Genomic DNA, 97,639 nt, shown 5'->3' with positions numbered 1-97,639 from the left:
GACGATCGCGTCGGTCGCACCGTCCTCCAGCGCGTCGTCGACGAGCCCGTCGTCGGCGACGACGGAGTCCACGACGCCGTCCAGGTCACCGGCGGTCAGTGCACCCAGCGTCACGTCGACGTCGTCGAGCGCGTGCCCCACGACCTCGTCCGTCACACCGGCCTCGGGCTCATCGGCACCCAGGACGTCGTCTGCGACGCCGTCGTCACCGAGCAGCCCGTCGACCGTGCCCTGCACCACAGGCTCGGTACCCAGCGCAGAGTCCAGCGCACCGGCCGCGTCCGAGACCCCGGCCAGCGCGTCCTCGACCGTGGCGTCGACATCCGTCAGCGCACCGAGGTCACCCAGCCCAGCGCCCGGCAGCTCACCGCCGCCAAGACCAGGCAGACCATCCACGACACCGGTCAGATCACCGACATCACCCAGGCCGTCGAGGTCACCCAGGCCGTCGACCGACCCCAGGTCACCGATACCGGGAAGACCGGCGGTCGCGTCACCCTCGAGCGCATCGTCGACGAGGCCGTCGTCGGCGACGACGGAGTCCACGACGCCCTCCAGGTCACCGGCGGTGACGCCGTCGAGCGTGCCGTCGACGTCGTCGACCGCGTGCTCCACGACCTTGTCGGTGACTCCGGCCTCGGCCTCGTCGTCACCGAGGACGTCGTCGGCGACGCCGTCCTCACCGGCCACCGCGTCGACGGCGCCGTCGGCGACCCCGCCCACGGTGTCCCGCACCGCCGTGCCGGTACCGAGGACCTCGTCCACCGCCTCGGTCGCCGAATCGGCGGTCTCGCCGACCTGCTCGAGCGCCGCATCGACGCCCTGGTCGTCGAGCGCGTCGTCCACGACACCCCCGTCGGCGGTGACGTCGTCCACGACACCCTCGACGTCACCGGCGGCGAGACGTCCCGTCGCCTGCTCTACGTCGTCGACCACGTGCTCGGTGACCTGGTCGGTCACGCCGGACTCCGGAGCGTCGGCGCCGAGGACGTCGTCCACGACACCTCCGTCACCGGTGACCCCGTCGACGGTGTCCCGGACGTCCGCACCGGTGCCGAGCGCCTCGTCGGCGGCTCCCGCCACGTCCGACACTGCGTCCGACGCACGGTCCACGGTCTCGTCGACCGCGCCCCCGGCGCCACGCTCCGCGGGTTGCGGCACGTCGCCGCTCCCGCGGTCGTCGCCCCCGCCGGACGTCGCGTCCTCGGGGGCGGACCCGTCCGGACCGTCGCCGGCGCCGTCCCCGGCTGTCGCGTCGTCCGACCCGGTGTCCGCCCCGGCGCCATCGTTCGCAGCGCCGTCGTTCGCAGCGCCGTCGTTCCCGGAGTCGCCGCCCGCCGGTTCGGCGGGCTGGTCCTCGATCGCGTCGTCGACGACGCCGTCGTCCCCGGCGACGTCCTCGACGACGCCCTGGACGTCACCGGACTGGACGTCGTCCGCCGTCCGGTGCACGTCCTCGGCGACGGCGTCCACGAGGTCGTCGGTCGTCGTGTCGGACTCCTCGTCCGGCCCGGCGACGTCGTCGGCCGCGCCGTCGTCGCCGGCGACGGCGTCGACCACGGCCTCGACGCCCTCCGTGTCGACCTCGGGGAGGTCCACGGGCGTGTCGAGCTCGGCATCGTTCGTCTCCTCGGAGACCTCGCTCAGGCGGAGGTCGACCGAGGTGTCCGTTCCGACGGTGGCGTCGACGACGTCATCGTCCGCAGCTTGGGCCGTCACGGCCCCGGCGACCACGAGGCCGCCCGCGACGAGCGCTACTTTCAGCGCTCGTCGGACATGGGTATGCATGATCCGCTCCTGACTGACGTGGTACGCGGGTGGCGGACGCCGCCCGCGGTCGCTGTCGCGCGTGAGGGCGCGACGCGACCACGTCAGGCAGGAGAGACGGGGATGTCGAAGGCGACCGCGGGAAGGCGGTCGAGCTGGTCGCCCGCGGGGACGATCCACGCCCGCGCGGTCAGGTTCTTGCGGCCCGCGAGGTCGGCGGCGGCGTCGCCGCCCGACGGCACGCGGGTGGTCGAGGAAGAGCCCGACGACGCCGGGCTCGCGGCGGGTGCCGAGGGCGTGCCGGGCACGCTCTCCCGCTCGGACGGCGCGCTCCGCAGCTCCTCGGCAGCCGCGGCCGCGTCGAGCACGGGGGCGGCCGGCGCCGGCGGGGCGAGGGCGGGCGCCGCGGGGACGACCGGCTCGGGCGCAGCGGCCGGGTCGGTGGCCGGGACGACGTCGGACGTCGACGCACCGGTCACCGACGGCTCGGGCACCGTGGCCGTGACCGCGTCCCCGTCGACCGGGGCGGGCAGGTCGAGCACGGGCTCCAGCACCGGCTCCAGCACGGGACCGACGGCCGGGGCCACCGCGTCCACGACCGGCTCGACGACGGGCTGCAGCGCACCGCCGACCGGCTCGACCACGGGCGCGAGGGCGTCGACCACCGGCGCCGCGGCGCCGAGGACCGGCCTGACGACGGGCTCGAGGGAGTCCGTCACCGGCGTCACCAGCCCGACCACCGGGTCGAGCACCGGGTCCAGGGTCGTCAGGACCGGCGCCACGACGGCGCCCACGCCGTCCGTGACCGGGGCGAGCGGGCGCGTCACCTCGTGGACCACCCGGCCCACCGGCACCAGCACGGGCGACAGCGCGTCCGTCACGGGGGCCAGCGTCTCCGCGGCCGCACCCGTCACGGGCTCGAGCGCCGCGCCGACCGGCGTCGTGACCTCCTCGACCACACCGGCAACCAGGTCGACCACCGGCGACAGCGGGGTGACGATCCCCTCGATCAGCGCGCCGACCGGATCGGTCACCGCACGGACCGGGGTCGTCACCGCCTCGACGGTGCGAGCCACCGGCTCGAGCATCGTCTCCCGCTCCGCGGGCTCGTCGGCAGGAGCATCGGCCGCCTCCGGCGCCACGTCCACAGGTGCGGGCGAGGTGCCCGGCAGCTCGGACGGGGCGTCCTCGCCGCGGGCGGGTCGCTCGGGCTGCCCCTCCGGTTCCGCGGCCGGCTCCTCGGCCGGCGCCTCGGTCATCTCCCCGGCCGCCTGCTCCGCCTCGCCGGTCAGCTCGCGGGCCACCCGCTCGGCCGCCTCCTCGGCGGGCGCGACGACCTCGTCGTGCACGGCCTTGTGCAGCCGCTCGACCTTCTCACGGACGGGGGCGACGGCCTCGTCGACCGCGTCGCGCACGACGTCGGGACGAGGCTCGGCGGACCGCTCGCCGTCGACAGCCTTGGCCTCGTCCGCGTCAGGCTCGACGACGTCCGGCTCTGCCACGTCCCGCTCGGCGTCCACCTCTGCACCGTCGGGGGTCTCGGCGTCCGGCGTTTCTTCCGCGCCCTTCTCGACCGCGCCCTTCTCGACCGCGCCCTTCTCGACCGCGAGCTTCGCGGGAGCGGGCTTCGCGCGAGCGGCGTCCTGGACCGGTGCCTGCGCCGCGGGCTCGCTCTCGGCGGGCTCGCTCTCGGCGGGCTCGCTCTCGGCGGGCTCGCTCTCGGCGGGCTCGCTCCGAGGCGGCTCGGGCGCCGCCTTCTCCTGGCCGACCCGCTCCTCGGCCGGTGCCTGCGCCGGCTCCTCCTGGCGAGGCTCGCCGTCGCCGCGCGCGCGGTCGTCGTCGTGGTCGATGAGCGACCGGACGACGGACGCCAACGGGCCCTCGTCCCCGCCGTCGTCGGCGGACGCTGCCCCGGCGAGGGTGACGCTCAGCGCGGCCGCCCCGGCGAGCCCGACGGCCGTCCCGGCCACGCGCGCGAGCCAGCGCCGGCGGCGTCCTGCCGCCGGAGCACGGTCCACGCTGCGTGTCACTCGGCCCCCTTCGATGCCACGCGGGGTCACGGGTTGCTCGGTCATGACCCAGATCACACTGTGACGCCCGAGCAACAGTCCCGCAACAGCAGCGGGCGAGATTTCACCCGCGGGTCAGGCCACCGACGTCCCGAACAGCAGGCCGAGCGCGTACGTGACGGCAGCGGCACCGAACCCGATGGCGAGCTGGCGCAGCGCGCGCGTCCACGGCGACGTCCCCGACAGGAGCCCGGTGATCGCGCCCGTGATCAGCAACGACACGCCCACGAGCGCGGCTGCGACGGCGATCGCCGGGAAGCCGGTGAGCCCCAGCAGGTAGGGCAGCACGGGGATGATCGCGCCGGACGCGAAGAAGCAGAAGCTCGAGATCGCGGCGCCCCAGGCGGTGCCGTGCGTCTCCAGGTCGTCGTCCTGCTCGACGACCGGGGCCGGCGCGGGCTCGCCGTCCCGCTCGTCGTCGAGCACCTCCGGGGCGAGCGTCCCGGTCGCGGCGAGGCCGGCCAGCACGCGGTCGGCCCGGCCCTGCGCCTCGTCGGACGACATGCCACGGGCGCGGTAGACGAGCGCCAGCTCGTTGGCGTCGACGTCGAGGTGCGGCAGCACGGTGGCGCTCTTCGGGTCGGGCGTGGACGCCTCGAGCAGCTCGCGCTGCGAGCGCACGGACACGAACTCGCCGGCGCCCATGGACAGCGCACCGGCGAGCAGCCCCGCGATGCCGGTGAGGAGCACGGTCTGCGACGAGACGCCGGAGGCGCCGATGCCGAGCACGAGCGCGAGGTTCGAGACCAGGCCGTCGTTGGCGCCGAAGACGGCGGCGCGGAACGTGCCGGACATCCGGTTGCGGCCGCGGGACGCGAGCGCGCGCACGACCTCCTCGTGGATCTGCTCGTCCGCCGCCATCGTGGCGGTCGCGTGCTCGTCGGCGTCGTACGACGACCGCGCCTCGGCCCGCTGCGCGAGCGCGAGCACGAAGACGCCGCCGAAGCGTCGGGCGAGCAGGCCGAGCATGCGGGTGCGCAGGTCACCGCGCAGCGGCCGGCCGACGTCGTCGCCCAGGAGGTCGAGCCAGTGCTGCTCGTGCCGCCTCTCGGCGTCCGCGAGCGCGAGGAGGATCGCGCGCTCCTCGCCCGTGCGTCGCCGGGCCAGGTCCCGGTAGGTGGCGGCCTCGGCGCGCTCGTCGGCCAGGTAGCGCCGCCACTTGCGGATGTCGGCCGGGCGCCGGGCGGGCTGGTCGCGCGAGGGCCGATCGTTCTCGGGCATGCGGTCTCCGGGCATGCCACTTCCAGGCATAGCGGTGCCGTCGGTCATGCCGCCATGATCACCGCCGCGGACCGCTCGTGGGTTCCGGGCGGAGCCGCGCCCTCTTCCGGGGCCGCGCGCCCGAGTTTTCGGGCGTCCGCAGCCTGCGGGTTCCTCGTTCGGCGGGCGACGGCGTGGACGCGGCCCCGAGTGTCACCGGCTCGGGGCACAATGGGGGCGGCAACCAGGGGCTCGGACACTGGGAGACTCCGGCGTGATCATTGTCAGCACTGACGGCTCGTGCCTCCGTAATCCCGGGGGCGCGATCGGCTGGGCGTGGATCGCCCACGAGGGCGGCCGCTTCGACTCGGGCGGCGCTGCGTCCGGCACCAACCAGGTCGCGGAGCTCACCGCGCTCCTCCGCGCGATCGAGGCGCATCCCGGGGCAGAGCCGCTCCTCATCGAGTCGGACTCGCAGTACGCGATCCGGTGCGCGTCCGAGTGGATCCACGGGTGGAAGCGGAAGGGCTGGCGCACCGCGTCCGGCGACACCGTGAAGAATCTCGAGCTGATCCGCTCCATCGACGCCGCCATCACCGGCCGCAGGGGCCCGGTCCGGTTCCGATGGGTGCGCGGCCACGTGGGCAACCCGTTCAACGAGCGGGCCGACCAGCTCGCCGGCCTCGCCGCGCAGGACTGGGCGGCCGGCCGCGGCGGCGTCGACGAGCTGCTGCTCTCGGAGGACGCCGGCACGAGCACCTCACCGCGCGAGGACGGCGCGGACCGCTCGGCGGGACGTCCTGCGCGGGACGCAGGGTTCGCCGAGGCCACGACCGTCGGCGCGCGCGGCGACACCGGCTGGGAGCTCGGAACCCTCTTTGACTAGCACGACCCCCCTGACCAGCGCGGCCTCGACCGGCACGGACGTGACGGCCCGCCCGGCCGCTGCCGACGTCACGGTCGAGCACGCCTCGGACAGGCCGCTCGACCTCGCGCTGACGCTGGGCCCGTTGCGGCACGGCGCGTACGACCCCACGTTCCGGCGCACCCCCGACGGCGCCGTGTGGCGCACCACGCTGGTGCGCACCGGACCGGTGACGCAGCGGTTCGTCGCGACGGGACCGCGCTCCGCCGTGGTGCAGCACTGGGGCCCGGGCTCACGGGAGGCGGCCGACGCCGTGCCCGAGCTGCTGGGCGAGGGGGACGACGCCTCCGACTTCGTCCCGCCGCCGCAGGCGCACGACGTCGCGCGGCGCACGCCGGGGCTGCGGATGTGCCGCAGCGGGCGGGTGCTGGAGGCGCTGGTGCCGGCCGTCCTCGAGCAGAAGGTGCAGGTCGTGACCGCGCACCGGGCGTGGCGCTGGCTCGTCGCCCGGCACGGCTCGCCCGCCCCGGGGCCCGCCCCTCACGGCCTGACGGTGGTGCCGTCCGCGCGCGGCTGGGCCGCCGTCCCGACGTGGGACTGGCACCGCGCGGGGGTCGACCCGCGACGCGCGGCGACGGCGGTGCGGTGCGCGCAGGTCGCGGCGCGGCTCGAGGACGCCGTCGGGATGCCGGCCGACGAGGCGCGTGCCCGGCTCGAGAAGGTGCCGGGCGTCGGGGTGTGGACGTCGGCCGAGGTGGCGCAGCGCGCTCTCGGCGACGCGGACGCCGTGTCGGTGGGCGACTTCCATCTCGCCGCGGCGGTCGGTTGGGCTCTCACCGGCGAGCGCACCGACGACGAGGGGATGCTGCGGCTCCTCGCGCCGTACGCGCCCCACCGGCACCGCGTCGTGCGGCTGCTGTTCCTCGACCGCAGGCCGCAGGCCCCGCGCCGGGGCCCGCGGCTGTCGATCGCGGACTACCGCGCGATGTAGCCGGTCAGTCCGGCAGGCTGCACACGCCGTCCACGCAGACCGCGCCGTCGTCGCCCAGCAGCTGCAGCGGACGTTCGTCCGCGCCGTGGTGGGGCGCCGCCGCCTCGGCCGCGCTGACGGTCATCAGCGTGGTGCGGCGCGGGTTGGCGATCGAGCGGTACGAGCTCTCGGTGGCGTCGTTCATGTTTCTCCTCCAACGGAACCACTGCCGCGGTACGACCGGGCGTGGTGGGCCCGAGACCGCGACGCCCCGCGACGGTGCGGGCTGGCCTCGATTCTCGGTGATACTGCGTCTCACAGCCAGGGCTGGCGGTGTGAGATGCGCCTCGCTCGCCCGGCTCAGGCCTCGGCGAGCACCTGGTCGAGCACCTGGACGAAGACGCCGGGGTCCTGCGCGCCGGACACGCCGTACCGGCCGCCGAGCACGAAGAACGGGACGCCGTTGATGCCGTACGCGCGGGCGCGGGCGATGTCGTCCGCGACCGCCTCGGCGTAGGTGCCGGCGTTCAGCGCGACGACGACGGCCTCGCGCTCCAGGCCGACCTCGGCGGCGAGGTCCGCGAGGTCCTCGACGTGGCCCACGTGCTCGCCCTCGGTGAAGTACGCGCGCAGCAGGCGCTCCTTCATCTCGTCCTGCTTCCCGAACGCCTTGGCCAGGTGCAGCAGCTCGTGCGCCTTGAGCGTCTTGGTGTGCCGGACCTGGTCCATCCGGTAGGTGAGGCCCTCGGCGGCGGCGAGCGCCGTCACCTGGTCCTGCATCTGCTGGGCGGTCTCCAGAGGGATGCCCTTGTGGTCGGCGAGGAACTCCGTGGCCGTGCCCTCGAAGTCGACGGGGGTGTCGGGCGAGAGCTCGAACGAGTGGTACTCGACCTCCACCTCGGGGGCGGCGCCGTCCCGCTCCGCCATCCGCTGCAGCGCGGACTCGAAGCGGCGCTTGCCGATGTAGCACCAGGGGCACGCGACGTCCGACCAGACGTCGACCTTGAGGGGGGCGTTCTCGATGGTGGTCACGTACGCACGAACGCCCCGCCGCGGGAGGCGATTCCCAAGGCGGGGCGTGTCGTGCGTCGCAGACGCCTCTGAACGACGGGGCGTCAGTTGAGCGGCGCGGTCTCCTCCGACTTCGTCGGCAGCTGCCCGCCCGCGATGCCCGCGATGAGCTGGTGGATGTCCACCCCGGTGAGCTGCTTGACGACGCCCTGGCCCTCGCCGAGCACGGACGCCACCGTCTTGGTCACCGCCGACGCGCCGTCGGTGGAGACGACGGTCATGCCCTGGATCGAGCCGATCGGCTCGGCCGCGGCACGGACGATCTCGGGCAGGCGCTCGATGAGCTCCTGCACGAGGGCGGCCTCGCCGTACTTCTTCAGCGCCTCGGCCTTGGCGTCCGTGGCGACGGCCTCGGCCCGACCCTCGGCCTCGACGGCGAAGGCCTTCGCCTCGCCCTCCGCCTTGATACCGGCGGCCAGGGCGATCTGCCGGTCGCGCTCCGCCTCGCCGGCGCGGCGGACCGCCGTCGCCGAGGCCTCGGCGTCCTGGATCGCCGCCGTCTTGTTCGCCTCGGCGATCGTGGTGCGCTTGAAGGCGTCCGCCTCGGTGGCGGCGTTCGCCGCGTCACGGCGGGCGGTGGCCTCCTGGACCTCGGCGTACGCCTTCGCCTCGGCAGGCTTGCGGATCTCGATGTCGAGACGCTCCTGCGTGACGCGGGCCTGCTCGGCCAGCGCCTCGCGCTCCTGCTGCGCCACGAGCCGGTCCTGCTCCGCCCGGGCGAGCTGCCCGGCGGCCTCGGCCTCGGCGTTCGCGCGGTCCGTGTCGGCCTTGATGACCGCCTTCTTGAGGTCGAGCGCCTTCTGCCGCTCGGCGATCTGCTCGGCCGCCTCGATGACGGCGAACTCGGAGACCCGGCGGGCCTCCGCCTCGGAGACCTCCGCGACCTGCAGGGCGCGGGCGCCCTCCGCACGTCCGAGGTTGGAGAGGTAGTCCGACCCCGGCGTCGAGATGTCGGAGATGTTGAGCAGGTCGACCTGCAGGCCCTGCTCCGCCAGGTCGGTCTTGGTCGACTCGACGACGCGGTCCGACAGCCCCTTGCGGTCGGAGATGATCTGCTCGATCGTCATGTCGCCGACGATGGAGCGCAGCGAGCCCTCGAGGGACTCCTTGATGATCTCGGTGAGCATCTCCTGCTGGGACAGGAAGCGCTGCGCCGCGCGGCGCACGCCCTCGTCGTCGCCCCGCACCTTGAAGTTGATCGACGCCTTGATAGCGATCTTGATGCGGTTCTTGTCGACGCCCTCGACGGTGATGCCGATCTGCCGCTGCTCGAGCGAGATCGCGAAGCCCTGCTGCAGGATCGGCCAGACGAACGTGCGGCCGCCGATGACGACGCGCTGGCTCTGGCCGGCCGTCTCCTTCTTGCCGGCACCACGGCCGACGATGACGAGGGCCTGGTTCGGCGGGACCCGGCGGATGCGCTGGGCGACGAAGATGCCCACCGCGAGGAACGCCACGACGAGCGCGAGCACCGCGATCGTGGTGATGAAGCTGCTGTCGGTCGAGTCGAACATGGTGCGCGCCGGAGCGCGTCTCCTTCCGGTCGTGGGGAGGGTTCAGCGGGCCTGCGGGCCGGGGACCCCGACACGCACGGTGGAGCCGGAGTGCTCGAGCACCACGACGCGGGACCCGGCCGCGATGGGCTCGTCGGACCGGGCCAGGCGACGCTCGAGCTCACTCGGGACGTCGAGGGAGACCTCGCCCGAGGTCGCCGTCACGTCCGTCGTCGCCGTGCCGTGCGCGCCCACGAGCGAGACGGTGACGCCGTCGTCGCTCGCCGCGAGCCGCCGCACCAGCGCCTGCGCCAGGACGACGGCCAGGAGGCCGACGACCGCGGAGGCCACGTACGCGATCCACGTCGCGAGATCGTTGGCGACGACGATCGTGCCCACCGCACCGAAGACGACCGCGCCGACCCCGAGCGACGTGCCCGACAGCGCCCCGTCGCCGAGGTCGACCAGGTCGCCGACGAGGAGCGACGCGAGCAGCAGGACCATCCCTGCGGCGCCGATGAGAACGAAGACGAGCACGGGCGGCCTCCCCGAGTGGCGAGTGATGAAGATGTGACGGTCCTGTGACGGCGACGACACCCTAGCGAACTCTGGACGGTTCCTGGACAGCCCGTCCACAGCGCCATCCCCAGGCCGTCCGGGTGCCGTCGTCGCAGGTCTGCGTGATGCTCGGAGCATGCCTCTCGTGCCGAGCAAGGACCCCCAGCTCGTGCTCCTGCGCCACGGCGAGACGGAGTGGAGCGTGAGCGGCCAGCACACCGGCCGCACCGACGTCGCGCTCACCCCCGCCGGTGAGGAGCAGGCCCGCACCGCGGGGCGAGCCGTCGCGGGGATCGAGTTCTCCGCCGTCTACACGTCGCCGCTCGAGCGCGCCCGCCGCACGTCCGCGCTCGCCGGCCACCCGGACGCCGTCGTCGACCCCGACCTCGCCGAGTGGGACTACGGGCCCGTGGACGGCCGCACCAGCGCCGACGTCGGCGACCTCCTCGGCCACCCGTTCCAGATCTTCGACGACGGCGTGCGCGTGCTGCCGCCCGACCCGGAGCACGGCGACGGGCGCCCCGGCGAGCTGCTGGAGGACGTCGCCGCTCGCGCCCGGCGCTTCGTGGAGCGCGCCGACGCGACCCTGCAGGACGGCGGGAACGTGCTCGCCGTGGCGCACGGCCACCTGCTGCGCGTGCTCGCCACCGCCTGGCTCGGCATCGACCCGCGGTTGGGGTCGCGGCTCGAGCTCGGCACCGCCGCGATCTGCCAGCTCGGGTACGGCCACGACCTGCGCACCATCGAGGGCTGGAACCTGCCGCCGCACGTGTGAGCAGCCCGCGGGCCGCGCCGTCGTGCCGCGTCCGCCGTCTGGCACGATGTGCGCCATGGCGCTGAACGACGACGACCTCATCGACGGCGAGCGCGTGGTCATGGACCTGCACGAGCACGCGAAGGCCGTGGTGTGGCCCTTCCTGCTGCTGCTCGTGCTGCTCGTCGCCGCCGCGTTCTCGTTCGTCGTCCCGATGGACGACGTCGTCCGCTGGATCGCGCTCGGCCTGCTCCTCGTCGTCGCCGTCGTGTGGGTGCTCGTGCCGTGGCTCAAGTGGCGCACCACCTCGTGGACCGTCACCACCAGGCGCATCGCCATGCGCTCCGGCATCGTCACCCGCGTCGGCCGCGACATCCCGCTCTACCGCATCAACGACGTCGCGCTCGAGAAGGACCTCCTGGACCGGCTGCTCGGCTGCGGCACCCTGCAGGTCTCCGACGCCACCGAGAAGGCGGGCATGGTGCTGCGCGACGTTCCGCGCGTCGAGCGCGTGCAGGTGCAGCTGCAGGAGCTGCTGCACGGCGCCGACGACGGCTCGGACGACGGCGAGTGGCCGCCGACCGAGCCGCCGCGCGGGCGTCGTCGCTGAGCCGCCCCTGCTCCGTCAGGCCCGGCCCTTCGGCAGTGGCAGCGGCTCCATCCACTGGTCGTCCGCCGTGAGGTCGATGCCGAACTCGGACGCGAACCGCATCGTCGTGTCCACGAGGACGCCGTCGACCGCCTCGTCGAGCCGGTAGACGCGGGCGCCCCGCAGGCGGTTGCGCTCCGCGCCGCTCAGGCCGTACGTGCCGAACCCGGTGTTGCCGGCGTAACCCAGCAGCACGCCGTAGTAGCTGCCCGAGTACGTGTTGACATGGTCGTGACCGCAGAAGATGCCCTTGACGTCGCCGCGGTGCTGCACCGCGGAGAAGAGCCCGGAGTTGAAGGGCCCGGGGCACTCCTCCTCGTTGCGCTCCCCCACGATCCCGTGGCGTGCGGCGCCGCGCTCGTGGTCCGCGGCGGTGCGGCCGTCGACGGAGCCGAACCACATGAAGCGGTACTCCCACAGCGGGATGTGGATGAACATCAGCGACGGGATCGCGCGGCGGTACCGCTTCTCCAGCTCGACGGACGTGCGGTAGTACCAGTCCACCTGGTCCATCCGCACCCAGTCCCACGTCGGGTAGCCCGTGAAGTCCTGCCCGTCGATCGTGCCCGGCGCGTACCGACCCGAGTCGAGCAGCCACACGTTGAACGCCGGCTTCCCGTTCGTGCCGTCGATCAGCAGGTGCGAGTTGCCCTGGCCGGTCACGCCCTTCGCCGTCGGGCCGTTCACGTTGTGGCGGTACGACCGGTAGAACGCGAGCATCTGCGCCTCGTCCACCCCGCTGCTGGGCGTCGAGTCCTCGTCGTGGTTGCCGAACGTGATCGCCCAGGGGATCTGCCGCTCCTCCATCGGCTGGGCGACGTTGTTCATCGCCTGCCGCATCTCGAGCGGGGTGTCGAAGCCGCCCGTGATGTTGTCGCCGTTGAGGATCACCAGGTCCGGCTCCTCGTCGTCCAGCACCGCGCGCATGAGCTCCAGCGTGCGGCGGTCGATCTTCTCGTCGTCCTGCGTGTCGTTGAACTGCACGATCGTGTACGTGCCGTCCTTGCGGAAGCGCAGCCGCGGGCCACGTCCAGCCCCCGGGGACGCGGCGGCCGACGGCGCCGCAGCGACGGCCGCCCCCGCCACGGCCGTGCCTGCCGCGCCCAGCCCGGTCAGGGTCATGAACGTGCGGCGGCCGAGCCCGTCCCGCTCGGCATCGGGCCGATCGGGGGCGAGCCGGTCAGCAGCGGGCTGGTCAGCGAGGCGGGGCACGTCGACGTGCTCGTTCCGGTTCTCGGTCATGCCCTGGAACGTAGGAGGCCCAGGAGGCGCCGGATCCACCGGACGATGAACCTCCCGTGCACACGTGCCGAACAGCACGGGCGACGACCAGCCGGGGTAGGGACCCGCACGGGGAACGACCGTTGGCGACGGGCGGCGCGCTCACGGTGGGCTCGCAGCGCGTCGGTCAGAAGGGCGGCGGACCGCCCCGGTCGCGGGGTGGACGTTCGGGGCGCGGCCGGGCCACGACCCGCGGGTCCTGCGACACGGGATCGCGGGCGAACCGGTGTCCCGTGGGCGCGACCCAGGTGGTGCGCCCGCCGTCCGGGTGCCGCACGACCTGCCACCCGCCGACCGTCTTGGCCCGGTGGTGGGTACGGCACAGTACGTGCAGGTTGTCGCCGTGGGTCTGCGCGGCGTCCGACGCGGGGTCGTAGGGGTCGACATGGTCGAGGTCGGACGACGCGGCGGACACCCGGCAGCCAGGGAACGTGCACGTGACGTCCCGAGCGACGACCGCGGCACGCAGCGCGACGCTCGGACGGTAGGAGCGGGACGACAGGTCGGTCAGCACGCCGCTCCCGGGGTCGGTGAACAGGCGCTGCCAGACGGCGTCCGGGTCGGACGCGAGCGCTCGCGCCATGTCCGCCGGGATCGGCCCGTGCCCGGCGAGGATCGCGGGCAGGTCGTCCGAGCCGAGCAGGGTCGACGCCGCCACCATCACCCGGATGCCCGGCCCCGGGCGTCGCCGGGACGCGAGCCCACCCCCGTCGCCACCCGGAGTCGTGCCGCCGACGGTGGGCCGCCCGGTCGCGGCTTCTCCGAGCGCACCTTGTCCGGGCGAGGCAGGGCCGGGCACGGTCTCTCCGGTCGCGAGCCGGCCGGTCACGAGGGCGGTGAGGGCATCGGCACGGCACTCGTCGAGCCGCCGGGTCTCGCCCGGCGCGCGGCGCAGGGCGAGCCCGACGCCGTCGATCGCGGCGAACGCACGCACGGCGTCGTCGGCGGGCAGGTAGGCGGTGAGGGAGGCCATCGCGTCGTCGACCGGCTCGAGCCGGACGAAGCGCTCGGCGCGCGCGGCGCGGTGCCGCTCCTCGGTGCCGTCGGGGTCCGCCTCGATCTGCGCACGGCGCATGCGCGCGCGGATCTGCGGCGCAGTGAGGTGCTCAGCCTCGGGCAGGATCTCGGCGACGACCTCACGGCGGAGGTCGTCGGGAAGCCGGCCCGCGTCGATCAGGGCTTCCGCCTTGCGCCGGTCGACGACGCCCGCCGCGAGCGCGTCCGCCACCTCGGGCAGCCGGGCGGTCCCGTGCGCCACCGTGACGAGCTGCGCCGCCGCGTGCCGGGTCAGTCCGAGCCGCGCCGCGACGGCGTCCGCCACGAACTCGTGCCGCGACGACCCGCGCGTGCGCTCCAGCATCTCCGCCAGCACCCGCGCCGACCCCGCCTGGGCCCACGCGGCGACCCGCTCCCACGCCGCGAGCGCCTCGAGGATCGTGAAGTCGTCGAGCTCCGCCTCGTCCAGCGACGCCAGCGTGCCGGCGAGGTCCGGTCCGGCGGCCGCGTCGTCCAGCACGGCGAGCAGCGGGCGACCATCGCTGGGCTCGAGCGCTCCGCTGGCCCCTTGCCTGCCCGCGCCGTCGATCGCGGGCGCTGGGTGCGCCGCCCGGTCGTGCAGCTCGCCCGGCGCGCCACCGCCGACCGCCCTGCCGTCGAGTACCGCACCAGCGGGCGACCAGCGCAAGGAGGCGACCCGGCCTCCCGCGACGTCGAGGGTCTCGCCGGGTACACGGTCGGCGACGCCGTTCGGGAGCAGCCCGGCGAGTGCACGTTCGAGGACCGTCGCGCGCACCGCCGTGACGTGCGGTGCGCGCGACGAGGGCGGTTCCGGCGCGACCGGGGCACTGGCCGCGCCGGAACCGAGCGCCCGAGAACGACGGTGCACGGCCGCGGGCGGCGCGGCTGTCGCTCCGTCGTCTTCGAACATGTGTTCGAGAGTAGCGGCCCGGCACCACTCTCACAAGGGCAGACGCGGATCAGCTCGAGGACCGGACCGCACGGTCCTTGATCGTGCGGATGACCCGGTCGGCGACGTGGGTCGGCGTGAGTTCCAGGCCGAGCGCGCCGACCTGGTCCTCGGTGACGTGCGTGCGGGCGGCGTCCCCCACCTCGTCGGTCACGCCCTCCGCGCCGTTCGTGCCCTCCGCGCCGTTCGTGCCCTCCGCCCGGGAACCGTCCGTGCTCTCCATGGGCTCAGCCTGCATGGGTCAGTCTCGCGTCGGGGAGCGAGCGCACGCCCGGCTCGGGGCCGTCGTGTCAGGTTCCCGCGCGCGGGGGACGCCGTTCCCCCGCACGGGGGAAGCCCCCGCGTCCCGGCAGCGCGAGCGTGGGAGCACACGCACCCACCGACCGGAGGCAGCACGATGACCAGCACGTCCGTCCCCCGAGACGTCCCCCGGCGCGACGCCGGGACCGGCGCCGTCCCACCCCCCGTCGACGCGCCGCCGGACCGCCGCCTCGCGGGCGCCGCGCTCGCGGCGTCGGCCGCCACCGCGGCCGTGCTCGGCTGGTTCCTCGCCCGGCCGGAGCTCGACCCCCTCCTGCCCGACGGGCGCATGCTGGGCGCGGAGCTCGTGCCCGCGGCGTCGCTCGAGCTGCTCCTTCTCGCAGCCGCCCTGCTCGGCGTCGTGACCGCGGCCGCCGCGCTCGCCCGCCCCACCGCCCGCGCCGCGGGGCGGCTCGTCGCGCCCGTCGGCGTCCTCGAGGTCGTCGCGTTCGGCCTGCTCGCCCAGGGGTCGGGCACACTCCCCGCCGCGGGCTACCTCGTGTCGTTCGCGGTCCCCGGGCTCGCCGTGTGGGCGGGCGCGCAGGTGTTCCGCACCCGCCCCGCGTGGCGGCTGCCGCTCGCCGCCGTCGCGGTGCTCGCCGTCGTCGGCGTCGTCGTCGGCCGCGGCGCGTTCGTCGACTGGTGGGTCGCCGTCACGTCGGGGCTCGCGCGCGAGCCGTGGGCGCTGCCGTCCGTGCTGCTGCCCCTCGCGACCGCGGCGGCCTGGGCCGGGCTCGTCGCCGTCCGCGCCTGGCGGCGCGGGTCGCTGCGCACCGCCACCGCCTGGGTCACCCGGCACCGGCGGCCGTTCACGATCGTCGCCGCGCTCGGCCCGCTGCCCTACGCGCTCGCCCGCGCCACCTGGCTCACCCCGTGGCCGGCCTTCGCCGGACCCGCGGAGGAGCTGACCCTCCCGGTCCGCATCCAGGGCCTGTCCCTCTCGAGCGGCGCCTGGCTCGGCATCGTCCTCACGCTCGGCCTGATCCTGCCGTGGGGCGAGCGCCTGCCGCGCTGGTTCGGCCGCCGCGCCGGACGCCCGGTGCCGCCTGCGGCCGCCATCGTGCCCGGCGCGATCGTCGCCGTCATGCTCTGCGGCGCCGCCGTCCCCATGATCGTCATGATGGGCTGGGCCGGGGCCCTCTACTTCCCCGCCTGGTTCTGGGGGCCCGCGCTCGCCCTCGCCGTCTGGGGGTACGCGGGTCACCGGTACGGGGTCGAGGACAGGTTCGAGGACGGGGCCGAGGACGCCCGCGGGGTCAGCGACCCAGGGACTTCTCGGCCCGCTCCCGCAGCTCGTCGCTGAGCCGCACCTCGCCGCCGTCGTGGGCCACCAGCAGGCCCTTCGCGACGTCGGCGAGGTCGGGCGCTCCGTCGAGCCGGTTGTACGCCCCGAACCAGTCCGCCAGCGTCACGCCGTGCGCCGGCCGGCGCACCACCTCGACCTCGTCCCCCGCGCCCAGGTCGCCGTTCTCGACGACGCGCAGGTACGCGCCCGTCCGGTTCGCCTGCGTGAACCGGCGCACCCAGCGCGGCGGCGAGTCGAGGCGGCGGGCGAACGTCTGGCACGGCACCCGGGGCTGCGTCACCTCGAGGAGGGCGGAGCCCACGCGCCACTGCTCGCCGACGACGGCGCGGCTCACCTCGAGCCCGCGGGTGCGCAGGTTCTCCCCGAACAGCCCCGGCGTGACCTCGTGGCCCAGCTCCTCGCCCCACCACTCGGCGTCCTCCTGGGAGTACGCGTACACCGCCTGGTCCAGGCCGCCGTGGTTGGCGCGGTCCGCCTGCACGTCCGCGAATAGCCCGTACGGGCGGGCCTTGACCCGCCCGTCCACGGGGCGCTTGTCGATGGCGGTGATGCCCACCGTCCCGGCGTCGGGCAGGAGGGCGAACACGCGGCAGACGGCGAGGAGCTCGGGCACGGACCTATCGTCTCAGGCCGGACGACCCACCTCACACCGCCGGTGGCGGGCCGTGGCGCCGCTGGTCACCTACCGTGGTCACCGTGAGCGAACGCACCGAGAACCTCCCCCATGTCGTGGTCGTCGGCGGAGGGTTCGGCGGCCTCGCCGTCGTGAAGGCGCTCGCGAAGGCGCCGGTGCGGGTCACGCTCGTCGAGCGGCGCGTGTACAACACGTTCCAGCCGCTGCTCTACCAGGTCGCCACCGGCGGGCTGAACCCGGGCGACGTCACCTACTGGCTGCGCGGGCTGCGGCTGAAGCAGAAGAACCTCCGGGTGCTGCACGAGCACCTGGTCGGCATCGACCACGACGCGCGCACCATCCGCCTGGCCAACGACGAGACGGTCTCCTTCGACCACCTCGTGCTCGCCAACGGCGTCACCGTGAACTTCTTCGACACCCCGGGCGCCAAGGAGAACGCGTTCGGCATGTACTCGCGGTCGCAGGCGCTGCGGATCCGCGACCAGCTCTTCATCCGGCTGGAGAACTCCGCGTTCACGCCCGAGACCGACGACGGCCTGCGCGTCGTCGTGGTGGGCGGCGGCGCCACCGGGGTCGAGGTCGCGGGCGCACTCGCGGAGCTGCGCACCGCCGGGCTCGCGCCCGCCTACCCCGAGATCCACGGCGACGCGTTCGAGATCACGGTCGTGCAGCGCGGCGCCGAGCTGCTCAAGGCGTTCCACCCGAGCCTGCGCGAGTACGCCGCGCAGGAGCTCGGACACCGCGGCGTGAAGCTGCACCTGGGTGCCGGGGTCGCGGAGGTTCTGCCCGACGCCGTCGTGCTCACCGACGGCACCCGCATCCGCGCCGACCTCACGGTGTGGTCCGCGGGCGTCGGCCCGCACCCCGAGGTGGACGACTGGGACCTGCCGCGCCGGAGGGGCGGCCGCATCGCCGTCGGCCCCGACCTGCAGGTCGAGGGGCGGCCCGGCGTCTTCGCGATCGGCGACATCGCCGAGACGCCCGACTGGCTGCCGCAGCTCGCCCAGCCCGCCATCCAGGGCGGCCAGCAGGTGGCGCGCAACATCCTCGCGCTGCTCGAGGGCCGCGCCACCGAGCCGCTGAGCTACCACGACAAGGGCACGATGGCGGTCATCGGCCGCCGCGCCGCGATCGCCGAGATCACCCTGCCCGTGACGTCGAAGATGCTGCGGCTCACCGGCGGGCTCGCGTGGCTGGTGTGGCTGTTCGTGCACATCATGTCGCTGGTCGGCCCCCGCAACCGCGTCACGACGCTCGCCGGCCTGGTCACCCGGTACGGCTTCCCGTTCCACCGCCGGCCCATCCCGATCGTCGGCGACGTGCCCACGATCCGGCCGTCGAAGCCGGACGCCGGCCCGGACGGCGCCGACGGCCTCGCTAGCGAGCGGCGCGCACCCGGCGAGTGACGGCGTAGACCGCGAGGATCACCACGACCAGCCCGCCGGTGGCGGCGAGCTGGGCGCGCGCCGCCGGGTCGGAGAGCATGAGCCCGGCCAGCGCGACGAGACCCGCCAGCGTGACCCACGTGAGGTACGGGTAGCCCCACATGCGCAGGCGCAGCGGCTCCCCGGCGCGCGCGGCGTCGGCCTCGAGGCGCGGCCGCAGGCGCAGCTGGGAGATCGTGATGAGCAGCCACACGACGAACAGCGCGGAGCCGACCGCGTTGAGCAGGATCGTGAGGATCTGGGCGGGCAGCAGCCAGTTGAGCCCCACCGCGACGACGCCGAAGAACACGGACACGAGCACCGCCACCCACGGCACCTCGCGGCGCGAGACCCGGGTGGTGGCGGGCGGCGCGTCGTCGCGCTGGCCGAGGGAGAAGAGCATCCGCGACGTGCCGTAGACGTTCGCGTTGAACGCGCTGAGCAGCGCCAGCACCACGACGACCTCCATGAGCCGTGCGGCGCCGTCGAACCCGGCGAGCTGCAGCACGGAGACGAACGGCGACTCCAGCGCCGCGGCGTCGTCCCAGGGGATCAGCGCGACGATGATCGCGACCGAGCCCACGTAGAAGAGCAGGATCCGCCACACGATGGTGCGGGTGGCGCGGGCGACGGCGGTGCGCGGGTCGCGGGCCTCGGCGGCGGCGATCGCGACGATCTCGATGCCGCCGAACGCGAAGACGACGGTGAGCAGGCCTGCCGCGATGCCCGCCCAGCCCGCCGGGGCGAAGCCGCCGTGCGCGGCCCAGTCGCCGAGCACGCTGCCCGTCACCGGGATCACGCCGACGACGATGAGGACGCCCACCACGAGGAACGCGAGGATGGCGGCCACCTTGATCGCCGCGAACCAGAACTCCGACTCGCCGAACTGCCGCACGCCCACGAGGTTGATGCCGCCGAGCACCACCACGACGACGGCCGCCACGACCCACTGCGGCACGTCCGGCCACCAGCCGCTGACGATGCCCGCGACGCCCGTCACCTCGACGCCCAGCACCATGATCAGCGTGAACCAGTACAGCCAGCCCAGCAGGAACCCGGCCCAGCGGCCCAGCGCCGCCTCCGCGTAGACCGAGAACGAGCCGGACGCGGGCAGCGCCGACGCCATCTCGGCGAGCATCCGCATCACGAGGACGACGAGCGCGCCCGCGATGGCGTAGCTGACCAGGACGGCGGGGCCCGCGGTCGCGACGCCGACGCCGGCACCGAGGAACAGGCCTGCCCCGATCGCGGAGCCGAGGCCCATCATCGTCAGGTGGCGGGTGCGCAGGCCGTGCGCGAGCCGGGCCTCGTGCGCCGTCGTGCCGGGTTCCGTGGGGGTGCTCACGGCCGACCACGCTAACCCGCCCCGCCGAGTTGTCAGGACCAGGACCATGAAACCCGGGCGTGGCCCTGACAGCTCGCGGGGAGCGCTACCTCGTCGCGACGTCCCGCCGGCGGAAGCCGACGAACGCCAGCACGACCAGCACCAGCGCGACGGCGCACAGCCCGCCGACGTGGCCCCGGTCGACGTCGCCGGAGAGCGAGTCCGGCACCCACCAGAACGGCGAGATCTTCTGCGCCCACTCGGGGATGTGGAACAGGCCCGCGAACAGCGCGACGACGATCGCCCACTCGAGCAGCACCCACGAGACCGAGGCCGCCCGCGGAGCCCACGCGTACACCGCCGCGGTGAAGCCGACGAACACGGCGAGCGCCGGCAGGTACAGCAGGCCCGCCCCGAGGATGGCGCCGAAGGACGGGTCCGACAGCCCGGTGAACACCGCGCCGGCCGCGCCCGCGGCGACGCCCACGACGAGGACGACCACGGTGGCGGCCGAGCTGATGCCGAGCGTGGCGCCGAACCACCGGCCCCGCGCGACCGGCGTCGCGAGCACGTACTCGGCACGACCGGCGTCCTCCTCCGCCTTGGCGCGCAGCATCGCGACGATGCCGTACACGGCCGCGCCGAGGGCGGCGTAGAGCACGATGATGCGCAGGAACCCGGCGACGGGGTCGCCGGCGCCGAGGACGGACGCGTAGACGGGGTTGTCCTGGAGGGTCTTGGTCAGCTCGGGCACGTCGGACGCGACGGTCCCCATCGCGAGCCACATGATCCCCAGACCGAGCCCTGTCCACAGCAGCGCCATGCGCTGCTGTACCCAGGCGAGCGCGCCGGGCGAGCGCAGGCTGTCCAGGGCGTCCGCACGCCCGGGGCGGTCGGGCACGAGCCCCGCCCCGAAGTCGCGCCGCGACGCGAGGGACGACGCCGCGAGCAGGAGGAGGACGATCACGACCACGCCGATCGCCGCCGGCCACCACCGCAGGTCGACGAAGGCGCGCATCTGCTGCGCCCATCCGATGGGCGACAGCCAGGACAGCCAGGTGCCGCCCGGCTCCTGCATGTTGCCGACGGTGCCCACGGTGAAGGTCGCGCCGAGGACGGCCATGGACAGGCCGGTGGCCCCCCGCGAGTGCTCGGTGACCTGGGCCGCCACGAGCGCGACGGCGCCGTAGGTCAGCGCGGCGACGGCGATGCCGCCCGTCATGCCGAGCGCGTCGGTGAGGTCGAGGTCGGCGGCGGCGAGCACGGCGGCGGACAGCACCGCGATGAGGGCGTTGACGACCAGCACGACGATTAGCGCCGCGACCACCGCGGCGTGCCTCCCCACCGCGGCGGCGCGCACCAGCTCGGACCTGCTGGACTCCTCCTCGGCGCGGGTGTGCCGCACCACCTGCAGGATGCTCATGACGGCGAGCGCGATCACCACCCACAGGGTGAGCTCGTTCGCGAGCGCCGGGCCGACCGTGTAGTCGTCCGTGCCGTACCCGGGTCCGGTCATCGCGACCATCGCCGGCGACGACACCAGCGCGGCCCGGACGGCCTGCCCCTCGGAGTCGTCCAGCATGGTGGTGTACTCCGGCAGCGACCCGAGGTACAGCAGCGGGATCCCGAGGCTCCAGACCAGCAGCCGCACGCGGTCGCGGCGCAGGATGAAGCGCACCAGGCTCCACGTGCCGGTGAGCGTGGTGCCGCCGCGCACGGGTTCGGCCCGGTGCAGCGGAGGGGCGGCGGTGACGGCGCTCATCGCGCGCCCGCCTTGCTGCGGGAGCCCTCGACCTGGACGCCGTCGGCGGCGAGCTCGTCGCCGTAGTGCCGCATGAACAGCTCCTCCAGGGACGGCGGCTGCGCGGTGAACGAGTGCACGCCGAGGGCGGAGACGGCGGGCAGGACGCGCCCCATCTCGGAGTTGTCGACGTCGAACGTCACGCGGGTGCCCTCGCCGTCCGTCGTCGTGGCGAGGTCGTGCACGCCGGCCATCGCGGCGATCGACGAGGGGTCGCCGTCGACGACGGCGGTGACGGCCGAGCGCGTGAGGTGGCGCAGGTCGTCGAGGGTGCCGGACTCCACCGCCCGGCCGTTCCGGATGATCGTCACGGTGTCGCAGACCTTCTCGACCTCGGACAGGATGTGGCTGCTGAGCAGCACCGACGTGCCCGCGGCCTTGGCCTGCCGGACCTGCTCGGTGAACACGGCCTCCATCAGGGGGTCGAGACCGGAGGTGGGCTCGTCGAGCACGAGCAGGTCGACCTGGGACACGAACGCCGCGACGAGCGCGACCTTCTGCCGGTTGCCCTTGGAGTACGTGCGGGCCTTCTTCGTGGGGTCGAGCTCGAACCGCTCGAGCAGCTCGGCCTTGCGCCTCTTGTCGGGCTTGCCGCGCAGGCGGGCGAGATAGTCGATGGCCTCGCCGCCGGTGAGGTTCGGCCACAGGGACACGTCGCCCGGCACGTAGGCCAGACGGCGGTGCAGCGCGACGGCGTCGCGCCAGGGGTCGCCCCCGAGCAGGCGGGCGCTGCCGGAGTCGGAGCGCAGCAGGCCGAGCAGCACGCGGATGGTGGTGGACTTCCCGGCGCCGTTGGGGCCGAGGAAGCCGGCCACCTGCCCGGCCTCGACGGTCAGGTCGAGCCCGTCGAGGGCCAGGACGGAGCCGAAGGCCTTGCGCAGGTCGTGGATCTCGACCGCGGGCGTGGCCGCGGTCCCGGCAGCCGAGGTGGCTGAAGCCGTGGTGGTCATGGTTCCTCTTCGTGGTCGTGGGGGGTTCCGTCGGTGGGGGCCTGCGCCCCGCCCGGCGGGTCCGGCACGTACAGGAGGTAGTCGTCGAGCATGCGACGGGTGGTGAGGAAGCCCTCGGTGAAGAGCTCGAGCATCGGCAGGTACAGCTCGTCCATGAAGCGGCGCATCGCCGCCGTGACGTCCTCGGCGTCCTGCGGCGGGTCGAGCGTGACGGAGAGCAGCATCGCGCCGAGCGCGGAGTAGACGAGGTAGCGCACCCGCGCCGCCTCGTCGCGGCTGGGCCGCACGACCCCGTCGCGCACCGCCTCGGACGTGTACATCTCGGCGTCGGCGATCATGTGCTCGGTGAACTCTCGGCCGACCGCGCCGCCCGCCTGCAGCGAGCGCAGCACGTAGCCCACGAGCGGGGCGTACTGGTCCGCCGCCGAGAGCACCTGCAGCAGGTTGCCGCCGGCGGCGCGCCCGATGGAGTCTCGCTTGACGTCGCGGATCCACGCGAGCACGTACTCGTCGCACGCGGCGTGCAGCTTGTCCTTGGACCCGAAGTGGTGGATGACGAGCGCCGGGCTCACCCCGGCGTCCGCGGCGATGGCTCGCACGGACGCGCCGAACCCGGACCGGGCGAAGCGGCGCATCGCGACGTCGAGGATCCGGCCGCGCGTGCTGCCGTCGGGCGCCGGCACGAGCGGCCCGCGGCCCGCCGTCGGGTCCGTCGTCGGCTCCTCGGGCGCGGCATCGACTGAACGCATGTTCAACAGACTAAACACGTGTTCAATCGGCGCGCAAGATCCCCTGTCGGCGGCCTGCACGGCACGATCGACCCGTGACCGAGCTCGCGCGCCGCCTCACCACCACCGACGCCGTCGTGATCGGCCTGTCGTCGATGATCGGGGCCGGCGTCTTCGCCGCCTTCTCCCCCGCCGCCGCGGCCGTGCTTCCCGCCGGCACGGGCGCGGCGCTGCTGCTCGCCCTCGCCGTCGCGGCGGTCGTCGCGTACGGCAACGCGACGTCGTCCGCGCAGCTCGCGGCGCAGTACCCCGCCTCGGGCGGCACGTACGTGTACGGGCGCGAGCGGCTCGGCCCGTGGTGGGGGTTCCTCGCCGGGTGGGGGTTCGTGATCGGCAAGACGGCGAGCTGCGCGGCGATGGCGCTGACGTTCGCCGCGTACGCCGCCCCGCCCGGGTGGGAGCGGCCCGTGGCAGCGCTCGCCGTCGTCGCGCTGGCGGCCGTCAGCTATCGCGGCGTCACGCGCACCGCGCGGCTGGCCCGGTGGATCGTGGTCGTGGTGCTGCTCTCGCTGGCGGTGACCGTCGCCGTGGCCCTCGCCGGCGGCCCGGCGGACGCCCCCGGCCCGACGGCGACGCTGGTCGCGACGGTCCCCGCCAGCACCGGCACGGTGCTTTACGGCGTCCTCCAGGCCGCGGGGCTGCTCTTCTTCGCGTTCGCCGGGTACGCGCGCGTCGCGACGCTCGGCGAGGAGGTGCGCGACCCGGCCCGCACCATCCCCCGCGCGATCGTCGGAGCCCTGGGCGGCGCCGTCGTGGTCTACGCGACCGTGGCGGTCACGCTGCTCGCGGCGCTCGGGCTCGCGGGGACGGCGGCCGCGCCCGCACCCCTGGCCGCCGCGGTGGACGGGGTGCCGTGGGCGGGGGTCGTCGTGCGCGTCGGCGCGGCCGCCGCGTCGCTCGGCGCGCTGCTCGCCCTCGTCGCCGGCGTGGGCCGGACGACGCTCGCCATGGCGCGCGAGGACGACCTGCCGCGGCCGCTCGCCGCCGTCCATCCCCGGTTCCGGGTACCGCACCGGGCCGAGGTGGCCGTCGCCGTCGTCGTGGTCGCCCTGGTGCTCACGGTGGACCTGCGCGGTGCGATCGGCTTCTCCTCGTTCGGCGTGCTGGCGTACTACGCGGTGGCGAACCTCGCCGCCTGGACGCAGACCGGCGCGCACCGCCGCTACCCGCGGGCGCTGCAGGCCGTGGGGCTGGTCGGATGCGTGGTGCTGGGCGCGACGCTGCCGCCGGCCGCGGTGCTCACGGGCGCCGGGGTGCTCGCCGTCGGGCTGCTCGTGCGGTGGGTGCGCGTGTCACGATGACCGGTGCGCCTCCGGCCGGATCATCGACGCGCCCGGCGACGCCCGCCCGCGGGTGCCCCGGATCCCGGTGCCCGACGGGCAGCTGGAGCTCAGAGCCAGCCCAGGCTGGCGGCGATGAGCAGCTGCGTCACCAGGAAGCCGGTGACGAGGTTGAGCCACAGGAAGCGTCGCCACCCGGCGTGCGCCTCCTCGCAGCGGTCGTCGGGCAGGTTCCGGAACGGCGCGACGCTCACGACGTACGGCACGACGAGCACGGCGGCGAGGGCCGCCGGCCAGCCCGCCAGGAGCAGCACGACTCCGGCGGCGAGGTAGGCCGCCATCGCCCCGCGCACCGTGCGCGCCGCGCCGAGCCACGTGGCCACCGAGCCGATCCCGGCGGCGCGGTCCGCCTCGACGTCCTGCACCGCGCCGAACGCCTGGGACGCCATCCCCCAGAGGAAGAACGCCCCCAGCACGGCGACGACGGTGCCGGTGACCGTGCCGCCCGCCAGCGCCAGGCCGAAGGCGGCGGGGCTGACGAAGTGGGTCGCGGACGTCGCCGAGTCCAGCACCGGCCGCTCCTTGAACCGCAGCCCCGGCGCGGAGTACGCGACCACCGCGAACACACTCACGGCGAGCACCGCGGTGGAGGCGGCATCCCCGACGAGGACCAGGTACGCGAGGAACGGGACGTTGCTGAGGACGGCGGCGCGCACCGTGAGGCGGTGCCACCGCCGCGACAGCACCACGCCCTCGATGCCGCCCTTGCGCGGGTTGCGCAGGTCCGACTCGTAGTCCCAGACGTCGTTGAGCCCGTACATCAGCAGGTTGTACGGCACGAGGAAGTACAGCGTGCCGACCACCAGCTCCGCGACGCCGACGCGGCCGGCCCCGCCCGCCAGCAGGAACGCCGCGGCGAACGGGTACGCGGTGTTGATCCAGCTCACCGGGCGCGACGAGCCCACGACCTGTCGCAGCGCGGCCGCCGGCCCCACCGCCTGTCCCCCGGTCACGGGCGCCGTCATGCGTCGGCCCCCGCGCGCTCGTCGTCCCCCGCCAGCGCCCACAGGGCGGGCAGCAGCAGCGCGGCGACGACCGGCCAGGCGAGGTCCTCCAGCGGCGTGAGCCACACGCGGACGCCCAGGAGCGCGGCATCGTCGTACCGGAACAGGTCGGCGGCGATCATCAGGCTGTCGAAGACGACGGTGAGCACCACGAGCACGACGGCGGCGAGCGCCGTCGCCGCCCACCACCGGGCGCCGAGGCGGCGGACGCGCGCCACGACCAGCGCGACGACGAGCGCGCCGGCGACGACGCCGACCGCGAGCCCGGCGTACGTCATCGCGCCTCCCGGACGGGGTCCGGTACCGCACGGAGCGCGCCGCGGCGGGCGGGCCCGCGTCGGGCGGGGCGCCGTCGGGCGACCGCGCGCCGCAGGAGCCCGTGCAGCACCAGCGTGAAATAGCAGAGGAACAGGATGAAGAACAGCTCCTCGAGCGGCAGGTGCGGCGCGAGCTCGACGCCCGTCATGGCGGCGCCGCCACGGGAGTAGAAGCCCGCCCCGATCGCCACGAGGTCCCACCCGAGGAACACCAGGGTGCCGACGGCGAGCACGGCGGCGCCGCGGCCCGGGTGCGCCGACCAGAGGACGAGGCGCGCGCGCCGGTCCACGAGGGCCATCGAGGCGAGGGCCCCGAGCAGCAGCGCGAGGTAGACGAAGGAGGTCCAGTGCAGGGCGATCACTCCCGGGAGGCGAGGGCCGGACGGGTCTCGGGGAACGGCTCGGCCAGCGGGTGGGCGGTCGTGTCGCCACGCACCCGCTTCACGGCGAGCTCCGCGCTGATGAGGCACATCGGCAGCCCGACGCCGGGGATGGTCGACCCGCCGGCGTGGAGCAGCCCCGCGACGCGCCGCGAGCGGTTGCCTGCACGGAACATCGCGCTCTGGCGCAGCGTGTGCGCCGGTCCGAGCATGCCACCCGACCACGACGAGAGGTCGGCGGCGAAGTCGCCCGGGCCCACGGTGCGCCGCACGACGACGCGCTCGCGCAGGTCGGGCACGCCGGCCCATTCGGCGACCCGGTCGATCGCGGCGTCCGCGATCGCCTCGACGGCGGCGTCGCCCGCGCCGTCCTCGCCGCCGCGCCCGAGGCCGGGGTCGGCGGGGACGGGGACGAGCAGGAACAGGTTCTCGTGCCCGGGAGGCGCCACGGTCGGGTCGGTGCGGGACGGCGCGCACACGTACAGCGACGCCGGGTCGGGCACGCGGCCCTCGGCGATGGCGCCGAAGTTCTCCCCCCAGTCCGCGGTGAAGAACAGGGAGTGGTGGGCGAGCTGCGGCACCCGCCCCCGCACGCCGAGCATCACCAGGACGCCGCCGGGGCCGGGGTCGTGCCGGTCCCACCACGCGGGCGACCGGTCGCGCAGGTCGGGCGGCAGCAGGTCCTGCTCCACGTGGTGCAGGTCGGCCGCGGTGACGACGACGTCGGCGGGCGCGTGGTGCTCCCGCCCGGAGTCGTCCACCCATCGCACGCCGGTGACCGCGGCCCGGGGACGGCGGGACCCGGGGGCGGGGAGCCGGGTCCGTGCCGCCCCCGGGCCGTTCCCGACGACGCTCCGCGTGAACGGGGTGGTCGTGATCGCGGTCGCGCGGGCGCGGGTGCGCAGGGTGACCCCTGCGTCCACCGCGAGCCCGGCGACCGCGTCGACCACACGCGCGAATCCCCCCTGTGGGTATCGCACGCCGCCGTCGAGGTCGAGGGCGCTCATCAGGTGGTACATGCTCGGCGCCCGGTCCGGCGACGAGCCGAGGAAGACCGCGGGGTACCCCAGCACCTGGCGCAGCCGCCGGTCCTGGAAGGCCGCCGCGACCCGGGAGCCGAGCGACCGGCCGAGCAGCGGCCCGAGCCGGTGCAGCCGCGTCGCGACGTCGCGGTGCGCGAACGGCCGCCACGACGCGAACGTCGTGTACAGGAAGTGCCGCAGCGCGAGGTCGTACGTGTCGTGCGCGGAGTCGAGGTAGCGCTCCAGCCGCTCCCCGGCGCCGGGCTCGATCGCCTCGAACGCCGCCGCGTTGGCGGCCCGGTCGGGCGAGACGTCCAGCGCGTCGTCGTGGCCCTCGAAGAACACCCGGTAGGCCGGGTCGAGCCCGACGAGGTCCAGCTCGCGGTCGGCGCTCGACCCCATCAGCCGGAACCAGTGGTCGAATACCTCGGGCATGAGGTACCAGGACGGGCCGGTGTCGAAGCGGAAGCCCGCGCGCTCCCACGAGCCGGCGCGGCCGCCCGGGGCGTCGTGCCGCTCGAGCACCTCGACCTCGTGGCCGTCGCGGGCGAGCAGCCCCGCCGTCGCCAGCCCGGCGATCCCCGCTCCCACGACGACCACCCTCATCGGAGTGCCTCCCTCGCCAGGGCCCCGGCCACCAGCCGCGCCTTGACCGGCCCCGGGACCCGGACCCGCTCCCGCCGGATCGTGGCGGCCGGGGTGGCCGCCAGCCGTCGGGAGAGCTCGGCGAACAGGTCGTGCGCCACGCGCACGGCGAGCCGCGAGCTGCGCGGCAGCTCGTCGATCGCGACGCGCGCGGCCGCCAGGTCCGCGTCGACGTCGGCGAGCAGCCGGTCGCGGTCGGCGTCGTCGAACGCGTCCACGTCCAGCCCCGGGAAGTACGACCGGCCGCGCAGGTCCACGTCCTCGGCCAGGTCGCGCAGGAAGTTGACCTTCTGGAACGCCGCCCCGAGGCGGGCCGCGCCCGGGGCCAGCCGCGCGTACGCGGCGTCGTCGGCGGCGACGAACACCCGCAGGCACATCAGGCCGACCACCTCGGCCGAGCCGTGCACGTACGTGGCGAAGCCGGCCTCGTCGTGGGCGGTGACCGTGAGGTCGGTCCGCATCGACGCGAAGAACGGCGCCACCAGGTCGTCCCCGATGCCGAACAGGCGCGCCGTACGCGCGAACGCGTGCACCACGAGGTTGCTGCTGCGCCCGCGTCCTCGCGCTCGCGCCACCTCCTGCTCGAGCTCGTCGAGCAGCTCGCCGCGCTCGGCGACGGAGAGCCCCGGCCGCGGGTCGTCGACGATCTCGTCGGCCACCCGGACCAGCGCGTAGACGCCGCGCACGTGGTCGCGCACGTCGTCGCCGAGCAGGCGGCACGCCCAGCCGAACGACGTGGAGTAGGCGCGCACGACCACCGCGGCGCTGCGCACGGCCGTGGCGTCGTACGTCGGGTCGACGCCGGCGACCGCGGCCCCGGCCCCGACCACGGGCACGGCGGGGACCGCCCCGCTCGATGTCGTCGCGGCGTTCATGCGGCGCTCGACGCCCGGGTGAGGTGCGCCCCAGCCACGTTCTCGGCGAGCTCCCCCAGGCCCAGGGCGAGGCCGAGCGCCACGGCGTCCCGCTCGAGGTCCGCGGCGAGCGTCTCGACGGCGGCGCGCGCCCCGCAGGCCTCGAGGAGCTCGCGGGCCCTCCGCAGCTCGGCGTCCCCGGCGTCGGGGTCGCCGAGCAGGGTGCTCAGCTCGCCCCACGCCGAGGTCCCGTGCGCGAGGGCCACCAGCGGGGTGCACTTGCCCTCCCGCAGGTCGGAGGCGTTGCTCTTGCCGGTCTCGGCCGGGTCGCCGAACACGCCGTCGAGGTCGTCCCGCAGCTGGAACGCGAGCCCGAGGTCGCGACCCAGTCGCCGGACGCCCTCGTCCAGGTCCTCCCGGCCGGCCAGGATCACCGCGGCCCGCAGGGGGAGCTGGAAGGAGTAGACCGCGGTCTTGCGCTCCGCGGTCCGCAGCGTCTCGTCGAGGTCGGCGCACCCCCCGAGGCTGAGGCGGACGTCCGCGAGCTCGCCGTCCGCGGTGAGGTGCATGGCCTCGTCGACGACGTCGAGGAGCTGCTCGGTGGCCGCCGGGGACGCCCCGCAGAGCGCGACCGCCCGCACGGCCGCCGCCAGGGCGAGGTCCCCGGCCAGGATGCCGGCGGCGGCGCCGTAGCCCTCGGCCTGCCGCGCGCTGGCCCCGGACTCCAGCGCCTGCGCGGCGTGCACCCCGGCCACGTTCGGACGGCCGCGGCGCGTGTCCGCGCCGTCGATCACGTCGTCGTGCACGAGGAACGCGTGGTGGAGGAGCTCGAGGGCGGCGGCGACGCGCACGGCGACGTCCCGCGGTTCTGGCGGCGCCGCGCCAGCGAGCGCGTCGTACGCATCGAGCAGGAGCCGGGGGCGCAGCCGCTTCCCGCCGCGGCTCGTGCCGCGCAGGGCGTGCCAGAGCCGGGTGTCGTCCGGGCGGTCACCGTCGTCGAGCAGCCGCTGGACCGCACCCTCCACGACACGGGCGACCGGGTCGTCGGGCGACGAACCTTGCACGCAACCCACCTCCTCGCTGGATGTCACTAGCTTGGCATATCGCTAGCCTAGAAAGATACTAGCCTCATGACGGGCCACTACGATGGGCGCGTGACCCAGGCACCCACGGGGGGCTCCTACTGGTACCAGGAGTCCGACGCGGAGGCCCGCCGCCTCCTGGAGGCCCTGCGGACCTTCCGCCGCGCTGACGAGGCGATGCGACGACGGGCCGGCCGCGACATGAAGATGAACCTCACCGACCTCCGCGCGCTCCAGCACGTCATCGCCTGCGAGGGGCACGGCGAGCCGACGACACCGCGCGGGCTCGCCGAGTACCTGGCGATCTCCACCGCCTCGACCACGAAGCTGCTCGACCGCCTCGTCGCCTCCGGCCATCTCGAGCGGCGCCCGCACCCGTCGGACCGCCGGTCCGTGGTCGTCGTCGCCTCCGACGAGGCGCACGCCGAGGTGCGCGAGCGGCTCGCCCCGGTGCACGCACGCATGCTCGAGATCGCGCGGGCCGTGCCGGCGCGCTCCCGCCCGGCCGTGCGGGACTTCCTGCTGGCCATGGCCGCGGAGGCCGAGCGGGAGCCTGACGACGTCGCGGGCACCGTCGTCGGCGACGCGTCCGCCTGACGTCCGGCTAGGCGCGCGGCGCGGCCCAGCCCGCGGTCCGCAGCTCCCGCACCTGCTCGACCATCCACGGGCTCACCGCCCAGGGAGCGAGGTCGACGAGCGCCGAGGCGTCGCGCGGCCGCACCCACCGCCAGTCCATGACCTCGTCCGGGTTCGGCACCGGGTCGCGGTCCACCGACGCGAAGAGCACCGGGCAGATCTCGTTCTCGACGACGCCGCCCGCGTCCACGGCGCGGTAGCGGAACGACGGGAGCACGGGCTCGCCGTCGGTCGCCACGTCCAGCCCGAGCTCGTGCCGGCCGTGCCGCAGGACGGCCTGCGCCAACGACTCGCCCCGGCGCGGGTGCCCGCAGAACGAGTTGGTCCAGACCCCTGGCCACGTCCGCTTCGACAGCGCCCGCCGCGTGAGCAGGAGCCCGCCGTCCGGGCGGAACAGGTAGCAGGAGAACCCGAGGTGCAGCGGGGTGTCGCGGGTGTGCACGGTGGCGCGCGGCGCGGTCCCCGCCGGGGCCCCCGCGTCGTCGAGCAGGACGACGTGGTCGTCGGCGGCCTCGGGCTCCGCGCCGGGTCCGGCGTCGGCCCCGGTCACGACGCGCCCGCCTCGGCGACGGCGGCGGCGCGGAGGGCCCGCACGCGCAGCACCACCGCCGCGCCGAGCACGACGACGGCGGCGGCCACGGCGCTCGCCGCGGCCGGCGCCGAGGTCGGCTCGCCCCCGGACCTCGCGACGGCGACCCAGACCAGACCCCAGGCGATCGCCGCCGCGACGGCGAGCCGCCCGCGCCCGCGCACGGCGAGGGCGACACCGATCGCGGCGACCGCCGACAGGATCCCCACGGCCCACCAGTCGGCCGCCACGCCCCCGCCGTCGAACCCCGCGGCCGTCAGGGCCGCCGCCACGTTCGCGACGGTCGCCACGCAGACCCAGCCCAGGTAGAGGCCGAGCGTGCCGTCCACCAGCACCCGCTCCGCGACGCCGCTCGCGGGGGTCCGGACCAGGATCACGAACGTCCGGGCGAGCATCACCAGGAGGGCCACGATGACCACGACGCTCCACCACAGCAGGCCCGCCTGGACGGTGAGGATCCAGGCCGCGTTGAGCAGCATCGTCGCCGCGACCGGCGCCCGCAGGCGGCGCTGCCGCTCGTCGAGCGCGTGCGCGGGGAGCCACTGGAAGACCGTGTACCCCGCGAGGCCGAGGTAGATGACGGTCCAGATCGAGAACGCGGGGGACGCCGGGGCCACGAGCGTCGCGTCGGCCGCGAGCGCGCCGCCCGCGGCCTCTTCGACCCGGGTGCCGCCGAAGACCCCGACGCCGATCATCGAGCCCACGACGCACACCAGCAGGCTCACGGTCACCACGACCTGCTGCAGCCGCGGGGACGGTGTCGTGTCGGTCATCGGTCCTCCTCGATCGTCAGAAGGCGCCGCGGGCGAGGCGCCGCGGGCACCCCTCCACCCTGCCATCCGTCGTCGGATATTGCTAGCCTGGCTAGCGACCTGACCGACGATGTCCCCCGACGACCCAGGAGCGACACCCATGCCGACCGACGCCCCGCTCGTGCTGGTCACCGGCGCCACCGGGTACATCGGCGGGCGGCTCGTGCCCGAGCTGCTCGCCGCCGGGTACCGGGTCCGCGTGCTCGCGCGCCATCCCGAGCGCCTCGCCGCGCGGGCCTGGGCGGACGACGTCGACGTCGTGACGGGCGACGCCCAGGAGCGCGCCGACCTGCGCCGCGCCCTGGAGGGCGTCGACGTCGCGTACTACCTCATCCACGCGCTCGGCTCCGGCTCCGGCTTCGCCGACACCGACCGCCGCACGGCCCGGGGGTTCGCGCAGGCGGCCGCCGAGGCGAGGCTGCGGCGCGTCGTCTACCTGGGCGGCCTCTACCCCGACACGGCGGACCTGTCGCCGCACCTCCGCTCCCGCCGTGAGGTGGAGGAGATCCTGCTCGACGGCGAGGTCCCGACCGTCGTGCTGCGCGCCGCGGTGATCCTCGGCTCGGGCAGCGCGTCGTTCGAGATGATGCGGTACCTCACCGAGCGCCTGCCGGTCATGGTGGCCCCGCGGTGGATCGAGAACCGCATCCAGCCGATCGCCGTCCGCGACGTGCTGCGCTACCTCGTCGGGGCGGCGGAGGTGCCGGGCGACGTCAGCCGCGGCTTCGACATCGGCGGCCCCGACGTGCTGACGTACCGCCGGATGATGCAGCGCTACGCCGCCGTCGCCGGGCTGCGGCCCCGGGTGATCCGCGCCGTGCCGGTGCTCACGCCGCGGCTGGCCAGCCTGTGGGTCGGGCTGGTGACCCCGGTGCCGCCGTCGATCGCGCGCCCCCTGGTGGGCTCGCTCGTGCACGAGGTCGTGGCGCGCGACCACGACATCGCGCGGTACGTCCCCGACCCGCCCGAGGGGCTCGTCGGCTTCGACGACGCGGTCGCCCTGGCGCTGGCCCGGATCCGCGACCTCGACGTGCGGACCAGCTGGAGCTCGGCCTCCACGCGGGGCGCGCCGTCCGACCCCCTGCCCGACGACCCGGACTGGGCCGGCGGCAGCCTGCTCGTGGACGACCGGTCGCGCGAGGTGGACACCACCCCGGAGTCGCTGTGGTCGGTGATCGAGGGCATCGGCGGCGCCCACGGCTGGTACTCGTGGCGCCTCGGCTGGGTGGCCCGCGGCCTGCTCGACCGCCTGTTCGGGGGCCCCGGGCTCCGGCGCGGGCGCCGCCACCCGCTCCGGCTGGAGCCCGGCGACGCGCTCGACTGGTGGCGCGTGGAGAAGGTGGTGCCCGGGCGGCTGCTCCGGCTGCGCGCCGAGATGCGGCTGCCGGGGCTGGCGTGGCTGGAGCTGGCGGTCGAGGACGGGCCGGGACCCCGACCCGTGTTCCGGCAGCGCGCGATCTTCTCCCCGCGCGGCCTGCCGGGGCAGCTCTACTGGTGGGCGATCAGCCCGTTCCACGGGATCGTGTTCGGCGGGATGCAGCGCAACATCGCCCGTGCGGCGCACGAGCACGCGGTGGCCGAGGGCCGCCGATGACGTCAGTGGCGGGCCCGGCGCGCGCCGAGCGGACCGCCGAAGACGAGCGAGATGCCGAGCACGTACCCGACGTCGTACCAGTTGCCGGTGTTGTGCACCTCGTACACGGACACCGTGTCCGTGAACAGGGAGACGATGAACGTGATCGGCAGGATCATGCCCTGCCACAGGCCCCACCAGAACCCGTAGGGCCCGACGCCGCTGATCGTCGACGTGTCGACGGCCGGGTTCGGGCCCGCCGCGCACGCGCCCAGCAGCAGGAGCGCCGCGACGGCGAGCCCCGCCGTCGCCGCGCGTCGGGCGGCACGGCCTCGGTGCACGAGCTCCTTCTGCCGAGGTTCCATCCGTCCACGATGGCACCGGCCGGCGGCCGCCGCCCCGTGGGCGGCGTCCGGCGGCCCGGGTTCACCCCTCGCCGGGCCGCTGGCTCCCGACGGAGACCGGGATCCGCGCGGGCAGCGCCTCGAGCCGGTCGGCGGTCCCGGCCGCGCACGCCGCGAGCTCCCGCGCGATCTCGGTGCTCAGGCCCAGGTAGCCCGCCGGGTCGAGGAGGGCGCGCAGCTCGTCGTCGTCGAAGGCCTCGCTGACGACGGGGTCGCCGTGCAGCAGCTCGAGGAACGGGCGGCCGTCGGACGCGGTCGCCTGCGCGACGGCGAACACGACGTCGTGCGCCTTCTGCCGCCCGATCTTCTCGCCGAGGGCGAGCATGAGGGACTCGGAGCCGATCATGCCCTCGGACAGGCGGATGTTCGCGCGCATCCGGCCCGGGTCGAGCTCCAGTCCGTCCATCACCACCTCGAGGCGCGCGAGCATGTCGCCCGCCAGCACCGCGGCCGACGCCGAGACGTCCTCGAGCAGGGCAGTCATGGCGCCGTTCGCCTCCTGGTCGTGCAGCATCGACTCGAGCGCCGGGCCCGCGAGGGCGCGCAGCTCCGCCGACATCGTCTGCATGTCGAGGGCGAGCTGCGGGTTGCGCTTGTGCGGCATGGTCGAGCTGCCGACCGTGCCCTCGGGGACCGGCTCGAACGCCTCGGCGAACTCCGGCTGCATCAGCGTGTAGACGTCCCGCCCGATCTTCCCGATCGTGCCCGCGAGCTGCGCCAGCACCAGCACGAGCTCCACGATGCCGTCGTTGACCGACCGGGACGGCACGCGCATCGGGTGCAGCCCGAGCCGCCGCGCCACGCCCGCCTCGATCGCCCGGCCCGAGCCACCGAACGACGCGAACGTGCCCGCCGCGCCGCCCATGAGCACGCAGAACAGCCGCTCGTCGAGCCGCTCCAGCCGGTCGGCGTGCGCCGCGAGCTGGTCGATCCACACCGCCACCTTGAAGCCGAACGTCACGGGCACGGCGTGCTGGCTGTGCGTGCGGCCCGCCATCGGCAGCGCGGCGGACGACTCCGCGAGCCGGCCCGCCGAGCGCAGCACGCGGCCGAGCTGGCGCAGCACCGCGCGGTGGGCGTCGCGCAGCACCAGCACGTCGGCGGTCTGCGTGATGTTCTGCGTCGTCGCGCCCCAGTGCACCCAGCCGCCGTGCTTGGAGCCGACGGCGCGCGCGAACTCCTCGATGAGCGGCACCAGCGGGTGGCTCGCCTCGGCGGTCGCGGCGAGCACCCGCTTCACGTCGAGCTTCTCGATCCGCGCCGTGAGCGCGATGGCGCGGGCCGACTCCGCCGGGATCAGCCCGGCGTCGGCCTCCGCGAGCGCGAGCGCCGCCTCGACGTCGAGCCGCGCCTGCCAGCGGTTCTCCCGCGTGAACAGCCGCGCGATGCCCGGGTCGGGGACCCGGCCCTCGGTGAAGCGTCCGAACGGTGCGACGATCATGCGGCCCCCAGGGCGTCCGACGGCGGTGAGCAGCATGATCGCCCCGCCCGGCGCCGGTGTACAGCCCCGGCGCGCTGCGGGTGTCGGAGGTCCGCGGCACGCTGGGCCCCATGAGCGACGAGACGACGACGCGGGTCGCAGCCCTGGACGCGGTGGTCTTCGACGTCCCCGCACCACCGGTCGCGGCCGACTTCTGGCAGCGGCTCACGGGCGCCGAGGTCGAGCAGCAGGGGTACGGCGAGGACTGGATCACGCTGAACACCCCCGACGGCTGGTCGCTCGCCTTCCAGCCCGCGCCCGACCTCGTGCCCCCGCGATGGCCCGGCCAGGAGCACCCGCAGCAGGCGCACCTCGACCTGCGCGTGCCGGACGTCGCGACCGCCGTCGAGCGGGCGGTGGGCCTGGGCGCCACCGTGCTGCGCGAGAGCCCGGAGTGGACCACCCTGGCGGACCCGGCCGGCCACCCCTTCGACCTGTGCCACGCACCCGACAACGACGGCCTGACGATCATGGGCCTCACCGTCGACGTGCCGGACGCCTCGGCCGCCGCCGCGTTCTGGTCCGGGGTCCTCGGCGACCCCGTCGTCTACGACGCCGAGGGGATGGCGATGCTCGGCGGGGACAGGGCCCTGCTCTTCCAGCAGGTGGAGGGCTACTCGGCGCCGCGGTGGCCCGACCCGGAGTACCCGCAGCAGCTGCACCTCGACCTGCAGGTCGGCCCGCAGAGCCTGGACGAGGCCGAGGCGGCGGCGCTCGCCGTCGGGGCGCAGCGCCTGCCCGGCGGCGGCGAGACGTTCCGCGTCTTCGCCGACCCTGCCGGGCACCCGTTCTGCCTCTGCCGGGGCTGATCGCCGGCCCGGCGGCTCAGCCCGGCAGCACCAGCGCGGGGCGGTCGGGGTGGTCCACCCGCACCACGACGTCGGCGCGCCGCTCGGGCTGCGCCTCGCGGCGGTAGCGCCCGTACGCGGTGAGGGTCCACGCCGCGTCGAGCGGCGTGTTCCGCGTCTCCGTCGCGGGTCGCAGCGCGAGGTGGACGGCGAGGTCGACGTCGAGCCCGCGCCCCAGCGCGAGCGACCCGTCCAGCACGACGACGGTGCCCGACGGTGCGTCCTCGTACCCGGCGCGGGTCGAGCGGCCGGTGTCCGGGTCGCGCAGGCTCGGCAGCCACCGGCCCCGCGTCACGACCGAGCGCAGCACCTCCCGGTTGAGGCCGTCGACGTCGATCCACTCCTCGAGCAGCGCGTCGGCGTCCCGGCGGCCGCGCTCGAGCCGCAACGACCGGGCCCGCAGGAAGTCCCGGACGCGCACCCGCGCGACCGGGCGCCCCGCCGTGCGCAGCGGCCCGACCAGCGCGTCCGCGAGCGCCTCCGGGTGGGTGGACGGGTGCCCGTCGACGAGCACCCGCACCGGCCAAGTGTCGTCGTGGGCGAGGACCCGCCCGACGACGTGCGTCACCACACCCTCGAGGGTCACCGGCTCCACGCGCACGCCGCCATGCTGCCAGGTCGCGCCGCGCTGCCCTTCCTCGGAGCGGCAGTTCGTGCCCGGCGCGGCAGCTCGAGCTGCCGCCGTGAGCCGGACGTGCCGCGCCGAGCGTCGTCCGGGGCCGCTCAGCGCGCGTGCTCGACGCAGCGGGTGGCGGCGGGCCGCGCCTCCAGCCGCGCGGCGGGGATGGGCCGGCCGCACACCTCGCAGACGCCGTACGTCCCGGCGGCGACGCGGTCGAGCGCGGCGAGGAGCTGGTCCCGCTCGCGCTCCGCCTCGGCCGCGAGCGCCGCCGCCTGCTGCCGTTCCCACGCGAGCGTCGCGCCCTCGGGGTCGTGCTCGTCGTCGGCGTTGGAGTCGCGCGCGGACTCGACGATCCCGTCGACGGCGCGGCGCTGCGCCGCGAGGCGGTCGGTCACCTCGGCGAGGCGCGCCCGCAGGCGGCCCTCGGCATCCGCACGGTCGCTCATCCCGGAAGTCTTGCACCGGCACCGGAAGTTCTCCCGACGGTCACCGACGGGCCACGCGCCCGGCCCCGGACCGGACACCCGGCCCTCCTAGCGTGCCCGGCGACCCGCCACGAACCGCCAGGAGGACCACCATGACCGCCCGCCGCCGCACGCTGCTCGCCCCACCGGGCACCCGCACCGTCTCCGCCACGCTCGCGTTCGCCGTCGCCGCCGGGGTGTCCCTCGCCTCGTTCGGCGCGACGGTCGTCGCGCCGCCCGTCGCGACCGCCGCACCGCTCGCCGCCGCTCCTCTGTCCGGCGCGCCCGGCGACATCGTCTACGCCCAGGACTTCGACGACGTCGCGGACGGCTCGCTGCCCGACGGCTGGCGGGCCGGGTCGGGCGCGTGGGCCGTCCGGGACGGCCGCCTCGTGGGCGAGCCGGCGGCGATCGGGCGCGTGACGTTCGGACCGCACCTGGAGAACTACCGCCTCGAGGCCACGGTGCGCTTCGAGGCCGTGAACAACGCGGCGCGCTGGCTCGCGCCGATCCTCGACATCGACCCCGCCGGCGGCGTGCCGTGGTGGCAGGCCGCCATGCGCTCCACGACGACGGCGAGCAACGGCATCGAGCTGGCCGAGCGCACGGCGGGGAACGCGTGGAACGTGCCCGCCACGGCGTCCGCCCCGTCGGACGCCGGCGTCGGCAAGGACGTGCAGATCGCCATCGAGGTGCAGGGCGACCACGCCACCTGGGTCTACGACGGCCAGGAGGTGCTGGAGGGCCGCATCGGCCGCACCGACGACGGCGTGCTCGGCTTCGCCGCCGACGGCGCACGCGTGAGCATCGACGACGTCGTCGTCACGGAGCTCGAGCCGAAGCCGGTCGTGAACGAGCCCGGCGACCTGCCCGTCACCGCGGCGCACCGCGGCTACTCGTCGGTCAACCCCGAGAACACGCTCGCCGCCTACGCCGCCGCCATGAAGGCGGGCGCCGAGTACGTCGAGATCGACGTGCACACCACCGCCGACGACGTCCCCGTCGTCCTGCACGACCAGACGGTCGACCGCACGACGGACGGGACGGGCGACGTCGAGTTCCTGCGGTCGCCGGACATCGGCTCCCTCGACGCGGGGTCCTGGTTCAGCCCCGCGTTCACGGGCGAGAAGGTGCCCACGTTCGCGCAGGTGCTCGACCTCATGGACACCGGCAGCTCCGACCTGCTGCTCGAGATCAAGGGGCCGGAGACCCGCGAGGAGGTGGACCGGACGGTCGACATGATCCTCGAGGCCGGCATGGAGGACCGCGTGGTGCTGCAGTCGTTCGACGAGAAGGCGCTGGAGTACGCGTACGACCGGGCGCCGCAGATCCCGCTCGGCCTGCTGCGCGGCACTCTCGACGCCGACCCGGTCGCGACGGCGGAGCGCCTGCACGCCACGTACTACAACCCGTCCGGCGCGGCGCTGGCGACCCGGCCGTCCGTCGTCGAGGACCTCAACGCCGCCGGCGTCGGCGTCTTCGTGTGGACGGTCGACTCCCCCGCCGACTGGACCCGGTTCACCGACCTCGGGGTCGAGGGCATGATCACCAACCGCCCCGGCGCGTTCGTCGGCTGGAAGGCCGCGCAGGAGCAGGCCGACCCGGAGCCGGAGCCCGGCCCCGGCCTGCTCGCCCGCCTCGCCACGCTCGACCTGTCCACCGGGCAGGCGCAGCAGCTGTTCTCCGCCCTCGCCCACGAGGACTGGGACCGGCTGGAGCGCGTCGTGACGAAGCACGTCGACGACGCCGAGCAGCGCGACACCCTCCTGGCGGAGATCGCCGAGCTCCGCGGCTGACCGGCTCCCGGGCCGCCCACGCCCTCTGACCGTTCGGGGTCAGAGGGCGTGGTGCGTCCAGCGGCCCGCGACGAGCGTGCCGGCGACGGAGGTGGCGCGCAGCGCGTCGGCCAGCGCCACCGGGTCGTGCGACGCCAGGTCGTGCGACGCCGGCAGCGCGAGCGGGTCGCCGTCGAGCACGGCCAGGTCGGCCGGTCCGCCGACGGCGAGGTCCAGCGGCCGGCCGTCGACGGACGCCTCGAGCGCGGCGCGCACGTCGATCCGCTGCTCCGGGTGCCAGGGCGCGCGGCCGTCACGCGACCGGGTGACGGCGGAGGCGATCGCGACCCACGGGTCGAGCGGGGCGACGGGCGCGTCCGACCCGAGGGTCAGCGGCACGCCCGCGGCACGCAGCTCCGCCAGCGGGAACGCGCGCGCGGTACGACCGGGCCACAGCTCCTCGGCGACGTCGCGGTCGTCCATCGCGTGCTCGGGCTGCACGCTCGCGGTGACGCCCAGCGCGGCGAACCGCGCCACGTCGTCGGGGCGCAGCAGCTGCGCGTGCTCGACCGACCCGCGGGCTCCGGACGCCTCGAACGCGTCGAGGGCGAGGGAGTTCGCGCGGTCGCCGATGGCGTGGATCGCGCACCGCAGGCCGGCCGCGTGCGCGCGTGCCATGAGGGGCGCGAGCTGATCGGTCGCGATGTTGAGGATGCCGTGCGCGTCCGGGCCTGCCACGCCCGCGTACTCCTCGAAGCAGAACGCCGTGAGCGTGTTGAGCGACCCGTCGCTGATCACCTTGAGCGGGCCCTGCGTCACGAGGTCCGACCCCGCGGGCTCCCCGAGCGGGTCACCGTGCCGCAGCCCGGCGCCGAGCACCGCGTCCAGGTGCTGCTCCCACACGCCGGCGCGCACGCGCAGGCCGTCCCAGCCGCCGGCCACCCGGCGTCGCCACGCGGTGAGGTTGTCCGCCACCTCGAAGTCGACGACCCCGACGACGCCGCGCGCGGCGGCTGCGCGCGCCGCGTCCACCACCAGGGCGTCCGCCACGGCGTCGTCCACCGTGACGATGCGCGGGCTGGCGGGCATCCACTCCTCCTCGCGCAGCAGGCCGGTCGGGTGCTCCGCGATGCCGAGGAAGCGCAGGCCCGCCGTCGACGCCCACGCGCTGTGCAGGTCGCCGGACAGCAGGACGACCGGCACGTCGCCGGCAACCGCGTCGAGCACCGCCGCGGTCGGGTCGTCCGGCCAGATGGCCCACCGGAAGCCGTAGCCGACGAGCGGCGTGCCGTCGGTGGGCGGCGCCGCCCGGTCGAGGCGGTCGCGCACCAGGGCCGCGGCGTGTGCCGCGCTCGTCGCCGCCGACACGTCGAGGCGCTGACGCACCATCGCCCACTGCGTGAGGTGCGTGTGCGCGTCCCACAGGCCGGGGACCACGGTGCGACCGTCGACATCGACCCGCTCCGGTACCGCGCTCACCGGCACCGGGGCGGGGGCGCCCGTCGGCGTCACCGCGGCGATCCGGCCGCCGTCGAGCAGGACGTCGACGGGCCGGTCGGGCCGGTCGGCGAGGCGGGCGTTCGTCAGGAGCAGCGCAGGCACGGGGCCACCGTAGACGGCGGGCGTCGCGCCGGTCAGGCGCCGCCGGCGGCCTGCACGCGCAACGCCTCGACGACCAGCGCGTGGTCGTCCGCCTGCGCCAGACCGGACACGGTGACGACGCCGACGATCCCCACGCCCTCGACCCGCACGGGGAACGCGCCGCCGTGCGCGGCGTACTCCTGCAGGGGCAGCTGCTGCAGGGTGTTGAAGTCCTGGCCGCTCGCGCGGGCGCGCAGGCCCACCAGGAACGACGACGCCCCGAACCGCTCCACGACGCGCACCTTCCGCTGCACCCACGAGTCGTTGTTGGCGGTGGTTCCCTCGCGCGCCGCGTGGAACACCTGCTGGGTCCCCTTGCGGACGTCGACCGTCACGGCCAGGCCGCGCTCGGTGGCGAGCTCGACGAGGAGGCAGCCGAGCTGCCACGCGTCGTCGTGAGTGAACCGGGTGAGCACGAGCTCGCGCTCCTGCTGCTCGACCTCGGCGACCAGGGCTGCGACATCCTCCGTGTTCCCCATGGGCACAGCGTCCCACGCCCACCCCCCGGCGCCCGGCGGGTCGTGCACGGCGCGTCCGCGAGGGCCGGCCGGCACGGGTCGGTACCGTCGCCCGGGTGACCCGACTGGTGCTCGTCCACGGCCGTGACCTCGACGGACGCGACCCGGAGTCGCTCGAGGCGGAGTGGCTCGGCGCGCTCGGCGCGGGCCTCGCGGCCGCGGGCTCCCCGCTGCGGCCGACGGACGACGACGCGTCCTTCGTCTACTACGGCGACACCCTGGAGCGGCTGGTCGACGGCGGCACACCGCCCCCGGTGACGGTGCACGCGCTGGCGGCCGACCCGGCCGCGCTCCCCCGGCTGGTGCGCGCCCTGCCGGACGGCGAGCTGCGGTTCGTGCTCGACGTCGCGCGCGAGGTCCTCACGGCCGCCGGGCACCGGCCCGCCGGTCCGTCGTCGCCCGCCGGTCCGTCGCCCGCCCCACCAGCCGTCGAGGCGTCGGTCGTGGCGGAGGGGGTGGTCGGAGACGCCCTCGTCGAGGCCCTCGTCGCGACGCTGGCCCTCGTGGACCGCTACGTGCCCGGCGTCAGCGCCGCCGTCCTGCTCACGCTGACACGGGACGTGTACGCCTCTCTGCACGACGACGCCGTCCGGCGGGTGATCGACGCGGGCCTCGCCGACGCCCTGGCCGACGCGACGTCGGGCGACGAGCCCGCCGTCGTCGTCGCGCACTCGCTCGGCAGCGTCGTGGCGTACTCGGTGCTGACCGCCCGCACGGGCGGCCCGGACGTGCCGCTGCTGCTCACGCCGGGCTCGCCGCTCGGCATCCGGGCGGTCCGGGAGGCGGTGGAGTCCCGCGCGCCGCTGGCGTTCCCCGCGCGGGTGGGGCGCTGGGTGAGCCCCCGCGACCCGCGCGACCTGCTCGCGCTGCACGACCTCACACCCGACGTCTTCCCGCTCCCCGCCGGGTCGCCGACGATCGAGGCCTTGCGCGTGACCAACCGGGCCCCGGGGTTCCACGCCGCGGCCCACCGCCTCGACGACGGCGCCTGGGCGGGCTACCTGGCGCTGCCCGAGGTCGCCGGGCCGGTCGGCGCGGCGCTGACGTAGCGCTCGGTCGTCGTCGTCGCGCAGGACGACGACGAACCGCTACGTCGCGGCGCCCCGCCCGCGGTCCCGCCAGCCAGGGAGCACCCGCTCCAGCGCGTCGACGAGCTCGATCGAGCTGCCGTCCTTGCCGCCCGCGCCCAGGATCATCGGCGGGCGCTGCGGCGCGACGCGCGCGCCGCGCACCCGGTCGAGCAGCGTCAGCGGCGCGGTGAGCACGTAGAACGTGCCGTCGGACGTGACGGCGGCCGTGCGGTCGTGGCGCAGGTACCAGCCGCGCAGCGACGTGCGCGCCGTCCCGCGCCCGCCGTACCCCTTGACCTCGAGCGGCCCGGGCTCCAGCCCGGCGTCCGCCGCGGCCCGGACGAAGTCGCGCAGCAGCGCCTCCGCCTCCGTGTGCTCGGCGTCCTGCCGCGCGCGCAGACGCTCCGCCTGCACGCGTGCCGCCTCCGTGCGCTGCGCCGCCCAGTCGTCGCTCACCGGGGCATCCTCCCACCCTCGCGAGCTGTCAGAACCCTGCAGGCGTCGAGGCCGACGTGGCTCTGACAACTCGCGGGGCAGGGTGGGTCAGAGCTCGCGCTCCGCGTAGACGACGAGGGCGTCGCGCACGAACGTCGCCCCCTCGGTGCCGCCGTAGTTCTTCGCGAACCGCGGGTCGGCCACGTACATCTCCGCCAGGCCCACGACGTACTCCTTCGTCGGCCGTCCGCGGTCGGACCCCGGCGTGCCGGGGATGCCGCCGAGCCAGGCCGCGTGCCGGGCGGCGAGCGCCTGCGCCTCGTCGGACGTCGGGTCGACGCCGCGGCGGGCGGCCTCGCCCCAGGCGTCGGCGAGCTCCTTCGTGCGCGCCTGCCACACCTTCTGCTTCTCTGCCCCGAGCCCGCGCCACCACGCGTCGCTCTTCGCGTACGCGTCCCCGCCCCAGCGCTCGGTCACCTCCTCCTCGTGCTGCGTGTGGTCGAAGCCGTCGAGCATGTCCTCGGCCATGAGCTGTTCTCCCTTCTCGATCGCGGTCACGGTCCGTTCCACCGACGCGATCCGCCTGGTCAGCCGGTCCTGCTCGGCGCGCAGCTGGTCGAGGTGCCGGCGCAGCGCGCGGGCCTCGTCCGCCTGCTCGTCGAGCACCCGGCCGATGTCGGTCAGCGGCAGGCCCAGGTCGCGCAGCAGCAGGATGCGCTGCAGGCGCCGGACCGCGGCGTCGTCGTAGTGGCGCAGCCCGCCGGTGCCGGTGCCCGACGGCGGCAGAAGACCGATCTGGTCGTAGTGCCGCAGGGTGCGGCTGCTGACTCCCGCGAGCCGGGCGACGTCCTGGATGGAACGGGTCATGACGTCGACGGTAGAGGTTGACGCCGCGTCAACCGCAAGGCGGCAGATGAGGACCTTCTCCTCCGCATCTCATGCGTGGGTCACCGACCGCCCGGAGGATCGTCGACATGAGCAACCGCACCGCACGCCGCCTCGCCGTCCCCGCCGCGCTCGCCCTGGCGCTCGGCCTCACCCTCACCGCCTGCGCCGACGACGACGGCGGTGCCCCCGCCGACGCGCCCGCGACCTCCGCCGCCGAGGACACCGCGACCGACGAGGGCGCGACCGACGACACCACGTCCCCGAGCGCGTCCGCCGCGCCGGAGCACCGCACGGCCGCCGGGCTGCTGGCGATCGCCACCGCGGAGAGGAAGGCGGGCGGCACCGCCTACGCCATCGACGACCCGGACCGCGACAACACCTGGGAGGTCGACGTCGCCACCGGCACGATCAGCGTCGAGGTCGAGGTCAGCGCCGACGGCACCGAGGTGGTCCGGACCCAGGAGGACGACCTCGACGCCGACGACCGCCGCGCGCTGGCCGACGCGACCGTCTCGATCACCCAGGCGATCGAGCGCACGGTCGCGAGGTCCGCCGGCGACCTCGACGACGCGGAGCTCGACGAGGACGACGGCCGCTACCACTGGTCGGTCACGGTGCTGGTGGACGGCGTCGAGACCGACTACCGCGTCGGCACCCAGGACGGGAAGGTCGTCCAGGAGCGCGGCGACGACTGACCCGCCGAGCGAACTGGGCACCGCCTGTCGCACGGCCTGTCGCACGGCCCGTCGCGCGGCCCGGGCGGGCGTCGCCCCGGGCACCCTCAATCACCCCCGGCGCCCGTTGACCGCCCGTGACGCCGGTGGGTCACTGGAGTCATGGCCACTGGAGCGATGGCCCGTTCGATCGACACCGACTACCTGGTCGTCGGCGCCGGGGCGGCCGGGATGGCGTTCGTCGACGCGATCGTCGACCACGACCCGACCGCGCACGCGACGCTCGTCGACCGGCGCACGGCCGCGGGCGGTCACTGGCTGGACGCGTACCCCTTCGTGCGCCTGCACCAGGCGTCGCAGTTCTACGGGGTCGCGTCCACCCGCCTGGGCTCCGGACGCGTCCAGGAGTCGGGTCCTGAGCGGGGGATGCACGAGCGCGCCACCGGCCCCGAGATCTGCGCCTACTTCGCCGGGGTGCTCGAGGAGCGCCTGCTGCCGACCGGGCGCGTCGAGCTGCTCCGCAGCGTCGAGTATCGCGACGGCCTGCTCGTCGACCTCGCGTCGGGGGACGTCGTCGAGCCGCGTGTGCGCCGGCGGGTGGTGGACGCCCGCTACCTCGCCCCGTCCATCCCCGCCGTCGGCCCGCCGCCGTTCGACGTCGACGACGACGCCCGCGTCGTCCCCGCGGGCGCGCTGCCCGACGTCGCGGACGCCGCCGCGTACGTCGTCGTCGGGTCGGGCAAGACGGCGACCGACGCCGTGGTGTGGCTGCTCGGGCGCGGCGTGGACCCGGACGCGATCCAGTGGGTGCGGCCGCGGGACCCGTGGATGCTCGACCGCGCCGCGGTGCAGCCCGACCCGGCCGTCTTCCTGGGCATGGCGGGGACCCTCATGGCCGCGGCCTGCGACGCCTCGTCCGCCGACGAGCTCTTCCTGCGCCTCGAGGACGCCGACGTGATGACGCGCATCGACCCGGCGGTGATGCCGACCATGGCCCGCACGCCGACGCTCGGGCGCTGGGAGCTCGAGCTGTTGCGGTCGGTGACCCGCGTGGTCCGCGACGGGCACCTGCGCCGCGTCGAGGCCCGGCGGCTGGTGCTCGACGGCGGCGAGGTCGCGGTGCCGCACGGCGCGGTCGTCGTGCACTGCGCGTCGTACGGCCTGCACGTGCGCCCGGCGCTGCCCATCTGGGGCGAGCGGATCACGCTGCAGTCGGTGCGGGCGGGGTTCCCGCCCTTCTGCGCGGCGCTGGTCGGCTACGTGGAGGGCACCCGACACGACCGACCGGACGCCGAGAAGAACGCCCTCTGCCCGCCGACGCCCTACTGGAGCACGCCCGCCGACTGGGCGGCCATGCAGGGCCGCGGCGCGCGGGCGGCGGCGACGTTCATGGCGGACCCGGACGTCGCCGTCTGGGCGCACTCCGTGCTGCTCAACCCCGCCCGCGTGCCGCCCGAGGAGTCCGCACGACCCGAGGTCCGCGCCGCCGTCGAGCGGTACCTCGAGTACGCCCCCGCGGGCATCGCCGGGCTGGAACGGATCGGCCGGGACGCCGGGGTGCGGGTCTGACGGGTCTCGCGGGTCCGACGGCGCGCTCGCCCTCAGCCGGCGAGCACCTCCCGCAGCCGGGCCGCGAAGGCCGCCGGGTCGTTGCCCGGCGACCACTCGTTGGACGCGAAGCCGCCGTGGTCGCCGGGGAAGAGGACGGCGTCGAGGCCGAGCGCCGCGGCCAGTGCCTCTCCCCCGCGGCGCGGCATCGTGCCGGGCCCCTGCTCGCCGACGGCGGGCACCAGCCGCACGGTGGTGCGACGCAGAGCGTCGAGGTCGGGCTCGAACCAGGGCAGGGCCTTCATGTTCCCGTTCAGCAGCAGGTCGTCGCGGGAGCCGTCGTCCGCGGTGGGCAGGCCGAACGCCGCCGGGTCCGGGGCGGGCTGCGCCAGGTAGTCCTCGGTGAGCGGCGCGTCCTGCATGGAGACCTGGATGAACTTCGCCATGGCGGGGCCGAACCCGTCCCGCTGGTACGTCTCGACGATGTCCTGGGTGACCCGGCGCTGCACGTCGCGGTCCTCCAGGAGCGCCCACAGCGGGGGCTCGTGCGCGACGACGGTGCCGAGCTCGCCGGGGTGGTCCGCGATCCACGGCAGCACGTCGACGGCGCCGCCGCTGGACGCGAACACGTCGACGGGCCCGTCCCCGATCAGCGGCCGTGCGGCGGCCACCACACGGTGGAAGTCGTCGGCGTGGAGCTCCACCGAGACCTCGCCGTCGGGGGCGAGCGTGCTCCGCTCCGTACCGCGCGGGTCGTACGTGACGACGGCGCGGTCGTCGAGGTGGCCCGCGAGCTGGACGAACCCCGACGCCGCCATCGGCGAGCCGAGCAGGAACAGCGGTGGGTGCCCGCCGGGGGCGTCGGGGAGTCGGACGTCGTAGGTGAGGACAGCGCCGGGCACGTCCACGGTGAAGGTCTGCTGAGAGCTCATGGGCATGCCTCCGTCGGCATCGAGGGACGCGGCGATCGTGCCGCACCCCTCTGACACGCGCGCGGCGGGAAACTCATCGGCCCCCTGTCAGCGACCTGCGTCGTCCGCCTGCCTGCCCTGCTCATCCCGCAGGACAGGACGGCGGCGCGAGCTGCCAGGGCTTGGAGGCTGCCCCCAGGATCGCGCCGTCCACCGGTGCGCGACCGGCGCCTGCCCGCGGCAGCGGCGCGCCGCAGGCTCGGTCCCGGACGCCCGTCCCGCACCCGGAGCCCGAGGAGCCCGAATGCCCGTCGCGACCACACCGCCGCCCCCGCCGCCGGTACCCCGGCCTGCGCGGTTCGTCCCGCCCGAGCTCGTCGACCTGCGATCCGCCTGGAGGCGCGAGCGCGAGCTCGCGTCCCACGAGGACCACGCGCACCACGGCACCCTCGGCGGGCCGTGTGCGGGCCGCCACGGGTGGTTGCTCGACGACGGGCTCGACGTACTGCTCGAGCCTGTGCTCACCGGCTCGACCACCCCGGGGTTCTACCCGTTCGTCGCGCTCGACGAGCGCACCGCCGCCGGCCTGCTGGAGCGGCTCGACGAGGTGGAGCTCGCGACCCAGCGGCAGAACCTCGGCCCCTCGCTCGGCGCCGTGCTGCGGGCCGTCGTGCGGCACCCCGGCCGGGTCCGTGCGCAGGGGTACGTCGTCGGGCCGCTGCGCTGCGACGAACGGATCACGGTGACGGGGGTGCTGCTCCGGCCGGGCCGGGACGTACGGCTCGAGCCGGGCGGGCCGGAGGACGACGGCACCGAGGCCCTGCGCGCCCTCGCCGGGCTGGGCATCGACGACATGCACGCACCCCCGGACGAGGTCGCGCCCTGGCGGGGGCGACGGCCGGACGACGGAGCGCCTGCGGGGACGGACGAGCCGTGGTTCCGCGCCTGGTGGGACTGACCGTCGGGCGGGCGGGGCCGTGCCGTGGCGGCGAGGCGCGCGCCTCCCGGACCGACCCTGTGGATAACCCCGGGGCGGCCGGGCCCGTCGTCGTTAGCGTCGTCCCCGCGCCACGGCGCAGGCAGGGACGACCCGACGACGGACCAGGACAGGGACGGGATGACGCAGCTCGACCTCGAGACCACGACCCTCGCCGCGGCGGGCACCGACGTGCACGGTGCCGCGCTGGCGCTCCACGACGTGTCCAGCGGCGTGCTGGTCACGGCGGCGGCACCTGCCGCGAGCGGCGACGCCGGACTGGGGGCCGCCCTGCAGGACCTCGCCGCGGCCTGGCGGGCCGCCCACGAGGCCCTCGGGGACGAGCTCGGGGCGCTCGCCGCCGGGCTCGCCCGTGCCTCCGAGGTCTTCGAGGGCGCCGAGCGCGCGACGACGCACGACCTGGCCGCGCTGCTCGGCGGACCCCGCCCGGGAGACGACGCGTGACGCCCGTCGGCCGGGAGGGCGACGGGCCTGGAGGTCGGCCGGCGCCGCCGGCCGGCGAGCTCTGCCCGCTCCCCGGGAGCCCGCCCGCCCTGGTCGACGCCGCCACCGCCGCGGGTCGCGCCGCTGCCGGTCTCGAGGACGCGCGCACCCGCCTGCTGCGGGTGCGATCGGCGCTCGACGGCCAGCGCAGCACGGCCGTCGAGCGGGCGCGCGAGCGGGTCACGGCAGCGGGCGACGCCGCCCGGACGAGCGGCGGCATGCTCGAGGCGGCGGCCGCCACCCTGCGGCGCCACGCCGTGGTCCTCGGCGACGCACAGGCAGCGGCGCAGCGGGCGCTCGCCTTCTGTGCGGACGCGCTCGGACGGGAGGCCCGGTGGCAGGCGGAGGCGGACGAGGCGCGTCGTTCCACGTGGAACATCGCGGCGGGCGTCGCCGCGCCGGGCGCCGAAGGCTCGGTCCCTGTGGTCTCGAGTCCTGCGGTCTCGGGCACGGCGGTCTCTGGTGCTGCATGGTCGGCGGCGGCCTGGTCGGGCGCGGCGTGGTCCGGCGCGCCGACGCTGCCCGGCGATCCGGCGCACGCGCACCTGCGGCTCGCCGCTGCCGAGCGGGAGCTGGCGGCGGCGCGCGCGGACGTCGCGGCGGCGGAGGCACGCTGGCGCGCGGCGCGGGACACGAAGGACGAGGCGTCGCGGCGGGCGGCGGCCGCACTGACCTCGCTCGCCGACGTCCGCGCGGTCCGGGCGATCACCGCGGCGGGGGCGGACCCGGCGGCCTTCGAGGCGTCCGGTGCGGCCGCGCGGTCGGCCGTCGCGCTCCTGCCGCGTGCTGCGTCGGGCGGGGACGCCGCAGCACGACGCGCCGTGCGCGAGGACCTCCGACACGTCCTGACCGCGCACGCCGACGACCCTGCGTTCTGGGCCGTCTTCTGGGACGACGCCTCCCCTGCGCAGCTCTACGAGGCTCTGATCCCCCGCGGGCCGGGAGCCGCCGACGTCCCCGCCGCGCTCGGGGGCGGCCTCGGCCAGGCCCTGGACGGCGAGCTGGCGCGGGCGCTCGGCGAGGGCATCGGCCTGTGGGCGCAGACGGCGTCGCCCGAGGAGCAGCGCGAACTGGGACGCCACGTGGTCGGCGACGTCGAGGCCGGCGCGGGTGAGCCGCTCACGCCGGCCGGCAGGGCGGAGGTCGCCGCCGCCCTGCTCCCCGCGTCGCTGCCGGCGGCCGTCCATGCCGGGGCGGACGACGCGCTCCACGCCTGGTGGAGCGAGCGTGCGCCCTTCGACGGGTCGTTCACCGTCCTGGCGCCGGTGGTCGTCGCGGTCGCCGCGGGCCTCGCCGCACACCCGCGGCTGGCGTTCGACCGGCTCGCGCCCGCCGACGAGGGGCGCGTCGGCCCGTCGGTCTCGCGGTGGCTCGGCAGCGTGCCCAGCACCGGGTGGCCCGACGGCGGCCGCGCCGTCGCGCGCGCCTTCGCCACCGCCGTCGACGTCGGGACGGCATCCCCCGACCGCGGCGACCAGGCGCGCGCGGCGCTCCTCGTCTCGCACGCGACGGAGGCGTTGCCGGTCGGCCTGCTCCGGACCCCGGGGCTGGCCGACGACGCGGCCGGGTCCGTCGCGCTCGCCTACGAGCCCTACGTCCCGGTCATCGGTGACGTCTCGCAGGCGCAGAGCCCCACGTCCGGCAAGGCCGGCGTCGAACCGGTCCCCGCGCCCGGGGTCGACCTCGACGCCGAGGTGGCGCCCGACCTCGGCGACCGTGTCCCGCTCGTCGTGCAGCCCGAGCTCGACGCCTTCGCCCTCCGCGACGTGATCGGGGCGACGTCCCGCACGCCGGGCGCGGCGGCGGCCTGGCTCGGGGTGACGGACCGCTACACGGAGTGGGTCCTCGAGCAGGCCACCTCGGAGGGCTTCGACGTGGACACGGGGCCTCGTGTCCCCCTGGTCCAGGAAGCCCTGTCCGACATCGGCGCCCTGACGGGCGGGATGCAGGCCGAGACCATCGACATGGCCCGGGCCCAGGTGGACACCCGCGAGACCGTGCTCGCCCTCGCCGGCACGGGCGTCGGCTACCTCAGGTTCGGCAGCAGGGTCGTGACGGAGGCCGTGGGGCTGGCGAGCGGGCCGGCGCTGTCGCTCTTCGACCCCGAGGCCCCGCTCGACGACGCCCGGGAGCGGATCTGGTCCACCGAGCACGGGCTGATCGACCGGTACGCCACCGACCTGTACGACGGCGTGGTCCAGCACGACCTCGGCCTCGGGCTGACCCCCGACGCCGCCGCGGAGCGCAGCTCCGGGCTCAAGCCGGACGGCAACGGCTCCGCTCCCGTCACGCTGTTCGACGCCCCCTTCGACCACCTGTCCGATCCCGCGGGGGACGACCGATGAGCACCGCGATGCGCCGCGTTCTCGCCAACCCCAGCGTGACCCCGCTCCTGGTCGTCACCCTCGTGGTGACGGGGCTGTTCCTCTGGTACCACCTCGGCCGGGACGCGTGGCGGGACTGGCAGCGCGACCGGGCGATCGCCGAGGCCGCCCACTGGAGCCCGGAGCCGTGGGGGCTCACCGCGGACGAGTTCCCCGGTCACGACGCGACCGCGCTGCCGGTGGACACGACGCGGATGACGACGAGGCGGCAGCCGGGGTGGAGCGTCTAGGCGGTCATGCACGACCCGCTCGGGCCGCTGTTCGCCGGCGACCTCGCCGGCGTCCGGTTCGCGACCACGGGCGACCGGGTGCTCCCCTGGACGGACCGCGAGGACGGCCTCTACCCGGTGGACGCCACCTCCGGCGTCGACGTGGACGGCGTCCAGGTGATCACGTTCGTCACCGTCTCCCCGGACGGCCCGTACACGCTCGCTGACCAGGGCAGCACGGTGTGGCAGCTGCAGTACGAGGCGGAGAGCGCCGCCGAGCACGGGCTCCACGACGACTCGCTGGTCTGGAACCCGGGCGGCACGGTGCGGTCCGTCCAGTACGTCGGCCGGCTGCCCGACCCCGCCGAGCGGTACCGCATCGAGCTCGACGAGCTCGGGCCGGTCGGCCTCACCATCCAGCAGCGCGGCGCGGACGGCGAGGAGTTCCGCACCACGTCCCTCGCCACGGTCGCGGAGGGGGCGCTGGTGTCGGTCGGTGTGCTCGTGCCCGACGGCCTGGACCTTCCCGCCGACCTCGAGCCGGCGGTGCTGCTGGAGCGGCTGGCGGACGAGGTGCGCGCGGACCCGCCGTCGTTCCCCGCCACGGACGGGACGACCTCGGGCGCTCAGGCCGAGTCGCGCACCACGAGGGAGGTGGGCAGCGTGATCGCGGCGGGCTCCTGACCGTCGACGACCTCCAGCAGCAGCCGCACCATCTCGGCGCTGATGCGCTCGGACGGTACCCGCCACGCCCGAGGGCCAGGCGGCGGCGTTCCGCGCGGTGCAGGACACGGTCGCCGCCGACTGACCGACCGGGGGACGGCCCGTCAGCAGGTGGCGAGCAGCGCGGGCACCAGCGCCGTGCTGAGGTCGGACTCCAGCGACGTCAGGTCACGGCCGGTGAGGGCCACGGTCACCTGGCGCTCGGCGTCCGGCGACGTCAGCGTGATGCTGAGCGTGCCGAACGACGCGCCGTCGTGCCCGTACAGCCACGCGCCCTCCTCGCACGGGTCGGGCAGGCGGTACACGCCGAGGCCGTAGTCGGGCAGCGTCTGGCTGCCGACGGTGCGCGGCACGAGGACGTCCGTCACGGTCTCCGGCTCGAGCAGGTCGCCCGTCACCAGCGCCTCGGTGAACCGCTGCAGGTCCGCCGTGGTGCTGGTGACGGCGCCGGCCGAGCCGAACAGGCTGGGGTCGAAGCCGTCGAGCCCGTACCACCCGGCACCGAGGTCACCGGTGTACGCGGCCTCGCGGAGGAACGGGCCGCGGTAGCCCGGGTCGTCGGGGTACGCGGAGTGCCGCATCCCGGCAGGCTTGAACACGCGCTTCTCGAGGAGCCGCTCGACGTCCTGCCCGGTGGCGTGCTCGAGCGCGAGGCCCAGCAGCACGTAGCCGGCGTTCGAGTACGAGGCGTCGGTGCCGGGCTCGAACAGCCACGGCTGGTCGTCCATCGCGGCGAGGTGGTCCGCCGTCGTGTACTCCTCGCCGAGGACGGCGAAGAACTCGTCGTAGTCCTCCGGGTCGGTCATCCGGCTCGCGGCGAGCGCGCTGAGGTGGTCCGGCAGGCCCGAGCGGTGCGTGAGCAGCAGCTCGAGCGTGACGTCGTCCTCGATGGCGTCGGGGACGACGGCGGCCGCCTCGGGCACGACGTCGACCACCGGGGTGTCGAGCGTCCACGTGCCCCGCTCGACCTCCTGCAGCACGAGCGTCGAGACCATCATCTTGGTGTTGCTCGCCGCGCGGAACCGGTCCTGCGACCGCGCCGGGCCGTGCCCGTCCAGACGCCGCGTGCCGTCGGCGCCGCTCCAGTGCAGGCCCGGGGCGTCGACTCGCCCGACCACCCCGATCGGGACGCCCGCCGCCGTGTCCGCGAGCGCCTGGTCGAGCGCGTCCGTCACGGCGTCGTCCCCGCCCGACGTCCCGCTCGGCGCGCTGAACGTGAGGGCGCTCGCCCGCCGCTCCGCCTCCGCGACTGCGGCGGCGACCGCCCGCGCGACGGACGAGCGGTCCTCGTCGAGCGCGGCCGACGGCGACGTCGGCGACGGAGGCGCCGGCAGCTCGTCCGCGCCGGCGGGCACAGCGCCGAGGCCCAGTGCGAGCGCGGCGGCGGTCGTGACGGTCAGGGGCGTGCGCATGCGACGACGCATGGTGTCTCCTTCGTCCTGGGTGTGTCGGTGCTCCCACCCTCGCAGGGCAACCGCCCCGGGCGGATCCGTCGGGCGACGGAGATCCGCCGTCGTCGACCTCCACCGTCCGCCGGACGCCGCGGTAGCACGCAAGGCGGCGAGGTAGTACGGGACCTGCCGAGGTAGTACGGGACCTGCCGAGGTAGTACGGGACCTGCCGAGGTAGTACGGGACGTGCCGAGGTAGTACTACCTCGCCCGGTTCAGTACTACCTCGCCCGGTTCGGTACTACCTCGGCGTCCGGGGTACTACCTCGGCGAGGCGGGCGGCGGCCTCGTCGCGGCGGCGGGTGGCGTCGGCGAGGGTGCGCTCGGCGCGCTGTCGGGCGACGACGGCGCCGCGCAGCTCGGCGTCGACGGTCGCGGCCTCCTCCTCCAGCTCGGCGAGGCGGCGGCGGACGGCGTCGCGCTCGGCGTCGGTGCGGCGCGCGATCCCCTCGATGCGGCCGACCTCCGCGGCGGCGGCGCTGCCGGCGCCGCGCGCGGCGGCGACGTCGTCCTCGGCGTCGGCGAGCGCCTGCTCCGCCTCCCGCCGGGCCGCCTCCCGCGCGGCCTGCTCCTCGGCCGCCGAGTCGTCGTCCTTCCGTGACGCGGCCCGACGGCGGCCGCCGCGCGCCCCGCCCGGCAGGTCCGGCACGGCGTGCAGGTGCCGCGACGGCGCGCCGTCGTCGTCGACGGGCGCGATGCCGAGCGCGTCCGGGACAGCGACGGCGGACGCGACGTCGGCCCGCCCGATGCCGGTGGCCTGCAGCGGCCCGACCAGCAGCCCGCTGCGGACGGCGCGGCCGGCGTCGGCGTCGATCATCGCGGCGGTGAGCGTGGCTTCCACCTGCGCCAGGACGGCGCCGGACACGGACGCCCCGGCCTCGACGGCGAGGGAGCGTGCCCGCGCCGCGACCGCGGCGACGAGCTGCCGCCGCTGCCGCGTGAGCTCGCGCAGGCGCTTGCCGTCGAGGTCGTCCTGCGCCTCGCGGAACGCGGCGCCGAGCTCGACCACCTGCTCCACCTGGTCGGCGTCGGCGCGCGCGAGGAGGTTGACCACCCACGCCGCCGTCGACGGCTTGCGCAGCCGCTTCACCCGGTCGGCAGCCTCGTCCTCGCCGTCGTCGCGCAGGGCGGCGGCGCGGGCGGCGCGCGCGGGGACGAACTCCGCCGGCTCGAGGCCGTAGAGCTCCCCGGCGACGTCGGTCAGCAGCTCCGCCAGCGTGGGCACCCTCCGAGAATCCGGAACGCAGCACGCCACCGCAACCCCACCCGCGCGAGCTGTCAGGATCAGGGGCAGGTTCCCGTGCACGTGGCCCTGACGACCGGACGCGCCCCGGAGCTGTCAGGACCAGGTCACGGTATTCATGCTCCTCGTCCTGACAGCTCGCGCCTACGATCGTCTCGATCCCCATGACCGAGAACCTTCCTCCCGCGCCGGCGTCCGCCATCACGCCACCCGTCGACGAGCGTCGCGCCACGATCATCCTGGTCGCGATGGCGCTGTCGACGTTCCTGTTCGTCACCGTCGAGTCGCTGCCGTCCGGCCTGCTCACCCTCATGGCCCCCGACCTGGGTCGGTCCACGTCCGAGATCGGCCTGCTCGTCACGGGCTACGCGCTGGTGGTGCTGATCACCACGGTGCCGCTGGCGCACTGGGCGCGACGCGTGCCGCGCCGGTGGGTGCTGTCCGCGTGCGCGGGCGTGGCCGCCGTCGCGACGCTGTGGGCCGCGCTCGCGCCGAGCTACGAGCAGCTGATGGCGGCCCGCCTGGTGACGGCGACGGCGCAGGCGCTGTTCTGGGCCGCCGTCGTGCCCGCGACGACCGGGCTGTTCCGGCCCGTCGTGCGCGGCAAGGTGATGACGCGCCTCGCGCTGGGCAACTCGCTCGCCCCGGTGCTCGGCGTGCCGGCGGGCACATGGCTCGGCGAGCACACGTCGTGGCGGTGGACGTTCGCGGCCGTCGCGGTGCTCTCGCTCGTGGTGACGTTCGTGGTCCTGGCGCTGTTCCCGACGATGGCGCCGTCCGAGGGCGGGGCCAGCCGCGCGCCGCACCCGAGCCGACGCCGGTTCCTCTTCCAGATGGTCACGACCGGGCTGGTCCTCACCGGCGCGTTCGGCGTCATCACGTTCGTCACGCAGTACTTCATCGAGGTCACCGGGTTCGAGCAGTCGGACATGGCCCGGCTGCTGCTCCTGCAGGGCGCGGCCGGGGTGGTGGGCACGATCGTGGTGGGCCGGTTCATCGACGCCCGCCCGGTGGCGGTGCTGCTCGTCGCGCTCGCCGTGCTCACCGTCGCCCTCGTGAGCCTGTGGGCGTTCGGCGCGAACCCCGTCGCGGCCGTGGCGTCGCTGGCGCTGTTCGGGTTCTCGTTCTCGTGCGTGCCGCCCGCCCTGTCCCACCGCGTGATGCTCGTGGCTCCCGGGTCGACCAACATGGGGGTGGCGATCTCGTCGTCCATGTTCAACGTGGGTATCGCGGCCGGATCTGGCCTGGGCGCTGCCCTCGTCGCCGCCGTCGGCGTGCACGTCGTGCCGCTCGCGAGCGCCGTCGTCGTGCTCCTGGCGCTGCTCGTCGCCCTCGCCGAGGAGCGCTTCAGCCCGGCCCTGCCGGGCGCGCACTGACAGGATGGCGTGCGTGACCGTCCCATCCGACGACGACCGCTGCCCCTGCGGCTCCGGCGACACCTACGGCGCGTGCTGCGGCCCGTTGCTGGCCGGCGACCGGCCCGCCCCCACCGCGGAGGCGCTGATGCGGTCGCGCTACACCGCGTTCGCCGTCGGCGACGCCGCGTACCTGCGCGCCACATGGCACCCGCGCACGCGGCCGCCGTCGCTGGAGCTCGACGACGACCAGGAGTGGCGGCGCCTCGCGGTCCTCGCCACCCACGCCGGCGGCCCGTTCGACGACGGCGGCGAGGTCGAGTTCGTGGCGCAGTACGTGCAGGCGGCCACGGGTGAGCGGGGCCGCCTGCACGAGGTGAGCCGGTTCGTCCGCGAGGGCGGCCGCTGGTTCTACGTGGACGGCGACGTCGGCGCCTGAGCGGCGGCCGGCTCCAGCCCTGGGTCGGTCGCGGGTTCGGGCGACGTGCCGGACGCCGGCTCCGGCACCCGCCGGAGCTGGTCGCCGTTGAGCAGCAGGTTGAGCAGGATGGCGCTGATCGCGCCGGCGCTGATGCCGGAGTCGAAGATCAGCTGGAACCACGTCGGGAACTCGGCGTAGATCTCCGGGCGCACGGTCGGGAGCATCGCGACGCCGAGGGACACGGCGACCACGAGGATGTTCTTGCTGGTGAACGTCACCTTGGTGAGCGAGCGGACGCCGGACGCCGCGACCATGCCGAACAGCGCGATCCCGGCGCCGCCGAGCACGGCGCTGGGCACGCCCTCCACTACCGCGCCGACCTTGGGCACCAGGCCCAGCACCACGAGGATGCCGCCGGCCATCGTCGCGACGTAGCGCGACGCGACCCCCGTCAGGCTGACGAGGCCCACGTTCTGCGCGAACGCGGTGTACGGGAAGGTGTTGAACATCCCGCCGAGGACGGTCGAGAGCCCGTCCGCGCGCAGCCCGTCGCCGAGCCGCCGCTTCGTCACGGGCCGGCCGGTGATCTCGCCGACGGCGATCATGTCGCCCGTCGTCTCCGTCATGATCACGAGCCCCACGACCAGCATCGACACCACGGCGGCGAGCGGGAACGTCGGCAGGCCGAAGTGGAACGGGGTCACGACGGCGAACCAGCCCGCCTCCCCGACGCCCGACCAGTCGACCTTGCCCATCGGCAGCGCGGCGAGCGTGCCCAGCGCGAGCCCGAGCAGCACGGAGAGACGCGCGAGGGCGGGCGGGGCGAAGCGTTCGACGAGCACGATGAACAGCAGCGTCCCCGCCGCGAGCGCCAGGTCGGACGGCGCGGCGGTCTCGCCGTTGTTCGTGATCCACCCCGCGGCGACGTCCATGAGCGAGACGCCGATGATCAGGATGACCGTGCCGGTGACGAGCGGCGGGAAGAAGCGCAGCAGCGCCGAGAAGAACGGCGCGACGAGGATCATGAAGAGGCCGCAGGCGATGGTGGCGCCGAAGACGGCGGTGATGTCGTAGGTCGTGCCGATGGTGATCATCGGGCCGACGGCGGCGAACGTCACGCCCTGCATGAGCGGCAGCCGGACGCCGAACCGCCAGAACCCGAGGGACTGGATGATCGACGCGATCCCCGCGACGAACAGGTCGGCGCTGATGAGGAACGCCAGGTCCTGCGCGGAGTAGCCGAGGGCGCCGCCCACGATGAGCGGCACCGCCACCGCCCCGGCGTACATCGCGAGCACGTGCTGCAGCCCGAGCGGGAAGAGCCGCGCCAGCCTCGGCACCTGGTCCACCGGGTGCGCGGTCACGGGTGGTGCTGTGCTGCGTGAAGCTTCGGACATCGGTCGTCCCCTTCCGTCACCGGGCGCCTGGGCGGCGCGTCGGGACGACCGTAGGGAGCGACGGTTTCCGTGGGATCAAACAGCGTTTCCGGGAGGTGACATCTTCTCGGATGAACCTTTCACGTCATCCGGCCCGTGAGGACGACGACGTCGTACGGCGCGAGCGGGAGGGTCGCGGAGGCGTCGTGGCGCGCGTCGGTGAGCACGTCGGTGAGGGCGGCGGCGGCGCGGACGCCGTCGGGCCCGGCCGCGAGCGCCGCGGCGAGCACGAGCGTCGCGGGGCGGTCCGTGTGGTTGAGAGCCACCAGGGTGCCGCCCCGCCACACGGTCTCGACGCCCGGGACCTGGCCGCCGAGAGCGACGCCCGCGTCGTCGAGCGCGGCGCGGAGCACGGCCTCGAGGCCGCCGCCCGGCCCGCTGAGGTCGGCGCCGACGTACCAGGCGCGGCCCGCGCCGTGCGCGTGCCGCGCGACGGCGACGCTGCCGGCCAGCGGGCCGTCGTCGTAGGTGGCGAGCACCTCGGCGCCGTCGGTGCGAGCTCGCTCTCCCAGGGTCGTCGCGGTGCCGTGGTGCCCGGTCAGCGGACCGGCCCAGGAGACCGCGCTGCCGCCGTCGGGCAGCGGCACCCACTCCTCGGCGGAGACCCCGAGCACGTGCCGCAGGGGCGCGGGCGAGCGGCCCGCGTGCAGGTGGGCGAGTCCGTCCGCGACGCCACCGAACGGCCCCCACACCAGGTGCCCGCCGCCAGCCACGTAGGCGTCGAGCCGGTCGGCGGCGGGCCGCTCCAGCACGGTCAGCGCCGGGGCGAGCACCAGGTCGTACGCCTGCAGCGGGTCGCCGGGCGCGACGACGTCGGCGACGACGCCGAGCCGCCACAGCTCCCGGTGCCAGGCCTGCAGCGTGGCGAGCGGGTCGAGGCGCGCCGTCGGGAGCGCGACCTGGGTGGCGGCCCACCACGACGGCCAGTCCCACAGCAGCGCGACGCGCCGGTGGACGCGCTCGCCGACGAGGCCGCGCAGCGCGCGCAGCTCGGCACCCAGGGCGCGGACGCCCGCGTGCACGGCCGTGTCCGCTCCCGCGACGGGCAGCATCGCGGAGTGGAAGCGCTCGGGGCCGGAGCGCGCCTGGCGCCACTGGAAGAACAGCGCGCCGTCGCCGCCGTGCGCGAGCGCCTGGAGCACCTCGGTGCGCAGCCGCGCGGGCGACTTCGTGAGGTTGTGCTCCCGCCAGCTCACGGCGCTCGCCGCCTGCTCCATGCGCAGCCACGACCCGCCGCCCGCGAGCCCGCGCGCGAGGTGGTTGACGAGCGCCGCGTCGGCGGGCGCGTCGGGGGACGCCGGGTCGGGGTAGGCGTCGTCGGCGATCACGTCGAGGTCCGCGCGCCAGTCGTGCGGGTCGATGCCGCCGAAGAACCCCATGAGGTTGGTCGTCACGGGGCGTCCCTGGTCGTGGCGCCGGACGACCGCCTTCTGCTCGCGGTAGAGGTCGAGCAGCAGGTCGGAGCCGAAGCGCCGGAAGTCGAGCTCCTGCGACGGGTTGCGGTGATAGGGCGCGACGCGCGGCGGCAGGATCTCGGCCCAGTCGCCGTACTCCTGCGACCAGACGGTCGTGGCCCAGGCCGCGTTCAGCGCGTCGAGCGTGCCGTACCGCGCGCGGAGCCAGTCGCGGAACCGCTCCGCGCACCGGTCGCACCAGCAGAACTGCCCGTACTCGTTGCCCGCGTGCCACATCCGGACGGCGGGGTGGCCGGCGTAGCGGGCGGCCACCCGCTCGGCGATCGCCACGGCCGCCTCCCGGTACGCCGGCGAGGACGGGCAGAAATGGTTGCGCGAGCCGTAGCTCAGCACCGTGCCGTCCGCCGTCGTGGGCAGCGACCCCGGGTGCCGGTGGCCCAGCCACGGCGGCGGCGAGGCGACGGGCGTGGCGAGGTCGACGGCGATCCCGGCGTCGTGCAGCAGGTCGAGCACGTCGTCCAACCAGGCGAACCGGTACTCGCCCGGGCGCGGCTCGAGGTGCGACCAGCTGAAGACGCCGACCGTGACGAGGTTGGCTCCCGCCTCCCGCATGAGCGCGACGTCCTCCCGCCAGACGGCGGGCTCCCACTGCTCGGGGTTGTAGTCCCCGCCGTACAGGATGCCCAGCTCGTCCGTGAGCCGTGCGAGACCAGCCGTCATGCCGCGATACCCCCGTGGACCGTCGAAGCGCTTCGATGCGCGCGCCAGCCTACTCACCCCCGAGTTGTCAGGACCAGCGCCACGAAAACCCCGCGCTCGCCCTGACAACTCCGGGAGGCGTCAGCCGACGCGGCCTGCCAGCCAGCCCGCCAGGCGGTCGGGGCGGTCGGTGATGATCGCGTCCACGCCGAGCGCGACGGCGGCGGCCCAGTGCGCGGGCTCGTTCAACGTCCAGACGGCGGTGGAGAGGCCGGCGTCGTGGAGCCGGGCGACGACGTCGGGGTCGTCGCGCAACACGGTGCCCTGCGGGTTGCACATGACGACGTCGAGGTCGTGGCACCGCTCGACGAGGTCGTCGCGGGCGGCGGTGACGAGCAGGCCGCGGCGCAGCCCCGGGTCGGCGTCGCGCAGCGCGGCGACCGTCTCGGGCCAGAAGCTCTGCGCCACCGTGCGGTCGGCGAGGCCCGCCGCACGCAGCGGCTCGGTCACCCGGCGCACCTCCCGCGCGGACCACGCGCCCTTGACCTCCAGCAGCAGGTCCAGGCCCGGGCGGACGCGCAGCAGGTCGATCACCTCGGCGAACGTCGGCACCCGCTGCCCCGCGTACGCGGGCGAGAACCACGACCCGGCGTCGAGCAGCCGGACCTCCCGCAGCTCGAGGTCCGCCAGCTTGCCGCTGCCGTTGGTCGTCGCGTCCACGGTGTCGTCGTGGATGACGACGACCTCGCCGTCTGCGGTGAGCCGGACGTCGATCTCGAGCGAGTCCGCTCCCGCCCGCGCCGCGCTCTCGAACGCGGCGCGCGTGTTCTGCGGCGCGACCGCGCTGTTGCCACGGTGGGCGACGACGCGCGGCCGGAGCGACCCGTCGGCCTCGCTCAGCCCTGCCGCGCCCGTCACAGGTACGGCTCCACGTTCTCGGTGTACGCCGTCTCGATGCGCGGCGTGACGGCCTCGAACGCCGCCTTCGGGTCGGCGTCCTCGATGACGATCTGCTCCAGCGCCTCGTTGAGCAGCGCGTCGGCGCCCGGGACGAAGACGCGCACGTCGTCCTGCACGCGGGCCTTGTCGGCGAGCTGGTCGACGGCGGTGCGGAACTGCGGCGTCTGCTCGTAGGTCTTCTTCATCGCGTCGCTCTCGACGGCGGACGTGCGCACCGGCATGTAGCCCGTGGCCTGCGAGAACGTGGCCGTGTTCTCCGTGTTCGTGAGGAACTCGAGAAACATCGCGGCCGCGAGCTGCTGCTCCGGCGTCTTCGACGACGGGATGGCGAGCCCGGTGCCGCCGGTCGGCGTGCCGCCGCCCTTCGGGCCGTCGGGCAGGTAGGCCGTGCCGACCTCGAACGACGCGGCGTCGAGGGCGCCCTTGAGCGAGCCCGTGGAACCGATCGTCGAGGCGATCAGGCCGGACGAGAAGTCCGCCATCGCGTCGTCGGCGGAGAGCGTCGCGACGCCGGAGCCGTGGAACAGGTCGCGCACGAACTCGCCGCCGGCGACCGCCTCCGGGGTGTCGAGCGTGAGGTCGAAGCCGTCCGAGTACGCGCCGTCCTGCCCCCAGATCATGTTCTCGAACCACCACGCGCCCCACGACGGGCCGGTGGACAGGCCGAACGTCGAGCCGCCCTTCGGCACCTCCTTCTTCACTGTCGCGTCCCACTCGACCAGCTCGTCCCAGGTCTCGGGGCCGCGGTCGGGCAGGCCGGCCTTCGTCCACAGGTCCTTGTTGTAGTAGAAGAGCGGCGTGCTGCGGGCGTACGGCACCGCCCAGTGCTGGTCGTCGTACTCGTAGTCCGCGTACAGGGCGGGCTGGAAGTCGTCCGCGTCGGCGTCGAGGAACTCCATGACGTCGTCCACGGGCATGATCTGGTCGTTCAGGTGGTACCGGAACCACCACACGTCGGACGCGATGACGAGGTCGGGCAGCTCGTCGGTCTGCGACGCGGCCTGGAAGCGCTGGGCGACCTCGTCGTAGTCGGCGCCGGCGGTCACGAGGTCGACCTCGATGCCGGACTCCGCGGTGAACTCGTCGATGAGCTGCTGCTCGAGCTCCTGCGACTGGCCCGGGTGGTTGCTCCACCAGGTGATCTCCTTCGCGGGCTCGACCTGCGACCAGTCGACGGCCTCGGCGGACGCGTCGCCGGAGGCCGTGGCCCCGACGCTCGGGCCGGCGCAGGCGGTGAGGGTGAGGGCCGAGACCGCGGCGAGCGCCGCGACGGCGGTGCGGGTCCGGCGGGCAGGACGGTGAGACACACGTGCTCCTTGGTTCGGGGTGGTGTTCGGGAAGCGGGCCGGGCGGGACGGGGTCACCCCGTCACCGCGCCCGCGGTGAGGCCGGCGACGAGGCGTCGCTGGAGGATCAGGAAGACGAGCAGGATGGGCAGCGTCACGACGACGGTCGCGGCCAGCAGCACGCCCCAGTTCGACATGCCGTCGGTGTTCTGCAGCAGCGTGAGGCCGACGGGGAGGGTCATCCTGTCGGCGTGGTCGACGACGAGGAACGGCCACAGGTAGTCGTTCCACTCGGTCACGACGGACACCAGCGCGACGGCGGCGAGCGTCGGCGTGCTCATCGGCACGACGAACGTCCACAGCTTGCGCCAGTGCCCGGCGCCGTCCAGCTCGGCAGCCTCGAGGATGGACGCGGGCAGCGTGAGGAAGTGCTGCCGGAACAGGAAGGTGCCGAACGCGCTCGCCAGGCCGGGCACGAGGATCCCCTGGTAGGTGTTGAGCCAGCCGAGGCTCGCGACCAGCGTGTAGTTGGGGATGATCGTGATCTGCGGCGGGATCATCAGGGTCGCGATGACGAGCCCGAACACGAGCTTCTTGAACGGGAAGTCGAGGAAGACCAGCGCGTACGCGCAGGCCAGCCCTAGCGCGACCTTGAGGCCCGCGCCGACGACGGTCAGGCCGATGCTGTTCGCCAGCAGCCGCCCGAGCGGGATCGCGCCCGCGGCCTGCGCGTAGTTGTCGAGGCTCGGCGAGCCGGGCAGCCACTGCAGCGGCACCTGGTACAGCTCCTCGGGCGTCTTGAGGCTGGCGAGGAGCAGCCAGACCAGCGGCAGGCCGAGCACGACCGTCGCGAAGACCATCGTGAGATAGCCGCCGACCTGCGGCGACCGTCGTCGGGCCGAGCGCCCGGGGACCCGTCGGTCGATCATGACCGCGCTCATGCGTAGTGCACCTTCCGCTGGACGTACCGCATCTGCACCGCGGTGACGGCGAGGAGCACGAGGAACAGGACGGTCGCGACGGCGGACGCGTACCCCGCGCGGCCGCCCACGAAGCTCTCCTCGTAGATCGAGTACATGAGCGTCGTCGTGGATCCCAGGGGCCCGCCCTGGGTCATCGCCTTGATGATGTCGAAGGACTGCAGCGAGGCGAGCATCATCGTGACCAGCAGGAAGAACGTGGTCGGGGTGAGCAGCGGCAGCACGATCGAGCGCAGCGTGCGGGCTGACGACGCGCCGTCGAGCGCGGCGGCGTCGCGCAGGTCCTGCGGCACGGCCTGCAGCCCGGCCAGGTAGATGAGGGCGACGTACCCGAGGTTCTTCCACAGGTAGACGACGATCACCATGACCAGCGGCCACGGGCGCGCGGTGTACCAGGCGGGCGACTCGAGTCCGACCCAGCCGAGCAGCTCCTGCACCAGGCCGTAGCGCGGGTCGAACATGAACAGCCAGAGGATGCCGACGGCGAAGCCGCTCAGCACGTAGGGCGCGAACGCGACCGTGCGGGCGATGCCGCGGCCCCGCAGCCGACGGTTCAGCAGCAGCGCGAGGCCCAGGCCCAGCACCATCGCGCCGCCGACGGTCGCGACGGTGAAGACGAGCGTCGTCGTCACGACGCGGCCCGTGGTCGGCGCGGAGAACCACTCGACGTAGTTGCCGAGCCCGACGAAGCGGGCCGACGGGGAGCCGAGGTTCCACTGCAGCGTCGACAGGTACAGGCTCTGCAGCAGCGGCCGGTAGACGAAGACGACGATGAGCAGGACGTTCGGCCCCGCGAGCAGCAGCGCCCACAGCAGGGCGTTCCGGCGTCGGCGGGCGCCGAGGCGGCTGCGCGTGCGGGTGGCGGGTGGTGGGCCCGCGGGCGGGGTGCCCGCCCGGGCCGACGGGGCGTCCGGGAGACCGGACGGCCGTGGGGTCACGACGGTGGTCACAGCCGCGACTCTAGGAACCGCTGCGCCCGATATGTCCGGGTGGGCGGGGCGCCCGGCGAAGCGTTCGGGCAACGTTCATCGGGGCGGTCCCCGCAGGTCACGGGTGCACCACGCCGGTCACGCGGACGTCGACCGGGCGTCAGGCGGGCGTCAGCCGGGCGTCGTCTCCGGGACACCCGCGCGGGGATAGACCCGGGTCTTCTCCGAGGTGCCCATCCCCCACCGCACGGCGCGGGTGGCGAGGGAGCCCGCCGGCCCGCCGAGCGTGCGGCGGAACCAGGTGTCGACGTCGAGAGCGTCCCGCGCCCACGCGGGCAGGGTCGAGACGGCGCCCGCCGCGAGCAGCGCGTAGGGCGGCCGAGCCGCTCGCGGCAGCGGCGGCTCGCGCAGCAGGAAGCGCACCGTGTCGAGCGCGGCCTCCGACGCCTCCAGCTCGGGCCGGTAGGCCTCGATCGTGTCGCGCAGCTCGGCGACCGTCCCGGGCACGACGACGGCGCCCAGCGCCCGCGCGACGCGCGCCACCTGCGCGACGTACTCGTCGGCCTCGCCGTCGGTGAGCGGCCGCTCCCCGAAGCGTTGGTGCGCGGTGAGGAACGAGTCGGCCTCCGCCGCGTGCACCCAGGTGAGCAGGTGCGGGTCGCCCGCGCGGTACGGCCGCCCGTCCGGCGCCTTGCCACGCACCCGGTCGTGGACTGCCCGGACCCGGTCGACCATCGCCTGCGCGTCGTCCGCGGTGGCGAACGTCGTCGTCGCGAGGAAGGTCGCCGTGCGCTCGAGCCGGCCCCACGGGTCGCCGCGGTAGCCCGAGTGCCCCGCCACGCCCGCCATCGCCAGAGGGTGCAGCGACTGCAGCAGCAGCGCCCGCAGCCCGCCCACGAACATCGACGCGTCGGCGTGCACCCGCCCCACCGGGCTGTCCGGCGCGAACCAGCGCGGGCCGGGCGTCAGGTGGATCCGGTCGCGGACCGCGACGCCGTCGGCGCCCGACACCTTCTCGAACAGCACCTCCCCCAGGCGCAGCCGCAGCCGCTCCACGGGGTTCGTCGCCGTCGTCATCCCGTCAGTATCCGCTCATACGTCCATCGGCGTGAGCACCGCGATGCGCCACCCGTCGTCCGTGCGCACGAGCTGGTAGACGAAACGTTCGGTGCCCTCGCCCGGCCCGTCGTGGTGCCAGGTCACGTCGGCCCACACGCTGTGGGCCGTGACCGCCACGACCCGCACGTCCGACGTCATGCCCGTGACGCCCTCGTACTGGCTCCACGACGACCCGAAGAACTGCTCCGTCTGCGCGCGGCTCGTCACCGGCAGCGACTGCCCGGGGAACAGGATCAGCGCCGGCACCGCGTACAGGTCGGCGACCGCCGCCTCGTCGCGGTCCAGCAGCGCCTGCCGGTAGCGGTCGAAGAACTCTGCGGCCACGGCGTCCGGTGCGTCCGTGCGGTCGGTGGTCATGGCGTCGCCTCCTCGCGAGTCGATTCCGTCGACAGGTCGACCGTACGCGCGACAACCGACGCGCCGTAGACGAAGGCCGACTCTCCGTACCCCACGGGACGTATCACTGATGCCCCCGGCGTCATGGTCGATCTTCGAGCCGAGCGCGAGCGAGCGGGTCTCGCCCAGACCCGACTGGCCGAGCTCGCCGGGATCGCGCCGTCCAACCTGTCGGCGTACGAGTCCGGCAAGCGCCCCGTGCCGGCGGCACGAACCCGCGTGTCTTCGGCACCGAACGCGGGCTGCGCGCCAAGCACCGGGACATCATCGACGAGGCGGTCCCGCTGTGAACGACCACACAAGGCGCTGGCTGCACGACCTCGTCGACCACCCAGCCGCCGTCGATCGGCTCGTCGCGTGCGGCAGGGAGGTCCACGACACCGACGAGATGCTCCGCTACGCCCGTCGAGGACCTGCTCATCCGCCTCGGGGAGTGCGTGAGCCGCATCGACCGCGACGACCCGGGGTTCGTCGACGCCCACATAGACCTGCAGCTCCGTCGCGTCAAGGACTCACGCAACGTCGTCGCGCACGGCGACGTCGTCGTCGACTCCGAGCTGCTGTGGGCGATCCTCTCGACCAGCATCCCCAGGTCGCCGCCCGGGTCGCCCGGCTCATCGGCTGACGCGGACCGTCGGGTGAATTCCTCCTCCACCAGGAGAGTTGCTCCCACGAACCCTTGCGGCTGAGCCGGCGCGATGGTGAGCTCCTCGCGTGGAGTCGGCGGTCGAGGCGGAGCTGCGCAGGCAGATCATGGCGTGGGTCGGCGAGCGGGCGGAGACCAACGGCGGCTTCCTGCGGCGCGACGAGCTGCTCGACTTCCACCTCGACGGCGAGAAGCTGCCCGTCATCGACTACTCCCGCGGTATCCGCAACCCGGCGTCGTTCGGCTCGACGCTCTCGATCGTGAGTACGCCCGGTCGATATCACGACAGTGAGATGTCCGAGGACGGACTGCTTCGCTACGCCTACCGCAAGGGCGACCCCTGGTCGGGCGACAACCGCAAGCTCCGCCAAGCGATATCCACCGGCATGCCGCTCATCCTGTTCCGCAAGGAGATCGCGAACATCTACACGCCCGTGTTCCCGGTGTACGTCATCGACGATGAGCCGGAGAACCGACAGTTCCTCATCGCGTTGGACGAGTCGTTCACCTTCCTGCACGACCCACGCCACCTCACCCAGCCGCAGCGCGAGTACGCCCTCCGGCTCGCGCGGCAGCGCCTGCACCAGCCCGCGTTCCGCACCCGCGTCCTCGTCGCGTACGAGACGCGGTGCGCGATCTGCGAGCTCAAGCACGGGTCCCTGCTCGACGCCGCCCACATCGTTCCCGACGGCCACGAGCTCGGCGCCCCGACCGTGAACAACGGACTTGCACTGTGCAAGATTCACCACGCCGCCTACGACCAGAACATGCTCGGCGTGACGCCGGACCACGAGGTCCGCATCGCGTTACGCCTGCTCGAGGAGATCGACGGCCCCATGCTCAAGCACGGGCTGCAGGAGATGCACGGGCGACGGCTGACCTTGCCGAGACGGCGTGGCGACCGTCCCGATCGCGATCACCTGGCCTGGCGGTACGAGCGCTTCGACGCGGCAGCGTCGTAGGTCACGGCGTGACGTCCGTCGTCGAGCACCGGATCGCTGCCGGATCCATGGCCGAAGGTCCGGGGACGGCCGGGGAGGTGTTGGCTACGCTCACGCCATGAGGAGAAGCCCGACCGCCCGGGCCCGGAGCCACAACGTCTGGAAGTTCCTGGCCACGATCGTGGTGATCCTCGTGGTGGCGGGCGCCCTCGTCGTCGCACTGCCCTTCTTGCTGTCCCTCGGCGCCGCCCTCTGACGACTCGGCTCGGCCCCCGTCGGCGGTCGACCCTCGGACGCCGCACCGAGTCGGCGGCGCGCGGCAATGAGTTTCGCCCCGTCCGCCGGTCACCACCGACACGCGAGACGTCCAGCCGGGCCGTCGCTGCGGCAACCGGACAGGAGAACAACCATGGCAACCACGATCCTGGACACCGTGCCGTCGGACGACGGCCCTGGGCGGACGCCGTGCTGACGCGGGTCGCGGACGGTGTGTGGGCGCACCGGAGCGAGCTGCTCCAGAACAACGCGGTGGTCGTGCGCGGCCCGAGCGGCGTACTCCTCGTCGACCCTGGGCTGACACGCGTCGAGATGGAGTGCCTCGCGCACGACCTCCGCGACCTGCACCTTCCGGTCGTGGCGGGTTTCGCGACGCATCCCGACTGGGACCACGTGCTCTGGCACCCCGAGCTCGGCGACGCGCCCCGCTACGGCACGGCGCGCTGCGCGGCCGAGCTGCGACGCGTGCTGTCGGACCCGGGCTGGGAGACGCGCGTCACCGAGGGGCTACCGCCCGAGATCGCGGACGACGTGCCGCTCGACGGGTACGGCCTCGTCACCGCCCTGCCGGACGGGACGACGCGGATCCCTTGGGACGGTCCTGACGTCCGGGTCGTCGCGCACCCGGCGCACTCCCCGGGCCACGCGGCCCTGCTGGTCGAGGAGCACCGGGTTCTTGCGGCCGGCGACATGCTCTCGGACGTCTTCGTCCCCATGCTCGACGACTTCGACGACGCGAACGACCCGATCGGCGACTACCTCAGCGGACTGGAGCTCCTGGAGCGGGTGGCCGGCGGCGTCGACGCCGTGGTCCCGGGGCACGGGTCCGTCGGCGGGGCCGACCAGCTGCGTGCGCGGTTCGCGCAGGACCGCGCGTACCTGCACGCGCTGCGGGACGGCCGCGCTCCCGACGACCCGCGGATCGGCCCGAGGGCCAAGCCCGGCTGGGAGTGGGTGAGCGACATCCACGAGGGGCAGGCCCAGAGCGTCGCCCGCCGGCGCGAGGCCCGCGGGTCGCGTGACTAGCGCGCCCCGGCGAACGCGTCGGCGTCAGTCGCCGCGGCGTCGAGGTAGCGCACGATCCGGTTGACGGCGTCCCGGCCGGCGCGGTTGGCGCCGATGGTCGACGCGGACGGCCCGTAGCCGATGAGGTGCACGCGCGGCTCGCCGTCCACCTGGGTGCCGTCCATGCGGATGCCGCCGCCGGCGGTGCGCAGGTGCAGCGGTCGCAGGTGGTCGAGGGCGGCGCGGAAGCCGGTGTTCCAGAAGATGACGTCCACGGGAACGGTCTCGCCGTCGGGCGTGACCACGCCGTCGGGAACGATCCGGGTGAACATGGGCCGCCGGTGGAGCACGCCGCGCGCCTCGGCGGCGAGCAGCGACGGCGTCTTGATGAGGCCGGTGACGGACACGACGCTCAGCGGCGGCAGCCCTTCACGCACCCGGTCGGCGACCATCGCCACGGCGCGCGAGCCGTCCTCGGGCTCGAACGAGTCGCGCCACACGGGCTCCCGCCGCGTGAACCAGAAGGTCTGCGCCACGTGCGAGACCTCCTCCAGCAGCTGCACCGCGGAGATCCCGCCGCCGACGACGGCGACGCGCTGCCCCGCGAAGTCCTCGGCCCGCACGTAGTCGGCGGTGTGCAGCTGGCGGCCACGGAACGTCTCCTGCCCCGGGTAGGCGGGCCAGAACGGCTTCGACCACGTGCCCGTCGCGTTGACGATCGCCCGCGCGACGACGACGCCGGACCGGCCGCCGCCCTCCCACCGGACGAGCAGCCCGTCGTCGTCCGCCTCCTCGACGCGGCGTACGCGCACCGGCCGGACGACGGCGAGGCCCAGCTCGTGCTCGTAGTCGCCGAAGTACGCAGGCAGCACGTCGACGCTCGCCGCCTCCGGCTCCACGTCGGGCTGCTCGATGCCGGGCAGGTCGTGGATGCCGTTCACCGTGCTCATCCGCAGCGAGCGCCAGCGGTGCCGCCACGCTCCCCCCGGCCCGTCCTCGGCGTCCAGCACGAGGTAGGTGCGCTCGCCGGACGCCGCGCCCGCCGCGGGCGCGAACCCGCGCCGCCGCAGGTGGTATGCCGCCGACAGGCCCGCCTGTCCCGCGCCGATCACGACGACGTCCGCCATCTGCGGCACGGCCTCGGTCGTCGTCATGCCTCTGGCAACACTGCCCGCGACGGCGTGCTTCCGAGGGCTCGTGTGGTGTCGCGCACCCGCCGGGTCCGTGTCCCTGGAGGGGACTACCGTCACGACCCATGACCTACGCCAACGTCGGCACGCTGGGTGCCGCCCCCGGGAAGCGCGACGCGCTGGTCGCGCACCTCACGCAGCGCAGCACGGAGCTCGCGGACGCGGGCTGCCTCCTCTACGAGGTCGGCGTCAGCGACGACCAGCCGGACACGGTGTTCGTCGCCGAGCTGTGGACGTCGGCGGAGGCGCACCAGGCGTCCCTGCAGCTCCCCGCCGTGCAGGCGTCGATCGCCGAGGCCCGGCCCCTGCTGTCCGGCGAGTTCGGCGGCTTCCGCTTCACGGTCGTCGGCTCGCCGCTGCGAGACTGACGCGGTGACACGGGGAGAGGCGGAGACGGCCCGCCACACCGCCGTCGTGATCGGCGGCGGCATCGGCGGCCTGGCGTCGGGCGTGGCGCTGGCGCGCCACGGCTGGGACGTCACGGTCGTCGAGCGCGCGACGTCGCTGGACCCGGTGGGCGCGGGGATCGTCGTCGCGCCGAACGCGGTGCGGTCGCTGGACGCGCTCGGGATCGGCGACGCGACGCGCGACCTGGCGGCGCTGCAGGGCGAGTTCGGCCTGCGCCGCCCGGACGGGAGGTGGCTGGTCCGCGGCCGCGCGGAGGGCGCCGAGTCGGTCTTCGGCGACCGCACGCTGATGCTGCACCGCGCGCAGCTGGTGGGGCTGCTCGCGGACGCGCTGCCGACCGGGGCGCTACGCCTCGGCACGACGGCGACCGTCACGGACCCGGGCACGGCCTCGCGCCCCGCACGCGTGACGACCACTGACGGCGCGGGCACGACCACGGAGGCCGACGCCGACCTCGTCGTCGCGGCCGACGGCATCGGCTCCGCCACGCGCACCCGCTGGTGGCCGAGCGCCCCCGCGCCGGTGTCCGGCGGGTCGACGGCGTGGCGGTTCGTCACCCCGCGGGTCCCCGGCGTCGTGGGCTCCGAGATCTGGGGCCGCGGGATCGTCGCCGGGGTCATGCCGCTGGCCGACGGACGCGTCTACGTGTACGTCTCGGTGGCCGACGCCGTCGGCGCCCCGCGCGGCCTCGACGAGCTGCGCGCCCGCCTCGCCGACTGGCACGACCCGGTTCCCGCGCTGCTCGCCTCCGTCGACGACGCCACGGCGCTGCGGCACGAGCTCCGGCACCTGCCCGCGCCCCCGGCATCGCTCGTGACGGGCCGGGTCGCGCTCGTCGGCGACGCCGCGCACGCGATGCTCCCGAACCTCGGGCAGGGCGGGTGCCAGGCGCTCGAGGACGGGGTGGTGCTCGGCGCGCGGGTCCGCCCGGACGACGACGTCGCGGCCGCGCTGCTGCGCTGGTCCGCCGAGCGGCGGCCGCGCGTGGCCCAGGTCATGCGGCTGTCGGCGCGGGTCTCCGGGCCGACCCTGTGGACGTCGCCCGCCGCCACGACCCTCCGTGACGCCGGGATGCGCGCCGCCGGCCGCTGGACGGAGGCGCTGGGCGCCCGAGCCCTGCGGCCCGTGATGTCCTGGCAGCCGCCCGCAGACTGACTTCGTCCTACGCTGGCACAGCCCCCACCCCAGCTGCCCGAGGAGCTGAGTCCCGCGTCTTCCGACCCCCGCCCCACGAAGGACGTTCCCAGCGCTGCTGCGCCTGAGGGACAGCTCCACCGGAGCCTGTCCCTGCGACACCTCGTCGTCTACGGCCTGCTGTTCATCGGCCCGACGGCGCCCATGGGCACCTTCGGGGTGCTGGACGCGCGCAGCAACGGCGCGGTCGCCCTCGTGTTCGTCGTCGCGACCGTGGCGATGGCGTTCACCGCGTGGTCGTACGCCCGCATGTCCGTCGCCGTCCCGAAGGCGGGGTCGGTCTCGGCCTACGCGACGGCGGGGCTGGGGCGGCGGCCGGGCTTCATGGCCGGGTGGATGATCGGCCTGGACTACCTGTTCATCCCGAGCCTGGCCGCGCTGTTCTGCGGGATCGCCAGCCACGCCCTGTTCCCCGCGGTGCCGGTCTGGGCGTTCACCGGCGCTGCCGTGCTCCTCATCACGGGCCTGAACCTCGGCGGGGTCCGGCTCGCGGCCACGGTGGGGTTCGTCGCCCTGGTCGTGGAGATCGTGGTGCTCGCCGCCTTCTGCGTCGGCGCGGTCGTCGTCCTGGTGCAGGAGGGGCCGGCCAGGCCGTGGCTGTCCCCGCTGACCGGGCTCGACGGGTTCACGCTCGCCGGGACGCTCGGCGCGGTCTCGGTGGCGGCCCTCGCCTTCCTGGGGTTCGACGCGATCGCCACCTTCGCCGAGGAGAGCACCGGCTCCCCGCGGCAGATCGGCCGGGCCCTGATCTTCTGCCTCGTCCTCGCCGGGGCCCTCTTCGTGCTCCAGACCTACCTGGGCGCGCTCCTGACGACGGCGACGCCCCAGGAGCTGGCCGCGAACCCGGAGCAGCAGGGCACGATCTTCTACACGACGATCAGCGAGGAGATGGGGGCATGGCTCGGCACCACCGTCACGACGGCGCGCGCCATCGGTCCCGTGCTCTCCGCGCTCGTCGCACAGGCCGCGGTGAGCCGCCTCATGTACGGGATGGCGCGCGACGGACAGCTGCCGGCCCGGCTCGGGTCCGTGAGCCGCCGGACCGGCGTGCCCCGGCTCGCGACCCTCGTCTCGGCGGTCGCCACGCTCCTCATCGCCGTGGCGGCGGCGGTCAGGCCCGACGGCCTCGACCTGCTGTCCTCGATGGTCACGGTCGGCGCCCTGACCGCGTTCGTCTTCCTGCACGTCGCCGTGGTCGGCTACTACGTGGTCGGCGGGCGCACCGACCGTCGGGTCCTGCACACGGTCGTCCCCGTCGTCGGCCTGGCGATCGTCGTCACCGTGCTCGTCCTGGCCAGCCATCTCGCCCTGGAGGTCGCGGCCGGGTGGCTCGTCCTGGGCCTGGTCATCATGCTCGTGCGGGGCAGGCGGCGTGACGCGTCCGCCGTCGGCGAACCCGGAAATTGAGTCGGGGTGGCTCAAGTTGAACCGGTCAGCAGCTACTCACCCGAGGAGGACAGCATGACCACCACCCTGACCCGCACCCCGTTCGCCGACGCGTGGCTCCGCGACCTGTGGACGCCGCGCCTCGCGACCGAGGGCCCCGTGCCCGCCGCCGACGTGTACCGCGACGGCGAGAACCTCGTCGCTCGCCTCGACCTGCCGGGCGTGAACCCGGCCGAGGACGTCACCGTCGAGGTCGAGGGCCGCAAGCTCGTCGTGCGCGGCGAGCGCAAGGACCAGCGCCCCGAGGAGTCCGAGGGCCGTCGCATCTCGGAGGTCCGCTTCGGTGCCTTCCGCCGCGTCGTCACCCTGCCGAAGTCCGTGGACGGCGACGCCGTCACCGCGGCCTACGACGCGGGCGTCCTGACGGTCACCGTCGCCGGCGTCTTCGCCGGCACGACGCCGCAGCGCATCGAGGTCACCAGCGCCTGATCCCAGGCTGATCTCAGGCACCGCCCGACGGCGCCCGGTCGCACCCGCGGCCGGGCGCCGTCGTCGCGTCCCGACGCAGCGCCTGAGGCGTGCTGTTCCTTGAACCATGGAAGCCATCGCCGCAGCCGTCGCTGTCCTCGGGACGCTCCTTGGAGCGCTCGTTCAGCGACGATTCCAACGCCAGAGCGCCATCGAGACGAATGAACTCGCCCGACTCGAGAGCCTCCGTCAGGAACGCCTGGCCGCCAGCGCGGAGTATGCGGAAGCACTGGCCAAGTACAGGCGCGCCCAGATCGATCGCTGGTACGCACGTGACCAGGCCGGATCGACACCTCCCGAGAACGAACATGAGGTACATCGGCAGCGAGACCTCACTCAGGGGGCTCTGTTCCGCCTTCAGCTCGTATCAGACTCAGAAGAGTTGGCGAGTCTCGCCGACTCGGTCTTTCTCGCCATGAACGCCTTTAAGGCGGCAAGCTCTCGCGATGAGGTGGAAATGGTGCGCGATTCCACGCACGCCATGATCCGTGAATTCGTGCGTGCCGCAGGACGCCAGCTTGAACCAGGCAGCACGCGGCGAGCGCACGAAGGTCAATCGAGATCGTCGAGCACCTGATGGAGCGCGGCTGCGAAGGGCTCCAGGTCGTTCTCCACGGTCGCCCGGACGATAGTCCTGTCGACCGTCGTATAGCCGTGCACGATGCGGTTCCGGGTAGCCCAGATCGCCGGCCACGCCTCGCCGAAGGCGAGCACCCGCCCGCTCTCGCTCAGGCGCGAGGCCGCATCGATCGCGGCGACGAGCCGGAGGCACACCGCGTCCACCAGCACCTGCGTCCCCCCAGGAGCCTTCGGCGACGTGCTGCCCGAGAATCGCAAGGTGCTCGAGCGACTCCCGTGCCAGCTGGGCGTCGGTGCGCTTCACAGCGCGATGGCGTGCACGGACTCGCGAACAGCCGGCCGCAGCGCCATCTCGCTCACGACGTCGACCGGCCGACCGAGTAGGGCCTCGAGCTCGACCTCGAGCGCGCCGAGAGCGAAGAGGCCGACGCCGTCGTCGAGATCGACGAGGAGGTCGACGTCGGAGTCACCTCGGTGGGTCCCGGCGGCGACGGAGCCGAAGACGCGCACCCGTCGAGCGCCATGCCGCGCGGCGGCGGCGACGATGTCGTCCCGGTGGACACGAAGCACGTCGTCGAGCACAGATCCCGCAGGGCTCGCGCCATCCACGCCCAGCGCCGAACCGGGAGCGCCCGACCTGTCCAGCAACCGCTTGACCTCCGGCTGGCTGCGCCCGAGCGCCCGAGCGATCCTGCGCTGGCTCCAACCGAGGTCCCGTGCCTGGCGCGCACCTCGCTCGAGAGTCGCACGCGCCTCGACGCGAAGCGCCTCCGCCTGGTCGGCCAACGCACCGAGGTAGTCGGCGAAGGCGCGCTCGACCGCCGACTCACCCTCTTCCTCACTTGACATACGGCCCCCTCCGATAGGTGATGCTATCGGATGCCTCGTCACACCTCCATCCCCCGTCTCGTCGTCACCGTGAGCAACCGACGAGAAGACGGACGAAGACGGACCGAGGAGACGAGATGTCGCACAGGACGCAGGTCGTGGTGGTGGGCGGCGGGTACGCCGGGGTGATGGCGGCGAACCGTCTGACGGCGCGGGACGACGTGGCCGTGACGCTGGTGAACGCCCGCCCCGTGTTCGTGGAGCGGATCCGGCTGCACCAGCGGACCGCCGGGTCGCACGACGCGGTCGCGGACTACGGGGAGCTGCTGGCCGACGCCGTGCGGCTCCGGGTCGCGACCGTCGAGCGGATCGACGCCGACGGGCGGCGGCTCGTGCTCGCCGACGGCGACACCCTCGCGTACGACTACCTGGTGTACGCGGTGGGCAGCACGAGCGCCGCTCCCCAGGTGCCGGGGGCGGCGGAGCACGCGTACCCGCTGGCGAGCCTGGAGGAGGCGGACCGGCTGGCCCCGGCACTGGCCGCGGCCGGCCCCGGCGCGCGGGTGACGGTGGTGGGCGCGGGCCCCTCGGGCATCGAGGTGGCGTCCGAGCTGGCCGAGCAGGGCCGGGCGGTGACGCTGGTCTGCGGCGACCTGCTCGGCCCGTACCTGCACCCGAACGGCCGGCGGGCCGTCGCGGCCGCGCTCGCGCGGCTCGGGGTGGAGGTCGTCGCCGGACCCGGCGCCACCGTGACGGCGGTGACGGCGGACGCGGTGCAGCTCGCCGACGGCCGCGACCTGCCGAGCGACGTCACCATCTGGACCGTGGGCTTCGCCGTCCCGGACCTGGCCGCCCGCAGCGGCCTGACCACCGACGCGGAGGGGCGCCTGCGCACCGACGAGACGCTCACCAGCCTGGACGACGACCGCATCGTCGCCGCGGGCGACGCGGGCACGCCGTCCGGCCTGCCGTACCGGATGAGCTGTCAGGCGGCCGGTCAGCTCGGCGGTGCCGCCGCGGACACCGTGCTCGCCCGGCTCGCGGGGACCGAGCCCGCGCCGGCCGCGGTCGGCTTCCTGGGCCAGTGCCTCAGTCTTGGCCGCGGGGTGGGCCTGTTCCAGTTCGCGAACCGCGGCGACGTCCCGGTGCGGGCGTTCCTCGGCGGCCGGCTGGGCGCGCGCGCCGGGGCCTGGCTCAAGGAGCTCGTGTGCCGCAGCACCGTGCTCCAGCTGACGTGGGAGGCGCGGCGGCCCGGCATCCTCCGGTACCCCTCGTTCGTCGGCGACCCGCGCCGCGCGGCGGCGGTGCGAGACGGGCGGCAGGAGACGGTGGCGCCCGACGTCGTGCCGACGGCCTCGGTGTAGCCCTGTCCCGCGCACGACGACGGCCGAGCCCCGGTGGTGGACCACCGGGGCTCGGCCGTGCGTGGCGCGGTCGCGCGGCGTCGTCAGCCGACGCGCCGCCGGTACGCGGCGACGGCGAGGGCGTAGCCGACCACCAGGATGCCGACGAGCCAGGCGAGGGCGACCCAGATGTCGCTGCCGACGGTCTGCTCCGCGAACAGGGCGCGGATCGTGTCGACAACGGAGGTCACCGGCTGGTTCTCCGCGAACCAGGCGACCGGGCCGGGCATCGTGTCCGTGGGCACGAACGCCGAGCTGATGAACGGCAGGAAGATCAGCGGGTAGCTGAAGGCGCTCGCGCCGTCGACGGTCTTCGCGGACAGCCCGGCGAGCACGGCGAGCCAGGTCAGGGCCAGCGTGAACATCGCCAGGATCCCGGCCACGGCCAGCCACGCCCCGAACGAGGCCCCCGTGCGGAAGCCCATGAGGAGCGCGACGCCGACGACGATCGCGACCGAGACGAGGTTCGCCACGACCGACGTCAGGACGTGCGCCCACAGGACGCTCGAGCGGGCGATCGGCATGGACTGGAACCGGTCGACGATCCCGCCCTGCAGGTCGAGGAACAGCCGGTACGAGGTGTACGCGACGCCCGACGCGATGGTGATGAGCAGGATGCCGGGCAGCATGTAGTTGATGTACGACTCGTCCGTGCCGAGGTCGATGGCCCCGCCGAAGACGTAGACGAACAGGAGCATCAGCGCGATCGGCGTGACCGCGGTGGTGATGATGGTGTCGGGACTGCGCAGGATGTGCCGCAGGGAGCGCCCGGTGAGGGTGCTGGTGTCGGCGAGGGCGTGGGTGGTCATCAGGATTCCTTCTCGGTACCGGTCGCGCCGACGAGCGAGAGGAAGACGTCCTCGAGGGACGGCTGCTTCTCGACGTACTCGACCTTGGCGGGCGGGAGGAGCTGCTTGAGCTCGGCGAGGGTGCCGTTCTGGATGATCGTCCCCTGGTGCAGGATGGCGATCCGGTCGGCGAGCTGCTCGGCCTCGTCGAGGTACTGCGTGGTGAGCAGCACGGTGGTGCCGTTGCTGGCGAGCTCCTTGACGGTCTCCCAGACGTCGATCCGCGCCTGCGGGTCGAGACCCGTGGTGGGCTCGTCGAGGAAGACGATCGGCGGGTCGCCGATGAGGCTCATGGCGATGTCGAGCCGACGCCGCATGCCGCCGGAGTACGTCCCCGCGCGGCGGCCGCCGGCCTCGGTGAGCGAGAACCGGCCGAGCAGGTCGTCGGCGATCGCGCCGGCGTCCGGCAGGTGCCGCAGCCTGGCGACGAGCACGAGGTTCTCGCGGCCCGTGAGGACCTCGTCGACGGCCGCGAACTGGCCGGTGAGGCTGATGGACCGGCGCACGTCGCCGGGCTTGGCCGCGACGTCGTAGCCGTGCACGACGGCGGTGCCCGCGTCGGCCTTGAGCAGCGTCGACAGGATCCGCACGAGCGTGGTCTTACCGGCGCCGTTCGAGCCGAGCAGGGCGAAGATGCTCCCGGGGGCGACGTCGAGGTCGACGCCGCGCAGCACGTGCAGCTCGCCGAACGACTTCTCGATGCCCTGCACGTGGATCGCGGGCTCGGTGGTCTGAGGTGTGGTCATGTCCGTTGCTCCGTTCTTCGGTCGGTTCACGGCCGGCGGACGACGACGTCGCCGAAGCCGGTGCTGGCGTGGATCTCTGCGGTGGTCTCGTCCTCGACCGGCCCCTCGGTGGGGGTCAGTTGGTTGCGGACGGTCCCGCTCTCCGACGAGAGGTCGAGGTAGGCGGCGGTGCCCTCGGGCACCCCGACCTCGATGGATCCGAAGGAGGTCGTGAGGGTGACGGCGCCGGACTCCAGGTTGTTGACCCGGATGCCGGCGTGCGCCGACTTGGCCGTGAGGGTGCCGCGCACGCGACTCACGGCGATGTCGCCGTGCGCCCCGTGCACCTCGAGGGTCCCGGTCACGGAGCCGACGGTCGTGGTGCCGTTGGTCGCGCGGATCGTGCCGTCGCCGAGGACCTCGTCCACGAAGACCGACCCCGCGCTCACCTTGACGTCGAGGGAGCCGGTGACGCGGCCCGCGGTCGCGGAGCCGGCGGAGACCTTGAGGTCGAGCCGCTCGACGTCGTCGACGCGGGCGTTCCCGGCCGACAGCGTCATGTCGACGGCGGCGAGCGAGCCCTCGGCGTAGAGCGAGCCGACCTTGCCGCTCAGCGACGAGCCCTCGGGGAGCTCGACGGTGATGTCGGCGGTGCCGGACGCGAACGGGAGCACGTACTGCTTCCACGAGCCGGGGTACGTGATCGACACGGCGTCGCCGTCGCGGTCGACGCGCACCGACTCGGCGGCGCGGGCGCTGCCCGACTTGGCGTTGGTCGGCAGGACGGTGACGACGACGTCGTCACGCTCCCCGGCGACCACGTGCACGTTGGCGAACGGCACGTCGACGAGGACGGGGACGGGCTGGGGGGCAGGGAAAGTGGGCATGACGGAGCTCCAACAGTGGTGTCGGTGTGGTGTCAGGGGGAGGACGGGGGCGGTGCGGTGCGCGGACGTGCGAAGGGATCAGCGCACCCAGCCGGTGACGCGGCCGGAGCCGCGCTGCTGCGGACGGGCCTGGGCGGCCGGGCGTCCGGTGGACTGCTCGAGCGCGGCCGCGACCGCACGGACGAGCCACGTGTTGACGGAGACGCCGTCGCGAGCGGCGGCGGTCTCGGCCTGCGTCTTGAGGTGGTCGGGCAGGCGCAGGGTGGTGCGGGTGGTGGCGCCGCCCTCGAGGTCGACGCTCACCGACAAGCCCGGGCCGGTCGCCTCCAGGGTCGGGGCGGACGCCGGGGCCTGCGCCGGCTCGGACGGCCCGGTCGGTGCGGTGACGACGAACTCGGGGGAACCGCCGCGGAGCCGGATGTCGACCGAGCCGGGGGCCAGATCGGCGGAGATCTCCCCCGCCGCGTCGGACAGCGCCTCGAGCAGCACCAGCCGGGCGGCGGCGTCGAGCGGGGCTGTCAGGCGGGAGGCCAGTTCCCGCGCCTCGTCCCCGCCGGCGGCGGCTGCGGTGCCGAGCTGCTGCTGCAGCTCGTCGACGTATCTCGTGAGGTCCATGGCTCCACTATGACACCACAGTGGTGTCACCACAAGCCCTTTGGCGTCATTTCTGGTGTCAATCTGGCGCCGGGTGGTGTCGCTGCGCGCCAGGGCCCGCGTCGTCGCAGGTCAGACGTGGTGCTCGCGCAGGATGCGCACCGCCCTCGGCCCGACGCCGTGCAGGGCCAGGAGCTCGGCGTCGGTCCGTGCGGCGACGTCGGCGAGGGTCGTGACACCAGCGCCGGCGAGCGCCCGCGTGGCCGGGCGTCCGATGGCGGCGGGCAGGTCGCCCACCTCCCCCGGCTCGGCGGTGTCGGCCGCCGCGAGCGCGGCCGCGAGCCGCCGCGGTGCACGGACGGACCACGCCCGCCGGACCCAGTGGTTGAGCTGCTGCCCGTCCAGCGCGGCGAGCGGGAGCCGCACCCCGAGCAGGGTCGCCCCGCGGGTCAGCGGCTCCGCCCCGGGGACGTCGGCGACGGCCGCGTCGACGTCCTCCGTCGCGAGGTGCAGCCGGACGACGTCGTCCCGCGTCACCGACGCGAAGCCCTTGCCCCGCACGGTGAACGACACCATGCCGGCGCGCGCGCTCTCGGCCGCCTCGGGCAGGGCGAGGGCGGCCTGGCGCAGCTGGGCGACCGTCGTCATCCCGTCACCCTGCCACGACGGTTAGCGTGGCGTCGTGAGCAGACCCCCGCAGGGCCCCGACGACGCCGCGCGCGGCGTGCGCCTGTTCGACGACGTCCGCCCGGACGAGGCGGACCGCGCCTACCTGCCCGGCATGAGCAGCGCGTGGAAGATGCCCTGGTACGACGTGCAGAGCTGGTGGCGGCACGCCGGGCGGCTGCACCGCCGCACCGTCGAGGTGGCCGGGATCCAGCCGGGCCAGCGCGTGCTCGACGTCGGCTGCGGCACCGGCAACCTCGCCCTCACGGTGCTGCGCGCGGTGCCCGACGCCGCGGTGACCGGCCTCGACCCGGACGGCGCCGCCCTGCGCCGCGCGGCCCGCAAGGCCCGACGGCGGCGGGTCGGGCGGCGCGGCTCGCTCACGCTGGTGCGCGGCTTCGCCGACCGGCTGCCGGCCGCCGACGCGGGCGTCGACCACGTCCTGTCCTCCCTCGCCCTGCACCACGTGCCCCTGGACGAGAAGCGCCGGTTCGCCGCCGAGCTCGCCCGCGTCCTGCGACCCGGCGGCACGGTCACGATCGCGGACCTCGACGCGCCCGGGCACGGCGGCGAGCACCGTCACGACAGCGGGCACGACCACGGGCACGGCGGGCACCGTCACCACCGGGAGATCGGGGCGAACCAGCACCGCGACGACAACGCCGACGGCGGGATCCAGCGCCTGCTCACGGACGCAGGGCTCGTGGACGCACGGGAGGTCGCGCGCGCGACATTCATGGACACCCCCGTGATGTGGGTGCAGGCGCGGCGCCCCTGACACCCGACGCCGGCAGGCGTCAGGACTTCCCGGCCTCGGCCTCGGCGGCGACGAACTCGGGCGGCGGGGCGAACTGGGAGAGCACGAGGTCGGCGCCGAACGGGTCGCGGATCGTCGCCTCCCGGGTCCACTCGGTGTCCTCGGTGGCGTGCACGACGGCGCCGCCCCGCTCGGCGGCCTCGGCGGCGGCGTCCCGGTCGGCCACCGCGAACACGACCGACCACCGCGCCGGCCCGTCGGCGGGCAGCACCCCCGCCACGACGTCCGAGAACGCCGGCGGGACGAACTCCTGCCGCTCGTGGATGCCGGGGTCCACGGTGCGGGCCAGGTGGTCGCCGTACCCGGGCACCCGCGCCATACCGGCCCCGAGGTCGTCGCTGCGCTCCCAGCCGAGCAGCGGCCCGTAGAACCGCAGCGCGGCGTCGACGTCAGGGGTGAGCAGGTTGCTGAAGTTCCAGGTGCCGGGCTCGTTGACGCGCTGCGCCCCGGCGCGGGTGCCGGCCCGCCAGAGCCGGCTGGGCGCGCCCTCCGGGTCGACGATGCGCGCCATCCACCCGGCGGCCTGCCCGGGCGGGCCGACCTGCTGCGGTGGCGAGCTCACCACGCCGCCCAGCTCGGCGACGCGGGCCGCCGCGGCCTCGAGGTCGTCCACGGCGAGGTACGTGTGCCACGCCGGCTCGCCGTCGTACCCCGGGTCGGGCGTGGCGACCGCGGCGATCGCCGTCGCATCGGTGCCGTCCCACGACGCCACGGCGTACCGCCCGGGCGCACCCGGCGGCAGCTTCTCGGTGAACCGCCACCCGAACAGCGCGCCGTAGAACGCGAGCGCCGCGTCGACGTCGGCGACCTCCAGGTCGATCCAGCTCGGGACCCCGTGCGGGTACGTGTGCTGACTCATCTCCCCAGGTTGCACCGGCCCACCGACACCTCGCCCGACGGCACGGCTGCCGCGGGTCACACCGCGGGCAGCTCGTCGCCGGCCGACGGGTAGGAGGCCTGCGCGCCCGGGGAGCGCACGGCGTACGCGCCGACGCGGGCCGCCGTGCGCGCGGCGTCGACGAGGCCGTCTCCCCGCGCGAGCCCGTGGGCGAGCGCTCCGACGAACGCGTCGCCGGCTCCCGTGGTGTCGACGGCGCGCACCCGCGGCGCCGGCACCGCCGTCACGTCGTCGTCCTGCCCGACCAGCGCCCCGCGGGGCCCGAGGGTCAGCACGACCGACCGCACCCCGCGCGCGAGCAGGCCCCGCACCAGCACCTCCTCGCTCTCCTCGGCGGGGACACCCAGCGCCCCGGCCACGAGCCGCGCCTCGTGCTCGTTGAGCACCAGCGGGTCGGCGCGCAGCAGCACGTCCTCGTCGACGTCGAGCACCGGCGCGAGGTTGACGACGAGCCGGCCCCGCGCGGTCCGCGCGGCGGCCTCGATGGCCGCCCGCGGGATCTCGCCCTGCAGCACGACGCTCGCGGCGCCCGCGACGAGACCGGCGTGCGCGCTCACCATGGTCTCGTCGACGGCCCCGTTGGCGCCGGGGACGACGACGATGGAGTTCTCGCCGTCGTCGCTCACGGTGACGATCGCGATGCCGGTGCGGCGCCCGGGCGCGACCGCCAGGGCCGTGAGGTCGACACCGGCGGACCGGAGCCCTGCGAGCGCCGCGTCGGCGAACTCGTCGTCGCCCACTGCGCCGACGAACGCGACGTCCGCGCCCAGCCGGGCGGCCGCGACGGCCTGGTTGGCCCCCTTGCCGCCGGACATGACGCGCATGCCGTGCCCGAGGACCGTCTCGCCGGGCGCCGGGTGCGCCGTCACGCCGACGAGCAGGTCCGCGTTGGTGGACCCGACGACCACCACCCGGCCGGTCGAGGACGTCACCGAGCCCATTCCCGTCACCTCCTGCGCCGTCGTGCGCCGTCGTGTCCCGTACGTCCCGGAAACGATGACACACGGCGCGTCCGCCCTCACCCCGCGGCCGACGTTCACGCGCCGTTGAGGCGGGCGTCACCGGCCGGCGCTAGCGTCGGCCGGGTGACCACGCCCACGATGCGACGACGCACCCTCACGGCCGCCACGGCGCTCGCCGTGGCCCTCCCCACCGCCCTCCTCCCCCTCGCCGCGAGCGCCCACGGGCACCACGGCGGGCACCACGGCGGGCACGGTCCCGACCGCTCGCTGCGCGTGGCGACGTACAACCTGTCGCTGAACCGCGCGGCGGAGGGCGAGCTGCAGGCCGACCTGTCCACCGGCGACGACCCGCAGGCCCGCACGGTCGCGGAGGTCATCCAGCGCGCGGACCCGGACGTCGTCCTGCTCAACGAGTTCGACCACGACGCCGCCCACGCGAGCGTGGACCTGTTCCGCGAGAACTACCTCGAGGTGCCGCAGGGCGGCGCCGACCCGGTGCGCTACCGCTACGCGTACACCGCGCCGTCGAACACGGGGATCCCCAGCGGCGTCGACCTCGACAACAGCGGCACGGTGGGCGGCGGCAACGACGCCTTCGGCTTCGGCGAGTTCCCGGGCCAGTACGGCATGGTCGTGCTGTCGAAGTACCCGATCGACACCCGGAACGTGCGCACCTTCCAGCACTTCCTGTGGAAGGACATGCCGGGTGCGCTGCTGCCCGACGACCCCGCCACGCCCGAGCCCGCGGACTGGTACTCCCCCGCGGAGCTCGACGTCGTGCGGCTGTCCAGCAAGTCGCACTGGGACGTGCCCGTCCGCGTGGGCCGCGAGACGGTGCACGTGCTCGCCGCGCACCCCACCCCGCCGACGTTCGACGGGCCGGAGGACCGCAACGGGCGCCGCAACCACGACGAGATCCGGTTCTGGGCCGACTACGTGACGCCCGGGAAGGCCTCGCGCTACGTCTACGACGACGAGGGCGGGCGCGGCGGGCTGAAGCCCGGCGAGCGCTTCGTGATCCTCGGCGACCAGAACGCCGACCCGCTCGACGGCGACTCGGTGGACGCGGCGATCGACCAGCTCCTGGACCACCCGCGGGTCACGGACCCGCGCCCGACGTCGGAGGGCGCGGTCGAGGCGTCGTCCCTGCAGGGCGGCGCCAACGCGACGCACCGGGGCGACCCCGCCCTCGACACGGCCGACTTCGCCGACACCGCGCCGGGCAACCTGCGGGCCGACTACGTGCTGCCGTCGAGGGGCCTGCCCGTGCGCGACGCCGGCGTGTTCTGGCCCACGCAGGCCGACCCGCTGTCCCGGCTCACCGGCACGTACCCGTTCCCGTCCAGCGACCACCGCCTGGTGTGGGTGGACCTGCGGGTCGGCTGACCGCGGACACGGCGCCGCGGAGAGCGCGCCGCGGGACCGGTGCCGAGGGCATCCCGAATCACCCGCGCTTCACCCCCGCCGCCGGCACCCCGCCGGTGCGAGCGCCCCCGGGCGGTCGCAGGCTCGACAGTGCTGTGCCATCTCACCGTCGAGCCCTGGAGATCCCATGAGACGCGCCCTCACCGCGGCCGCCGCAGCAGCGACGGCGCTGCTGCTCGCCGCGAGTCCCGCCGCCGCCCACGGCGGCAAGCCCGCACCGAAGCCCCCGACGGTCACCGAGATCGCCTCCGGCCTGGTCACCCCGCTCAGCGCCGCGGTCGGCGCCAAGGGCACCTCGTACGTCACCCAGAACTTCGCCGGCCTGCTCACCGAGGTGGACAAGCGCGGCGACGCCACCGTCCTCTACGCGTCCGCGAACGGCGAGGAGGTGGGCGGCGTCTCCTACCGCGACCGCCGCCTCACGTTCACCGAGACCCTCATCGACGACGAGACGGGTCCCGTCGCGTCGAGCATCAAGACGCTGCGCCTCGACAAGAAGGGCAACCCGACCGGCCCGGCGCGCACGCTCGCGGACGTCCGCGCGTACGAGGACGCGAACAACCCGGACGGCGACGTCACCTACGGGTTCCGCGACGTCGACCAGGCCTGCCTGGACCAGGCACCGCCGGACGGCATCCCGGTCCGGTACGAGGGGATCCAGGACTCGCACCCCTACGCGACCACCCGCGGCTGGGGCACGACCTTCGTCGCCGACGCGGGCATGAACGCGATCCTCTCCGTGAGCGATCGCGGCCGCGTGCGCACCGTCGCGGTGCTGCCCGCGCAGCCGGCCGTCGTCACGGCGGACGCCGCGGCGATGTTCGGCCTGCCGGACTGCGTCGTCGGCGAGACGTACTGGTTCGAGCCCGTCCCCACGGACGTCGAGGTCGGCCCCTGGGGCCAGCTCTACGTCACCACCCTGCCGGGCGGGCCGGAGGACGACAGCCTCGGCGCGCGGGCGGCGGTCTACCGCGTGAACCCCTGGTCGGGTTCCGTGCGGATGGTCGCGGGCGACCTCCTCAGCGCCACGAACCTTGCCGTCTCGCCGTCCGGGGACGTCTACGTCGCGGAGCTGTTCGGCGGGAAGATCACGCAGGTGACGCGCCACGGGAACCGCACCGTCGTCGAGACCGCGCTGCCCGCCGGCCTCGAGTGGGACCACGGTGACCTCCTGGCCACCACGAACGCGCTGCCCGGCGAGGGCGCCCCGCCCGACGGCCACCTCGTGCGCGTCGACCTCTCCCGGTCGCACGGCCACGGCCACGGCCACCACGGCCGCTGACCGTCCCTGGTCGTGGGTCAGGGCGTCAGCACCCGGGCCTGCTGCTGGGCGAGGACGCTCAGCTCGGCGGCCGTGAAGGCGTGCTCCTGGGTCATCGCGTTCTCGGTGCGCTCCAGGCAGTCGAGGATGAGCTGCCCGAAGTAGGGGAAGCCGACCTGGCCGTCCGCGACCAGGTGGTGCTCGCCCTCGCCGTCGACGAGGAACACGTGGCCGCCGCCCTCGCCGGTGCCGACGTTGACGTACTTGCGCAGCTCGATGTACCCCTCGGTGCCGAGGATGATCGTGCGGCCGTCGCCCCACGTGCTCAGCCCGTCCGGCGTGAACCAGTCGACGCGCACGTACCCGGTGGCCCCGTTGTCCATGACGATGCCGGCCTCGCCGAAGTCGTCCAGCTCGGGGTGGTCCGGGTGGTGGTAGTTCGCGATGGCGGCGTGGCTGATCTCCGCGTCCTTCGCGCCCGCGTAGTGCAGCATCTGGTCGAAGTTGTGGCTCCCGATGTCGCACAGGATGCCGCCGTACTTCTCCTTCTCGAAGAACCAGTCCGGTCGCCCGGTGCCGAGACGGTGCGGGCCCAGGCCCATCACCTGCAGCACGCGACCGATCGCCCCGCGGTCGATGAGCTGCTCCGCGAGCACGGCCGCCTCGACGTGGATCCGCTCGGAGTAGTAGACGGCGTACTTCTGACCGGTGCGGGCCGTGGCCTCGCGCGCGGCGGCGAGCTGGTCGAGCGTCGTCAGCGGCGCCTTGTCGGTGAAGTAGTCCTTGCCGGCCTCGATCACCCGCAGCCCGAGCGGCGCCCGCTCGGACGTCACCGCGGCGCCCGCGACGAGCCGCACCTCGGCGTCGTCGAGGATCTCGGCCTCGCTGCGCGCCACCCGCACGTCGGGGAACTTGCTGCGCATCACCTCGACCTTGGCCGGGTCGGGGTCGTACACCCACTTCAGGGTGCCGCCGGCGCCCGCGAGGCCCTCGCACATGCCGAACACGTGGCCGTGGTCGAGGCTGGTCGCCGCGAAGACGAACTCCCCCGGCTCGACGACGGGCGCGGGCACGGGCTCCGGCGCGTACGCGGCGCCGCTCGCGGTGCTCGCCGCGCTGATCGGGCTGCCCGCGCTCATGCCTTCGCCCCCACCGTGATCGCCCCCGGCAGCTCGCCCACCGACGCCGTCTTCTCGAAGAACCGCGGCGCCCGCTCCAGGAGGGTGCCGGTGCGGTAGTAGGGGTCGTCGGGCGACAGCGGCAGGTCCACGGTGCGGCGCTCGATGCCCGCCTCGTAGATGGCGGTGACCAGCTCGATGGCGCGGCGGCCGGCGTCGCCGTCGACGGCCGGACGCCGGCGCTCGCGCACGGCGTCGAGCATGTCGGCGATCTGCCCGGCGTGGCCGGTGTGCTCCAGCGGCCGGTGCGCCGCCGCGACGGCCTCGATCTGCGCGACCCGCTCCGTGTCGTCCTCGTCGGCGGGGAAGCCGTTCGGGTTGGCCAGGTTCGCCTCGACCTTCCACGGCTGCGAGACGCGCGCGTTCCGGCCCTGCACGACGATCGCCTGCTCCTCGCCGTGGCTCACCACGGAGGCGGTGACCTCGGCGAGCGCGCGGTCGTACTGCAGCACGCTCACCGACAGGTCCTCGACCTCGGCGTTCTCGTGCGCGGCGTTGGTGAGCACCGACGTCACGGCCTTCGGCGAGCCGAGCATCCACAGCGTCATGTCGAGGTGGTGGATGGCGTGGTTGAGCGTGCAGCCGCCGCCCTCGCGCTCCCAGGTGCCGCGCCACCACAGGTCGTAGTACTCGGTGCCGCGCCACCAGGCGGAGCTGACCTGGGCGTGCGTGACGGGGCCCGCGAGGCCGGAGTCGAGCACCTCCTTGAGGGTCGCGATGTCGTCGCGGAACCGGTTCTGCGCGACGACGGACAGCAGGCGGCCGTTGTCCTGCGCGGCGGCGATCATCGCGTCGCACTCCTCGAGCGACGGCGCCATGGGCTTCTCGACGAGCACGTCGACGCCGGCCTCCAGGGCCTGGATCGACAGGGCGGCGTGGGTGGACGGCGGCGTCGCGACGCTGACGAGGTCGAGGTGCTGCCCGGCGGCGAGCATCTCGGCCGCGTCGGTGTAGACGCGGGCGCCGTCGAGCCCGAGCTCCGCGCGCATGGCCTCGGCGCGGCCCGGGGCGGGGTCGCACAGCGCGACGATCTCGCACTCCCCCGCGAAGCGCTGGTAGCCGTCGACGTGCGCCCGGGCGATGCCGCCCGTGCCGACGATCCCGATGGTGAGCATGGTTCCTCCGATGGAACGAGCTGGCTGACGATCCGGCATGATACGTATCATGCAGCGGTGATCAGACTGGCCGCCGGGCAGCGGACCTGTCAAGGCGAGAGGTGAGGGAGGTCATACTGTGGCGGTGCCGAACCCACCCACCAGCCGCGACGTCGCGCGCCTCGCCGGGGTGTCCCAGGCGACGGTGTCCTACGCGCTCACCGGGCGCGGCACCATCTCGGCGGCCACCCGCGCGCGGGTGCTCGAGGTGGCCGAGTCGGTCGGCTACCGGCCCAACCTCGCCGCGCGGTCCATGCGCACCCGGCGGTCCGGCCGGCTCGCCGTGGTGACCGGCGCGAGCCTGGACCACCAGGTCAGGCTGCTCACCGGCGCCGGGGAGGTCGCCGAGGCGGCGGGGTACGTGATGGAGACCCACACCGTCGACGGCACCCTCGAGGAGCGCACCGGTCGCGTCCGGGACCTCGCCGAGAGCGGCCAGTACGAGGGCGTCCTCACCCTCGTCCCCGTGCTGCCCGCGGCCCTCGCGGACCCGTCCGGCTCCGCGAGCCCGGACGGGGGCGCGCCCGTCGTCGCCGAGGCCACGTTCGACGAGCAGATGCGCAGCGTCGGCAACCTCGCCGACGCGAGCACCGTCGAGGTGCTGGTCGGGGCGCTCGTGGCCGCCGGGTACCGCCGGTTCGTGCACGTCGCGGGCCCCGACCACTACGCCTCGGCCCGCGCCCGCCGCGACGTGTACCTGGCGTCCGTCGCCCGGGCCGCCGCGGACCCCACCACGGCCGACGTCGTGTCCCTCGGGGTCATCGGCGGCTCCTGGTCGGGCGACGACGCGCGTCGCGCCGTCGCCGAGATCCCCGCGGACGCGCCACCCCTCGCGGTCGTCGCCGGGAACGACTACCTCGCTGCGGGCGTGGTGCGCGGCGCCGCCGAGCGCGGCTGGTCGGTGCCGGACGACCTCGTCGTCACCGGCTGGGACAACTTCGCGATGGGGGCGCTGATGATGCCGTCGCTCACCACCGTCGACGTCGACTTCCCCGAGGCCGGCCGCACTGCGATGCGCCGGCTGGTCGCGACCGTGCGAGGCGAGCCCCGTCCGGCGCCCGGCGCGCCGATCCACCGCATCGTGTGGCGGGAGTCCACCGGCGGGCGCCCCGGTGCGGAGGCCGTCCAGGAACCGCCCCGGTGACGCCCTTACCCTGAGCCCGTGACCGAGCCCCGCACCCTCCCGCCGTTCGCCTCCGACAACTACGCGCCCGCGCACCCGGACGTCCTCGCCGCCGTCGCCGCGGCGAACGACGGGTACGCCGTCGCGTACGGGGACGACCCGTGGACGGCGCGCCTCGACGCCCGCGTGCGCGAGGTGTTCGGCGCCGGGGCGCTCGCGTTCCCCGTGCTCAACGGCACCGGCGCGAACGTCGTGTCGCTCACCGCGCTGTCGCCGCGCTGGGGCGGCGTCGTGGTGTCCGACGTCGCGCACGTGAACACCGACGAGAACGGCGCGCCCGAGCGGGTCGGCGGCCTCAAGCTGCTCGCCTGCCCGTCCGTGGACGGCCGGATCACGCCCGACGACGTCGCGCGCTGGGCCGGGCAGCGCGACGACGTGCACCGCGCCCACCCCGCGGTGCTGTCCCTCACGCAGTCGACCGAGCTCGGCACCGTCTACCCGCTCGAGGAACTGCGGACGCTGACGCACGTCGCGCACGACCTGGGGATGGCCGTGCACGTGGACGGCTCACGCCTCGCGAACGCGGCCGCGACGCTGGGCTGCTCGCTGCGGGACCTCACCACCGACGCGGGCGTCGACGTCGTCTCCCTCGGCGCCGCGAAGAACGGCGGCATGCTCGGCGAGGCCGTGCTGGTCCTCGGGCCCGACGCCGCCCCGGACGCCGCGTCCGGCCGCGCGCGGGAGGCGGCCGCCGCCGCCGTGCCGTTCCTGCGCAAGGCGACGATGCAGCTCGCGTCCAAGACGCGGTTCGTCTCCGCGCAGCTCCTGGCCCTGCTCGGGGAGCCGGACGACGCGGAGCCGCTGTGGCACCGCAACGCCGCGCGCGCGAACGCGATGGCCGCGCGGCTGCGCGCGGGGCTCGAGGCGCTGGCCGGGTCGGACGGCGACGGCGTGCGCGTCACCCGCCCCACCGAGGCGAACGCCGTCTTCGCCACGCTCCCCCGCCCCGCCGCCGACCGGCTGCGCGCCGTCGCCCGCTTCTACGACTGGGCCGACGGCGAGACGCCCGACCGCGTCGAGGTGCGGCTCATGTGCGCCTGGGACACCGCGCCGGGGACGGTCGACGCGTTCGTCGCGGCGGCCGCCGACGCCCTCACCTGATCGCAGCGGCAGTTCGGGTTCGGCGCGGCAGTTCGAGCTGCCGCGCCGAGCCAGAACTGCCGTTCCGACCGGGACGGTCAGCGGGACGCCGGGGTAGCGACCGGCCGGTCGTGGGCCGCTGCGTCGTGGTCCTCCAGGTTCCGCAGCCTCCGCACGGGGCTGAGGCCCACGATGACGGGCCCGAGCAGCAGCACGAACGCGGAGCCGAGCAGCACGGCTCGGCTGCCCACGTGCGCGGCGAGCACGCCGGCCGCGAGCGACCCGAGCGGGATCATGCTCCAGGAGACGAACCGTACGGTCGCCATCACCCGCGAGAGCAGCTCGGGCGGGCTCGCGACCTGCCGGTAGGTGCGCGTCACGACGCTCCCCGGCACCACGGACGCCCCGAAGACCATCGTGCCGACGGCGAAGCAGAGCCACCCCGCGGCGCCGGCGCCGAGCGGGACCAGCAGCGCGCCGGCGAACCCGACCAGCCCGTCGAGCAGCAGCACCCGCGCGGACCCGAAGCGCCGCACGAGCCACGGCGTGGCGGCCGCCGCGAGCAGCGACCCCACGCCGTCGGCGGCGAGCAGCACGCCCACCATCGCGGGCGGGGCGTCGAGGTCGCGCACCAGGTAGAGCGCGAACAGCCCGGCCTGCACGCCGCACACGAGGTTGACGACGCACGCCCACCAGGTGGCGGGCGCGATCACCGGGTGCCGCACCACGAACCGCCAGCCCTCCGCGATCATCTGCCCCATCCCGGGCCGCGCCTGCCCGTCGCCGAGGGCGGGCTCGTGACGCTCGGGCAGCCGCCGCAGCAGCAGGGCCGACACCACGTACGACACGGTGTCGACCAGCAGCGCGGGCACGGCACCCACGGCCTGCACGAGCAGTCCCGCCACCGACGGCCCGCCGAGCTGCGTGGCGGCCTGCGTGCCCGAGACGAGGCTGTTGCGGCTGGTCAGCTCGTGCTTCGGCACCACCGTCGGCAGGAAGGTCGTGTTGGCGGTGAAGAAGAACACCTCGGCCACGTTGACCGCGAGCGCCGCCAGCACGAGGTGGACCAGCGAGAGCTCCCCGAGCCACCAGACCAGCGGGACGGCGAAGATCGCGGCGGCGCGCGCCAGGTCGGCCCCCACCTGCGTGGCGCGCAGCGGCAGCCGGTGCACGATCGCGCCGGCGGGCAGGCCGAGCACCACCCAGGCGAGGTACGACGACGCGGCCAGCAGGCCCGTCTCGACCGGGCCGGCGTCCAGCACGGTCACCGCGGCCAGCGGCAGCGCGACGGTCGTGACGGCGGTGCCGACGCCGCTGGTGGTGCTCGCGGCCCAGTAGGTCCAGAACGGCCGTGCACTCGTGGCCACCGGGCCACCTCCTCGTCGATGAGACTCCGCGGAGCCCGCCGGGAACAAAGCGGGCCGCGTCGTCGTTGGTAAGTTCCAAATTGGAACTTACCCCACGGCGCGGGATGGACGCACACCCCGGCCCGGCGAGAGGATGTGCCCCATGCGCCGCGAGGACCTTGCCGACAGCTCGTGCGGCATCGCGCAGTCCCTCGGCGTCGTCGGCGACTGGCAGAGCCTGCTGATCGTGCGCGAGGCGGCCGCGGGCGTCACCCGGTTCGAGGGCTTCGACCGCGAGCTCGGGCTGTCCCGCCGCGCGCTCACCGAGCGGCTCGGCGGGCTCGTCGAGCACGGCGTCCTGGAGAAGGTGCCGTACTCCGAGCGCCCGCCGCGCCACGACTACCGGCTCACCGCCCGGGGCGAGGGCCTGCTCCCCGTGCTGCTGGCGCTGCAGGAGTGGGGCACGCGGTTCGTCATGGGCGACGGCGAGGTCAGCGGCGCGCTGGGCGACGGCGACCTCGCGCGGGCGCGCGCGCTCGAGGGCACGCACGTGCCCGACGTCGCGCTCACGGCGCACGACGGCTCCACCGTGCGGCTCGTGGACCCCGACCGGTGGACCGCGCTGTTCTTCTTCCCCGGCGCGTACGCCCCCGGCACCCACGGCTACCCGCCGCGCTGGGGCGAGGTGCCCGGCACCGCCGGCTGCACGCTCGAGTGCCTCACCTACGGCCGCCGGCACGCCGACCTCGAGGCGGCCGGCGCACGGGTGCTCGGCGTGAGCACGCAGCACCCCGAGCAGCAGGCCGCGTTCGCCACCCACGCCGAGCTGCCCTACCTGCTCGCGTCGGACCAGGACGGGCTGGCCGCGTCCGCCCTGCGGCTGCCCGTGTTCCGCGCCGGCGGCTCCGACCGGCTCAAGCGCGTCACGCTCCTGGTGGACCCGGCCGGCGTCGTCCGGCACGTGCAGGCGCCGGTGACCGACCCCGCCCAGTCGGTCGACGACGTGCTCGCCCTCGTGCGCGGGCTCGCGGCCACGACGCCGTCGGGGACGGCGGCGGCGAGGGCCCGGCGCTAGGGTCGGAACCAACCGGAGCCGGCGGAAGGAACCCCCACCATGACCAGCCCCACCAGCACGTCGGAGCACCGCTACCCGCACGTGGCCGAGGCGTCGATCCACGTGACCCAGCCGCCCGAGCGGGTGTGGGCCGAGCTCATGCACCCCGGCGCGCGCTGGATGCTCGGCGCGAACATCGAGACGGACTTCCGGCCGGGCAGCCCGATCACGTTCGAGGGCCACTTCTTCGGCCGCCAGTTCGCCGACAAGGGCGTGGTGATCGCCGTCGAGCGCCCGCGCCTGCTGCACTTCACGCACTTCTCCCCCCTGGCCGAGCTCGCGGACGTCGAGGACAACTACCACGAGATTCGCATTGCGCTCGAACCGGACGAGACGGGTACGGTCGTGTCCGTGAGGCAGGAGAACATCGACACGGCCCAGCACGCGACGAACTCGCAGGCGCACTGGCAGGACGCGCTCGCGACCCTCGCCCACCGCGACGGTGCACCTGCCCGACGCGCGTGACCCGCGGTCGGCCCGCACGGGCCGTCGCCGCCTCGCTCGCCACGACGCTCGTCGTCGTCCTCCTCGCCGCGTGCTCCGGCGCGGGCAGCGAGCCGTCGCCCGGCCCGGCATCCTCCGCCTCGGAGGGCTCGCCGTCGAGCTCACCCAGCCCGTCCCCGAGCCCGACGACCGCGTCCCCGAGCGCGACGACGTCCCCCGCCCCCGAGCCCACCGGCACCCCGACGCCCGACGACGTGCTCGCGGGCTGGACCCTCGAGCAGAAGGTGGGCCAGCTGCTCATGGTCGGGGTGTCGGTGAGCGACCCGGCCGCGGTGAGCGCCGAGTCGGTCCGCGACAAGCACGTGGGCAACGTGTTCCTGCACGGCCGCAGCACGGCCGGTGCGGAGGCGACCCGCGAGCTGGTCGACGAGTACACCGGCCTCGTGTCCCGCCGCTCGACGCACGCCACGCCGCTGCTCGTGGCCACCGACCAGGAGGGCGGCCTCGTCCAGGTGCTGCGGGGCCCGGGCTTCTCCGAGATCCCCAAGGCCACCGAGCAGGCCACGTGGAAGCCCGCCACGCTGCAGGACCGCGCCGAGGGCTGGGGCGACGAGCTCGCCGCCGCGGGCGTCAACCTCAACCTGGCGCCCGTGATGGACCTGGTCGACGAGGACGCCGCCGCGGACAACCCGCCCATCGGCTACTTCGGCCGGAACTACGGCTACACGCCGAAGTCCGTGGTGCGCTCCGCGAACGCGTTCGGCGCGGGCCAGCGGGCCGCCGGCGTCGAGCCCGTGATCAAGCACTTCCCGGGCCTCGGCCGCGTCACGCAGAACACCGACACCGACTCCCGCGTGACGGACGACGTCACCACCCGCGACGACGCGTCCGTGCGCGTCTTCGCCCGGGGGATCGAGGCGGGCGCCCGCTACGTGATGATGTCGAGCGCCGTCTACGAGCGCATCGACCCGGACGAGCCCGCCGTGTTCTCCCCCGTCGTCGTGGAGGACGTCCTGCGCGGCGACCTGGGGTTCGACGGCGTCGTCATGACGGACGACGTGTCGGCCGCCGCCCAGGTGCAGGACCGCTCGCCCGGCGAGCGGGCGGTGGACGCCGTCGACGCCGGCGTGGACCTGGTGCTCGCGTCCGCGGACCCGTCCGTCGCGCCCGCGATGGCGGACGCCCTGGTCGCGAAGGCCCGCAAGGACCCGGACTTCGCGAAGAAGGTCGACGCCTCCGCCCGCCGGGTGCTGGCCGCCAAGGCCGCCACCCTCCCGCCGAGGTAGGACCAGGCTCCGCGAGGTAGTCCCCGGGCTGCCGAGGTAGTACCGAACGCGGCGAGGTAGTACCGGTCTCCGCGAGGTAGTGCTGCCCGGGGTGGAATCTGACTACCTCACGGAAGGGTGCACTACCTCGCCCGTTCCGGTACTACCTCGGCGGCCCCCGGTACTACCTCGGCGGGCTGCGCCGTCGGCGCCGTGCGCGCCTGACCTCGCGCGGCGGGAGCGTCGCCGGGCGAGGATCGAGCATGACCCGCACCGCCGGCGACGCCCTCGGCGCCGCGATCCGCGCCCACGCGGAGACGATCCTGCGCGGGCACGACGACGTGCGGACGGCCGCGGCCCGGGCACCGGGTGCGCTTGACGACGCGCCCGACGCGGTGCACGACGCCCGCGTGGCGGTCCGGCGGCTGCGCGCCACGCTGCGAGTCTTCCGGGACGGCACGGCCCCCGAGCCGGGCACGGTCGGGGCCCTCACCTGGTGGGTGCGCACCCTCGGCGCGGCGCGCGACGCCGAGGTGCGGCGGACGGGCCTGGCGGAGCTCGCCGCGGGCCTCGAGCGGCCCTCGCCCGAGGTGCTCGCGGGTCTGGCGACGCTCGACGGCGCGCTGGTCGCGGCCGACGCCGCCGCCCGGGCGGAGGTGACGGCGGCGCTCGCGTCGGCCCGTTGCCGGGACCTCACCGCGCGGCTCGACGCGCTCGTCACGGCGCCGCCGCTGACCGACCGGTCCGGGGAGGCCGCGGCGACGACCCTGCGCCCCGCAGTCGTGCGCGAGCTGGGACGGGTGGGACGGCACGCCGGGCCGGTCGCCGCCTGGCGGGGTCCGGGGACGGGCGACCGGCCGCCGCCCGACGTCGTGCACCGTCTGCGCAAGGCGGTCCGCCGGGCGCGCTACGCCGCCGAGGTGCTCGCGACGTCCGGCGACCGCGCCACCGACCGCTGGGCCGACGACGTCGTCGCGCGCCACCGCGAGCTGCAGGACCTGCTGGGCACCGTGCACGACGCCGACGTGCTGCGCGCGACCCTGGCGGCGCTGCGCGAGCCGCGCACCGCCGCGGCGGTCGACGCGTGCGAGCGGCTCGGCGACGACCGTGCCGCGCAGGCCCTCGCCGCCGCGGCTGCCGCCGTCCGCTGAGCCGGAAACGCGGCCGAGCACGCGATCCGTCGCGCCATCAGGTCGGATGGCGCGACGGATCGCGTGCTCGAAGGCAGGTCGGTCAGTGGCCGCCGGAGACCAGGAAGACCAGCCCGAAGGCGATGGCCCCGACGACGACGCCCATGCAGGCGATGGCGCCCGCGAGGCGGGCCGGCGACGGGCGCGGGATGGCGACGGCGCGCGACGTCGGGGCGTCGTTCGCGTCGGAGGACGACGGGGAGACCGGACCGCCCGACGCGTCGGCCGGCGTCGTACCGGCCAGCAGCCGCAGCCCGAGCGCGAAGAGCGCGGGGATGCCTGCGCCGACGATCAGGCCGGCCACGAGGACCTGACCGAGCGAGCCCCACTCGATGAAGTTCATGCTCCCACCTTCGGGTTGGACGGGGCGCTGACGGTGCCCACGGCGGCGACGGCCGGCGCGACGGACGAGGCGGTGGCGACGGCGGGCACGGGCCCGACGCGCTCGCCGCCGGCCTCGCCGGTGGTGGCGGCGACGGGCTCGACGGACGCGCCCTTCTCCTCGTCCCAGGCCTCGTTGACGTTGGTGTGGTCGACGGGCTTGCGCCGCGAGGCGACCCAGATCGCCGCGGACGCCACGACCAGCAGCACGAAGACGGCGATCGTGCCGGCGGCGCCGCCGATGGACGACTCCAGCCAGTGGCACAGCGCGCCGACCAGGCCGGCCGCGGGGAGGGTGACCATCCAGGCCACGAACATGCGGCCCGCGACGCTCCAGCGGACCTTCGCGCCCGGCATGCCGACGCCCGAGCCGAGCACGGAGCCGGTGGCGACGTGCGTCGTCGAGAGCGAGAAGCCGAAGTGGCTGGACAGCAGGATGACGGCGGCGGACGACGTCTCGGCGGCCATGCCCTGGCGGGTGTCGATCTCGACGAGGCCCTTGCCGAGGGTGCGGATGACCCGCCAGCCGCCCAGGTAGGTGCCGACCGCCATCGCGAGGGCGCAGGACAGGATGACCCAGAACGGGACGCCGGAGTCGGCCGGCACGGCGCCGCCCGCGATGAGCGCGAGCAGGATGATGCCCATCGACTTCTGCGCGTCGTTGGTGCCGTGCGCCAGGGAGACGAGCGAGGCGGAGCCGATCTGGCCCCAGCGGAAGCCGCGGTTCGTCACGTCCTGCGGCACGCCGCGGGTCAGGCGGGCCACGAGCCACGTGCCCACGCCGGCCACCGCGATGGCGACCACGGGGGCGATGAGGGCGGGCACGAGCACCTTGGAGATCACGCCCTCCCACAGCACGCCCGACGTGCCGACGGCGGCGAGCACGGCGCCCACCATGCCGCCCACGAGGGCGTGCGAGGAGCTGGACGGGATGCCGAACAGCCAGGTGATGAGGTTCCAGACGATGCCGCCGACCAGGCCGGCGAGGACGACGGGCAGGGTGATCACCCCGGCGTCGACGATGCCCTTGGCGATCGTGGCGGCGACGGCGAGGGAGAGGAAGGCGCCGACGAGGTTGAGGACGGCGGACAGCGCGACGGCGGTCCGGGGCTTGAGGGCTCGGGTGGCGATGGAGGTGGCCATCGCGTTGCCCGTGTCGTGGAACCCGTTCGTGAAGTCGAAGGCGAGTGCGGTCACGACGACGAGCGCGAGCAGAAGCGTCTCGGTCACGGCACCCATCGTGGGGGGTGAACCTGAGCGTTTTCGACCGCCGGTGGGCCGTTCGGTGAACTGTTCCGGGACTGTTCACCTGTTGTTCATCTGACGGCGGCGTGTCGTGCTCGCGCGTGGCGGACGGCCTCCGCGAGAGCTACGGCAGGGGAGGCGCGGAGCCCCCGTAGTGCGCCGCCAGGCGGCGCAGCCCCTCGTCGACGGTCACCGCCGGGACCCAGCGCAGGTCGCGGTGGGTGGCCCGCTGGTCGAACCAGTGCGCGGTGGACAGCTGCTCGGCGAGGAAGCGCGTCATCGGCGGCTCGTCGGCGCCGGGACGCACCCGCCACAGGGCCTCGACGAGGCCGCCGGCCGACCGTGCCAGGCCGGCCGGCACCCGCCACGCGGGCGGGCGGACGCCCGCGGCCCGGCAGATGCCGGACAGCAGGTCGGCGACGGTGCGCGGCTCGCCGTTGGTGAGCACGTACGCCCGTCCGCCGACGACGTCGGGCGCGTCGCCGAGGCGGTCGAGGGCGGCGAGGATGCCGTCCGCGGCGTTGTCCACGTAGAGCGTGTCGATGAGGGCCGCGCCGTGGCCCAGCAGCGGGAGACGGCCGTGGGCGGCGCGGTCGACGACGCGCTCCACGAGCTGCGTGTCCCCCGGCCCCCAGACGATGTGCGGCCGGACGGCGACGACCCGCGGCCCGCCGCCTCGGGCACCGCCGGCGTCGCGCCCCAGCGCGAGCACCTCGGCGGCGGCCTTGGTCCGCGCGTAGTCGCCGCGCGCGCCCTCGGGGTCGGCGGGGGTGGCCGGGGCCCCGACGAGCGACGTCCCCAGGTGCGCGACCGACGGCGACGACACCTGCACGAACCGGCGCACGCCCGCGCGCTCGGCGGCGTCCAGCAGGGTGCGCGTGCCGCCCACGTTCACCTCGTGGAACTCCGCGGGCGCCCCCGCGAGGGACACCTTGGCGGCGAGGTGCACGACGGCGTCGGCCCCCTCGACGGCCCGCGCGACGACCTCCGGGTCGGTGACGGAACCGAGCACGTCGGCCGCGCCGTCGACGCCGGACGGGCGCCGCTGCAGGGTGCGCACGTCGTCCCCCCTGGCCACGAGGGCGCGGGTCACCGCGCCGCCGAGCAGCCCGGACGCGCCGGTCACGAGCACGGTCACGGCTGCCCCACCCGTCCGCCGGTGAGCACCCCGTCAGCCCACCTCGCCAGCCGGGTGCGGTCGACCTTGGAGTTGTGCCGCACGTCGGTGGGCATGCGCGGCACCGCCAGCACGGCGGCCAACGGCACCGACGACGCGGCCCGCGCGGCGGCGGCGAGGTCGTCCGGCGCGAGGCCGGGGCGGCGCGTGGTGCTGGTGGTCTCGACGACGGCGACCGCCTGGTGCACCCCCGCGGGCCCGACGCCGACGACGGCGGCGCGCCGCACG

The 97,639-nt window shown here is 75.0% G+C and carries 100 protein-coding genes (1 of these 100 cut by a window edge); 41 read left to right on the top strand and 59 right to left on the bottom strand.

Going from position 1 to position 97,639, the window contains the following annotated elements; genetic code table 11:
• From ACQP6G_RS15410 to ACQP6G_RS15400, 3 genes are all read right to left on the bottom strand, one after another.
• Positions 1–1,788: midas domain-containing protein (locus ACQP6G_RS15410; protein ID WP_429765504.1), on the bottom strand; the 1,788-nt coding region annotated here is incomplete at its 3' end.
• An 83-nt stretch (positions 1,789–1,871) separates the two neighbouring features.
• The gene (locus tag ACQP6G_RS15405) at positions 1,872–3,797 is read right to left on the bottom strand and encodes a collagen-like triple helix repeat-containing protein (protein ID WP_429765502.1); all 1,926 of its coding nucleotides are present in this window, start codon (positions 3,795–3,797) and stop codon (positions 1,872–1,874) included.
• Positions 3,798–3,911: 114 nt separating this feature from the next.
• Complete coding sequence (locus ACQP6G_RS15400; RefSeq protein ID WP_429765500.1) at positions 3,912–5,057, bottom strand: VIT1/CCC1 transporter family protein; 1,146 nt, start codon at positions 5,055–5,057, stop codon at positions 3,912–3,914.
• Between the two features lie 253 nt (positions 5,058–5,310).
• On the opposite strand from ACQP6G_RS15400, the gene ACQP6G_RS15395 reads away from it, so the two are divergent.
• The gene (locus ACQP6G_RS15395) at positions 5,311–5,922 is read left to right on the top strand and encodes a ribonuclease H family protein (protein WP_429765499.1); all 612 of its coding nucleotides are present in this window, start codon (positions 5,311–5,313) and stop codon (positions 5,920–5,922) included.
• The gene (locus ACQP6G_RS15390; protein ID WP_429765497.1) at positions 5,915–6,892 is read left to right on the top strand and encodes a DNA-3-methyladenine glycosylase family protein; all 978 of its coding nucleotides are present in this window, start codon (positions 5,915–5,917) and stop codon (positions 6,890–6,892) included. Before ACQP6G_RS15395 ends, ACQP6G_RS15390 begins: the two co-directional genes overlap by 8 nt.
• Before the next feature lie 4 nt (positions 6,893–6,896).
• Here the strand turns inward: ACQP6G_RS15390 and ACQP6G_RS15385 are convergent, their stop codons facing one another.
• From ACQP6G_RS15385 to ACQP6G_RS15370, 4 genes are all read right to left on the bottom strand, one after another.
• Complete coding sequence (locus ACQP6G_RS15385; protein WP_380244887.1) at positions 6,897–7,076, bottom strand: hypothetical protein; 180 nt, start codon at positions 7,074–7,076, stop codon at positions 6,897–6,899.
• 155 nt (positions 7,077–7,231) lie between these two features.
• Positions 7,232–7,903, bottom strand: coding sequence for a DsbA family oxidoreductase (locus tag ACQP6G_RS15380; RefSeq protein WP_429765495.1), 672 nt, complete (start codon positions 7,901–7,903; stop codon positions 7,232–7,234).
• Positions 7,904–7,986: 83 nt separating this feature from the next.
• On the bottom strand, positions 7,987–9,456 hold the full coding sequence (locus tag ACQP6G_RS15375) for a flotillin family protein (RefSeq protein WP_429765493.1): 1,470 nt from the start codon (positions 9,454–9,456) through the stop codon (positions 7,987–7,989).
• Positions 9,457–9,498: 42 nt separating this feature from the next.
• A complete protein-coding gene (locus tag ACQP6G_RS15370; RefSeq protein ID WP_429765492.1) occupies positions 9,499–9,972 on the bottom strand; it encodes an NfeD family protein in 474 nt (157 codons plus the stop codon).
• Positions 9,973–10,129: 157 nt separating this feature from the next.
• On the opposite strand from ACQP6G_RS15370, the gene ACQP6G_RS15365 reads away from it, so the two are divergent.
• Together ACQP6G_RS15365 and ACQP6G_RS15360 are read left to right on the top strand one after the other, a co-directional pair.
• Positions 10,130–10,768 (top strand): histidine phosphatase family protein, encoded by a 639-nt coding sequence (locus tag ACQP6G_RS15365; protein WP_429765490.1) that lies wholly within the window; start codon positions 10,130–10,132, stop codon positions 10,766–10,768.
• A gap of 55 nt (positions 10,769–10,823) precedes the next feature.
• Positions 10,824–11,357 carry a PH domain-containing protein gene (locus ACQP6G_RS15360; RefSeq protein ID WP_429765488.1) on the top strand — a complete coding sequence of 178 codons (534 nt, stop codon included), beginning with the start codon at positions 10,824–10,826 and terminating at the stop codon, positions 11,355–11,357.
• Between the two features lie 15 nt (positions 11,358–11,372).
• Here ACQP6G_RS15360 and ACQP6G_RS15355 read toward each other — a convergent pair whose 3' ends face one another.
• From ACQP6G_RS15355 to ACQP6G_RS15345, 3 genes are all read right to left on the bottom strand, one after another.
• Entirely contained in the window at positions 11,373–12,638 is a 1,266-nt protein-coding gene (locus tag ACQP6G_RS15355) for a metallophosphoesterase family protein (protein WP_429765486.1), read from the bottom strand.
• Between the two features lie 166 nt (positions 12,639–12,804).
• Positions 12,805–14,604: an HNH endonuclease signature motif containing protein gene (locus ACQP6G_RS15350; protein ID WP_429765485.1), complete on the bottom strand. Its 1,800-nt coding sequence runs from the start codon at positions 14,602–14,604 to the stop codon at positions 12,805–12,807.
• A 49-nt stretch (positions 14,605–14,653) separates the two neighbouring features.
• A complete protein-coding gene (locus ACQP6G_RS15345; protein ID WP_429765484.1) occupies positions 14,654–14,866 on the bottom strand; it encodes a hypothetical protein in 213 nt (70 codons plus the stop codon).
• 174 nt (positions 14,867–15,040) lie between these two features.
• Between ACQP6G_RS15345 and ACQP6G_RS15340 the strand changes: the two genes are divergently transcribed.
• Positions 15,041–16,246, top strand: a complete 1,206-nt coding sequence (locus ACQP6G_RS15340) for a hypothetical protein (protein WP_429765482.1) — start codon at positions 15,041–15,043, stop codon at positions 16,244–16,246.
• On the opposite strand, the gene ACQP6G_RS15335 is transcribed toward ACQP6G_RS15340, so the two are convergent.
• A complete protein-coding gene (locus ACQP6G_RS15335) occupies positions 16,200–16,862 on the bottom strand; it encodes an MOSC domain-containing protein (RefSeq protein ID WP_429765481.1) in 663 nt (220 codons plus the stop codon). The two genes, ACQP6G_RS15340 and ACQP6G_RS15335, sit on opposite strands and share 47 nt — an antisense overlap.
• A gap of 83 nt (positions 16,863–16,945) precedes the next feature.
• Between ACQP6G_RS15335 and ACQP6G_RS15330 the strand changes: the two genes are divergently transcribed.
• Positions 16,946–18,289: an NAD(P)/FAD-dependent oxidoreductase gene (locus ACQP6G_RS15330; protein ID WP_429765480.1), complete on the top strand. Its 1,344-nt coding sequence runs from the start codon at positions 16,946–16,948 to the stop codon at positions 18,287–18,289.
• Here ACQP6G_RS15330 and ACQP6G_RS15325 read toward each other — a convergent pair.
• From ACQP6G_RS15325 to ACQP6G_RS15310, 4 genes are all read right to left on the bottom strand, one after another.
• A complete protein-coding gene (locus ACQP6G_RS15325; RefSeq protein WP_429765478.1) occupies positions 18,261–19,652 on the bottom strand; it encodes an amino acid permease in 1,392 nt (463 codons plus the stop codon). The two genes, ACQP6G_RS15330 and ACQP6G_RS15325, sit on opposite strands and share 29 nt — an antisense overlap.
• Positions 19,653–19,737: 85 nt before the next feature.
• Entirely contained in the window at positions 19,738–21,393 is a 1,656-nt protein-coding gene (locus tag ACQP6G_RS15320) for an ABC transporter permease (RefSeq protein WP_429765477.1), read from the bottom strand.
• Complete coding sequence (locus ACQP6G_RS15315) at positions 21,390–22,382, bottom strand: ABC transporter ATP-binding protein (RefSeq protein ID WP_429765476.1); 993 nt, start codon at positions 22,380–22,382, stop codon at positions 21,390–21,392. Before ACQP6G_RS15315 ends, ACQP6G_RS15320 begins: the two co-directional genes overlap by 4 nt.
• Complete coding sequence (locus ACQP6G_RS15310) at positions 22,379–23,131, bottom strand: TetR/AcrR family transcriptional regulator (protein WP_429765475.1); 753 nt, start codon at positions 23,129–23,131, stop codon at positions 22,379–22,381. The genes ACQP6G_RS15315 and ACQP6G_RS15310 overlap by 4 nt, the downstream gene beginning before the upstream one ends.
• 74 nt (positions 23,132–23,205) lie before the next feature.
• Between ACQP6G_RS15310 and ACQP6G_RS15305 the strand changes: the two genes are divergently transcribed.
• Positions 23,206–24,471 carry an APC family permease gene (locus tag ACQP6G_RS15305; RefSeq protein ID WP_429765474.1) on the top strand — a complete coding sequence of 422 codons (1,266 nt, stop codon included), beginning with the start codon at positions 23,206–23,208 and terminating at the stop codon, positions 24,469–24,471.
• Positions 24,472–24,560: 89 nt separating this feature from the next.
• Here ACQP6G_RS15305 and ACQP6G_RS15300 read toward each other — a convergent pair whose 3' ends face one another.
• Genes ACQP6G_RS15300 through ACQP6G_RS15275 form a run of 6 tightly spaced genes read right to left on the bottom strand, consistent with a single transcriptional unit; the run spans position 24,561 to position 29,796 of the window.
• Positions 24,561–25,475, bottom strand: coding sequence for a prenyltransferase (locus ACQP6G_RS15300; RefSeq protein ID WP_429765472.1), 915 nt, complete (start codon positions 25,473–25,475; stop codon positions 24,561–24,563).
• Positions 25,472–25,792, bottom strand: a complete 321-nt coding sequence (locus ACQP6G_RS15295; RefSeq protein ID WP_429765471.1) for a lycopene cyclase domain-containing protein — start codon at positions 25,790–25,792, stop codon at positions 25,472–25,474. The genes ACQP6G_RS15300 and ACQP6G_RS15295 overlap by 4 nt, the downstream gene beginning before the upstream one ends.
• The gene (locus ACQP6G_RS15290) at positions 25,789–26,193 is read right to left on the bottom strand and encodes a lycopene cyclase domain-containing protein (RefSeq protein WP_429765469.1); all 405 of its coding nucleotides are present in this window, start codon (positions 26,191–26,193) and stop codon (positions 25,789–25,791) included. Before ACQP6G_RS15290 ends, ACQP6G_RS15295 begins: the two co-directional genes overlap by 4 nt.
• Positions 26,190–27,839, bottom strand: coding sequence for a phytoene desaturase family protein (gene crtI, locus ACQP6G_RS15285; protein WP_429765468.1), 1,650 nt, complete (start codon positions 27,837–27,839; stop codon positions 26,190–26,192). Before crtI ends, ACQP6G_RS15290 begins: the two co-directional genes overlap by 4 nt.
• On the bottom strand, positions 27,836–28,753 hold the full coding sequence (locus ACQP6G_RS15280; protein WP_429765467.1) for a phytoene/squalene synthase family protein: 918 nt from the start codon (positions 28,751–28,753) through the stop codon (positions 27,836–27,838). Before ACQP6G_RS15280 ends, crtI begins: the two co-directional genes overlap by 4 nt.
• Positions 28,750–29,796 (bottom strand): polyprenyl synthetase family protein, encoded by a 1,047-nt coding sequence (locus ACQP6G_RS15275; RefSeq protein ID WP_429765466.1) that lies wholly within the window; start codon positions 29,794–29,796, stop codon positions 28,750–28,752. The genes ACQP6G_RS15280 and ACQP6G_RS15275 overlap by 4 nt, the downstream gene beginning before the upstream one ends.
• A 90-nt stretch (positions 29,797–29,886) precedes the next feature.
• Between ACQP6G_RS15275 and ACQP6G_RS15270 the strand changes: the two genes are divergently transcribed.
• Positions 29,887–30,411, top strand: coding sequence for a MarR family winged helix-turn-helix transcriptional regulator (locus tag ACQP6G_RS15270; RefSeq protein ID WP_429765465.1), 525 nt, complete (start codon positions 29,887–29,889; stop codon positions 30,409–30,411).
• Positions 30,412–30,418: 7 nt separating this feature from the next.
• Here ACQP6G_RS15270 and idi read toward each other — a convergent pair whose 3' ends face one another.
• Both idi and ACQP6G_RS15260 read right to left on the bottom strand, forming a co-directional pair.
• A complete protein-coding gene (gene idi, locus ACQP6G_RS15265) occupies positions 30,419–31,000 on the bottom strand; it encodes an isopentenyl-diphosphate Delta-isomerase (RefSeq protein WP_429765464.1) in 582 nt (193 codons plus the stop codon).
• Positions 30,997–31,812 carry a TspO/MBR family protein gene (locus ACQP6G_RS15260; protein WP_429765462.1) on the bottom strand — a complete coding sequence of 272 codons (816 nt, stop codon included), beginning with the start codon at positions 31,810–31,812 and terminating at the stop codon, positions 30,997–30,999. The genes idi and ACQP6G_RS15260 overlap by 4 nt, the downstream gene beginning before the upstream one ends.
• A gap of 109 nt (positions 31,813–31,921) precedes the next feature.
• Here ACQP6G_RS15260 and ACQP6G_RS15255 point away from each other — a divergent pair, with 109 nt between their 5' ends.
• Positions 31,922–33,445 (top strand): SDR family oxidoreductase, encoded by a 1,524-nt coding sequence (locus tag ACQP6G_RS15255; RefSeq protein ID WP_429765461.1) that lies wholly within the window; start codon positions 31,922–31,924, stop codon positions 33,443–33,445.
• A gap of 2 nt (positions 33,446–33,447) precedes the next feature.
• Here ACQP6G_RS15255 and ACQP6G_RS15250 read toward each other — a convergent pair whose 3' ends face one another.
• Positions 33,448–33,789, bottom strand: coding sequence for a hypothetical protein (locus tag ACQP6G_RS15250; protein WP_429765460.1), 342 nt, complete (start codon positions 33,787–33,789; stop codon positions 33,448–33,450).
• Positions 33,790–33,850: 61 nt separating this feature from the next.
• Positions 33,851–35,269 (bottom strand): class-II fumarase/aspartase family protein, encoded by a 1,419-nt coding sequence (locus tag ACQP6G_RS15245; RefSeq protein WP_429765459.1) that lies wholly within the window; start codon positions 35,267–35,269, stop codon positions 33,851–33,853.
• Positions 35,270–35,379: 110 nt separating this feature from the next.
• Here ACQP6G_RS15245 and ACQP6G_RS15240 point away from each other — a divergent pair, with 110 nt between their 5' ends.
• On the top strand, positions 35,380–36,117 hold the full coding sequence (locus ACQP6G_RS15240; RefSeq protein WP_429765458.1) for a VOC family protein: 738 nt from the start codon (positions 35,380–35,382) through the stop codon (positions 36,115–36,117).
• A gap of 16 nt (positions 36,118–36,133) precedes the next feature.
• Here ACQP6G_RS15240 and ACQP6G_RS15235 read toward each other — a convergent pair whose 3' ends face one another.
• Both ACQP6G_RS15235 and ACQP6G_RS15230 read right to left on the bottom strand, forming a co-directional pair.
• A complete protein-coding gene (locus tag ACQP6G_RS15235) occupies positions 36,134–36,757 on the bottom strand; it encodes a nucleoside/nucleotide kinase family protein (RefSeq protein WP_429765457.1) in 624 nt (207 codons plus the stop codon).
• 122 nt (positions 36,758–36,879) lie between these two features.
• Entirely contained in the window at positions 36,880–37,224 is a 345-nt protein-coding gene (locus tag ACQP6G_RS15230) for a TraR/DksA family transcriptional regulator (RefSeq protein WP_429765455.1), read from the bottom strand.
• 131 nt (positions 37,225–37,355) lie between these two features.
• Between ACQP6G_RS15230 and ACQP6G_RS15225 the strand changes: the two genes are divergently transcribed.
• The gene (locus ACQP6G_RS15225; RefSeq protein WP_429765454.1) at positions 37,356–39,038 is read left to right on the top strand and encodes a glycerophosphodiester phosphodiesterase family protein; all 1,683 of its coding nucleotides are present in this window, start codon (positions 37,356–37,358) and stop codon (positions 39,036–39,038) included.
• A gap of 39 nt (positions 39,039–39,077) precedes the next feature.
• Here ACQP6G_RS15225 and ACQP6G_RS15220 read toward each other — a convergent pair whose 3' ends face one another.
• Both ACQP6G_RS15220 and ACQP6G_RS15215 read right to left on the bottom strand, forming a co-directional pair.
• Complete coding sequence (locus ACQP6G_RS15220; protein ID WP_429765453.1) at positions 39,078–40,619, bottom strand: amidohydrolase; 1,542 nt, start codon at positions 40,617–40,619, stop codon at positions 39,078–39,080.
• 32 nt (positions 40,620–40,651) lie between these two features.
• A complete protein-coding gene (locus ACQP6G_RS15215) occupies positions 40,652–41,137 on the bottom strand; it encodes a heme-degrading domain-containing protein (RefSeq protein ID WP_429765451.1) in 486 nt (161 codons plus the stop codon).
• Between the two features lie 95 nt (positions 41,138–41,232).
• Between ACQP6G_RS15215 and ACQP6G_RS15210 the strand changes: the two genes are divergently transcribed.
• Positions 41,233–42,225, top strand: coding sequence for a hypothetical protein (locus ACQP6G_RS15210; protein WP_429765449.1), 993 nt, complete (start codon positions 41,233–41,235; stop codon positions 42,223–42,225).
• Positions 42,226–42,264: 39 nt separating this feature from the next.
• Here the strand turns inward: ACQP6G_RS15210 and ACQP6G_RS15205 are convergent, their stop codons facing one another.
• Together ACQP6G_RS15205 and ACQP6G_RS15200 are read right to left on the bottom strand one after the other, a co-directional pair.
• Complete coding sequence (locus ACQP6G_RS15205) at positions 42,265–42,702, bottom strand: hypothetical protein (protein WP_429765448.1); 438 nt, start codon at positions 42,700–42,702, stop codon at positions 42,265–42,267.
• Between the two features lie 87 nt (positions 42,703–42,789).
• Entirely contained in the window at positions 42,790–43,548 is a 759-nt protein-coding gene (locus tag ACQP6G_RS15200; protein WP_429765447.1) for a MerR family transcriptional regulator, read from the bottom strand.
• 107 nt (positions 43,549–43,655) lie between these two features.
• On the opposite strand from ACQP6G_RS15200, the gene ACQP6G_RS15195 reads away from it, so the two are divergent.
• Both ACQP6G_RS15195 and ACQP6G_RS15190 read left to right on the top strand, forming a co-directional pair.
• Positions 43,656–44,264, top strand: coding sequence for a hypothetical protein (locus ACQP6G_RS15195; RefSeq protein WP_429765445.1), 609 nt, complete (start codon positions 43,656–43,658; stop codon positions 44,262–44,264).
• A 156-nt stretch (positions 44,265–44,420) separates the two neighbouring features.
• Complete coding sequence (locus tag ACQP6G_RS15190; RefSeq protein ID WP_429765443.1) at positions 44,421–45,812, top strand: pyridine nucleotide-disulfide oxidoreductase; 1,392 nt, start codon at positions 44,421–44,423, stop codon at positions 45,810–45,812.
• A 32-nt stretch (positions 45,813–45,844) separates the two neighbouring features.
• On the opposite strand, the gene ACQP6G_RS15185 is transcribed toward ACQP6G_RS15190, so the two are convergent.
• The gene (locus ACQP6G_RS15185; protein WP_429765442.1) at positions 45,845–46,723 is read right to left on the bottom strand and encodes an alpha/beta fold hydrolase; all 879 of its coding nucleotides are present in this window, start codon (positions 46,721–46,723) and stop codon (positions 45,845–45,847) included.
• 283 nt (positions 46,724–47,006) lie between these two features.
• Here ACQP6G_RS15185 and ACQP6G_RS15180 point away from each other — a divergent pair, with 283 nt between their 5' ends.
• From ACQP6G_RS15180 to ACQP6G_RS15160, 5 genes are all read left to right on the top strand, one after another.
• Positions 47,007–47,660, top strand: a complete 654-nt coding sequence (locus ACQP6G_RS15180; protein ID WP_429765440.1) for a hypothetical protein — start codon at positions 47,007–47,009, stop codon at positions 47,658–47,660.
• Positions 47,661–47,819: 159 nt separating this feature from the next.
• Positions 47,820–48,143, top strand: a complete 324-nt coding sequence (locus tag ACQP6G_RS15175; RefSeq protein ID WP_429765439.1) for a hypothetical protein — start codon at positions 47,820–47,822, stop codon at positions 48,141–48,143.
• On the top strand, positions 48,140–50,527 hold the full coding sequence (locus tag ACQP6G_RS15170) for a hypothetical protein (RefSeq protein WP_429765437.1): 2,388 nt from the start codon (positions 48,140–48,142) through the stop codon (positions 50,525–50,527). Before ACQP6G_RS15175 ends, ACQP6G_RS15170 begins: the two co-directional genes overlap by 4 nt.
• Positions 50,524–50,796: a hypothetical protein gene (locus tag ACQP6G_RS15165; RefSeq protein ID WP_429765436.1), complete on the top strand. Its 273-nt coding sequence runs from the start codon at positions 50,524–50,526 to the stop codon at positions 50,794–50,796. The genes ACQP6G_RS15170 and ACQP6G_RS15165 overlap by 4 nt, the downstream gene beginning before the upstream one ends.
• 6 nt (positions 50,797–50,802) lie before the next feature.
• The gene (locus tag ACQP6G_RS15160; protein ID WP_429765434.1) at positions 50,803–51,459 is read left to right on the top strand and encodes a hypothetical protein; all 657 of its coding nucleotides are present in this window, start codon (positions 50,803–50,805) and stop codon (positions 51,457–51,459) included.
• A gap of 143 nt (positions 51,460–51,602) precedes the next feature.
• Here ACQP6G_RS15160 and ACQP6G_RS15155 read toward each other — a convergent pair whose 3' ends face one another.
• Together ACQP6G_RS15155 and ACQP6G_RS15150 are read right to left on the bottom strand one after the other, a co-directional pair.
• A complete protein-coding gene (locus ACQP6G_RS15155) occupies positions 51,603–52,910 on the bottom strand; it encodes a serine hydrolase domain-containing protein (RefSeq protein WP_429765432.1) in 1,308 nt (435 codons plus the stop codon).
• A gap of 279 nt (positions 52,911–53,189) precedes the next feature.
• A complete protein-coding gene (locus ACQP6G_RS15150) occupies positions 53,190–54,173 on the bottom strand; it encodes a hypothetical protein (RefSeq protein WP_429765430.1) in 984 nt (327 codons plus the stop codon).
• Positions 54,174–54,355: 182 nt separating this feature from the next.
• On the opposite strand from ACQP6G_RS15150, the gene ACQP6G_RS15145 reads away from it, so the two are divergent.
• Positions 54,356–55,567: an MFS transporter gene (locus tag ACQP6G_RS15145; RefSeq protein WP_429765428.1), complete on the top strand. Its 1,212-nt coding sequence runs from the start codon at positions 54,356–54,358 to the stop codon at positions 55,565–55,567.
• A 4-nt stretch (positions 55,568–55,571) separates the two neighbouring features.
• Positions 55,572–55,985, top strand: a complete 414-nt coding sequence (locus ACQP6G_RS15140; protein WP_429765427.1) for a YchJ family protein — start codon at positions 55,572–55,574, stop codon at positions 55,983–55,985.
• On the opposite strand, the gene ACQP6G_RS15135 is transcribed toward ACQP6G_RS15140, so the two are convergent.
• The 8 genes from ACQP6G_RS15135 to ACQP6G_RS15100 all read right to left on the bottom strand — a co-directional run bounded on the left by ACQP6G_RS15135 (position 55,958) and on the right by ACQP6G_RS15100 (position 65,148).
• Positions 55,958–57,331: a nucleobase:cation symporter-2 family protein gene (locus tag ACQP6G_RS15135; RefSeq protein ID WP_429765425.1), complete on the bottom strand. Its 1,374-nt coding sequence runs from the start codon at positions 57,329–57,331 to the stop codon at positions 55,958–55,960. The genes ACQP6G_RS15140 and ACQP6G_RS15135 overlap by 28 nt on opposite strands.
• A gap of 152 nt (positions 57,332–57,483) precedes the next feature.
• A complete protein-coding gene (locus tag ACQP6G_RS15130) occupies positions 57,484–59,538 on the bottom strand; it encodes a beta-galactosidase (RefSeq protein ID WP_429765424.1) in 2,055 nt (684 codons plus the stop codon).
• Between the two features lie 120 nt (positions 59,539–59,658).
• Positions 59,659–60,435, bottom strand: a complete 777-nt coding sequence (locus tag ACQP6G_RS15125; RefSeq protein ID WP_429765422.1) for a glycerophosphodiester phosphodiesterase — start codon at positions 60,433–60,435, stop codon at positions 59,659–59,661.
• Positions 60,432–61,784 carry an ABC transporter substrate-binding protein gene (locus ACQP6G_RS15120; RefSeq protein WP_429765421.1) on the bottom strand — a complete coding sequence of 451 codons (1,353 nt, stop codon included), beginning with the start codon at positions 61,782–61,784 and terminating at the stop codon, positions 60,432–60,434. Before ACQP6G_RS15120 ends, ACQP6G_RS15125 begins: the two co-directional genes overlap by 4 nt.
• 53 nt (positions 61,785–61,837) lie before the next feature.
• Complete coding sequence (locus ACQP6G_RS15115; protein WP_429765420.1) at positions 61,838–62,704, bottom strand: carbohydrate ABC transporter permease; 867 nt, start codon at positions 62,702–62,704, stop codon at positions 61,838–61,840.
• Entirely contained in the window at positions 62,701–63,693 is a 993-nt protein-coding gene (locus ACQP6G_RS15110; protein WP_429765419.1) for a carbohydrate ABC transporter permease, read from the bottom strand. The genes ACQP6G_RS15115 and ACQP6G_RS15110 overlap by 4 nt, the downstream gene beginning before the upstream one ends.
• 150 nt (positions 63,694–63,843) lie before the next feature.
• On the bottom strand, positions 63,844–64,749 hold the full coding sequence (locus tag ACQP6G_RS15105; RefSeq protein ID WP_429765417.1) for an oxygenase MpaB family protein: 906 nt from the start codon (positions 64,747–64,749) through the stop codon (positions 63,844–63,846).
• A 15-nt stretch (positions 64,750–64,764) separates the two neighbouring features.
• Positions 64,765–65,148 (bottom strand): DUF4440 domain-containing protein, encoded by a 384-nt coding sequence (locus ACQP6G_RS15100; protein WP_429765415.1) that lies wholly within the window; start codon positions 65,146–65,148, stop codon positions 64,765–64,767.
• A 123-nt stretch (positions 65,149–65,271) separates the two neighbouring features.
• Here ACQP6G_RS15100 and ACQP6G_RS15095 point away from each other — a divergent pair, with 123 nt between their 5' ends.
• The 5 genes from ACQP6G_RS15095 (at position 65,272) to ACQP6G_RS15075 (ending at position 68,076) form a co-directional block, all read left to right on the top strand.
• Entirely contained in the window at positions 65,272–65,628 is a 357-nt protein-coding gene (locus ACQP6G_RS15095) for a helix-turn-helix domain-containing protein (protein WP_429765413.1), read from the top strand.
• Entirely contained in the window at positions 65,532–65,876 is a 345-nt protein-coding gene (locus tag ACQP6G_RS15090) for a HepT-like ribonuclease domain-containing protein (RefSeq protein WP_429765783.1), read from the top strand. Before ACQP6G_RS15095 ends, ACQP6G_RS15090 begins: the two co-directional genes overlap by 97 nt.
• Positions 65,877–65,901: 25 nt before the next feature.
• Complete coding sequence (locus tag ACQP6G_RS15085) at positions 65,902–66,795, top strand: HNH endonuclease (RefSeq protein ID WP_429765411.1); 894 nt, start codon at positions 65,902–65,904, stop codon at positions 66,793–66,795.
• Between the two features lie 97 nt (positions 66,796–66,892).
• On the top strand, positions 66,893–67,030 hold the full coding sequence (locus ACQP6G_RS15080) for a hypothetical protein (protein ID WP_429765409.1): 138 nt from the start codon (positions 66,893–66,895) through the stop codon (positions 67,028–67,030).
• Between the two features lie 209 nt (positions 67,031–67,239).
• The gene (locus tag ACQP6G_RS15075; protein ID WP_429765407.1) at positions 67,240–68,076 is read left to right on the top strand and encodes an MBL fold metallo-hydrolase; all 837 of its coding nucleotides are present in this window, start codon (positions 67,240–67,242) and stop codon (positions 68,074–68,076) included.
• On the opposite strand, the gene ACQP6G_RS15070 is transcribed toward ACQP6G_RS15075, so the two are convergent.
• Positions 68,073–69,209 carry an FAD-dependent oxidoreductase gene (locus ACQP6G_RS15070; RefSeq protein WP_429765405.1) on the bottom strand — a complete coding sequence of 379 codons (1,137 nt, stop codon included), beginning with the start codon at positions 69,207–69,209 and terminating at the stop codon, positions 68,073–68,075. The two genes, ACQP6G_RS15075 and ACQP6G_RS15070, sit on opposite strands and share 4 nt — an antisense overlap.
• 101 nt (positions 69,210–69,310) lie before the next feature.
• Here ACQP6G_RS15070 and ACQP6G_RS15065 point away from each other — a divergent pair, with 101 nt between their 5' ends.
• The 5 genes from ACQP6G_RS15065 (at position 69,311) to ACQP6G_RS15045 (ending at position 73,338) form a co-directional block, all read left to right on the top strand.
• On the top strand, positions 69,311–69,613 hold the full coding sequence (locus tag ACQP6G_RS15065) for a putative quinol monooxygenase (protein WP_429765404.1): 303 nt from the start codon (positions 69,311–69,313) through the stop codon (positions 69,611–69,613).
• A 4-nt stretch (positions 69,614–69,617) separates the two neighbouring features.
• Positions 69,618–70,808, top strand: a complete 1,191-nt coding sequence (locus ACQP6G_RS15060) for an FAD-dependent monooxygenase (protein ID WP_429765402.1) — start codon at positions 69,618–69,620, stop codon at positions 70,806–70,808.
• Between the two features lie 33 nt (positions 70,809–70,841).
• Positions 70,842–72,254 carry an APC family permease gene (locus ACQP6G_RS15055; RefSeq protein WP_429765781.1) on the top strand — a complete coding sequence of 471 codons (1,413 nt, stop codon included), beginning with the start codon at positions 70,842–70,844 and terminating at the stop codon, positions 72,252–72,254.
• 54 nt (positions 72,255–72,308) lie between these two features.
• Positions 72,309–72,722: an Hsp20/alpha crystallin family protein gene (locus ACQP6G_RS15050; RefSeq protein ID WP_429765400.1), complete on the top strand. Its 414-nt coding sequence runs from the start codon at positions 72,309–72,311 to the stop codon at positions 72,720–72,722.
• 106 nt (positions 72,723–72,828) lie between these two features.
• Entirely contained in the window at positions 72,829–73,338 is a 510-nt protein-coding gene (locus ACQP6G_RS15045; protein ID WP_429765398.1) for a hypothetical protein, read from the top strand.
• Here the strand turns inward: ACQP6G_RS15045 and ACQP6G_RS15040 are convergent.
• Positions 73,314–73,550 carry a HepT-like ribonuclease domain-containing protein gene (locus ACQP6G_RS15040; RefSeq protein WP_429765396.1) on the bottom strand — a complete coding sequence of 79 codons (237 nt, stop codon included), beginning with the start codon at positions 73,548–73,550 and terminating at the stop codon, positions 73,314–73,316. The genes ACQP6G_RS15045 and ACQP6G_RS15040 overlap by 25 nt on opposite strands.
• A gap of 90 nt (positions 73,551–73,640) precedes the next feature.
• The gene (locus tag ACQP6G_RS15035) at positions 73,641–74,231 is read right to left on the bottom strand and encodes a nucleotidyltransferase domain-containing protein (protein WP_429765394.1); all 591 of its coding nucleotides are present in this window, start codon (positions 74,229–74,231) and stop codon (positions 73,641–73,643) included.
• A gap of 74 nt (positions 74,232–74,305) precedes the next feature.
• Between ACQP6G_RS15035 and ACQP6G_RS15030 the strand changes: the two genes are divergently transcribed.
• Positions 74,306–75,532 (top strand): NAD(P)/FAD-dependent oxidoreductase, encoded by a 1,227-nt coding sequence (locus tag ACQP6G_RS15030; protein ID WP_429765392.1) that lies wholly within the window; start codon positions 74,306–74,308, stop codon positions 75,530–75,532.
• 83 nt (positions 75,533–75,615) lie between these two features.
• Here ACQP6G_RS15030 and ACQP6G_RS15025 read toward each other — a convergent pair whose 3' ends face one another.
• The 5 genes from ACQP6G_RS15025 to ACQP6G_RS15005 form a co-directional block, all read right to left on the bottom strand.
• Positions 75,616–76,380, bottom strand: a complete 765-nt coding sequence (locus ACQP6G_RS15025) for an ABC transporter permease (protein WP_429765390.1) — start codon at positions 76,378–76,380, stop codon at positions 75,616–75,618.
• Entirely contained in the window at positions 76,380–77,165 is a 786-nt protein-coding gene (locus ACQP6G_RS15020) for an ABC transporter ATP-binding protein (RefSeq protein ID WP_429765389.1), read from the bottom strand. The genes ACQP6G_RS15025 and ACQP6G_RS15020 overlap by 1 nt, the downstream gene beginning before the upstream one ends.
• A gap of 26 nt (positions 77,166–77,191) precedes the next feature.
• A complete protein-coding gene (locus tag ACQP6G_RS15015) occupies positions 77,192–78,031 on the bottom strand; it encodes a DUF4097 family beta strand repeat-containing protein (protein WP_429765387.1) in 840 nt (279 codons plus the stop codon).
• A gap of 78 nt (positions 78,032–78,109) precedes the next feature.
• Positions 78,110–78,646 (bottom strand): histidine kinase, encoded by a 537-nt coding sequence (locus ACQP6G_RS15010; RefSeq protein WP_429765385.1) that lies wholly within the window; start codon positions 78,644–78,646, stop codon positions 78,110–78,112.
• Between the two features lie 111 nt (positions 78,647–78,757).
• Positions 78,758–79,273: a hypothetical protein gene (locus tag ACQP6G_RS15005; protein WP_429765384.1), complete on the bottom strand. Its 516-nt coding sequence runs from the start codon at positions 79,271–79,273 to the stop codon at positions 78,758–78,760.
• A 34-nt stretch (positions 79,274–79,307) separates the two neighbouring features.
• Between ACQP6G_RS15005 and ACQP6G_RS15000 the strand changes: the two genes are divergently transcribed.
• Entirely contained in the window at positions 79,308–80,069 is a 762-nt protein-coding gene (locus ACQP6G_RS15000; RefSeq protein WP_429765382.1) for a class I SAM-dependent methyltransferase, read from the top strand.
• 19 nt (positions 80,070–80,088) lie between these two features.
• Here ACQP6G_RS15000 and ACQP6G_RS14995 read toward each other — a convergent pair whose 3' ends face one another.
• Positions 80,089–80,967 (bottom strand): VOC family protein, encoded by an 879-nt coding sequence (locus tag ACQP6G_RS14995; RefSeq protein WP_429765381.1) that lies wholly within the window; start codon positions 80,965–80,967, stop codon positions 80,089–80,091.
• 56 nt (positions 80,968–81,023) lie between these two features.
• Positions 81,024–81,947 carry a ribokinase gene (locus ACQP6G_RS14990; protein ID WP_429765379.1) on the bottom strand — a complete coding sequence of 308 codons (924 nt, stop codon included), beginning with the start codon at positions 81,945–81,947 and terminating at the stop codon, positions 81,024–81,026.
• A gap of 159 nt (positions 81,948–82,106) precedes the next feature.
• Between ACQP6G_RS14990 and ACQP6G_RS14985 the strand changes: the two genes are divergently transcribed.
• Positions 82,107–83,354, top strand: a complete 1,248-nt coding sequence (locus tag ACQP6G_RS14985; RefSeq protein WP_429765779.1) for an endonuclease/exonuclease/phosphatase family protein — start codon at positions 82,107–82,109, stop codon at positions 83,352–83,354.
• A 166-nt stretch (positions 83,355–83,520) separates the two neighbouring features.
• Entirely contained in the window at positions 83,521–84,675 is a 1,155-nt protein-coding gene (locus ACQP6G_RS14980; protein WP_429765377.1) for a ScyD/ScyE family protein, read from the top strand.
• 17 nt (positions 84,676–84,692) lie between these two features.
• On the opposite strand, the gene ACQP6G_RS14975 is transcribed toward ACQP6G_RS14980, so the two are convergent.
• Together ACQP6G_RS14975 and ACQP6G_RS14970 are read right to left on the bottom strand one after the other, a co-directional pair.
• Positions 84,693–85,793, bottom strand: coding sequence for a Gfo/Idh/MocA family protein (locus ACQP6G_RS14975; RefSeq protein WP_429765376.1), 1,101 nt, complete (start codon positions 85,791–85,793; stop codon positions 84,693–84,695).
• Positions 85,790–86,947, bottom strand: coding sequence for a Gfo/Idh/MocA family protein (locus tag ACQP6G_RS14970; RefSeq protein WP_429765374.1), 1,158 nt, complete (start codon positions 86,945–86,947; stop codon positions 85,790–85,792). Before ACQP6G_RS14970 ends, ACQP6G_RS14975 begins: the two co-directional genes overlap by 4 nt.
• A gap of 124 nt (positions 86,948–87,071) precedes the next feature.
• On the opposite strand from ACQP6G_RS14970, the gene ACQP6G_RS14965 reads away from it, so the two are divergent.
• A complete protein-coding gene (locus tag ACQP6G_RS14965) occupies positions 87,072–88,130 on the top strand; it encodes a LacI family DNA-binding transcriptional regulator (protein ID WP_429765372.1) in 1,059 nt (352 codons plus the stop codon).
• Positions 88,131–88,148: 18 nt separating this feature from the next.
• Positions 88,149–89,270 (top strand): threonine aldolase family protein, encoded by a 1,122-nt coding sequence (locus ACQP6G_RS14960; RefSeq protein WP_429765370.1) that lies wholly within the window; start codon positions 88,149–88,151, stop codon positions 89,268–89,270.
• Positions 89,271–89,347: 77 nt separating this feature from the next.
• Here ACQP6G_RS14960 and ACQP6G_RS14955 read toward each other — a convergent pair whose 3' ends face one another.
• Positions 89,348–90,616, bottom strand: coding sequence for an MFS transporter (locus ACQP6G_RS14955; RefSeq protein WP_429765369.1), 1,269 nt, complete (start codon positions 90,614–90,616; stop codon positions 89,348–89,350).
• A gap of 142 nt (positions 90,617–90,758) precedes the next feature.
• Here ACQP6G_RS14955 and ACQP6G_RS14950 point away from each other — a divergent pair, with 142 nt between their 5' ends.
• The 4 genes from ACQP6G_RS14950 (at position 90,759) to ACQP6G_RS14935 (ending at position 94,569) form a co-directional block, all read left to right on the top strand.
• Positions 90,759–91,670, top strand: coding sequence for a winged helix-turn-helix transcriptional regulator (locus tag ACQP6G_RS14950; protein WP_429765368.1), 912 nt, complete (start codon positions 90,759–90,761; stop codon positions 91,668–91,670).
• Between the two features lie 39 nt (positions 91,671–91,709).
• A complete protein-coding gene (locus ACQP6G_RS14945) occupies positions 91,710–92,174 on the top strand; it encodes an SRPBCC family protein (protein ID WP_429765366.1) in 465 nt (154 codons plus the stop codon).
• A complete protein-coding gene (locus tag ACQP6G_RS14940) occupies positions 92,171–93,439 on the top strand; it encodes a glycoside hydrolase family 3 N-terminal domain-containing protein (protein WP_429765364.1) in 1,269 nt (422 codons plus the stop codon). The genes ACQP6G_RS14945 and ACQP6G_RS14940 overlap by 4 nt, the downstream gene beginning before the upstream one ends.
• A gap of 242 nt (positions 93,440–93,681) precedes the next feature.
• Complete coding sequence (locus ACQP6G_RS14935) at positions 93,682–94,569, top strand: CHAD domain-containing protein (RefSeq protein WP_429765362.1); 888 nt, start codon at positions 93,682–93,684, stop codon at positions 94,567–94,569.
• Positions 94,570–94,651: 82 nt separating this feature from the next.
• Here ACQP6G_RS14935 and ACQP6G_RS14930 read toward each other — a convergent pair whose 3' ends face one another.
• The 4 genes from ACQP6G_RS14930 to ACQP6G_RS14915 form a co-directional block, all read right to left on the bottom strand.
• The gene (locus ACQP6G_RS14930) at positions 94,652–94,951 is read right to left on the bottom strand and encodes a hypothetical protein (RefSeq protein WP_429765360.1); all 300 of its coding nucleotides are present in this window, start codon (positions 94,949–94,951) and stop codon (positions 94,652–94,654) included.
• Positions 94,948–96,219: an inorganic phosphate transporter gene (locus ACQP6G_RS14925; protein ID WP_429765358.1), complete on the bottom strand. Its 1,272-nt coding sequence runs from the start codon at positions 96,217–96,219 to the stop codon at positions 94,948–94,950. Before ACQP6G_RS14925 ends, ACQP6G_RS14930 begins: the two co-directional genes overlap by 4 nt.
• A gap of 139 nt (positions 96,220–96,358) precedes the next feature.
• Entirely contained in the window at positions 96,359–97,372 is a 1,014-nt protein-coding gene (locus ACQP6G_RS14920) for an NAD-dependent epimerase/dehydratase family protein (protein WP_429765356.1), read from the bottom strand.
• Positions 97,369–97,639 carry the 3' end of an alpha/beta fold hydrolase gene (locus tag ACQP6G_RS14915; RefSeq protein ID WP_429765354.1) on the bottom strand. It continues 2,477 nt past the right edge of the window, so only the last 271 of its 2,748 coding nucleotides appear in the window; the start codon falls outside the window, past its right edge; its stop codon occupies positions 97,369–97,371. The genes ACQP6G_RS14920 and ACQP6G_RS14915 overlap by 4 nt, the downstream gene beginning before the upstream one ends.

Origin of the sequence: Isoptericola nanjingensis (genome assembly GCF_050311635.1) — a bacterium.
GTDB lineage: Bacteria > Actinomycetota > Actinomycetes > Actinomycetales > Cellulomonadaceae > Isoptericola > Isoptericola nanjingensis.
This window is presented reverse-complemented; position numbering and strand designations above follow the sequence as displayed.

Excerpts from the sequence above, each read along its gene's own strand:
- ACQP6G_RS15310 (WP_429765475.1), bottom strand. The coding sequence starts at position 23,131 with ATGCGTTCAGTCGATGCCGCGCCCGAGGAGCCGACGACGGACCCGACG.
- ACQP6G_RS15010 (WP_429765385.1), bottom strand. The coding sequence starts at position 78,646 with ATGGACCTCACGAGATACGTCGACGAGCTGCAGCAGCAGCTCGGCACC.
- ACQP6G_RS14950 (WP_429765368.1), top strand. The coding sequence starts at position 90,759 with ATGCGCCGCGAGGACCTTGCCGACAGCTCGTGCGGCATCGCGCAGTCC.
- ACQP6G_RS15295 (WP_429765471.1), bottom strand. The coding sequence starts at position 25,792 with ATGACGTACGCCGGGCTCGCGGTCGGCGTCGTCGCCGGCGCGCTCGTC.
- ACQP6G_RS15020 (WP_429765389.1), bottom strand. The coding sequence starts at position 77,165 with ATGACCACACCTCAGACCACCGAGCCCGCGATCCACGTGCAGGGCATC.
- ACQP6G_RS15180 (WP_429765440.1), top strand. The coding sequence starts at position 47,007 with ATGCCCGTCGCGACCACACCGCCGCCCCCGCCGCCGGTACCCCGGCCT.
- crtI (WP_429765468.1), bottom strand. The coding sequence starts at position 27,839 with ATGAGGGTGGTCGTCGTGGGAGCGGGGATCGCCGGGCTGGCGACGGCG.
- ACQP6G_RS15165 (WP_429765436.1), top strand. The coding sequence starts at position 50,524 with ATGAGCACCGCGATGCGCCGCGTTCTCGCCAACCCCAGCGTGACCCCG.
- ACQP6G_RS15005 (WP_429765384.1), bottom strand. The coding sequence starts at position 79,273 with ATGACGACGGTCGCCCAGCTGCGCCAGGCCGCCCTCGCCCTGCCCGAG.
- ACQP6G_RS15345 (WP_429765484.1), bottom strand. The coding sequence starts at position 14,866 with ATGGAGAGCACGGACGGTTCCCGGGCGGAGGGCACGAACGGCGCGGAG.
- ACQP6G_RS15255 (WP_429765461.1), top strand. The coding sequence starts at position 31,922 with ATGTCCCCCGACGACCCAGGAGCGACACCCATGCCGACCGACGCCCCG.
- ACQP6G_RS15080 (WP_429765409.1), top strand. The coding sequence starts at position 66,893 with ATGAGGAGAAGCCCGACCGCCCGGGCCCGGAGCCACAACGTCTGGAAG.
- ACQP6G_RS15175 (WP_429765439.1), top strand. The coding sequence starts at position 47,820 with ATGACGCAGCTCGACCTCGAGACCACGACCCTCGCCGCGGCGGGCACC.
- ACQP6G_RS15115 (WP_429765420.1), bottom strand. The coding sequence starts at position 62,704 with ATGAGCGCGGTCATGATCGACCGACGGGTCCCCGGGCGCTCGGCCCGA.
- ACQP6G_RS15025 (WP_429765390.1), bottom strand. The coding sequence starts at position 76,380 with ATGACCACCCACGCCCTCGCCGACACCAGCACCCTCACCGGGCGCTCC.
- ACQP6G_RS15030 (WP_429765392.1), top strand. The coding sequence starts at position 74,306 with ATGTCGCACAGGACGCAGGTCGTGGTGGTGGGCGGCGGGTACGCCGGG.
- ACQP6G_RS14980 (WP_429765377.1), top strand. The coding sequence starts at position 83,521 with ATGAGACGCGCCCTCACCGCGGCCGCCGCAGCAGCGACGGCGCTGCTG.
- ACQP6G_RS15340 (WP_429765482.1), top strand. The coding sequence starts at position 15,041 with ATGACCAGCACGTCCGTCCCCCGAGACGTCCCCCGGCGCGACGCCGGG.
- ACQP6G_RS15230 (WP_429765455.1), bottom strand. The coding sequence starts at position 37,224 with ATGAGCGACCGTGCGGATGCCGAGGGCCGCCTGCGGGCGCGCCTCGCC.
- ACQP6G_RS15260 (WP_429765462.1), bottom strand. The coding sequence starts at position 31,812 with ATGACCGACACGACACCGTCCCCGCGGCTGCAGCAGGTCGTGGTGACC.
- ACQP6G_RS15050 (WP_429765400.1), top strand. The coding sequence starts at position 72,309 with ATGACCACCACCCTGACCCGCACCCCGTTCGCCGACGCGTGGCTCCGC.
- ACQP6G_RS14985 (WP_429765779.1), top strand. The coding sequence starts at position 82,107 with ATGCGACGACGCACCCTCACGGCCGCCACGGCGCTCGCCGTGGCCCTC.
- ACQP6G_RS15200 (WP_429765447.1), bottom strand. The coding sequence starts at position 43,548 with ATGACCCGTTCCATCCAGGACGTCGCCCGGCTCGCGGGAGTCAGCAGC.
- ACQP6G_RS15215 (WP_429765451.1), bottom strand. The coding sequence starts at position 41,137 with ATGGGGAACACGGAGGATGTCGCAGCCCTGGTCGCCGAGGTCGAGCAG.
- ACQP6G_RS14975 (WP_429765376.1), bottom strand. The coding sequence starts at position 85,793 with ATGAGCGCGGGCAGCCCGATCAGCGCGGCGAGCACCGCGAGCGGCGCC.
- ACQP6G_RS15145 (WP_429765428.1), top strand. The coding sequence starts at position 54,356 with ATGACCGAGAACCTTCCTCCCGCGCCGGCGTCCGCCATCACGCCACCC.
- ACQP6G_RS15365 (WP_429765490.1), top strand. The coding sequence starts at position 10,130 with ATGCCTCTCGTGCCGAGCAAGGACCCCCAGCTCGTGCTCCTGCGCCAC.
- ACQP6G_RS15065 (WP_429765404.1), top strand. The coding sequence starts at position 69,311 with ATGACCTACGCCAACGTCGGCACGCTGGGTGCCGCCCCCGGGAAGCGC.
- ACQP6G_RS15045 (WP_429765398.1), top strand. The coding sequence starts at position 72,829 with ATGGAAGCCATCGCCGCAGCCGTCGCTGTCCTCGGGACGCTCCTTGGA.
- ACQP6G_RS15185 (WP_429765442.1), bottom strand. The coding sequence starts at position 46,723 with ATGAGCTCTCAGCAGACCTTCACCGTGGACGTGCCCGGCGCTGTCCTC.
- ACQP6G_RS15095 (WP_429765413.1), top strand. The coding sequence starts at position 65,272 with ATGGTCGATCTTCGAGCCGAGCGCGAGCGAGCGGGTCTCGCCCAGACC.
- ACQP6G_RS15160 (WP_429765434.1), top strand. The coding sequence starts at position 50,803 with ATGCACGACCCGCTCGGGCCGCTGTTCGCCGGCGACCTCGCCGGCGTC.
- ACQP6G_RS15350 (WP_429765485.1), bottom strand. The coding sequence starts at position 14,604 with ATGTTCGAAGACGACGGAGCGACAGCCGCGCCGCCCGCGGCCGTGCAC.
- ACQP6G_RS15280 (WP_429765467.1), bottom strand. The coding sequence starts at position 28,753 with ATGAACGCCGCGACGACATCGAGCGGGGCGGTCCCCGCCGTGCCCGTG.
- ACQP6G_RS15300 (WP_429765472.1), bottom strand. The coding sequence starts at position 25,475 with ATGACGGCGCCCGTGACCGGGGGACAGGCGGTGGGGCCGGCGGCCGCG.
- ACQP6G_RS15385 (WP_380244887.1), bottom strand. The coding sequence starts at position 7,076 with ATGAACGACGCCACCGAGAGCTCGTACCGCTCGATCGCCAACCCGCGC.
- ACQP6G_RS14990 (WP_429765379.1), bottom strand. The coding sequence starts at position 81,947 with ATGGGCTCGGTGACGTCCTCGACCGGCCGGGTGGTGGTCGTCGGGTCC.
- ACQP6G_RS15315 (WP_429765476.1), bottom strand. The coding sequence starts at position 22,382 with ATGACCACCACGGCTTCAGCCACCTCGGCTGCCGGGACCGCGGCCACG.
- ACQP6G_RS15375 (WP_429765493.1), bottom strand. The coding sequence starts at position 9,456 with ATGTTCGACTCGACCGACAGCAGCTTCATCACCACGATCGCGGTGCTC.
- ACQP6G_RS15100 (WP_429765415.1), bottom strand. The coding sequence starts at position 65,148 with ATGACCACCGACCGCACGGACGCACCGGACGCCGTGGCCGCAGAGTTC.
- ACQP6G_RS15400 (WP_429765500.1), bottom strand. The coding sequence starts at position 5,057 with ATGCCCGAGAACGATCGGCCCTCGCGCGACCAGCCCGCCCGGCGCCCG.
- ACQP6G_RS15015 (WP_429765387.1), bottom strand. The coding sequence starts at position 78,031 with ATGCCCACTTTCCCTGCCCCCCAGCCCGTCCCCGTCCTCGTCGACGTG.
- ACQP6G_RS14935 (WP_429765362.1), top strand. The coding sequence starts at position 93,682 with ATGACCCGCACCGCCGGCGACGCCCTCGGCGCCGCGATCCGCGCCCAC.
- ACQP6G_RS15225 (WP_429765454.1), top strand. The coding sequence starts at position 37,356 with ATGACCGCCCGCCGCCGCACGCTGCTCGCCCCACCGGGCACCCGCACC.
- ACQP6G_RS15240 (WP_429765458.1), top strand. The coding sequence starts at position 35,380 with ATGAGCGACGAGACGACGACGCGGGTCGCAGCCCTGGACGCGGTGGTC.
- ACQP6G_RS15130 (WP_429765424.1), bottom strand. The coding sequence starts at position 59,538 with ATGACGGCTGGTCTCGCACGGCTCACGGACGAGCTGGGCATCCTGTAC.
- ACQP6G_RS14995 (WP_429765381.1), bottom strand. The coding sequence starts at position 80,967 with ATGAGTCAGCACACGTACCCGCACGGGGTCCCGAGCTGGATCGACCTG.
- ACQP6G_RS15355 (WP_429765486.1), bottom strand. The coding sequence starts at position 12,638 with ATGACCGAGAACCGGAACGAGCACGTCGACGTGCCCCGCCTCGCTGAC.
- ACQP6G_RS15155 (WP_429765432.1), bottom strand. The coding sequence starts at position 52,910 with ATGCGCACGCCCCTGACCGTCACGACCGCCGCCGCGCTCGCACTGGGC.
- ACQP6G_RS15105 (WP_429765417.1), bottom strand. The coding sequence starts at position 64,749 with ATGACGACGGCGACGAACCCCGTGGAGCGGCTGCGGCTGCGCCTGGGG.
- ACQP6G_RS14930 (WP_429765360.1), bottom strand. The coding sequence starts at position 94,951 with ATGAACTTCATCGAGTGGGGCTCGCTCGGTCAGGTCCTCGTGGCCGGC.
- ACQP6G_RS15360 (WP_429765488.1), top strand. The coding sequence starts at position 10,824 with ATGGCGCTGAACGACGACGACCTCATCGACGGCGAGCGCGTGGTCATG.
- ACQP6G_RS14945 (WP_429765366.1), top strand. The coding sequence starts at position 91,710 with ATGACCAGCCCCACCAGCACGTCGGAGCACCGCTACCCGCACGTGGCC.
- ACQP6G_RS15250 (WP_429765460.1), bottom strand. The coding sequence starts at position 33,789 with ATGGAACCTCGGCAGAAGGAGCTCGTGCACCGAGGCCGTGCCGCCCGA.
- ACQP6G_RS15320 (WP_429765477.1), bottom strand. The coding sequence starts at position 21,393 with ATGAGCGCCGTCACCGCCGCCCCTCCGCTGCACCGGGCCGAACCCGTG.
- ACQP6G_RS15070 (WP_429765405.1), bottom strand. The coding sequence starts at position 69,209 with ATGACGACGACCGAGGCCGTGCCGCAGATGGCGGACGTCGTCGTGATC.
- ACQP6G_RS14970 (WP_429765374.1), bottom strand. The coding sequence starts at position 86,947 with ATGCTCACCATCGGGATCGTCGGCACGGGCGGCATCGCCCGGGCGCAC.
- ACQP6G_RS15140 (WP_429765427.1), top strand. The coding sequence starts at position 55,572 with ATGGCGTGCGTGACCGTCCCATCCGACGACGACCGCTGCCCCTGCGGC.
- ACQP6G_RS15245 (WP_429765459.1), bottom strand. The coding sequence starts at position 35,269 with ATGATCGTCGCACCGTTCGGACGCTTCACCGAGGGCCGGGTCCCCGAC.
- ACQP6G_RS15190 (WP_429765443.1), top strand. The coding sequence starts at position 44,421 with ATGGCCCGTTCGATCGACACCGACTACCTGGTCGTCGGCGCCGGGGCG.
- ACQP6G_RS15195 (WP_429765445.1), top strand. The coding sequence starts at position 43,656 with ATGAGCAACCGCACCGCACGCCGCCTCGCCGTCCCCGCCGCGCTCGCC.